Below are 115,343 nucleotides of genomic sequence, written 5' to 3'. Positions count from 1 at the left end.
GCATCATAGGCGGCGCAACAGTCGGCCAGCAGCGTGTCGCTGCCTTCCGGCGGCACTTCCACCGCATACAGCATGGTGCACATCACCGGCTTCTCCTTGTAGGAGTAGTCGGTATGCCAGCCGACGCCGTCATTATGCGCGCCGATCGGCCGACCGTTCTCGATGCGGTTGGAAAGCACGAAGATCTCGGGATAACCGGGCAGCGTGAAGTGCCGGAGGCTGTGTCCCTCCGCCTCACCGAACAGTCGCACGAAACGCATGAGGTCGTCGGGTGTCATGGTCTGGTTGCGCAACAGGATCGCACCGTGGCGGTGGAACGCCTCGACCACGCCGGCCATGGTGACAGGATCGGCGTGCGCCGCGTCGACGCCATGGATTACCGCGCCGAAGCCCGGCTGCATCGGCGAGATTGAGATACTGGCCGAAGCGGTCTCTGCCTGCATGTCCGCGAACTCCTGCTCTGGTCGAAGCAGGCTACGGCCATCCAGCGCCGGGCGCTTGCCTCAAGGCGTCCGGTCTTTAGCATGAGCCCGAACAAGTGCCGTGCGTCCTGATGCCCGTGCGTCCTGATGCCCGTGCGTCCTGATGCAAGACTCGCGCCGGGACGCTGCATAGGCTTTGCCTTTGTGGAGCAAGCAGGAGCCGTGAACCATGGCGAGAATGCCGGTCGTGTTCTTCGGGCATGGCAGCCCGATGATCGCCCTCGAGACCAACGCCACCACGCGCCGCTGGGCCGCGACCGCCGCGCGGATCGAGCGGGAGTATGGCCGTCCGAGGGCAATCCTGTGCATCTCTGCGCACTGGATGACGCAGGGGATCGCGGTGACGGCGATGGCGGCGCCGAGGACCATCCACGATTTCGGCGCCTTCCCGCAGACCCTGTTCGACGTGCAATACCCGGCGCCGGGCGACCCGGCGCTGGCGGCGCGGGTGCGCGATCTGATCGCACCGATGCCGGTCGCCCTGGACCACAGCGAGTGGGGTCTCGATCACGGCACCTGGTCGGTCCTGTGCAAGGCTTACCCGAACGCCGACATGCCGGTGGTGCAGTTGAGCATGGATGCAAGTCGCGACGCGGGCTATCATTATGATATCGGACGCCGCCTGCTGCCACTCCGCGACGAGGGGGTGCTGATCGTCGGGACCGGCAATATCGTGCACAACCTGCGTCGCATGGACTTTTACAACCGCAACGCCGCGCCCTTCGACTGGGCGATGCGCTTCAACGACCATGTCCGCAACGCGATCCTGACCGACACACCGGGATCCGCAATAGAGTACGCGGCGCTCGGCCGGGACGCACAGGAGAGCGTGCCGGACCCGGACCATTACTGGCCGCTGCTCTACGTCCTCGGCGCACGCGACATTGGGGACGCCGTCGAATTCGGACCGGACCACATCGAGCACGGGTCGCTGAGCATGACCAGCATCCTGCTGGCACCGAGCGTGCATTAAACCGGGCGTGCATTAGCATGCCTCCGTCGCGTCCACCCGTCCCCGTCCAGCCGGAGGCCCCATGGCCCTGATCTGCCATTCCGCGGAACGTCGCTCCGAGACCCTGCCGGGCGCGCTGCATAGCCTGCGCGCCAGTCCAGAGACCGTGCACTGGGGCTACTTCGATCCCGCTCTCGCGCCCGCCCTGACCATACGCAGCGGCGATCTGGTGCAGGTACAGGCGGTCACGCATCACGCCGGGGATGCGCCGGACCTGATGATGGACGACAGCATCGCGCGGATCTTCCGTGAGGTTCCGGAAGCCGACCGCACTCCCGGCGTCCATATCATGACCGGTCCGATCGCGATCGGGGATGCGCGACCCGGCGACATGCTGGAAGTACGCTACCTGCGCATGACGCCGCGCTCGCGCTACGGCTCCAACCTCGCCGCCAACTGGGGCTATCTCTACAAGGAGTTCGACGAGAGGGAGCGCGTTACCATCTACGAGCTCGACGAGAACGCGCACACCGCGAGCGCCGTCTATGCCTACGACTTCCCCGGCAAGTATGTGGTTCCGGGCACCATCACGCGCTGCCCGGAATGCGACCGCGAGAAGGCGCTGGAAGGCATCCGGGTGCCGGTACGGCCGCATCTCGGCACGGCCGGAGTGGCGCCGGACAGTCCCGGCCGCACCAGCACCATCCCGCCCGGACGACACGGCGGCAACATCGACAACTGGCGCATCGGCGCAGGCGCGACGATGTACTATCCCGTGCAGGTCGACGGCGCACTGTTTTCCGTCGGCGATCCGCACATCAGCCAGGGCGACGGCGAGATTTCCGGCACCGCGATCGAGGCATCGCTCGACGTTCTGATGCAGATCGTGCTGCGGCGCGACTTCACCTTCAACTCGCCGTTGCTGGAGACCCCGAAGCACTGGATCGTTCACGGCTTCCACGAGGATCTCAACCAGGCGATGCGGAACGCGTCCGTCGACATGCTCGACCTGCTCACGAACCATCGCCGCCTGAGCCGCAACGACGCCTACTCGCTGATGAGCGTCGCTGCGGATTTCGGCGTGACGCAGGTGGTCGACGGGCGCCAGGGTGTGCATGTCCGCATCGACCGAGGGATCTTCCCGCGCATGACTTAGCGGGAAGATGGTCCTGGCCGCAATGGCCGGAGCGTCCTCGCACTGCCGCAGCATCTCCGCCTGCGGGAACGCCAGCGCGGGACGCCTGGTTCCGCCGGGCGCCTGACACCCGGAACCGCGCTTGCGGCCTGGTTCGTCGGGATCGCGACGACGATCGGTACGACACGATTCCGGACCTGCCGCTATTTTGTACTTTCCGCGTCACCCATGTCTAAACTCCGTGCAATTTTCGAGGACTGTTGGTGCGGTTCGGTGTCTCGATCAAACAAAAGTGCCTCAGGTCATAGTCCGGTCGGAAGGCACTGCCCTAAAAAGGGTCTTGACGGGCCGTGAGCCTGTCCGGCTGGAGCGCCGCGATGTGCAGCCGCGCATTGGGTTCACCCTCGCCCGAAAGGTTGACCATGCCAGCATCACTCAGGACAATGTCAGGCGCACTGGCCATTCCCGGCCTCTGCGTCGGAATGATCGGCCATCCGGACGCGGCGGCAGCCCAGACTACAGCGCCCCAGACTACAGCGCCCCAGACTACAGCGCCCCAGACTATAGCGCCCCAGACCAAAGCGCCGTCCAGTGCGAAACAGCAGGCAGCGCCGAGTGCCGGCACCACAACCAAGGGCAGCAACAAGCCGGCGCCGGGCGGCGGCATCGAGCAGGTCACGGTGACGGCACTCAGACAGCGGTCGACCCTGCAGAAGGCGCCCGCTGCCATCACCGCGGTCACCAGCACCACGCTCGACAAGTCCAACATCAACAACGCGGCCGGGCTGAACGGGGAGGTTCCGGGCCTGACGGTCACCAGGGCCGCCGGCTTCGAGAACCTGGTCAATATCCGCGGCGTCGGGTCGTCGACTCCGGAGAATGCGCTGACGACGCAGCCTGGCGTGGCGTTCTTTGTCGACGGGGTCTATCTCGCGAATTCGATCTCGCTGGATCAGACGTTTTTCGATATCGATCGCGTCGAGGTGCTGCGTGGCCCGCAGGGCAGCCTGTACGGGCAGAGTTCGACCGGCGGCGTGATCAACCTTGTGACCAATCAGCCGACATTGGGTGTCTATAGCGGCAAGGCAGACTGGGGGATCGGCAACTACAACCTGTTCCAGGAACGGGCCGAAGTGAACGTGCCATTGTCCGACACGGTAGCGGTGCGGCTGTCGTTCCAGAAATACGACCATGACGGCTTTGGCCAAGCCATCGACCCGCCGATTGCCGGATATCAGCTCGACGACGCTCACGACATTAGCGGCAAGGTCGCCCTGTTGTGGAAGCCGTCCGACAACTTCTCCGCGACGTTCAGTGCCCAGTGGTATCGTGCGGAACAGGACGGAGCGGAACAGAAGGACATCCTGGATCCCGAGGCCAACCCGCGGCTCGTGAACCAGGATTACCCGGGGCAGTTCAACCTCGACACCTCCCTCTACCACATCAACCTTGCCTGGACGCTGCCGTTCGGAACGCTGACATCTGTCACCGGGTACCAGCATCTCTACAACGACCAGTCGGAGGACAGTTCGCGCCTGTCCTATGCAATTCTCCACTCGTATGACGACGTCGCGGCCTGGAACACCGGGATCGACAGCTATTCCGAGGATCTCAGCGTTGCCACGCTGCCTGGAGGACGGATCGACGCCGTGGCGGGCATCTTCCTGCTCACGACCCGCAGCAACCAGTTCGTATCGGAGCTTGAGGGCACCAATCCAAACCCGGACCTGTCGACCGGCACCGACATCGAGACCAACCCACCGTCCAACCTGGGTTACGGCAACGTCACCGCGGTCACCCGGGATACGGCGGCCGGCTACGCGCAGGCGACACTGCATATCACGAACGCGCTACGCCTGACCGGCGGCGTCCGCTACAATGTCGATCACTACAACGCGTTCGATGATAATTTCTCCGCGTTCAGTGCCAGCAAGGCGAACACGACCTACACCACCGAACGCCCGACCGGAAACGTCAACCTCCAGTACGACCTGACGCCGCGGAACCTGCTCTATGGGAGCGTGACCGAGGGCTACAAGCCGGGTGGTGTCAACGGCAACGCCGACGCTAAGGTGGTTGGCCTGACGTTTGCTCCCGAGGGCATCACTTCGTTCGAGATCGGCTCCAAGAACCGGCTGCTCCAGGACCACCTGATCCTGAACCTGGCTGGCTTCTTCTATGACTACCGCAACATGCAATATATCGAGAACGATCCGTATCCATATGCCTACGGCATTGCCAACGTGCCCAACACGCATGTCTGGGGCGGTGAGGCGGAGGCCAGCTACCGCATGCTCGAGGGACGGCTGCGCTTCAACGGGCAGTTCAGCCTCGAGAACGGCGAGGTCATCGGCAACTACAAGGCAATCGACTCGGCCACCACCACCTCGGTCTATGCCAGTAGCCCCGCCTGCGCCTATGGCGGCCAGTATTACAACCCCGGATGCTGGGCCGCGGTGGAAACTGCCGCCAAGAACATCAAGGGCACCCTGCCGCCCGATCTGCCGCGGGTGCAGGGCGAGATCAACGTGGAATACACGATGCACGTCGGTCCGGGTGCGCTGCTGTCGCGCGCCGAGTTTGTCTATCGGGGCACGGAGGTCGCCCGGGTGTTCAACGATGCCGGCATCGACTCGGTGCCGTCCTATCCGTTGTACAACCTGTATTTCAGCTACAAGCCGGACCATACACGCTGGCTCGTGTCAGTGGCCCTCACCAACCTTGGCAACGTGGCCGGCGTGACCTCGCGCTACACCGATCCGTATGGTACCGCACAGACGAGTAACGAATATATCCCGCCGTTCCAGGCCATCGGCAGGATCAGCTACTCGTTCTGATCATCGGTTTTGCGCCGGAACCCTGATCGGCCGCGGCAGGCGGCTCGCCTGGCCTGGCCGGCCCGGATTCTGCATCGACCTGGGCATCGGCCCGCTGCGTATTCCGCCACGCCCGCGGCGTGGTGTCGTACTGCTCGCGGAAGGCCCGGCTGAAATGCGCGGCGTCGTTGAAACCCCAGCGAAAGCAGATCTCGGATATGGACAGATGCGCCTGCAGCGGACTGCCGAGGTCGGCCTTGCAACGTTCCAGTCGGCGGACCCGTACGTAGTGTCCGAAGCTCTGGTCGCCCAGTTCGAACAGCTTCTGCATGTTGCGCGGAGAGATGCCCTGCTGCTTGGCGACCTTGGTCAGGCTGAGCTCAGGGTCGCCCAGTTCCGCCTCGATGGTCTGGCAGATGCGATGGAACAACGCGATCCGGACGCTCGAGGCAGCCCGCACCGGATTCGATGCCACATCGCCCAGGACCGCCCCGATCAGGAACTCGGAGATTGCAAGTTCGAGCGGGCGCAGATGGCTGGCGGTCAGGTCCTCGAGCGTGTTGGCGAGTGCTGCCAGCATCCCGGCGAAGATCTGCTTGATGCCGCTCTGCCGCGGCAACACGCCGACGCGCACGGGGGCAGGACCCAGCAGACGCGGATGCAGTGCAAGGCGAGGCAAGCGGATATACAGCAGCGAGAAATCGACCGGCAGCGACAGCGCGCTGTCGGTCGCGACCGGACCGAACGCGATGTCACCGGGCTGCAGCGCGATCGGGGCACCATCACCGCGCAGCGTGCCCTCGCCCTTCAGCAACTGCGCTAGCCAGATGCCGTCCGGCTGCTTTGCGTAGCGCCCGGAAATTTCCTGCGGGCCGGCATCGAGGCGAGCCATTTCGATGCCAAGCGGCGAAACGAGGCACGTCACACGGCCGGCAATCTCGCCGCCGTTCGCCAGTGGGCGCGATGCGGGCAGCGACAGCCGGCCCAGCACATCCTGCCAGAGGGCAAGCCGCTCGGCCGGATCGCGGACATGCCCCTGCGACTCAATGTCGAACTTCCAAGCCTTCATGACCTGATCCGCGCCAGCATGCTACGGACGCTACCCTGGGAACGACCGCAGCCGCCACCTCAAGGGACCTGGCCCATGCTAACCTTCCGGTCCGCCGCCGTCCGCCGGCACGGGTTCTCCCGGTCATGACCCCTGTCCTTCCGGAGTTGAACCCTCTTTCGCCGGCAGTGATGGCCGAGGCCGCCTCCGCCGCGCGGACCCTGCTGCTGGTGATCGACATCCAGGTGGATTTCGCGAGCCCGCACGGCGCGATGGGCCGGTGCGGCCTTGACCTGTCCGGCGTCGAGACGATGATCGACCGCACCCAGACGCTGGTCGCTGCGGCGCGCGATGCCGGTGTGCCGGTCGGGTTCGCCCGTGTCGTGACAGCGCCCGAGACGGACCCCCGCGCGCTTCGCCTGTTGCACGCGCGCACCGGACGCGACGCGTCCGCGGCCGCGATCTGCCGCGAAGGCACCGCGGGCGCGGACTACTACCGGCTACGGCCGCAACCCGGCGATCTGGAGATCGCCAAGCGGCTGTACTCCTGCTTCGTCGGCACCGAACTGGCCGACTTCCTGGCTGCGCGCGGCATCGACACGCTCGTCGTCGCCGGCATGACGACCGAATGCTGTGTCGACAGCACGGTGCGCGACGCCTTCCATCGAGATCTCAACGTCTTTGTCGCAGCCGACGCCTGTATCGCCTACAGCGAGGCTGCGCACGTCCATGCGCTGGCCGCCCTGGGCTCCAGTTGCGCGGTGCTGGTGGCGAGCGATACCGTGTTGGCCGGGTGGGCGTACAGGGGCTGACGTCGGCATCCGCACTGATCCCTCTCACATCTGCCTCATTGCTAGGCAGCGGCGAACTGAAATTCCGGCGCGATCAAGCAGCGGACGCGCTGGGGCAAGAGCCGGAGCGCCAGCGTGTGTGACACTCGCACGGCGCTGGAGCGCCGGAAGCCCCTGGAGGTTCGAAGGTCGCTGGAGCTGGAAGTCCAAGAAAAATCCGGCCGCGACCACCGTCCCGGTCGCCGCTGCAGCCGACATGGTGCGGATCACAGGGAGTGGCACATGCAGAATCGGTGGACCGTCCTCAGCGCCTTGTCGCTGGCGTTCTTCTTCGTGACCGCTACCACCTTCACCTCTCTCGCCGTCGTCCTGTTCACCATGTGCGCGAAGCTGCACTGGTCGTTGGCGGAGGCAGGCTTCAGCTTCTCGCTGCTCGGCCTGGCCTGCGGCCTGTCGAGCCCGCTGCCGGCGGTGGTGATCCGCTGGATCGGGCCGCGATGGACCGCGACCGGCGGATGTCTGCTCATGGCGGCGGCGTTCCTGATCGCTTCCGTCTCCCGCGGGATCATGGAATTCTTCGTGGCCATCATTCTGATGGGCACCGCCTTCAGCCTGGTGGCGCCGGTGCCTGGCATGTTCCTGGTGCCGCGGTGGTTTGCCGACCATGCGCCAAGGATCGTCGGCTTCTACTTCATGGGTGGCTCCGCCGGCGGTGTGCTCGGGCCGATCCTGGTCAATGCCAGCGTCGCCTGGACCGAGAACTGGCGCTTGCACTGGGCGCTTATGGCGGGCGCGGCCGTCGTGCTGGCGGTCATCTGCGCCTGCCTGGTGCGCGATCGCAGCGAGCAGGCGGTCGCCGCGGAGTCTGCCGCGGTGCACGCGGCGCCGGTACCAAGCTGGACCACGCGCAGCGCCATGCTGACGCGGCCCTTCCTGGTCACCGCCTTCGCGATGGCCGTCGTGCAGACCGCGCTCACGGTTCTGAACAGCTCGCTGGTCGCGCACATGCACCTGCTTGGCGCCACCACCAGCTCCGGTGCGATGGCCATCGGGCTGGTGGCTCTGGCCGGCACCCTTGCCAAGGGGGGCGCCGCGGCTTTGACGGAGCGGATCCACCCGCTGCAGATGCTCATCGCCAGCCTGGCACTGAACGGGATCGCGCTGGCGCTGTTCGGGCTGTCACGGTCGATCCCGCTCAATTTCCTGGCCGCCGGACTTTTCGGCGTTGGCTGGGGCACGTCGTGGCTGAGCGCGCACCTGCTGCTGCTGCGCCGCTTCGGGCGCGTCGTGACGCCGGCCCTGGTCGGGGTGGCGACCGGCATCACCACGGTGGCCGTGATCGGGCCGTCGGCGGCCGGCCTCGTCGCCGATCGCACCGGCAGCTTCTCGCCGATCTTCCTGGTGGTGAGCGGGCTGTGCCTGGTGGCCCTGATCCCGGCCATCCTTCTGCGTCGCGAGCCCGGCATGTCCCTGCGTGCCAAGGTCGCCGACGATGGCCTGCCCGCCGGCCAGCTTGGCCGACCCTGAGGAGCCGCTCGCCGGTCGGCCTGGCCTGCATCCAGTATGCGATGGAATAAAAATCATGGATACGCTGCTTCAGCCGACCGCGTTCGGCCTGCCATCCGATACCGGCGGCAAGGATCTCGGCATCTTCATGCCGATCGCCAATGGCGGCTGGATCCTGTCCTCGACCACGCCGGTGATCGACGGCTCCTACGAGTACAATCGAACGGCCGCGCTGCTGGCCGAGGAGATCGGCCTCGACTTCATCATGTCGATGGCCAAGTTCCGCGGCTATGGCGGCCGCACCGAGCACTGGCACTGCGCGCTGGACAGCCTGGTGCTGATGTCTGCCCTGGCGGCGCAGACCGAGCGGGTGCGCATCTGGACCACCTTCCACACCCTGCTGCAGAACCCCGCGGTCGCCGCCAAGATGATCGCGACGCTGGACCACGTGAGCCATGGCCGCGTCGGCCTCAACGTCGTGCCGGGCGCCTACAAGGGCGAGTTCGCCCAGATGGGGGCGTGGCCGCAGGATATCGGCCATGACGAGCGCTACGACTTGGCAACCGAATGGCTGCGCGACATCAAGCGGCTCTGGACCGAACCATCGGTCACCGCGCATGGCCGCTACTTCACCCTCGAGGACTGCCAGTCCTTCCCGAAGCCGGTGCAGACCCCGCGCCCGTTCATCGTCGCGGCCGGCATGTCGGAGCGCGGCATGCGCTTCGCCGTCGAGGAGACCGACGCGATTTTCATCGGCGGCCGCGATGACGACGAACTCCGCAGCGTCAGCCTGCGCGCCAAGGACCTTGCCCGCCAGGCCGGCCGGCACCTGCGCACCTATGCCATGCTGATCCTGATCATCGAGGACAGCGACGCGGCCGGGGATGCCACCGTAGCCCGTTTCCGCGAGGGCTTCGACGAGGGCGCGTTCCAGGGCATGCTGCGGTCCTACGGGATGATCGATGCAGAGATCGGACGCGAGAACGCGTTCACCGCCCGGGCCCGCACCGGCATCACCGGGCCCTATGTGGCGGGCAGTCCGGACACGGTCACGCGCCGAATGACGCAGATGATGGAGCGCTGCGACCTCGACGGCATGATGCTGATCTTTCCGGACTACAAGCTCGGCCTGCGCCGCTTCGGCGACGAGATCCTGCCGGCGCTGCGCAAGCGCTTCCTGACCACGGTCGCCGCCTGATGCCGGACGACCTGCTCACCCGCATCGATGCGGCCCTGGATGCGCAGGAACTGCAGGCGCTGGTCCTGGAACTGAGCAACATTCCCTCCAGCCAGGGCCGGGAGGAACAGGCCGGACACTACGTGTTCGACTGGATGGCGCGCGAGGGCTTCGGTCCGCGCAAGGTGGCCGCGGTACCGCACCGCTTCAGCGTGGTCGGCTCCTATGGCGGCTTCGGCCGACGCGGCTCCGCCCGCGACCTGCTGTTCAGCTCGCATCTCGACACCGAGGGTCCGATGGGTGACCGCCACGACGCCTGGCGCGAGCGGCCCGACACCCCTCCGCCGGAGCTGAACCGCATCGAGGACGGAACCTTCATCGGGGCGGCGATCGCCAATGATCGCGGCCCGATGAGCTGCTTCCTGATGGCCGCCAAGGCGCTGCGGACCGCCGGGATCCGCCTCGCCGGCCAGATGATCCTCACCGCCTGCCCGGGCGAGATCGGTCCGGACCCGGTCGAGGAGCTGGAGGGTGTGGCCAATTCCGGCAAGGATGTGGGCGCGCTGTACATGCTGCACCATGGCGGCGTGGCGCCGGACTACATGATCGCCGCCGAGGGCACCGATTTCGGCGTCACCTCCGTCGGCAGCGGCTATGCGATCTTCCGCATTCGCCTGTTCGGAGAGGAGGCCTACACCCCGATCCTGGACAGCCCCGCCGACCCGCGCGCCCACCCCAATCCGATCTACCATCTGGGCGCGGCGATCGCCGCGCTGAACCACTGGGGACGCCAGTACGAGCACGCGCACCGCTACGAGAGCGCCGGCGGCATCGCCGTCCCCAAGGTGCAGATCGGCGCCGTTCGCGCCGGCGTGCCGCACGCCATCGGCGGGGGCACCGCGGTCTGCGCCCTCTATGTCGAGGTCGGGCTGACGCCGGCGAGCCGTCTGCAGGCGGTGCGACGCGAAATCGGCGAGACCCTGGAACAGGCCGGCTTCTCGGATTTCGACCTGCAGCCGATGACGGTACGCAATGCCTTCGCCGCCGACGAGGCGCAGGTGCGGCCACTGCGGCAGGCATTGGGCAACGCGCTGCAGACGGTGCGCGGCGAGACGTTGCGCATCGCCAGCCCGGTCTATTCGTCGATGTGGCGCGACCATAACGTGTTCAACATGAACCGCGTGCCAGCGGTCACCATGGGGCCGCCACGGCACCGGCCGACCCTGCATGACCTGGTCGACTGCGCCCGTCTCTACGCCATGACCGCCATCGAGATCTGCGGCGTCGCGGCACCCCAAGAAAACAGCTGACCGGAGAGCCTTTGATGGAGGGCCTATGATGCTGACCCGACCCGATGCGTCCATCACCGTGCACCCGCTGACGCGGCGCATCGGCGCCGAGATCCACGGCATCGACCTGTCGCAGCCGCTCACGGCAGCGCGGCTCGAGGCGCTGCACGACGCGCTGATGCGGCACCAGGTGATTTTCTTCCGGGACCAGACATTGAGCCATGACGACCACAAGCGGCTCGGTCTGGCGTTTGGCCGGCTTGCCATCCATTCCGGGGTGGCGGGGCTGCCCGACCATCCCGAGATCGTCGCCATCCATGCGGATGCGAACTCCAAGTTCGTCGCCGGCGAGACCTGGCACACCGATCTCAGCTGTGACGCCGAGCCGCCGATGGGCAGCATCCTTTCTCTGCATAGGGTGCCGGAGAACGGCGGCGACACCATGTTCGCCAGCATGTACGCGGCCTACGACGCATTGTCGCCGCGCATGAAGACCTACCTCGAGGGGCTGACCGCGACCCACGATGCCGAGCACGTTTACCGGCCGATCACCAACGACCCGACCAAGCGCTTTCCCTGCAACAGCCATCCGGTGGTGCGGACACATCCGATCACCAGGCGCAGGTGCCTCTACGTGAACTCGTCCTACGTCACCAAGATCGACCAGTTGCCGAAGCCGGAAAGCGACGCGATCCTGCACTTCCTCTACGTCCATTGCATGAACCCGAACTTCCAGGTGCGTTTTCGCTGGGAGGCCGGCTCGATCGCCTTCTGGGACAATCGCTGCACCCAGCACCAGGCGATCTGGGACTATTTTCCGGACGTCCGTTCCGGATACCGCGTGACGGTCGCCGGCGATCGGCCAGTCTGAGCGGCGGCCGACCCCGCATCCCGGCGCAAGAGCAGCGACGCGCCGAGGCAAGAGGCGGCGCGTGTAGCCTGCTACAGGACGCGCCTCGAGGAGAACAACCGCGATGAGCCTGAGTGTGAGCCGGGTACTGGACGACGCCCTCTTCGACGGGCTGGAAAGCTCGATCGTCGCCACCGAAAACGCCGAGAGCCTGCCGCCGCTCTGCTACACCGACCCCGCCTTCTACGAGTTCGAAAAGGCGGCGCTGTTCGACCGCGAATGGCTGTGCGTGGGTCGCGAATCCTGGGCGATGCAGCCCGGCGAGTATTTCACCACCATGATCGTCGGCGAGCCGATCCTGATCGTACGCGACCGCCAGGGGACGCTGCGGGCGATGTCGAGCGTCTGCCGGCACCGGGCGATGCTGGTGGCGGAGGGACATGGCCAGAAGAAGGCGTTCGTCTGTCCGTACCACCACTGGACCTATGGCCTGGACGGCAGCCTGATCGGCGCCCCGGCGATGGACCGGTCCTGCGCGTTCGACAAGTCCCGCAACGCACTGCCCAGCTTCGCCGTCGAGGTATGGCAGGGTTTCGTGTTCATCAATTTCGATCGCGATGCGCAGCCTCTCGGACCCCGGCTGGAAGCGGTCGCGAGCGCGATCGCCGGCTATGCGCTTGCCACCGCGGAGGGCCCGAGGCCCGGCGAGGCCAACCGTTTCGCGTGGAACTGGAAGGTGATGTTCGAGAACAACAATGATGGCTATCACGCCAACAAGCTGCATCACGGTGCGTTGCACGATTTCGTGCCGAGCCATCTGGCCGAGTTTCCGCCGCTTCCGGCCGATACCGCCGGCTATTACCGTTTGAACGGCACGCTGCATCCCGATGCCAGCTTCAATGCGACGCAGCGTGCGCTGCTGCCGGTGTTCCCGACCCTGAACGACACCGAGCGGCACCGGATGGTGTTCGCAAACATCCCGCCGACGCTGTCCCTGGTGCTGACGAGCGACATGGTCATCTACATGATCCTGCGTCCGGATGGGCCGGAGACACACCTGCTCGACCAGGGCGTGCTGGTGGCACCGAGTGCCATGAAGGATCCATCCTTCTCGCATCGCATGGCGATGAACATGAGCGCGGCAATGGAGATCGTCTCGCAGGACCTGCATGTCGATGCGCTGGTGCAGATCGGGCTGCGCTCCCGCTTCGCGCCGCGTGGTCGCTATTCCTGGCAGGAGGGCGCACAGCAGGCGTTCAACAGCTGGCTGGTGCCGCGCTACCGCAATGCATGGTCGCAGCTGCGCGGGGTCTCAAATCGCGCTGCGGCAGATTAACGCATGAAGGTTCTCACCTCCGTTACCTGGATCAGCACCGATGTCGAAAGGATCACCGATTTCTATGCCTGCCTGTTCGAGCTAGACGAAATTGCGACTTGAGCGCTGCTGGATTCTGAAGGGAGCGTCTTTCGGGTGACCACACCGGCCTGAGATGCTGTTTGCAAACAGCTGATGCTGGATGAGAGCGGTCCGCAGGACCGCGGCCGGCGTGGCTTTTCGAGCACCGCAGCGCAGCGGCCGTCTGGCCGTGGGCAGCGGGGCGGAGAAAAGGCGCGTCGGATCGCCAGCAGCAGGGGTTCGCAAACAGCCCCTGGCTGCTTGATGCTGGCGAGAGAGGTGGCGCCGACATGCCTTAAACCGGGCGAGCCGGTGCCCCCGCCCTGCTCCTATGCTGACCACATCATGGAGATGGTCAACAAGACCTACCAGGCGATCTGACTTAGATCCTCTCCCGGCGTGAAGAGGCAAGGACGAGATCGAGGGCCGGTGCGATCGCCTATCCGCAGTTTCCATAGTATGCGATTGACGAGGAGTGCTCGCAGGGGCGGGTATTTCCTCAGCGCAAGGGACGAGCCGCGGGAGGGGCCTGGCGGAGTCTGCGTTGGGCTGAAGCATTGTCCGACCGAGCTGTTCTGTGGAAGCTGCGGCTCGGGATGGCTGGTGAGCGGAACGCGCTCACGCCGGCCAATCTGGCTGGCGTTCCTGATGCGCTTGCGAGTTCGGCAAAGGTGGTTGCGGGGACAGCATTTGGCCGTCAGTTGACGCCTCTTAGGACGGCCTGCTGACCGCAATGGGCTCCTCTGCCACCACTGGCGTCAATGCTGACGTTGGAAATCAATCGACTATGCTTTCTCCGGCACGAGAGCTGACAGAAGCGGTTTCGGATGGAGCCTACCCGGCACCTCGACCGGAGATGAGGCTTGCGACCACGGCCTGCTTGGCATTCTCCAGATGCTCCGCCATCAGCATCTGCGCCCGCAGCCTATCGCCGATGGTAACCGCGTCGATCATTGCCAGATGCTCGAGCGTGCCTGGACGCAGCCGACGCGGGATCCGCCTGGTGTTGAAGATATGCGTGCGCCTGCGCAGGTCGCGGATCATGGTCGCCAGCAGCAGGTTCTGCGCCGCCTCGGCGATGGCGCCGTGCACCAGATCATCGACCGCCCAATGCTCCGCGGCCGTGGGAGCCGTGGCGTCGAGCAGGCCCAGCAGCGTCGCCCGGATGTGTTCGGCCAGCGCCTTGTCGATGCGCTCGTCGGCGGCGCGTCCGGCGGCCTCCACCTCGAGGAGCTTGCGCACGTCGAACACCTCGATGAACTCCTTCGGGGAGACCTTGAAGACCGTCATCAACCGGCCGCCATGCCGAGTGATCAATCCCTCCGCCTCCAGACGGCCGAGCGCCTCGCGCACCGGCGTGCGCGAGATGTTCAGGATCTCCGCCAGGCGCCTCTCCTGCAGGATCGTTCCGCCCTCGAGTTCACCCGACAACAGCATGTCGAGCAGCCTCTCATAGGCGATGTCCCCGAGATCCTTCTGTGACGTGAAGAGGCTGCTCACCGGTCTCTGCTCCCCACCCGGCCGGCTCTGGACGGCGGCTCCGGGCCTGTCTGTACTGTCCTGGAATGCCTGCGACATGCCGTAGCAGGCTGTAAGGGCGGCTCCCCGCGCGCCTGTCAAGGGCGCCCGCCATACGTCGCCTCGGGATGCGAACACCCGAACCTCCGCCGCTTCCCTTTCATGGCATAAGTTTGGTATACCGGTCTGAGCCGGTCCGGCTCCTGCGCGTGCACTACCCTCGAAGAGGCCTGATGCTGACTTTCGACGAAACCTCATCCGGCGTTTTCATCGTCTCGGTCACGCCGTTCGACGAACGCGGCGCTCTCGACCTGGCGGGCGTCGACCGGCTGGTGGATTTCTACCTGTCGAAGGGCGTGGCCGGCATCACCATCCTCGGCATGATGGGCGAGGCTCCCAAGCTCTCGGCGTCGGAGTCGCGGATTTTCGTCGAGGCGGTGTGCGCGCGGGTCGGCGGCGCGGTGCCGGTGGTCGTCGGCGTCAGCAGCCCCGGCTTCGCCTCGATGCAGGAACTCACCGAGGCGGCGATGGGCGCCGGCGCCAGCGGCGTCATGGTGGCGCCCCCGGCCACCCTGCGCACTGACAGTCAGATCGTCGACTACTTCCGGATGACGGCCGAGACCCTCGGTCCGGTGCCATTCGCCCTGCAGGATTTTCCGCTGGCGACAGGAGTGCAAATTGCCGCACCCATCCTGCGGACGATCGCGGACGAGATCCCCACCTGCGTCATGCTCAAGCACGAGGACTGGCCGGGCCTGGACAAGATCACGGCGCTGCGCCAGGCGGAAGCAAAGGGTGGCCGCCGCATCAGCATCCTCGTCGGCAATGGCGGCCTGTTTCTTCCAGAGGAGCTGGCACGCGGCGGCGACGGCGCCATGACCGGCTTCGCCTATCCCGAGATGATGGTGCAGGTCTGCCGGCTGCACGCGATGGGCGATACCGACGCGGCGTCGGACCTGTTCGACGCGTATCTGCCGCTGGTGCGCTACGAGCAGCAACCGGGCATCGGCCTTGCCACGCGCAAGCATGTACTGCACGCTCGCGGGGTGATCGCCTCGGCGCGTATCCGGCGTCCCGGACGAGCGCTGAGCGGGATGGAAACTGCCGAGGTCGAGCGGCTGATCGCACGGCAGGCCAGACGTCTCGATCAACTTGTACGCATCGAGGAGTTGAGCTGATGGATCTCGGCATCGCAGGCAGGCGTGCGCTCGTACTCGGAGCCAGCCGGGGATTGGGCGCCGCGGTGACGAACGCGCTGGCGCAGGAAGGTGTGACGGTCCTGGCGGGATCCCGCTCGGCACGGTCGGACGGTGCGTCATCGCTGCCCGAGGAGGTGCGGGCGCTTGTCCGGCCGATAGCCGTCGACGTCTCCAACCGCGCGGCGCTGACCGCGACGATTGCCGCAATACTCGGGCAGGGTCCGATCGACATCCTGGTCAATAATTCCGGCGGCCCGCCGCCCGGCCCGGTGCGTGCGGTCGAAGCACAGGTGTGGGAGCAGCACTTCGCCGCCATGGCCGCGAACCTGTTCGAGGCGACGCGCCTGATCCTGCCCGGCATGATCGAGCGCCGATGGGGACGGATCATCACCATCGCGTCGTCGGGTGTTGAGCAGCCGATCCCGAATCTTGGGATTTCGAATGCCGTCCGCGCCGCCATCGTCGGCTGGTCGAAGACGCTCTCCAACGAGGTCGCGAGCGACGGCATCACCGTCAACGTCGTGCTGCCGGGCCGCATCCATACGCAGCGCGTGGACGAACTCGACGCCGCCGCCGCCGCGCGCAGCAAGCAAACCATGCAGGCCGTCGCGACCGCATCGCGCGCCAGCATTCCCGCCGGACGATACGGCACCGCCGAGGAGTTCGCGAGCGTCGTCGCCTTCCTGGGCAGCGAGCGTGCCTCCTACGTGACCGGAAGCCGTGTTCGTGTCGATGGCGGCGCGATCCGGTCGATCTGAGTAAGGACCTGCCATGGCGTCCAGCATCTCCACGCGTTTCGACACCGTCCTGCGCGGCACCCTCGTCACGCCGGGGGAGATCCTTACCGGCGGCTGGCTCGCCATTCGCGACGGACGCATCGCGGCACTCGGCGTCGGCGCCGCGCCGGAGGCCGCAGAGACCATCGATCATGGCGATTCCTGGCTGCTGCCGGGCGTCATCGACGGGCAGGTGCATGCCTGTAACGTGCGCGGCTATGACGGCATCGAGTCGACGACGCGTTCGGCGATCGCCGGCGGCGTCACCACCATCGTCGACATGCCCTATGACGAGCCGGAACCGCTCGCCAGCGTCGCGCAACTACGGCGCAAGGAGGCCGCGATCGGCCGCCTAGCCCATTGCGACGTGGCGCTCTATGCAACGGTCTCGCGGGATCAGCCGATCTCCGAAATCGCGGCGCTGGTCGAGGCCGGCATCTGCGCCATCAAGATCTCCTCTTTCGAAAACCATCCGACCCGGTTCCCCCGCATCGACAGCGCGCGGACCCTCGACGTCCTGCAGGCCGCCGCCCGCGCCGGCATCGTGGTCGGCCTGCACAACGAAGACCAGGAGATCGTCCGCGCCGCCACCGCGCGTCTGCAGGCAGCCGGCGAGACCGGCATCTCGGCGCACTCGCCGAGCCGTCCGCAAGCCGCGGAACTGAGTGCCACGGCGCAGTTCCTCGAACTCGGCGTCGCCACCGGCGCGCATACGCATATCGTGCATCTCTCGGTGCCGCGCGGCTTCGACCTCGTCGAGCAATACGGCCGCTCCGGTGCGAGGGCGACCGGCGAGATGTGCGTGCATTACCTGCTGCTGGACGACGAAGCCGACGGCCCGCTCCTGGGCGCGCTCATGAAGGTCAACCCGCCGATACGCGGCGGCGTGCGCGACGCACTCTGGCGCGCTCTGGAAGCGGGCCAGGTCGCCTTCGTCTCGTCGGATCACGCCGGCTGGCCGCTGGAGCGCAAGCAGAAACCGTCCATCTTCGACGCCAGCGCCGGCGTCCCGGGGCTGGAGACGCTGCTGCCCGGATTCTTCACGATCGCCGCCGCGCACGGCACCGGCGAGACGGCATTCGTCCACTGCGCCCGGTATCTTTCGGAGGCGCCTGCGAAGTTCTTCGGCCTCTGGCCACGAAAGGGCGCGCTCGCCGTCGGCGCCGATGCAGACGTGGCCGTTCTGGAGCGCGGCAGTTTTCCATACGACGCCTCGCAGGCCCATGATGCACTCAACTGGAGCCCGTTCGACGGCATGGATTTCGGCGTGCGTGTCGCGGCCACCTACCTGCGCGGCAGCGCCGGCGTGCGGAGCGGCCGGATCGCCTCCGAGCCCGGCTGGGGCCGCTACTGCCCCCGGCTTGTCGAGCGACTTGGATAGCACAGGCCAGGGCTCCGCCCTGGACCTGTTGGTGCCTTTAGCCCCAAACGCCGACTCAAAGGGGGATTGATCGCCTACGCGCGCCAGCCTCGTGCAAGCGACGCAAGGATGCCAGCCGCCACAGTCTGCAAGTGCTCGCGCATCAACATCGAGGCCCGGATCTGATCCGCGCCTCGATCGCGGAGAGACTGCGCAGATGCTCTTCGCGGCCCGGCGCAAGCCGGCCGGGAACGCCAGCAAGGGGCGGCAAAATCCTGCATCCAATTGGTATACCTCTTGCGCACCGCTACAAGATCAGGTTATTGCAAATGCCCTGCGAACGACGGTTTTAAGGGCACTCGACTTGCAGAGAAGCCTTGAGTGCGTTTTTACTGGGCTTTGTGCTCAAGAAGTAATCACACAATGAGGCATCTGTGCCTGTAATCAGAGCAAGTGGGGAAGAGTGCCGATGACCAGACGCCGCAAGACCTGCCTGCCTTGCACCCTTGGCCTCATGGCGCCCCTCACCGTGCTCGGCCCGGCGCCCGCACTGGCGCAGTCGGCAGGCGCGGAATTCGACGCCACCCGAAGTCAGGCCGCGCCGGTCCCCACCGCCGCCGCTTCATCCGACCAGTCGGAGGCCATCGTCGTGACCGGCGCCCGCGGCGTGAAGCGGTCGGTTGGCAGCAGCGCCACCCCGATCGACGTGATCACGTCAGCGGATTTGCAGAAGACCGGCAAGGCGGGCCTCCAGGAAGCGCTGGCCGACCTGCTGCCGTCCGTGGCGCTGCCCAGCCAAGCCGGCGGCGACGTCAGTTCCATCGTCCGCACCGCGACCATTCGCGGCCTCAGCCCGGACCAGGTCCTGGTGCTGGTGAACGGCAAGCGTCGTCACGTCAGCAGCGTCGTGAACGTTTCCGGCACCGTGGGTACCGGATCGCAGGCGGTCGACCTGAACCTGATCCCGATGTCGGCCATCGACCATATCGAAGTGCTTCGCGACGGCGCGGCCGCCCAGTACGGCTCCGATGCCATCGCCGGCGTCATCAACATCATCCTGAAGAGTTCCGACCACGGCGGCACCATCTTCGGCAGCGGCGGCGCCTACGGCGAGGGCGACGGCATCACCTGGCAGACCGACGACGATGTCGGGTACCGGCTGGGCAAGGACGGCTTCATCCACCTGTCCTACGAAGGCATCCGGCAGGACCACACCAGCCGCGCCATCGATTCGACTCTGCAGTACTATTACAACGGTGATCCACTTAACAATCTGCCGAAGCGGGTCACCTATAGCGGCTACGGCATCCCGCAGCAGAACACGCAGAGTTTCGCCGCCAACCTGGACAAGCCGCTGACCCGGGGGATCGAGGCGTATGCGTTCGGCACCTACTCCCATAATGTCGGCATGCAGTGGGAGAACTACCGGCAGCCGAACAACAACAATGCCGTAGTCGGACTGTTTCCGGACGGCTACCAGCCGCGCGAGGAGGTCATCCAGGACGATGTCAGCGCGACAGTCGGCCTGCGCGGCGACGACCTGTTCGGCTGGAAATGGGACCTGAGCTCGACCTATGGCCGCAACTATGCGGAGATCCTGGTTTTGAACTCGGTCAATCCGACCTACGGCGTCAACAGCCCGACCCAGTTCCGCAACGGTGCCTGGGAATCCAGCGAGATCACCAACGATTTCGACCTGACCCGCGCTTTCAAGGTGCCGCTCCTGGCCAAGCCGCTGAATGTGGCCATGGGCGTCGAGCAGCGAGTCGACAACTATCGCATCGTCGCCGGCGAGCCTGCCTCCTACAACGACGGCGGCGTGCCCATCCTGACCGGACCGAACCGTGGGCAATTCCTCGACGTGCCGGGCTCGCAATCCTTCAACGGCTTCCTGCCGAGCCAGACCGCCAATCTCTGGCGCAACAATGTCGGCGGCTACGTCGATCTCGAGACCAGCATCCTGCCGCAATGGCAGCTCGGCGTCGCCGGCCGCTTCGAGCACTACAACGATTTCGGCAACAACAAGATCGGCAAGGTCTCGACGCGCTACGAGGTCGCAAAGTGGCTGGCCTTCCGGGGCGCGATCAGCAACGGCTTCCGTGCACCCTCCCTCGGCGAGGAAGGATTCCAGTCCAGCACGACCAGCTTCTACAAGGGCGTCCCCTACAACTCCGTCAACCTGCCGGTCTATTCCCCGGGCGCGGAGGCCCTCGGCGCGCAGAACCTCCGGCCGGAGACCTCCATCGACTACAGCGCCGGCATCGTCCTCAACCCGGTTCGCCACATGACGGTCACCGTCGACGGCTATCAGGTCGGCATCGCCAACCGCATCGTCGAGAGCGGCTATATCGGCCTGTCGCCGAGCGGCGTGCTCGATCCGGGCGTCGCGAGCCTGCTGAAGAGCGAAGGCGTGAGCGGCGTCGACGCGGCGCGCTACTTCCTCAACGGCGCCCGCACCCGCACCCGCGGAGTCGACATCGTGGCCGACTATCGCAGCGACTTCAGGGATTACGGGCGCGTGCTCTGGAGCCTCGGCCTCAACCTGAACGAGGCCCGGATCCTGAGCCTGACAGACCTCGCCAGGCGAACCGTCTTCGGCACGCAGGTCTTCAACAGCCAGGCGCAGCATAATCTCACCGAGACTAGTCCGAAGAACAATCTCTCCCTCGGCGCCAACTGGTCGCGCGGCCCGTTCAGCGTCATCATCCGCGAACATCGCTGGGGGTCGCTGGTCGCCACCTCGACGGTGACCGGCGGCGACTCATTCCTCAGCCCGCATTGGACCACGGACCTCGATATCGGCTACATGCCGTTGCCGCGGCTGCGCATCTCGATCGGCGCGCAGAACCTGTTCAATGCCTATCCGGATCGCACCAACGCCCTGAACTTCTCGACGAGCACCTTCAACGGCGCCGGCATCTACAACGCGAACTCGCCCTATGGCATCAGCGGCGGCTTCTACTACCTGCACGGCACCTACCGGTTCTGATGCAGGCGATACGAGAGTGACGATGACCTCAGACGAGCCATTCCGCCTGCCTCCGCTGGGCACACTCGCGTCCGCCACCTGCCAACCCGTCGAACCGGCCTTGCGCGACCGCCTGCTCGCAGTGTCGGTCCCGACCCTGTCGGCGGTCATGTTCCAGATGGGCCTGCACACGCGCTTCTTCCGCGGCCTGCGCCCGCTTGATGCCGGCAAGCCGCGCTTTTGCGGCGCGGCCTGGACACTGCGCGCCATTCCGGTGCGCGAGGACATCAGGGCCGCGATGGCCGCACGCACGGCTCCCAGCCTGAACCGGCTGGCCCTTGATGCCGCACCGGCCGGCTGCGTGGTCGCCTGCGGCTCCGGCGGCCACCCCGACATCTCCTTCATGGGCGACATCATGACCACCGCGCTGATCGCCCGGCAGGTCGCCGGCGTCGTGCTCGATCTCGGCGTGTCGGACGCTTCGCTGGTGGCCGGGATGGCGCTGCCGGTGGTCTGCGCCGGACGCGACGCGGTGTCCTCCTTTGCCGCCGTCATGGTGGTGGGCTGCAACGAAGCCGTCGGCATCCAGGGCGTCGCGGTGTTCCCGGGCGACATCATCGTCGGCGATGCCGACGGCGCCGTCTGCCTGCCGCGCCACCTTGCAGACGAGATCGCGACACGGGCCGCGGAGCAGGAGCGCCTGGAACGCTTCGTCATCGCCCGTGTCCGCACCGGGGTGCCGATCGACGTCGCGTATCCGCCGGACGAGGCGACGATGGCCGCCTATCGGGAATGGCTGGCCTCGGAGCCGTCGGCTTGACCTCGGCGCCGGTCCTCGTCACCGGTGCTTCCGGTTTCGTCGGTCTGTCGGTGCTGGAACACCTGCTGGCGCTTGGTCGCGACGTCGTCGCTCTGTCGTCGTCTCTGCTGCCGTTGACGGCAGTGAAACGGCTGGCGGCACAGCCGGGCCGGCTGGTCGAGCGCCTGGGCGACATACGCGAGCCGGCGGACATACGGCAGGCCCTCGCCGCCGCCCCGGTGACGGGAATCATCCATCTGGCGGCGGTCACCAGCGGCATCGCCATGGAAGCCGAGCGCGCTTGGGACAGCGTGACGGTCAATCTCGGCGGCCTGACCCGGCTCCTGCGCGGCATGGCCGAGGCAGGCGTCCCGCGCCTGGTGCTGGCCAGCTCGGTTGCGGTGTATGGCGCGTCGACGCCGGACGGCGAGTGGCTGGACGAGGAGCGCCCGACCGCACCCGCGACCCTGTACGCCATTACCAAGGCGAGCGGCGAGACCCTCTCGGCGCATCTGGCCGCTTCGCTCGGCCTCGACTGCCGGATCGGTCGCCTCGGGCGCGTGTTCGGCCCGATGGAATACGAGAGCGGCGTGCGCGACACGCTGAGCCAGATCCACACCGTCACCACGCGCGCCAAGGCCGGGCTGCATGCGCATCTCCCGCGCCCGTGCCTGAAGAACTGGCACTACGCCGCCGACGCCGCCGCGTCCCTGGTCGCGCTGCTCGACCTTCCCGCGCCGCTCCACACGCTCTATAATCTCGGTACGCCGCACGTGTTCGCGCTGGCCGACTGGTGCGCCCGGCTGCGGGAGGTCTACCCGCGCTTCTCCTTCTCGGTCGGCGACACCGACAGGGCGGCCCCGGCCGACATCATCGATTTGTGGGGCAGAAGTGATGGTGGGCTGCTCTCATGGCAGCGTTTCGCCGCCGAAGCCAACATGCCGTGCCATCACTTCGACGCCGCCTTCGACGATTACATGCAGAGGGTCTCCGGGCCATGACCGACGGACTGCCCGCGCTCGAGCGTCAGGTTGCCCGCGACCTCAGGCTCGTCGCCTATCCCGATCTCGAATGGGTGCCTCCACGCGAGGCCGACGGGACCCGCGTGCTGGACGTGCTGGTGGTGGGCGCCGGACAGGGCGGGCTCGCCATCGCGGCACAGCTGCTTCGCGAGCGCGTCACCAACTTCCTAGTCGTGGACGGTGCCGAAGCCGGCAGCGAAGGCATCTGGACCGGCTACGCCCGCATGCACACGCTGCGAACCGCCAAATCGGTGACCGGGCCAGATCTCGGCCTGCCGTCGCTGACCTTCCAGGCCTGGTTCGAGGCCCAGCACGGCGGCGCCGCCTACGAGACGCTGCACAAGATCGCCAAGCAGGACTGGCACGCCTATCTCTGCTGGCTCCGCCACGTGCTCGACATTCCGGTACAGAACCGGACGCGCTTCACCGGCGTGGTTCCGGACGGTAGCCTGCTCCGCATTACCCTCGAGAGACCGCAGGGCACGGTGTCGGTGCTCGCGCGCAAGCTCGTGCTGGCGAACGGCATCGATGCGAGCGGACGATGGTGGATGCCGCCCGAGATCGCGGGGCTGCCTCGCTCCGTCCGCGCCCACAGCGCGGACGCCATCGACTTCCCGGGCCTGCGCGGCAAGCGGATCGCGGTTCTCGGTGCCGGAGCGTCGGCGTTCGACAATGCCGCGGTGGCGCTGGAGCACGGTGCGGCAACGGTGACGTTGCTGTGCCGGCGCCAGGAACTGCAGCGTGTGCAGCCCTACAAGATCATCGCCAATGCCGGTTTCCTGCGACATCTTGGCGCAATGCCGGACGCGATGCGCTGGCCGATGATGCGCTACCTGCTGAATGTGCGCGAGGCGCTCACTCTGGAAACCTGGAACCGGGCGACCTGCCATCCGGGCTTCGTCCTGCAGACCGGCGCACCGGTGCAGGAGGCGAGCCTGTTGGACGGCGTCGTGCAGCTCCGCACGCCGAACGGCAGCCTCGCCGCGGACTTCGTCATTTGTGGCACCGGGCTGCAGATCGACCTGTCGCTGCGTCCGGAGCTCGCCCTGCTGTCGCAGCACGCCGCACTCTGGCGCGACCGCTACACGCCGCCCGCTTCCGAGCGCGACGAACGCATCGGCTCGTATCCGTATCTTGGCCGGGGCATGCAATTCATCGAACGCAAGCCAGGCGCCGCACCCTGGCTCGCCAATGTGCATTGCTTCAATTTCGGCGCGACGCTCAGCATGGGACCATCGGGCTCCTCGATCAGCGGCATGAAATTCGCAGTGCCTCGTCTGGTCCAGGCGCTCACCGAGGACCTGTTCCGGGAGGATTTCGCGATGCACCGGCAAACCATCCTCGACTACCAGCTGCCGGAATTCCCGCTCACCCTGGCACGGGACCGGGCGGCGGGTTGAGCGGCACGATCCGTTGCCACCGCGACGCCGCCGTTTCCTGCGCCGGGACGAGGAGATCATGACGATGCCCTTCCTTCAGCGACGCCGGCTGCTCGTCGGCGCAGCCGGCCTGCTGGTCTCGGGACGCGCCGTCCGGGCTCGCGCCAGTGCCGGGCTCCTGGACGCGATCAGGGCGGCCGGCCGGATCCGCATCGGCACGTCCGGCAACGCCCCTCCCTATACCGGGGTTGATTTCCGCAACACCCTGACTGGCTACGACATCGCCTGGGGCGAACTGGTCGCTCACGGGCTCGGCGTGGCACCCGACTGGGTCAAGATCGATTTCCGCGGGCTGATGGCCGCCCTGCAGGCCGGACAGGTCGATGCCTTGATGTCCGGCATCCGGATCACGCCGCAGCGCGCGGCGATGTTCGGTTTCTCGCGACCCTATTCCTACGAGGCGACCGTGGCGGTCGCTCCCGCCGCCAACAGCACGATCCACGATTTCGCAGGCATCGCCGGGCACGATGTGGCCGTGGTCGCCGGGTCCTTCCAGGAGCAGATCGTGCGCGCGACCCCGGGGGTCGCCTCCGTCATGGCGCTGCCGGGTGCGAGCGACGTCTTCATGTCTCTGCGCACCGGCCATGCCGAGGTGGCCGTGCTCGGCGCCACCAGCGTCGCCTTCTACCGCAGCCGCGGCTTCAGCGACATCAAGGTCGTGGGCGAAGGTGCCAGGCCGACGCCGCAGGGCATCGTGCTGCCGCATGGCGCCTCCGACCTCAAGGCCGCCATCGATCCCATCATCGATGCGAAGTTCGAAGACGGAACCTACCTAAAACTGTATCTGCAATATTTCCACATGCAGCCGCCGAACCTGTCGGCGCCGTAGCGCGCACACCCGGGCCACCGAGCATCCCAGCCGGCATGTCACATCTTCGGAGGAGATAACAGTCATGTCCATGACACGACGCGACTGGATCATGGGCGTAGGTCTGGCGGGCGGATTCGGCGCCGCGCAGATCGCCCTGCAGGGTCTCGGCCTCGAGACCGCGCATGCCGAGACCCGCCTGCCCGCGCTTGCCCCTGGCTCCGGCGCCGGCAGGCACGTCGTCATCCTGGGCGCCGGCATCGCCGGCATGACCGCAGCCCACGAACTGCGTCGCGCCGGCTATCACTGCACCGTGCTCGAGGCGCGCGACCGCGTCGGCGGCAAGAGCTGGACGATACGCGGCGGTGACGAGGTCCGCTTCACCGATGGCCGCACCCAGGCCTGCCGCTTCGACGAAGGCCAGTATTTCAACGCCGGCCCAGGTCGCATCCCCAGCCACCATACCGCCCTCATCGGCTATTGCCGCGCCTTCGGCGTACCGCTCGAGGTCGAGATCAACTCGAACCATAACGCCGCCGTACAGGACAATGCGGTGTACGACGGCAAGCCGATGACGCTGCGCCGGGTCTGGACCGACACGCGGGGCCACGTGTCCGAACTGCTGGCCAAGAGCGTCAACCAGCACGCGCTGGACCAGTCGATCACCGCCGAGGACCGTTCGCGCATGATCGACTTCCTGCGGCAGTACGGCGACCTGTCGCCCGAGCTACTCTACAAGGGCTCGCCGCGCGCCGGCTATGTCTCGCTGCCGGGTGCCGCCGACGATGCCGGCGTCATCGAGCAGCCGCTGCCAATGGACGTGCTGCTGGATGCCGGCATGTGGCACGGCATCATGTTCGACGAGCTGTTCGTCATGCAGACCACGATGCTGCAACCGGTCGGCGGCATGGACCGGATCGCCAAGGCTTTCGCGCACCGGCTCGGCGGCGCGATACGCACCGGCTGCATCGTCACCAGGATCGCCCGGACCGGCGCCGGCGTCACCATTTCCTACACCAACGAAAAGTCGCGCAGGACGCATGCCGTCGAGGCGGATCTGTGCCTGTGCACCATCCCGCTCGCCGTGCTGTCCAACATCCCGTCGGATTTCTCGCCCGACGTGAAACGGGCGATCGCGGCCCCCGGCAGCCACATGCGCCAGAAGATGGCCTTCCAGGGGCCGCGCTTCTGGGAGCGCGACTACCATGTCTATGGCGGCATCTCGTACCTGAAATCGCCGGACGCGGTGATCTGGCATCCGAGCGGCGACCTGATGTCCGATCAGGGCGTGCTCGTACTGTACGGCGGCGAGAAGGAGATCAGCCCGCAGCCGCTGGACCGGCAGGCAGACCTTGCCAGGGCCGCGATAGACGCCATCTACCCTGGGCACGCCGCGTCCCTCACGCGGCCGGTCTCGGTCACCTGGGGCAACATTCCGTACAGCCTCGGCACCGGCGCGGTGTTCACGCCGGCGACGCAGTGGGCCTACGAGCGGCTCAACAAGCCGGACGGCCCGTTCTTCTTCGCCGCCGACTACCTGACCAACGTCAATGGCTGGCAGGAGGGGGCCATACGCTCGGCCTACCACGCCATCGCCGCCATGGCCGGCTCGGCCGCCACCGCGGCCCTCTGACCGGGCCCGGCATGGACTGGACGCTGCTCGGCACCTACCTGCCCTACCTGCTGCGGGCCGCCGGGATCACGCTGGCGATCTCCGGGCTCGCGCTGGTGGGCGGCACACTGCTCGGCCTGGGCCTGACGCTGCTGCGTCTGGCCAGGAGCGGCGCGGCACGCGTCGCCATCGGAGCCTATGTGTGGCTCATACGCGGCACGCCGCTGCTGCTGCAGATCTTCGCCGTCTATTACTGGCTGCCCTCGTTCGGCATACGCCTGCCCGCCTTCACCGCCGGGGCGCTCGTGCTCGGCCTCAACGCGGCGGCCTACTACGTCGACATCTTCCGCGCCGCCATCGGCACGGTGCCGATCGGCCAATCGGAAGCCGCGCGTGCGGTGGGAATGATGCCGTCGCAGATCATGCGGCGCATCGTCCTGCCGCAGGCGCTGCTGCCGGCCCTTCCGCCCTACATCGGCCAGTCCATCAACCTGCTGAAGAATTCCTCTCTGGTCTCCGTCATCTCTGTGCAGGAGCTCATGTTCACCAGCCAGTCGATCTACAGCTCCACCTACAGGCTGGGTGAATCGATCGGCGTCGCCGGCGTGCTCTATCTCGCGATGACGTCGATGCTGCAGCTGTTCCAGATCTGGCTCGAGCGGCGACTGATGCGGCGTGGAAGGCAGGCCGGATGACCAGCGCCCTCATACGCCTCGACGGCATACGCAAGCTCTACGGCACGACGGTCGTCCTGGACGACATCACGCTCGATGTGCAGGCCGGCGACGTCGTCAGCATCATCGGTCCTTCGGGTGCCGGCAAGAGCACCATGCTTCGCATCGTCAACCAGCTCGAGACGCATCAGGCCGGCCGGTTGCTGATCGAGGGCAAGATAATCGATCCGCGCGCCGGCGCCCGGCCACTCGCTGCGATGCGTGCGCGTATCGGCATGGTGTTCCAGGGCTTCCATCTCTGGCAGCACCTGACCGCGCTGCAGAATGTCATCGAGGGGCTGGTGCAGGTACGTAAGCTGTCTTCCGAGGACGCAAGGAAGCGTGGCCTTGCCTCCCTGGATCAGGTCGGGCTGCAAGCCTTCGCCGACCGCTATCCGTTGCAGCTGTCGGGAGGCCAGCAGCAGCGCGTGGCGATTGCGCGTGCTCTTGCGATGGAGCCAGTAGCCATTCTATTCGACGAGCCGACTTCGGCGCTTGATCCGGGGCTAGCTCGAGAAGTGCTCGAGACGATGACGGCGCTCGCGTCCCTGTCCGTCACCATGCTGGTGGTGACCCATGAAATGGAATTTGCCAGACGTGTCTCGAACAGGATCGTTTTCATGCAGAACGGTCGCATTGGCGAGGAAGCCGAAACCGGTGCCTTCTTCGCCAACCCTTACACCGAGGCGGCGCGTAGGTTCATCTCGCACAATCATAAGTAGGGATCATCGTGTTCCACCGCGTGCTGCTGGAGCGGTGTGATTGGGCAGCGTTGGCTGCGTAGTCAGCCTGCCATCGATGGCAGGCTGACGATGCGATCATCGCTAGCGGTATGAAGGACTCCAGCGTCAGATACCGCGCAAGCTGCATAGCCCGCTCGTCATCGCTCGCTGCACGGCCCCGCGGCGACAGCTACCGGCTGCGCGAGAAGCGCCGCTCGGGGCTGCCCCGTCATCCCCTTGCGCATGTCCGTCACCCAGCAAGCCAGATAGACACGCCCGCTGGCCGGCAACGCAATCATCGACCCTCCAACGCGCGCAGCACACGGTGCAGCGCGCGGCCGTCCGCCTGGACGTCCACACGGAGCGACACGCCGCTCGGCAGCAGGATCTCGATCAATCTCGCAGCCAGAGACGGGGCGTGTTCAGGAAACGCGGGGATCGACGGTGAAGCCCGCGAAGCGGGCGCGGGATCGGGCACAGGCCGGGACAGTTCCACCACCGTGAACCGCGGTCCAGGCCGGCTCACCTTTGCGCTCTGAACGCTCACCATCTGCTGCCGCCACGTATAGGGCTGGGCCGCGCTGATCCCGTGCTTGCGGGCGACCGCCGTCGACGTCAGCTCTGACCCGAGGCTCTCGCCCACGATCTAGCGCTTCTGCTCCGCGGCCCCTGATCGACGGTGCTCAGCTTCTATAACTTCGACCCGAGGACTGCGCGCCCTCTTACAACCAATCGTATGAGCGCTCCCAGCATCAACAACCAACTCCGGCAGCAGCGTGCCCATCCCCAGCCCGGATTACCGAGTGCATATCACGCACCCTATGTCGTCGCCATGACGGTTACGGACCTGCGGCATGGATTGCCACACAACGGGTTGGTCATGGCAGATCAATCCTACGACACCAACGCCATCCGCCAGCAGATCGAACAGCAGGGTGCCGTCCCGAACATCCCACCCAAGCGCACCCGGATCTGGAAAAGCTGCTTCAGTAGAGGGCTCTATCGTGGCCGCAACGCCATCGAACGCATGTTCTGTCGGCTCAGGGACTACCGCAGGACCGCCACCCGCTCCGACAAGCTCGAAACCGACTTCGCCAACAGCGTCCGCCTCGCCGCCATCGTCAGCTTCTGGTTATGATCCCGACCCTGGGGCGGCCCCACGAACCGCCGGATCAGGTCGAAAGCTGGCTCCGTAATGGCTGCGGCCAGCCGCTAGGGTCCGCCCCATGATGGCGCAGCACCGCCAGGGCTAGCCGCTCGAGACCGAAGCCGGCGCAGGCAGTGTAGGCCGGCGTTCCATCCTCGAACATGAGTCCGAAGGACGTCGCCATCTTTGTGAGGTGGAGGTTGAAGCTCGCGCAAGCGGTGGGCGAGGCTTCGGACATGATGGGCACAAGAAGCTCCAGCTTCAGGGCCTGCTCACGCTGGCTGCGCGCCATGACCCGTCCGATCCGCCCGAAGAAAGGGTCGCTTGCGAACTTCACATCGTGCGGCAGCGCGAGCAGCCGAGCCAGCGCACTGGCAAGCCCGATCCAGCGATCCCGGAAATCCTCGGCTCCCTTGCGCGTGCCGATGAACACCCTCTCATGCTGTCTGAACATCTGCATGCGGGTTGGATCGCGAGACGGCTCATGGCGAAAGCAGTAGCTGCAGACATCGACCACCTGGCCGTCCGTCCGAACCGGTCCGCGTGCGGCGATCGCCGGATAGACCGGATAGCATGCTGCTGGAAGCATGACGAGATCGGTGGCCGCCTGGGCTGTCGTCCAGTCTTCTCCCGCGTCGTGGGCACGCGAGAGCGCGCGGTGCGACTCCTCGTCACCACAGAAGCAGTGCACGGTCCCCGCCAGGGACGCGAAATACAGGAAGTAGCCCGACGCCTCGAAGTCGCGGCGCGGCAGCATCGGCGGAAAGCGCAGAACCTCTGCGTGCTCGTCTGCTCCGGCCTGCATGATCCATCGGCTGAGGAATGCCACCAGGCTCTCGAGGTCTACCCCTTTGCCATACAGCCCCTCGACGCTGGTCGGTATCAGAAGACGAGGGCTCGTCCAGGGATCCGGCAGGTCGCTGCCGTCAGCTCCATCCATCCGCTTCCCGCCTGCCAGAATATGGGACAGCAAGCTGTCGCGCCGGACGATAGACGTTTCTTCAAGCTGTTCAACCGGAGGCGGCCTCGGGACCGGCAGCCTTGCTATGGCAGGGCCCCCGCAGCGGGGAGTTACGATCCGGTTAAGAAACGGTTGGTCAGTTGGACTGAACCAAAGAATTGGATTACTATCTCTGGTGCAAAGATGTTGACATCGATTGACCGGATATCGTTTCTAACGAACATACCGCGCCAACATTTCAAATCGAGATACATCGTGCAATACAGGATCGCTCTTATTTCGGCCATGGCCTGCCTCGCAGCCGGATCGGTTGCTCGGGCCCAGAATATCACCCAGACTTCCGCCATCAATACGTCCTACAAGCTTGTTTTCGATGATGAATTCAACGGAACCAGCGTCGACACCGCAAAGTGGAACGTCATGGCGAACAGCTGGATCGGCGGCGGCTACGGCCTGGACCAGTTCACCCCGAGCAACGCGACCGTCGCCAACGGATCGCTCCAGCTCACCGCAACCAAAGGCTCGCCCTCAGGCCGGCCGTACAGCGCGGGCTTCATAAGCACCAAGCAGTCTTTCCAGTATGGCTACTTCGAGGAACGAGCGATGATGCCGGCGAATGGCCACGGCATGTGGCCGGCATTCTGGATGAACAACAACGGCAACTATCCGGAAATCGACGTCTTCGAGTGGCTTGGCAATAACCCCGGCCAGCAGTGGTCGACCTACCATCCGTCCAACGATGCATCCCTCACAGGCGGCGTCGGGCTGGGAACTATCGCCTTGGGACCCGACCTCTCCACCGCATACCATGTCTACGGGATGCTGTGGACGCCAACCAGCCTCACCTGGTTCATCGACGGCGTGCAGACCTTCCAGCTGATGCAGGGCGAGATCTACAAAGGCTCCATGGTCAAGATCCCAAACACCCCGATGCAGACCATCCTCAACAGCGCGGTTGGGGGATGGAACGACAACGTTGTGGACAGCAAGACGGTGTTTCCGAACAGCTACGTGGTCGACTACATCCACATCTACTCGAGCGCACCGAATGCGGTCGCGGTTACGCCGCAGCCCAACTATAGCGGTCCGTCGAACATCTTCGGACCGATGTGCTCGTTGCCCTTGACACCCTGAAGGCTCCCGAGGTTCGCGGCGGGTCAGCCCGGACCGGAGGATGATGCATGCATCATCCTCCGGTCCAGGGCGTTTTCTCACGCGGCACTCCAGCCGAGGATGCCCTTGACCTCCAGATAATCCTCCAGCCCGTATTCCGCGAATTCCCGTCCGTTGCCGGACCGCTTGTAGCCGCCGAACGGCATGCCGGAATCCCAGGCCGGATAGTTGATGTGCACGGTGCCGGCACGAAGCCGGCGCGCGACCTGGCGCGCACGGGAGAGATCGTCGGACTGGACATAGGCGGCCAGGCCGTATTCGCTATCGTTGGCGACGGCGACCGCTTCGTCCTCCGAGCCGTACGGCATGATGCTCAGGACTGGCCCGAAGATCTCCTCGCGCGCAATGGCCATGTCCGGCGTGACGTTGCCGAACACGGTCGGGCGGACGAAATACCCCAGCTTCAAGCCGTCGGGCCGCCCGGGTCCGCCCGCCTCCAGGGTGGCGCCCTCGGCAATGCCGCTTTCGATGAGGCGCTGTATCTTGTCGAACTGCGCCTGGCTGACCACCGGTCCGATCGTCGTCGCGGGATCGTCCGCGGTGCCGACGTGGTATCGCCCGGCTGCCGCGGCCGCATACGCCACCGCCTGGTCGTGCAACTCCTCCGGGACCAGCATCCGGGTGGGTGCGTTGCAGGACTGGCCGTTGTTGCGGTAGCAGCCGGCGACACCCTTCTCCACCGCCGCCTCGAGTGGGGCGCCGCGCAGCAGGATGTTTGGCGACTTGCCACCGAGTTCCTGGCACACCCGCTTGACGGTGTCGGCGGCAGCCTTCGCGACCTGGATGCCCGCCCGCGTCGATCCGGTGAACGAGACCATGTCGATCCCGGGATGGCCTGCCATCGCCGCGCCGACCGTGGCACCCTCGCCATTGACCAGGTTGAAGACACCCCTGGGGACGCCGGCTTCATCCAGGATCTCCGCCAGCACGACGGCGTTGAGTGGCGCGATCTCGCTCGGCTTGAGGACCATGGTGCACCCCGCCGCCAGTGCAGGCGCGACCTTGCAGAGGATCTGGTTCAGCGGCCAGTTCCAGGGCGTGATCATGCCGACGACGCCGATCGGCTCCTTGACCACGTAGCCGGACCCCTTGCTGACCCCGAAGGCGTAGTCCTCGAGCACCTCGGCCATCTTCTTGAGGTGGGCGCGCCCGATGCCGACCTGGACGTCATGCGCGAACTTCAGCGGCGCCCCCATTTCGCGCGACACGGCCGCAGCAAGGTCGCCGTGCCGCCGGTCATAGACGTCGATGATCCTGTGCAGGAGGTCGAGCCGCTCCTGGCGGTCCGACCATCCGAAGCTCTCGAAGGCAGTCCTCGCCGCCCGCACCGCGCGGTCGATGTCGGCCGCCGAGCCGATCGAGATCGTCGCGAACCGCCCCTCGGTCGAGGGATCGATGACGTCGAGGGAGTTCGCGGTGACCGGGTCGACCCAGGCGCCGTCGATGTAGAACTGCAGTTCGTGCGCCATGGCGTGCAACCTTGTCTGCTACAGGTGGGTCTGGTCCCGGTAGGTCTGGTCATGCCGGCGACCGGGCCGGCTAGAGCGGCAGCGCACCGTCTTCGATGCGGGACAGGAGACGGTCGTCGCAGGCAATGAAGCGTCCCTCGCTGCGGTCATTGAACCAGAGCGCGCCGACTTCCGGCGACAGCGTCAGGCCGGCTTGCACGAGCGGGCCTTTCGTCGGTCTGAAGGTCCCGGTGGTCGCGATGGCGCTGCAGATCCGCACGAACATCGGGTGCGCATAGTCCGGCAGGTTGGCGAACATGTGTGCCCTAAGCGCGGCAAAGTCGAAGTCCTTGCCGATGGTGACCGCCGCCACGCCAGTGCGGCCATCGGTGCGCGGGAGCGCGATGCCGCAGACCACCGCGCCGGTAACGCCGGGGCAGGCCTCGATGACCGCCGCCACCTCCATCGTCGACACGTTCTCGCCTTTCCAGCGGTAGGTGTCGCCGATGCGGTCGATGAAGTAGAAGTAGCCGGCACTGTCGCGCCGCATCAGGTCGCCGGTCCGGAACCAGCGGTCCCCCTCGACGAAGACATCCCGAAGTATCTTGCGATCGGTTGCCTGCCCGTTGGTGTAGCCATCGAAGCCGCGTGCCGGACCCGACCTGTTCTCGCTTATCTGGCCGATCGCCTCTCCGGCTTCGTCCGCCACGCAACGCATGCAGCGGCCGGCGGCGTCGCGTATCGGTTCGCCCGTGTCGGTGTCCGAGCGGATGAGCTCGACCGGAAAGCGGTGGGCGAGGAAGGCCGGGATGCGTCCGATCGAGCCCGGCTTGCCCTCGCAGTTGTAGAGCGACACGTGGCCCTCGGTGGCTGCATAGAATTCGAGGATCCTCGGGATGCGGAAGCGATCCTGGAACTCCTGCCATACATCGCCGCGCAGACCGTTGCCGCAGCACAGCCTGAGCCGGTGCGCGGTCTCCGCCGGATGCTTCGGCGCGCGGGTGAGATACCGGCAGAGTTCGCCGATATACTGGAAGATCGTGCACCCGGTCTCGATGATGTCGTCCCAGAAGCCGCGCGCCGAAAAGCGTGCCCGGATCACCACCGACCCACCGCGGCTCAGCATCGATCCGATGGCCACCACGCCACCGATGCTGTGGTACAGCGGCAGGCAGTCGTACAGCCTGTCCTCCTGCCGGACATCCATCATGCCGGCGAACCACGTGCTCCATTCCAGGACGCGCGCATGGGTGATGGTCGCCGATTTCGGCAGGCCGGTGGTCCCCGAGGTGCTGATCAGCAGGGCACGGTCCGAACGTCCAGGCAGCCGCAGGCGAGGAAGCGCTCCGGCCGGCGCCGATCCGATATCGATCCGCGACAGGCAGCCCTCTCCATCCTCGGTCTCATCCTGGCTTCGGCTCTCGCCATGGACCCATATCCTCAGGCCGGCGGGAAGCTGCGACGTGATCGCCTCGAGGCGCGCGACGAGCGAGGCCTCGACGATGATCCGGCGCGATCCGGCGGCGCGAATGCAATGCGCGAGTGCCGCACCGACAAGACCGGTGTTGATCAAGGCGACCGCAACGCCAACTCCGCTCAGCCCGAGCCAGATCGCGACATAGTCCGGGCAGTTCGGCATCAGCAGGCAGACCACCTCGCCTGCGTCCACCCCTCGAGCGGTTGCCCAGTATCCGTAGGCCTCGGACCGGTCGACGAGCCCGCGATAGCCGAGCTGTTCGGTTTCTCCGATCAGCGCCGGCTTGTCGCCCTGGACTGCAGCGACGTCACGAATGACAGACAGGATCGTCGTGTGCCCCGACAAGTCCAGCTGTTGCATGCACTGGAGCGTACGCGACCACTCGTTCAGCGCCTTGCGGGAGGGCTTCGAATCCATTGTCAAGCTCATGCAGCCTCGCCGATCCGGTTGCCGTCTTCCCGAGCAGGCTGGGAACACAGGTCACGAGCAACTCCCTGAAGCCCTCCCAGAGGGGCAGGATACGGTCATCCACCTCGATGTGCCGGCTCAGCGCACCATGCCCCTGGTCAGGATCGCTGTCGAAGCGCACGTGCTCGGCAAGGAAGTGCTCGAAAGCCTGCAGCAAGGGAGTGTTCCAGTCGCAGAAGCCCAGGATCGCCTTGAACACCCGCTCGAGTCCGCCATCCTCGTAGCTCGCGATACTGGCAGCCCGGACGGTGGCATTCAGCGCACGCGCCTCTCTCAGGTAGCGGTGTCCGATCGTCTGCAGACGCTGGAACTTCACGGTGTCGATCGGCATCAGATCAAGCGTGCGGCGCATGAACTCGTCATGGTTCATCTTTTCACCAACCGCGGCGACCCCGGGCCAGGGCGCCAGGTTGTCGGTGTCGCACTCCTCTGCCTCCAGCTGGCGCAGCTTCTCGTCATGCGGATGCAGACGCCTGGCGGTCTTGAGATTCTCCCGGAACTGGATGGAGAAGAAATGATAGGCCCACGCAATGGAGGTCATGTCTTCGCCGCTGATCCCCTGCCAATCCAGGTTGCAGATCTCGGCTATGACCTGCGGATAGCGGAAGTCCCGTGGGCTCGTCATGGAAAACACTCCGTGGGCTCTCAGGCCCGATTGATGTCAGGCGTTGAGGCAGGACCCATACCCTGCAGAATACCGGCCAGCGCGAGGACGTCCTGTGGCATCGTCTGGCCGTTGGTCAGGCAGATCCGCAGCACGTCGCGGCCGCAAAACCGTGTGGCCGCCACCCAGGCCTCTCCCGACGACACGACCGCGGCGGCGATCGAGGCTGCAGCGGGGAAGCCTTCAGGCGGATCCACGCACAGGACCGCCAGGGAGGAGTCGTTTGCCACGCCCCATCCCAGGTGGCGCAACTCTTCCCTGAGCAGCGCGGTGAGATCGATCGACCTCTCGACATGATCGGCATAGCCCGACCACCCGGCGACGGCCAGGGAGAGGAACAGCCGCAGCCCGAGAAACCGTCGCGACCACTGCGCGGTGGTCACGTACGGGTCCAGGCTGCGGATGTTCGACGGCATGAAGCTCGCCGCCGAGGGTGCGACGTGGAAGGCCTCGCCCAGGACGATGGCATGGGCGGTGATGAACACGCCGCACGCCATCGTCGTCGCCAGCCACTTGTGTGCATCGATGGTGACGGAATCCGCCGCCTCGATGCCGTCAAGGAGTTTGCGCAGCCGATCCGAGACGATCAGCGCGCCGCCCCACGCGGCGTCGACATGCAACCATGCGCCGGCGGCACGGGCTATCTCCGCACAGTCACTCAGCGGGTCGATCATGCCGGCCCCGGTCGTGCCGGCCGTGGCCACGATCATCACCGGCAGACGACCCTGCGAGACATCGTCGGCGATGCAAGCGACCAGAGCTTGTGGGTCCATGCGACCCGACCCGTCGGTCGCGACCACATGGACTGCGGCGCGGCCAATTCCCGACTGGTGCGCTATTTTGTGCCACGCCGAATGGGCGTCTTGCGAAACATAGAGAACAGGCGGATTGGAGAACCCACGCGCGCCCTCCGATGCGTAGCGGGGATCGGCCCGGGTCAACGCACAGGTCAGAGCGGTAAAGTTGGCCTCGGAGCCCCCCGACGTGAAATGGCCGACGCTCTGCGGTGGCAGGCCCGCCCGGCGCGCGATGGCTCCGATCAGGTGGGCTTCCATGTCGACCGCGACCGGAGATGTCCTCGAACTCGCCAGTTGCGGATTGAACGCCGCAACGATCCGCTCGGCGCACTCGGACGGGAATGTCGGAGCCGGGTTGAAGAGGCCGAAATAGCGAGGATGCGTCAGGTGGACGATCCCGTGCTCCAACTGCTCGATGACCCAGGGCAGCACGATGGCCAGCGGCCTCGGCGTCTCGAAGTCGAAGCCCGCGAGGCCCTCGGCGAATACCGACCGGTCCATGTCCGGCACGACACTGCCGGACGCCACGCGCCGGGCGCTCTCCCCGAGCCGTGCGGTCAGGTAGTCATCGAGCGCTTTGCGATCGGATGCGGCTGGAAACAACGGCGTCGGGATCTGCAGGTCGGCGCTTGCGACATCCATCGGTCAGCACTCGCCCAGGACTGCCGGATCGGGATGGCAAACACCATGCAGGCCCGGCACGAAAGTTCCGGGATGTCGATCCGGCGCGCCGCGGACCAGGCGCGCGATCCAGTTCGCATAGAGCCGGACTGCCGGACGATCCCACGGGTTGGCGGGCGAAGCGTTCGCGACGAGCTGCAAGACCTCCTTCAGCGCGGCGATGCCGCGGTGTGCGGCCAAGACATGGCAGCGGTAATCGTCGAGCGCCGCTTCGAGCGGTGCCGCAAAATAGTTGCGCGGGACCAGCGGGTATTCATCCCGCTGGCCCAGAAGATAGCGGCGAATGTCTCTCGTGTACTCGTACAGCAGAGTGCGCGCATCGTATTCCGGGTGCCCCTGGAGGAAGAGAAACGGAGCTGGTCCGGGCCTGAGGAAACTATCGACGCCAGCCTCCTGGGCCCGCGACAGGATTTCGTAGCCCGCCCGCACCAGCGCCCCCTCCGACAGGCCGTTATAGCGCGAATGCGGCGTGCTCCAGCGGCCTGGGAGGCCTTCGGCCAGTGGATGGTCGACACCGACCAGGTCGCACGCGAACACACCGGACAGCTTGGCAGGGAGCCGGGAGCGACGGATCCCATCGAGGTAGAAGACAGTCGCGTGGGCGGCAAGGCAGGACCAGATCACCGGAACCGCAGTCTCCTGGGCCCAGTCGACCAATCTCGTCAGGCACGCCCAGGCCGGCTCGTCCTGCAGGTGCGCGGCCTGCGGCTCCATGCCGGTGACGATCACCGCATCGAGATGCGCGCCATACAACTCCGTGAGGTCCCTGTACTCCCCTAGCGCGCCGGGTGCGCCGCCGCTGGGGGGGCCGTCGCCTTGCCCGCGACTTGGCCGGCAGCTGAACAGCTCGAGGGAGATCTCGCGCTGCGGGCAGGCTGCTCGCAGCAGCCGGGTGAACTGCTCCTGCGTGGACTTCAGCGCGCCATTTGGCATGTTGTTGACCAGTCCGACAACCAGTGGTCGAGGCCGGTGCATGGCCTGCGGTCCACCCAGGGTCCGGACGACATCTCTCACGACACAATCTCGAGCGGTGTACAGGAGACCGGAGCGGCGCGCGGGTGGCTGGCGGCGCCATCGACCGCGGCCTCGAGCGCCTGGTCCAGATCCGCGATGATATCGTCGACATGCTCGATGCCGATGCTGAGCCGGATCGTCTCCTGGGTGACGCCGGCACGCTTCTGCTCGTCCGCCGACATCTGCCTGTGGGTGGTCGAGGCCGGGTGGCAGGCCAGGGACTTACAGTCACCCAGGTTCACAACCCTTTTGACAAGCTTCAAGGCGTCATAGAACCGCACGCCGCCCGCATAGCCATCGCGCACCCCGAATGTGAGCAGCGAGCACGCGCGTCCGCCGAGATACTTCTGCACCATCGCGTATTGCGGGCTGTCGGCAAAGCCGGCGTAGCTGACCCATTGCACTCTCGGATCCCGTCGCAGGAACTCGGCAACGTGCCTCGCATTCTCGACGTGACGGTCCACCCGAACAGCGACCGTCTCGATGCCCTGCAGCAGCATGAAGGCGTTGAAAGGCGAGAGCGCAGCCCCGGTGGTCCGGAGATGCACGCTCCGGCAGCGCGCGATAAAGGCGGCATCGCCGAAATGCTCCGTATAGACCAGGCCTTGATAGGACGGGTCCGGCTCGCTGAACATCGGGAAGCGGTCGGGAAAGTCGCGCCAGGGAAAGCGTCCGCTGTCGATGATGGCTCCGCCGATCGAAGTGCCGTGGCCGCCGAGGAACTTGGTCAGCGACTGCACGACGATGTCCGCGCCATGCTCGATCGGCCGCAACAGGACCGGCGTCGGCACGGTATTGTCGACGATCAGCGGCACATGGTGCCGATGTGCCGCCGCCGCCAGGCCGGCGATATCCGCGACATTGCCGGCCGGATTGCCGACGCTCTCGCAGTACACGCCCCTGGTATTGTCATCGATGACGCTTTCGACGTCCTCGGGTCGATCGCTGTCCGCAAAGCGAACCTCAATGCCCAAATCAGGCAGATAATGGGCGAACATCGAATGGGTGGTTCCGTAGAGCTGCGGGACCGATACAAGATTTCGGCCGGGCCGCAATATGTTGGAAACAGCATAATGCAACGCCGCCTGCCCCGAGGCCACGCTCAGTGCCTGAAGACCGCCTTCCATCGCAGCGATCCGAACCTCGAGAACATTATTAGTTGGATTGCTGATCCGGCTGTAGCGATGTCCGTCCACTTCGAGATTGAACAGCGCCGCCGCGTGCTCGGAACTGTCAAAGCCGTACGCCACGGTCTGATACAGAGGCACTGCAAGCGCCCGGGTCGTAGGGTCCAGATCAAAGCCGGCATGCAGCGCCAGTGTCTCGATACGCATTTCGCACATTATCCTGCCGGCGCGCCGGCGCCACGCCTCACGAATTCAGAAATCGCCGGACCTGATCTTCCGCACCCGACCTTCTCGACGAGAACAATGGCTATCGCTGCCTATGCGGGCCGTCGGTAGATGCCCCGAACGATGGCGAGACCATATGCTCACGTCACCAGTCCAATGCAGGGGAGCAATGACGGGTGCCGAACACACGACCGGAGTTGCGCACGAGCAGGCGATGAAGGCGCCTATCTACGACTTACGGCTGTTCTAATATCTGCATTAGTGACCATTGATTAATCACACAATATTGCAGGTAGCGGGTCAGCAACGAGAGGTCAATTCGGCAACGGCTCACGTCTGTTATTTCACGCACATATAACGGACTTGTCGTTCGTATGACTAGACTTTTGCTTGCCGGTCCGGTGTTGCGCTGACAGCACGTTCCTTGAACTCGTCCGCGGGCGCTCGCGCTCGGATGATAATTAGGCTTGCGGGTTCTTGACTAGTACCATCAACATGCAGCCGGTCTAAGGGTCGCTTTCTTCACAGTTTGCCAGCCGCAACTACAAATTGTTAGGAAGCGCAAACATCGACTGACGTTTCTCTAGGGCAGTCCCCTGCCGCACTTCCAATCTCGTTGCCCACAGACATGACGCTCCATCGGGAACGCAAGATGCCAGTCCGCCCGGTTATCCTGGAACAGATCGCTCGGGTTGCAGACGAGCAAGGCCGGCAGCTGGCCCCGCTGACCGACGATCTAAAACTCTTTGATTCCGGTCTCGACTCACTTTGTTTCGCGATCCTGGTAGCCCGGCTGGATGATGAGCTCGGCCTGGATCCGCTTTCCAACGAAGCCCACGCATTTCCTGTCACCATCGGTGATTTCATACGGCTGTACGAGCATGCCACTATCTAGACGGCTCGCGCTCTGGGACCTGCTTTCGCCTGAAGCGACTTCGCGGCATCGTTTCATCGCCGACAGTCGCACACGTCTTCCTGTCGTGTCGCTCGCCGGGCAGACGAGCCTCGGCGGTCGGCTCCACGAGCTCCGCGGGCGTTGCGTCATGATCATGGCAAGGCGCCAGATCAGCACGGCCCTGGCCGCCGCCGAGATCGACGGGGTCGCTCGGCGCATCGTCCTCTGCACGCCCGGGCTCGCTACCGCCTATGTCGAGACGACCATGCGCGATGCTCAGGTCGACGCCGTCATCGTTGATGACGACCTCCCCGAAGGCAGCCTTCCTGAGGACATGCATCTGGGTGGCGCCGGCATCACGGTCTGCCCGGACCAGCTCCAGCCGGTTGCCGGGGTCACCGAACGCGACACCGGGACCGAGTGGGTCCTGCTGACCTCCGGCACAACCGGGCTGCCAAAACTTGCCCTGCACAGTTTGGAAAGCCTGGTCGCGCCAATCGGAGTTGGCGTGCCACCGGGAGACCCGGTCTGGAGCACGTTCTACGACATACGCCGCTATGGCGGGCTGCAGATCCTTCTCAGGGCCCTGGTCGGTGGCGGCTCGATGGTTCTGTCGGATGCCAGCGAACCGGTTGACGCGTTCCTGGCGCGCGCGGGCGCGGAGAAGGTTACCCATATCTCCGGCACTCCATCGCACTGGCGCCGCGTGTTGATGAGTGCCGCCGCCGGGTGCATCGCGCCAGGCTACCTGCGCCTCTCCGGAGAGGCGTGCGACCAAGCCGTTCTCGACCGGCTGAAGCTCGCCTATCCGCGGGCCGCCATTACCCATGCCTTCGCCTCTACCGAGGCCGGCGTAGGCTTCAACGTCAAGGACGGCCTCGCCGGCTTCCCGGCCTCGCTCATCGGTCCGGAACGGGCCGGTGTGCAGATGCGTGTCGAGGACGGTTCTCTGCGTATCCGTTCGTCACGGACCGCCAGCGGCTATCTCGGAGACGCGTCCGGCAAGCCGCTGCCGGACCGCGACGGGTTCGTCGATACCGGCGACCTGCTCGAGCTGCGCGACAAGCGCTACTATTTCATCGGCCGCAGAGGCGGCGTCATCAATGTCGGCGGCTTCAAGGTGCATCCCGAGGCGGTCGAAGCTGTGATCAACGAGCATCCCGCAGTCCACGCGTCACGTGTCTCCGGCCGCGCGAGCCCGATAATAGGGGCACTCGTGGTGGCCGAAATCGTCATGAAACAGGTAGCTGCCCCAGGAGCCTCCGGTTTCGTGAGCGTCCGGCGCGAGCTCCTCGAGCTGTGCCGGAACCGGCTGCCTTGCCACCAGGTCCCGATGAACTTTCGCGAGGTCGGCTCCCTCGAGGTTGCGTCGTCCGGCAAGATGACGCGCCTACATGCTTAACACCATCGTCACCGGCGGTAGCCGCGGTCTCGGTCTGGGCATTGCGCGAACGCTTGCCGCGTCGGGCTTCAATGTCATTGCGATTGCCCGAAACACCACCGCCCAGCTTGACGATGCGATTGCGGATGCCAGCTGGCGCGAGCGGGGTAGGCTGCACTTCCGTGCGCACGATCTCTCGGAGTTGCCCGCGCTTCCTGCGCTGGTCAAGCAGCTTCGGGCGGAGTTCGGACCACTCTATGGACTGGTCAACAATGCCGGCCTTGGAACCGGCGGCGTCCTCGCGACCATGCAAGACGACGATATCGAGCGGCTCGTCCGGCTCAACGTGCTGATGCCTATGATGCTGACGAAATATGTCGTGCGCTCGATGCTGGCGGCTGGTGCCGGCCGGATCGTCAACGTCTCGTCCATCGTCGCCCGGACAGGATATAGCGGACTGTCCGCCTACAGCGCGACCAAGGCATCCCTCGAAGGCTTCACCCGCGCGCTGGCAAGGGAGGTCGGACCGGTCGGGATCACTGTCAACGCCGTGGCGCCGGGCTTCGTCGCAACCGAGATGACCGACGGCCTCAGCATCACCGACCGCGACAAGATCAAACGGCGCAGCGCGCTCGGGCGCATGGCCGAGGTCGAGGACGTTGCCGCCTTCGTCGATTATCTGTTCACCGAAAAGGCCTGCAACATTACCGGTACCGTCATGACCGTGGACGCCGGCAACACCGCCTAGTATCAGCAGTTTGTGGCCTGCCGGCATCCGCTCGCTCCAGGCATCCTCCTCAGCAGGCGCCGTCGCGGCGAAGCACGACCCAAACGGTCTGCCAGAGGATCAACGCGTCACGGAGCAACGACATATCCCGGACGTAGATCTTGTCGAACTCGACACGCCGCTCGTAGCAGACCGCGTTGCGCCCGCTGACCTGCCACAGGCCGGTCAGGCCGGGCCGCACCGCGAGATATTGCTGGCGCCCATCGAACCTCGTGTAGAATCCCTCCAGCTCGGCCTGGGTAACTGGTCGCGGTCCTACTAGGCTCATGTCGCCGACGAGGACATTCCAGATCTGCGGCAACTCGTCGAGCGACGTCGAACGCAGAAACCTGCCGATCCTAGAGATACGTGGATCGTTCCTGAGCTTGTGCGTCGCGGCCCACTCGATCCGGGCCTGTTCGTCCCGCGCCAGCAGGTCGGTCAGGACCGTATCGGCGTTCAGGCACATCGACCGGAACTTCAGGCACGTGAACGGACGACCCCGCCTGCCAATGCGCTGCTGACGAAATAGGAGAGGTCCTCGATCACCACGTAACCCGATCAGCAGGGCGATGCCGACCAGCAACGGCAACGCGAAGAGCCCAAGGAGCCCGGCGACAAGAAAGTCGATGAGGCGTTTCAGACCGGCATGCAGCGGCCCAACGTGCGGCCGGACCGGGTGCCGGATTCCGGGCTTCAGCGTGTCCAGGAACGAAGGCGCGAGGCCCCCGACCTGCACGATCGTCCCGTCGACGATGCTCTGATTGCTCGACTGCATGCGATCGGCCCTTATGCAGCCTTACACGCAGATCTTTGCAATCATGCGCATGCAGGCAAGCACGCCGGATTCGGTCTCGGATAAATAAAATAAATCAGAAGTCCGCTCGTCGGAGAAGGGCAACGGTCGCTATGGATAGGTATTGACGCACAATTAACCCTGAGCAACGTCGACGGCGTTTCGGGACCGGCATAATACTAGACTTGGCAAGCCACTCAGTCCTATCGACGAACTCAGCGGGCTGGTCAGCGCCACCGAAGAGTGTTCAGCACACAATGAAGCATGAGCCGGTGTTGCAGGTGATCCGGTTTGCAGGGTGCTTCGGATGGCTGCATACGCCATCGAGCGGTCAGTCCAACGGTGTGGCCGTCATTCTGTGTCCGGGTCTCTCGACCGACGGACTGACCGGCTACCGGCCATTCCGGCTTCTGGCGACGGCCCTAGCCAGGGCTGGATATCCGGCCTTGCGCTTCGACTATCCCGGAACCGGCAATTCGAGCGATTGCGACGCCGACGATGTCTGGCTGCTCTGGCAGGAGAGCATCCACGACGCGGTTGACTGGCTGCGGCACCATGGTCTCGCGGACCGAGTGGTTCTCTGCGGCCTGCGGGCAGGCGCGACGCTGGCCATAGAGGCCTCGGCGACGTGTGGCGACGTTGCCGGCCTACTGCTGCTTGAACCTGTCCTGCGCGGGCGTTCCTACCTCCGTCAGCTCGCCATCGAAGCGGGCGGCAAGGCGACAGACCTTGCCTCTGCGGGTCCGCTTGCGGTGCATGAACTCAGGCTGTCCGCAAAGACGGTCGAGCGCGTGAGCCAGATCGACCTGCGGCGGTTCCGGCCTGCGCCGTCCTGCCCGATCGGCGTATTCATCCGAACTCCGACGAAACTCCTTTCGGAGTGCATCGCGGCATGGCGCGAGACTGGCGCCAAGGTGGACAGCCGGGCTTTCGACGGCCTGGAGGCGATGCTGCGTCCCGTCCTGATGAGCCATACGGCGTCAATCGATGCGAGCGCGATCCTGGCCTGGCTCGGAAGATCCCAGTCGGTGACCTCGGTGACACTCGCCCTCGACCGGTTACCGGCCGAGGGCGTTCTTCTGAACGAAGCCTTCATGGAAACATCAGTGCGCTTCGGGTCCCCGCAGGGCCTGTTCGGCATTCTGTGCGAGCCAGTGCAGCGCTCCGCCGCGGAAGTCGCCGTCGTCGTCACCAACAGCAGCGGCAATCCGAGCTACGGCTTTGGCCGGTTCGGGGTCGAGCTGGCACGCAGCCTGGCCGCCGCCGGCATCGCCTCGCTTCGCATGGATTTCTCGGGACTGGGTGACAGCACCACGCCCGATGACGGTCCGGCCCATATCTTCGAGGCCGATCGCAGGGAGGAGCTCCGGTCGGCAATCGATCTGCTCACGACACGGGGCTATCGCCGGTTCGCGACCCACGGACTTTGCTCCGGCGCCTATCACGTCCTGCATGGCGCCTTCGCCGACCCGAGGGTGAGCACGCTCCTGCTGGTCAACCTGCAGCACTTCTCCTGGGACAACGGCGACCGGGTAGAGCTCAAGGGCTACGCATTGCGCCATCCGGCTCATTTCCTGAAGAAGCTCGGGTCCCGAGTGGTCTGGGTGAACCTCATCCGTGGCAAGTTCGATGTGGCTGGCATCGTTGCGGCCCAGGTCGGCCGCCTTGCCAACGAGGTTCGACGGCTGACGGGTGGCCCGGGCCAGTGGCACATCAGGGAGCCTGCGGGCCCCGCCACGATCACGGACCAGATGCAGGTCCTGTCTCTGCGGGCAAGGACGCTGTTCCTGATGTCGAAGGGGGACGAGGGAATTGCTATGCTGTCGCGCGAATTCGGGCCAGCCTTGGAGCCCCCCGGCGCGATCGTGCAGATCGTTGCGGATCTTGACCACGCACTTTCGACCCGGGAGATGCGGCAGGTCGCGATCGGCCGCATCATCACCTTCCTGGAAAACCGGACGCTATCGCCACAACACGGGCTGCAGCCGCTTCTGGAGGTAAATGCCGCGTAGCGAACACGAAAGTTTAATGCCACGGAGGCGAACGGAAAGCTACGCTTGCTGCGCTCCTGCTAACGAAATGCGTTTGGGTATTCAGTGTCGAGACTTACGAATGCGCATTGACTAGATGTGCCTAAGTCGTCAGTCTTCTCAGATAAGATTGCCGATGCTCGTCCATGTCACGGAACCGGATTTCCATGAGAGATCCACCAGATCAGAGGCGTCGAGAACATGTCGGAACGCATTTGCATCACTGGCGGTGCGGGATTTGTCGGACGCCTGCTGGCGCGCGAGTTCTACAACAGGCATGACGTCCTGGTTCTCGACCGCCTCGACTTCGGGATCAACCGATTTCGGCCGGAGGAATTGTCCAGGTTCGAACTGAGCCGGACAGACCTGCGGGATGCCGCAGGCGTTGCGGCCGCCCTCGACCGCTTCGCGCCCGACGTCATCGTGCATCTCGCTGCAGCTCATTTCATCCCCCTCTGCGAGCGCGCTCCCGGGTCCGCCGTCGAAACCAATGTGGTCGGGACAGCCAATCTGCTGATGGCGTGTCCACCGAACTGCCGCTTCGTCTTTGCCAGCAGCGGCGCGGTCTATGCGCCGTCCCAGGCACTGCATGACGAGAGCCGGTCGGAGATCGGCCCCCGCGAGGTCTATGGGTTCACCAAGCTGCAGGGGGAACAGTACGTCCGCTACTTCGCGAAGCTCCGCGGGATTGCGTCCGTGGTGGTGCGGCTGTTCAATGTGGTGGGGCCCGGAGAGACGAACCCGCATCTGCTTCCCGAGATCGTGGCACAGATGAAATCCGGCCATACCCAGGTGGCACTGGGCAACCTCTGGCCGAAGCGCGACTACATCCATGTGCATGATGCCGCGGCGGGGTTCGCGGCGGTCGCGCTGAACGGGACGGTTCAGGCCGGGGAGACCGTCACGGTCAATCTTGGGACCGCGAAGCAATACTCGGTCGAGGAAATGATCGCGAAACTCCGCAGCGTCTCCGGGTATCCGTTGGCCGTCCGTCACGACCCGGGCCGGGCCCGGGCAGTCGATCGCCCGTTCCTAGGGGCCGTAATCAAGGAGATCTGGTCACGGTTCGGCTGGGCGCCACGCCTGACGGTCGATGACGCCATCCGCGACCTGTGGCGCGACCCGGACCTCAGCGACGACCTGGCGGAACGACTGGGCCTTGCACCCAGCGCCATGTCCCTGCTGCCGTCATGCGCATAGCCATCTTCACCGAACTCTACGCGCCGAGTGTCGGCGGCCAGGAGGTCTTCTTCGCAGGCCTCGGCCGCGCACTGTCGCGTCGTGGCCACCAGCTTGACGTCTATTGCATCGCGCACCAGAAGGGCCTCCCCGCCTCCGAGGTGCTCGACGGGGTCTGGGTTCATCGCACGCTGACCGCTCCAAACTACACCAGGCCACGGTTTGCCGCGATGCGCCGCGAGTGGGCAGCGTTGTCCCGCTTCGCGCTGCACACGCGCAGGATCGCACAGCGGCGCGAGCATGACTTCTACCTGCTGAACCAGTGGCCGTTCATGCATGTCGTGACCCTGCCGCGGCACGCGCGCCGGCGGGCGCTACTGCACTGGTGCGAGATCCGGGAATCCGGGTTCTTCCGGATGATGCAGAGCTATCTGCCCAGGCAGACCTGGTTGAACGGCGCGATCAGCGAGAGTGTCGGACGCCGGATACGCGCGTTGTCCGGCTGCGAGGCAATGACGCTGCCGAGCGGGCTCGACCTCGAAAAGGCGAGCTACCTGCCGCGCAACGAGCGCAGCGACATCCTGGCGGTGAGCCGCATCGCAGAGCACAAGAATCTCGTGATGCTTGTCGCGGCGTTCGAAATCATGCGCCAGCATGGCTATGCGGGCCGTTTGAAGATTGCCGGTGACGGCCCGGCGATGGGAGCGCTGCGCGTACGTGTCGCGAGCTCGCCTGCGCGGAGCGGCGTCGACCTGCTCGGCCGCATTACTGAGGCGGAAAAGTTCTCGCTGATGAGCCGCTGCGAGGTTCTCGCCATGCCCAGCAAGCGCGAGGGCTTTCCGCATGCCCTCTCGGAAGCGATGAGCTGCGGCCTGCCGATCGTGACGGCGGATTATCCGGAGAACGGCACCCGGGCGGTCGTGGAGGCGTTCGGGTCCGGCATCGTCACCAGCCAGAGCGCCGAGGCGCTCGCTGCGGGCATGGAGCGCCTGCGCAACGGTTGGGATCTGTATTCGGCGAACGGCCGGAAGGCGGCTAGGACCCTGGACTGGAATGCAATCGCCGAGACCCTCGAGGCCAGACTCATGCGCGTTCCCGGATGACGACGATGATGATATCCGAGCCGACCAACCGAAGCCTGGCAACGCAGACTGAACTGCGCGCGAGAGAAGGTACTCTGGTCAAGGCGCATTCAATTGGCGAGTTGCTTGCCCAGGATGCGTCACGCAGGCCGGGTGGCCTGAAGTGGAGCGCCGCTGCGCTGCGCCGGCGCTGGTGGCTGTTCCTGGCGGTGCTCATCGCAACTGTGGCGCTGGCGTCCGGCTACGCGGTGGTCAAGCCGCCCACCTATACCGCGACCACCCAGATCATTCTCGATCCCAGACCCGGGAGCGATGCCTCCTCTGCGGCAACGGTTGGCAACGGCGTCGACCCGATGGCAGTGGACAGCCAGGTGGAGGTGCTGAAATCGCGCGACATCGCCCAGACCGTGATGCGCGAATTGAAGCTTGTCGACGACCTACGCTTCGCCGCCCCTTCCCGACTTAGCCGCTGGTTCGGATCACAGGCGCGCACCGACCCGAAGGCCCGGGAGGAGGCCACCGTCGAGACGCTGGCGCAGAATCTCGACGTCCACAGCCTCGGGCTGTCCTCGGTTATCTCGGTCAGTTACCATGATCAGTATGCCGACGATGCGGCGCGCATCGCGAACGCGGTTGCGAAGGCATACATGAGTGGCCAGCTGTCCGTTAAGGCAGACGAGTCCAGACAACTCGTGAGCTGGCTTGAGTCCAGACTCGTGGTCCTCCAGCAGAACGCGGCGCGCTCGGAGACAGCGCTGAAGGAGTACCAGGCGTCGAACGGACTGATCGGCTTGCAGAGCAGTACGGGCTCGACATTGGCGCAACAGCAGATCAACGCCATCACGATCGACCTTTCCCGCGCCAGCGATGACGAGGCGGTGGCCCGCGGCAAGCTCCAGGGCAGCCTCGGCCGGACGGGCCGCTACGACAGCGTCGGCGACACCCTCAGCTCACCGGTGATCCAGGACCTGGAGCGGGACCGCAACACCGCGAGTGCACGGCTTGCGCAGCTTCAATCACGTTACGGCTCAGCCTATCCGGAGGCGGTCGCCGAGCAGCACGGCATCGCAGATATCAACCGGCGGCGAGTCGAGGAAGTCGAACGCATCCATCAATCCCTGCAGACCGCGCTGGACGTTGCCTCCTCACGCACGGCGTCACTTCGCGGGTCGCTGAATGCGGCGCTGGCGGCGGCGCAGAAGGCCAGCCGGGCATCGGGCCAGGAAATGCAGCTGCAGATTCAGGCGAGTGCGGACAACGATGTCTACAGGAAGTCACTGGACCGCCTGAAGCAGACGATCGCGGAGGCCGGCACCGAGCGTGCCGACGCGCGCATTGTGAGTGTCGCGACGAGCCCGCTCAAGCCAAGCTCGACCGGATGGAAGCTGATCGTTGCCGGCGGCCTGCTTCTCGGCTGCGTGACTGGCTTGATCGTCATCGCCGGTGTCGAGCTATTGAAGGGGGGGATCTACAGCTCCGAGCAGCTGGCCGAAATGGTTCGGGCGCCCTGGCTAGGGTCGGTGCCCGAACTGGAGGACACCAGCGGCAGCACGATGCGTCCGGGCCTGCGAACCATCGACGTTCCACTGTACGACCGCCTCTCGGGTTTCTCGGAGATGGTGCGGGGGATCGCGGCCAGCGAACCTTTCATGGTGAACGAACAGCGCCGCCTTGCCGTCATGCTGACCTCGGCCGTGACTGGCGAGGGCAAGTCGACCACGGCGATCGCGCTGGGCCGGACGTTGGCGCTGCAGGGCATCCGCGTGCTGCTCGTGGACTGTGACCTGTTCAGGCGCTCGCTGACCACGATGTTGTCTCCCGAGGTGACCTACGGCCTCGTCGAGGCCATCGAAGGGACGGCCACGATCAAGACTGCGCTGCAGTTCGACGAGGTCTCCGGGATGCACTGGATGGGTGTCCGCAAGGGGAGCGGGCGCGCGGGTACTTTCTCGAATCCGCGCATGCCGCAGCTGCTGTTCGAGCTGCGGGAGAGCTTCGATATCGTACTCCTTGATGCGGCCCCGCTCCTGGCGACCGCCGATGCGCGCTATCTGGCACGTGCGGCCGACCGGCTGGTGATCGCGGTGCGCTGGGCGAGAACGCGACCGCAAGGAGTACAGGCCACAGTGAAGCTTCTCGACGAAATCGGGGTTCGTGCCTCAGGCGCGATCCTGACCCGGGTCGATCTGCGCAAGCAGCGCCGTATGGGCGATGCTGGGCGCTTTTCCTACCAGGAGCAGTACAGCTCCTACCGGACGGTGGCGGCGCGTTGAATGTCCTCGACGACTAGCCGAGCGGGTGCGGCATCGCAGCTGCACGGAGGCGGCGACGCTCCGGCGGTGAGCGTCGTCGTACCGGTCTTCAACCGACCGGAGAGCGTAGCCGGCGTGATCGCCTGCCTGCGTGGACAGTCCTTCACGCACTGGGAGGTGATTTTCGTCGATGACGGCTCCGACGTCGACCTGCTTGCGGCAATCTGCCCGTTCCTGGACGACACGCGGGTGCGCGCGGTCCGGCTCGAGCGCAACCGTGGCGCCTCCGCCGCGCGTAATCGTGGTGTGTCGGAAGCGCGTGGCCGCTATGTCGCGTTCCTGGACTCCGACGACGGCTGGCATCCGGACAAGCTCGCCCGCCAGCTCGCCGTCATGGCGCTGCTGCCCGCCGATGCGAGAGCCTTCTGTGTGACCCTGACTTCTGTCGTGATGCCCGGCGGCTGGCGGCGCGTGCGCCCGAACTTCCCACCCCAGCAGAGCAAGTCGTTCGGCCACTATCTCTATGTCCAGGGCGGCTTCGCCCAGGTCAGCTCGCTGCTGCTGCCACGCTTCCTTGCCTTGGCGAACCGGTTCCACGAGAACTTGCGCCAGTACGAGGATCATCTGCTGTTCATCGAACTGCATGCGAGCGGTGCGGACTACATCGTCGTGCCAGAGGTCCTGACGGTCTGGCGCAACGATGTCCGGCAGGACAGGCTGAGTCGGCAGGACGATCTCGACAACGGAGAGGCCTTTCTCGCTGCCGCAACGGACGTGCTGGATCCCGGCGTGCAGGTTGCGTTCCGGCTGCGCGCGCTCGGAGGCGTGCTCATCCGGCGCAGGCCGCGCGACGCCATAAAGCTCTTCCTGTTCGGATTGCGGCAGCGCGTGCTGTCTCCGAGACAGATCGCGGTGATCCTGGCCCGTCATATGCTGCCGCCAAGGCTCTGGCAGCTGATGGTGCGGCCGGCGCAATGAGCATAAGCGTGGCCGCCACCGGACGTCTGGTCTTCGGCTGCCAGCCGCGGATCCTGCTGCTCTGCGCGGGCGTGATCCTGATGTTCTGGCTTAGCAACCCGCTGGAACTCGCCATCAAGGGGATTAACCCAGCCGCTGCCGGCCTGGTCGATCCGACGACGTCTCGCGTGATCTATGCGAACAAATACCTGCAGACGCTGATCCGTATGGCGGTGCTGGGGTCAAGCGGGTTGCCGTTCCTGCTGAACCCCGCGATCGGCTGGCGGATCCTCATGCGCGCGCCGATGCTCTGCATGTTCTTCGCATACGCAGCCTGTTCACTGCTCTGGTCCGACACGCCGGCGAACTCCCTGAACGACCTTGTCTATCTCGCAACCGCGCTGCTGACCGGAATGGCGCTTGCGATCTACGGCTCGCCAGGCGACGCGGCCCGCATATTCGCCCTGGGGGGGCTCGCCATCGGCGTCGTCTCGCTCGGCGTCATCGCGCTGTTCCCGGCCTACGGCGTGCATCAGCCCAGCGAGATCTCGGCGGGCGCATGGCGCGGCGTGTACGACGACAAGAACGAGCTCGGCCAGGTCATGGCCGCCTTTGCGGTGGTCTACCTGGTCAAGGGCAGCCAGCTGTTCCGTCCCCGCCTCGTCTGGATAGGGGCCCTGGGGGTGAGCCTGTTGCTCGCCGTCGCGAGCAAGTCCGCGGCGGCGCTAGCCATCATTGCCCTCGGTACCTCGGTGTACGTGCTGCTCTTCGTCCTCGGCGGGATTGTGCGGGTGATCGCCCTGCTGGCCATGCCGCTCGTCATCGCGATCGCAAGCGGCCTGAAAGACGAGTTCCTTGCGCTGCTCGGCCGCAATGCGGATCTGTCCGGGCGCACCGAAATCTGGGCGGCGGCCTGGCGCATCATCCAGCAGCACATGGTCTATGGAAATGGCTACGGATCAGCAACGATGGGTGGCCTGGTTCCCTATCTGGTCGACCGCTTCAAGGTCGCTCACACCCATAACGGCTATCTCGATCTCGCCTTGTCGGGCGGCGTGATCGGATCGGCGCTGCTCTATGGCGCGGTGGCGACCGCGATCTACCGTGCCATCAAGGCCTGGGACCCGAAAAGCGAGACAGCCCTGCTCATCGAGACGCTGTCCGGCTTCCTGATCTGCTGGAGCGTGTCGGCCTTCTCCGAGGTCACGTTCCGTCCAAACAACCCGATGGGCTCCCTAGGGATGGCGGCTTTGGTCGTGCTGTCGTCGTTGCCCGCCGCATTCCGGGGCAGCCGTGCGCTGGCCACGCTGTCGGGACACAACCTTGCGGTTCGGGCAGGGCCTGCCTGATGCGGGTTCTGCACATCATGGCGGACGGCTCTCCAGGCGGCGGCCCGACCGTTGTGCAGATCCTGTGCAAGTCGCTCGGCGATCTCGGCATCGACGCCGCGGTCGCCACGCAGACGAACAGCCATCTGTCACGCGAAGCGCGTCTGGCCGGCATTCGAACCTTCGAGGCGGACTTCTCGCACCGGATGAAGGCATGGCAGGCTGGCCGCCGGATGCACGAGATCCTCGAGGAGGCACGCCCCGACGTGCTGCTGGCGCACGGCGCCCGCTCGACCCTACCTGCCGCCCTCCTGAGGCGCAACCGGAGGCCACCGCTGGTCCATGTCGTCCATGGCCTGCACTACACCAGAAAGCCCTTCCTGACGCGTGTCCTGGGACGCGCGACCGAACGCTTCTGCGTCTCGCGGGCCGACCGCACCGTCTTCGTGGCGAATGCCGACGAGGCGATGGCCAGGCGCCACCACATCCTGGGCCGTGCCGGGCACGACGTCATCCATAACGGTGTGGCGGTCCCGCCCGGCCTTGTCCGCAGCCTCGCAGACCGACGGTTCGATATCGCCTTCATCGGACGCCTGCACGTCCAGAAGGACCCGCTCATCCTCCCGGAGATCCTGCTCGCCATGCGGCCGCGACGGCCGAGCATGCTGATCGTCGCCGGCGGCGACCTCGAGCAGGCACTGCGGGCGAAGATCGAGGTCACCGGGGTGGGTGAGCAGATCGTCTTCGCCGGCCCGCAGCGCCGTCACGAGGCGCTCAGACTGCTCTCGCAGGCGCGTGTCTGTGTACTGCCCTCGCTGTGGGAAGGCCTGCCGGTCTCGCTGGCCGAGGCGATGCTGCTGCAGGTCGCCGTCGTCGCGTCCGACATACCTGGCAATTCCGAGATCGTGCGCGCCGGAATGACCGGACTGCTCGCGCCGGTCGGGGATGCAAGGGGCTTCGCGAGCGCCATCACCCGCCTGCTGACCTCGGACAGCCTCTGGCAGACACTGACCACGGCGGCGATCGACCATGCCCGCGTCAACTTCTCTGCCCTCGGGCAGGCGAAAGCCTATCGCGGACTGTTCGCTTCGGTCATGTCCGAGCATCCGTCGGTACGGTCCGGTGCGTTAGAGGCCTTGTAGATGTCGCCCATGATGCTGAAGCTGCGGCCATTGCTGATGCTCTTCGGCGGCACGTTCGGGGCGGCGCTCCTGTCCATGGGCGCGCAGCTGCTGCTCATTCATGCCTTGACGGTTCCGGACTACGGCCGCCTCGCTACCATCCTGGCTGCCGTCAACCTGCTGTCGCCGTTCGCAGGCTTCGGGGTCAACTGGTTCTGGATCCAGGCGTTCGGGCGCGAGGGCTATCGCGGCTTCCGCTGGGTCGGGCCCTCCTTCAGCCTTCTTGGCCTGACGAACCTACTGAGCCTGCTTGCCCTGGCAGGCTACATCGTCTCCGCCGGGGGCTTTGCCGGACACTCGATGGGCCTGGTCGTCCTGTTCTCAAGCCTGATGCTGCTCGGCCAGTGCGCCGTCGAGATCGCGTCGGTCAAGTTCCAGCTCGAAGAGCGCTTCGGCCAGCTCGCCTTGTGGCAGGCCTTGTCGCAGCTGGGCCGCTTCCTGGTGGCACTCGCGCTGATCTACCACGCGCGGTCGCTGCATGCGGTAATGGAAGGATATGGTTTTGTCGGGCTGCTCCTGCTGCTCGGCAGCGCGGTCATCATACGCAGCTTCCACACTAGGCGGTTGAAGCTGGCAGGGCACGGACCGGCGGAGGGCGACCGCATCCTCGAGCCGCCAAGCCCGCTGACCACAGCGAAGTTATCATTTCCGTTCGCCTTCATTACGATCTTCTATCTGGTCTACTCGCAGAGCGTCCTCCTGCTAATCACCTTTTTCATCGGGCCCGGCGATACTGCGGTGTTCAGCGGCGCGCTGCTGGTCATCTCCGCAATCCAGCTCGTCCCGAACATAATCTTCACGAAGTTCCTGATGGGCCGGATCTGCCGATGGGCCGAGCATGATCACGCAAGCTTCCACGCGATCCTGCATCTGAGCGCCGCCGGCATGATCGTCCTGGGTGTCATGGTGATGGTGCTCGTGGCAGTCGGCGCGCCACTCGCCGTGCCGGTCATCTTCGGTGCGCGCTACGCCAGAACGACGATGGTGCTGATCTACCTGACACCGACCATCCCGCTGCGCTTCGTGCAAAGTGCCTACAGTTCGATGCTCGTGTCCGAGGCGAACGTACGCAAGCGGGTGATGTTCTCCGGCGTCAGCGCGGCCTGCAGTCTTGCACTCAATCTCTTGTTGCTGCCGACGCTTGGCCTGACCGGCGCCATCATCGCGTCGATCGCGTCCGAGGCCGTGCTGCTTCTGCTGGGGATGTGGGGAGCCGCGAGATATGTCGGAAACCTGAATATCGGCGACAGTTTCCGACTGACCTCCCTGCGGTCCGCGACGCACCAGATCTTCCGTGGCGCCGCCTGGTGACCCGGTCCTGGCCGACGGCAGGTCGGACCTTGTTTTCGATGACACGGCTGCCGCAATCTCACGACCGGGCTTCCTGCCTGGCAGAGGTCGGCCCCCGCTCCGCTCTGACTGCAATGCATGGGACTCAGACTCCTTCCATGACTACGCCGGCTTCCCCGGTCTTCAGCTACAGGATTTCCCGGATCAGGCGCCTGGCGCGCTTCCTGAGGAGCTCTGTCGATCCTCGCGCCTATCTGCATTTCCTGCGCATAGTGAACTTCTATAACCACTCCCATGTGACCCCGCGGCGCAGGATAACGGCCGGGCAGGCATGCTCCATTAGCCCCGATGTCAATTTCATGCATGGCGAGCGCATTTTCCTCGGCGACCGCGTCAGTCTCGCCTCCCGCTGCTTCCTATGGGCGGGGCCGGCGCAGGGAACGATCATCCTGGAAGACGACGTCCTGCTCGGCCCGGAGGTGCTCATCACCGCGGCGACATACCGCTACAACGAGGGCACGCCGGTCACCAAGCAGCCCATGAAAGAGAGCAACATCCACATCGCTCGCGATGTCTGGATCGGGTGCCGGGCGATGATCATGCCGGGTGTGACATTGGGAGCAGGTTGTGTGGTGGGAGCCGGTGCGATCGTCACCAAGAGCTTCCCGGCGGGTTCGGTGCTCGTCGGCGCGCCGGCGCGGCTGGTACGAACGAGGAAGTATCCGCCCGATCCTACGATTGATTTGTCGGGTTGTCCGCAGGTCTAGAGCCAATTCCGACCTGAGTGAGTCGGAACGGGACTGAACTAAACCAGTGATGCGGTGGTTGCGGCTCCGTTTGGATGGATGGGCTAGCTGGTCTGCCAGGGTTCGGGTGCTTCCCCGTGACCCTGGAACGGGAGACCCCCGATGAGCGAGATAAGCCCCTCGCGCCGCCGCACTATCGAGGACATGACGGTCCGCAATCTGTTTGCGACTTCGAACGGAAGGCGGACGGCGATTCCCGACGCAAGGCGGACCCTGATTCCGACGGAAGCCGGACAGTGATCCCATTCGATCCCGGACAGCCCTGAGGCGGGACTGGCGGTTGAAGTCGGCGATCCAGTGACCGGTAGCGTGGCCCTCTGACCAGGGGGGACACGATGCCAGCCGAGAGATTGTCGATGCGAAAAGTTCGGGAGGTTCTTCGCCTGAGGCACGCATGCGGCGCGAGCGTGCGGAGGATCGCGAGGTCGGTCGGGGTGGGCCATACGACGGTCGCTGAATACCTGCGCCGCACGGCGGTGATCGGGATCACGTGGCCGGTGGCAGCCGAGATCGACGACGCGGAGCTGGAGCGTCGGCTGTTCACGCCTGCGAGCTTCCACGCGGAGCCTGCCCCTGCCCCCTGGAATGCCCTCAGTCTGAGCTAGAATCCGTCACCAGGAGACGGATGATGAAGCGATCAAGGTTTACACAGGAGCAGGTCATCGCGGTGCTCAAGGAGCACCAAGGGGGTGCGGCGGCCGCAGCAGAACGGGTTCGTGGAGAGCTTCAACGGGAGGTTCGGCGACGAGTGCCTGAACGAGCACCTGTTCAGGAGCCTGGCTGCGGCACGTCGGATCATCGAGGCATGGAGGATCGATTACAACCACACCCGCCCACACACGAGCCTGAACGGCCTCACACCAGCAGCCTTTGCAACACGCCGCGAGCAGCGGCATACGGAGACGGGATTCTGCTTATGAACGAGGGCACATAGGGGGCAGGGTCACGGGCATTAGAATCCGGGTAAACCTCAACGCTTTCCCTTCAGGGTTGCATAGAGAAGAAGACGCCCGGACGATTGAGCAGGTTCATTAGGTCGGGGAAGGTCAGACAACCACGTCGATCAAGAGCATCGGCCTCTAGTTGAGTCCGTAGTTTATCTGGCTGATTTGGCTCGCGACCATGAAGCCTTCGAGTTGCCCCGCGCGTTTATCTAGGTCTAAAGGGTAAGGCAGGCGCAGATGGTACAACCAAGGAGATTGTCCCCTTCACTTCAGGCCGGCTCCGAAACTGGCTACCGTGCCCTCTTGCGCCAGCCGGGTTTTGGCCTGTTCTTTGCCGCCACGACAGCCTCAACTCTGGGATCGGCGGTAGTACCGGTTGCCCTGACCTTTGCGCTCCTCCAGATCGGGTACACCGCGACCGCTGTTGGGCTGGTCCTGGCAGCTCAGACAGCACCTACGGTCATCCTTCTGATAGCGGGAGGCGTCATCGGTGACCGGTGGCCCAGGCGTCGCATCATGATGGGAGCAGACGCCTTGAGATGCCTCTGCCAGAGCGGCCTCGCCGCACTCCTGGCAACAGGACATCCGTCGCTCCTCTTCCTCATGCTGCTGGCGGGATGCCTCGGCGTCGGGAACGCGTTCTTCAGCCCCGCCGAAAGCGGGCTGATCCCCGAGATCGCTGGCGAGAAGAGCCGGATCAAGGCCGCAAACAGCCTCCTTGGGATCTCCAACTCGCTCTCAGCCATCCTGGGTCCAGTGATCGGCGGCATCCTTGTCGGACTAGGAGACGCGCCCCTTGCAATCGGCCTAGATGCATTCTCCTACGCCGCCAGCGCCGCTTGTCTCGCCTTTATCAGCATCCCTGCCCACGAGAAGCACGACTCGACGTCGTTCCTCAGCGAACTGCGGCAGGGATGGTCCGAGTTCCGGCAGCACCGGTGGCTGCTGCTGGTCACGGCCCAATATGGTCTCCTCAACCTCGTCACGTTTGCGCCCTTCTTCGTCCTGGGGCCCGTCATCTTTTCCTCGATGCCACATGGAGCTCGCTCGTGGGGGTTAATCGCCTCGGCGACAGGCGTGGGAGGCGTCTTGGGCGGCCTGCTCATCCTCAAGATCCGTCCGTCGCGACCACTTGTCGCATACGAAATCTCCGCGGCGCTCCTTGCGGCTCCTCTGGTCGTGCTCGCCGTCCATGCTTCGGTCCCGGTGCTGATGGCAAGCAGTGCTGTCTTCGGCTTGGCCTTGTCCATCCTGAACGTCACGGTGCAGACGACGATACAGGAGCGCATACCCGAAGATGTGCTCTCTCGCATCAACGCGCTGTTCAGCGTGGTGGCAACCGGCCTCGGCCCTATCGGCTTCGCGCTTTGTGGTCCGGTGGCTCACTATGCGGGTCCACGCAACGCCCTGGGCGTAGGCTCAGGTATCACCCTCGTCAGTGCGGCCGCTCTTCTTTGTCTCGGCCATATTCGGCATGTCAAAGCCATACGCATGCCATGACCGGAGCCAGACGATCACCTCTTGCCCGAAGGACTTGGAACAAGATGACCAGGTTCAAACGTCGCCGAATGTCTGGACTGAGCCGCGTCGCGAACCTCAAATGGTTGCCACGCTTGCTCTTGAGCCAGCGTCAGCTAACCGTTGCGTGCGAGTTCCAGGCCAGCAATAAAGGTGCTGGCCAGGGCTGACCTGCCCGGAAGCTGTCCGCCTCTACCACCTTCAGGTCCGGCAGGAGCGCCGCCAGCGCGCTACCATCCTGCAGCACCGCCAGCCAGTTGTGGATGCGCGCGATAGGGGTCTGCACCGACCATAGTGTGCGCGGTGGCAGCCGGTCAGCCGGTAGACGTCCGTTAGCTGGTCCGGCAGCGCCAGGGCCACCAGACAGGTGCGCATCAGCTCGGTGCGATCATCACCGAGCCAGTCGGCGGCAGCCTGGATGTGACGACGGCTGGGCAGCTGCCGCCGCAGCCCCTCTGCCTCGCGTGCCGCCGCCTGCACCTCCGGCCCGGCTGCCGGCAGGATCAGCCGCGCACGCAGTTGGGTCGTATCCCTCTGGTGAGGGCCCTGTAGCGGCTCGGGCGGCGGGCTGCTTGGCGTTGGGCGTGTTCGAGTAGTTCCACGGCAGCAGTTCGTGCAGGCGCTGCGCGGGATGGTCGGCGATACGGCGTAGCGTGTCGGCGAGCCAAGCTCGTGGATCAACGTCGTTGAACCTCGCGGTCACGATCAGGCTGTAGATCGCGGCGGCGCGTTCTCCTCCACGGTCTGATCCCGCGAACAGCAGGCCTTGACCGATCGCGATGCCACGCAGCGCGCTTTCCGCCGCGTTGTTGGTAAGACAGATCCGGCCGTCCTCGAGGAACCGCGTAAATGCGGTCCATCGCTTTAGCATGTAGTCCATCGCGCGCCCGACATCGTTGTGTCTCGACACGCGGGCGCGCTCGGTGCGCATCCAGGCTTCCAGCTCGCTGACCATCGGCGCGATCACGGGTTGCCGTGCCGCGAGGCGCTGCTCGGCAGGTGTCCGAGGATCCCTCGCTCTGCGTCAAAGATCGCGTCGATCCGCCGCACCGCCTCGATCGCAAGCGGCGCCTTGGCCAGATCGGCGAGGACGGACAGCTTGCGCCTGCCATGCGCCCAGCACGCCGCCTCGACGATAGGCCCGTAGGTCGTGCCCCTCGCGATAGAGCTCGTTGAACCCGACATAGGCGTCCGCCTGCAGGATCCCCGTATAGTGCGCGAGATGCCGTCGCCGATGAGCCGCCGTCCGGTCGGGCGTGTAGTGGAACATCGCCGCTGGTGGGCTGGGGCCGCCGAATGGCCGGTCGTCGCGCACGTAAGTCCACAATCGGCCGATGCTCGTCCGCTTCGTGGCCAGCACTGGCACAGTGGTGTCGTCGCCGTGCAGCCGCTCGGCTGCAAGCACATGGACGCGGATCAGCTCGATGAACGGCGTGAGGGCCGTACTGCAGGCTCCGACCCAATCGGCCAGGGTGGAGACGTCGAGGTTGATCCCCTCGTGGGCGAACGTCTCGCTCTGCCGGTTCAACGGCAGATGCTGGCCGAACTTCGCCTCGAGGATGGTGGCCAGCAGCTCCGGTCCGGTGCGTCGGCGCGAGATTGGAGTGACGGCCTCACTGAACGGAGTTGAAAAGCTGTGCCGACACTCACCGCCACAAGACCTCGGCGAAGGCGTGCCGCCGATCTCAGACGGCGCCTCCCAGGTAATGCGCCGTCGTTTTGTCGGCGATCTCTTGCGCACTCACGCCGGGGGCGAGCTCGACCAGGCGGAACGGGCTCTTATGGTCGGGACGATCGAATACACAGAGATCGGTCACGATCATGTCGACGACGTTCAATCCGGTCAGCGGAAGCGTGCAGGCAGGAACAAATTTCGCTCCGCCATCCTTAGAACAGTGCTCCATTACCACGATCACCCGCTTGACGCCGGCGACCAAGTCCATCGCCCCGCCCATCCCCTTGACCATCTTGCCGGGGATCATCCAGTTGGCGATGTCGCCGTTCTCCGACACCTCCATGGCGCCCAGCACCGTCAGGTCGACATGGCCGCCGCGGATCATCGCGAAACTGTCCGACGAGGAGAAATAGGACGAGGACGGCAGCTCGCTGATGGTTTGCTTGCCGGCATTGATCAGGTCGGCATCAATCCCGTCTTCATGCGGGAACGGGCCGATCCCGAGCATGCCGTTTTCGCTCTGCAGGGTGACGGTCACGCCGGCGGGGATGTAATTGGCGAGCAGGGTCGGTATCCCGATCCCGAGATTGACGTAGAACCCGTCCTGCAACTCGCGGGCGGCGCGGGCCGCCATCTGGTCACGGCCCCAGGCCATTACACTTCCTCCCTCGAACGCGTGGTGCGGAACTCGATCTGCTTGTCGTACGGCGATCCGTCGATGATGCGCTGCACGAAGATGCCCGGAAGATGGATGGCGTCCGGATCAAGGCTTCCGGCCGGGACGATCTCCTCGACCTCGGCGACCGTGACGCGGCCGCACATGGCAGCCGGGACGTTGAAGTTGCGGGCCGTCTTGCGGAACACCAGGTTGCCGGCGCTATCGGCCTTCCAGGCCTTGACGATGGCGAGGTCGGCAAAGATGCCGTGCTCCAGGATATAGGTCTCCTCGCCGAACTGCTTGTGCTCCTTGCCTTCGGCCACCAGCGTGCCGACGCCGGTGCGGGTGTAGAAACCGGGAATGCCGGCGCCTCCGGCGCGCATGCGCTCGGCCAGTGTACCCTGCGGACAGAACTCGACCTCCAGCTCGCCCGCAAGATACTGCCGGGCGAACTCCTTGTTCTCGCCGACATAGGAGCTGATCATGCGCGCGACCTGCCGCGACCGCAGCAGCCTGCCGAGGCCGGCGCCATCGATGCCGGCATTGTTCGAGGCGATCCGCAGGCCCCTGGTGCCGGCCCGCTCGATCGCCTCGATGAGGCGCTCCGGGATGCCGCACAGGCCGAAGCCGCCGGCCGCGATCAGCATGCCGTCATGCAGCAGGCCGTCCAATGCGGAGATGGCATCCGGATATGTCTTCTGCATCGTAACCTCCTATCGCACCATTGTCATGGCGACGCCCATGCCGCCGCCGATGCACAAGGTCGCCAGCGCGCGCTTCGCGTCGCGGCGACGCATCTCATGCAGCAGGGTCACCAGCACCCGCGCCCCCGACGCGCCGATCGGGTGGCCGATCGCGATCGCGCCGCCATTGACGTTCACGATCTCCGGGTCCCAGCCCATCTCGCGATCGACCACGCAGGCCTGCGCGGCAAACGCTTCGTTCGCCTCGACCAGGTCGAGATCGCCGGCCGACCACCCGGCGCGTTCCAGCGCCTTGCGCGAGGCGGGGATCGGGCCGGTGCCCATGATGGCGGGATCGACGCCCGCGGTCGCCCAGGACACGATACGGGCGAGCGGCGCCAGGCCGCGGCGCTCGGCATCCGCCGCCCGCATCAGCACCACGGCGGCGGCGCCGTCATTGATGCCCGACGCGTTGCCCGCGGTGACGCTGCCGGTCTTTGAAAAGGCCGGCCTGAGCTTCGCCAAGGCTTCGAGCGTGCTGCCGGCACGCAGATGCTCGTCATCGCCGACCACGACATCGCCCTTGCGTCCGGCGACCGTCACCGAGACGATCTCGTCGCGAAAGCGGCCGGCTTTCTGCGCCGCCTCGGCCTTGTTCTGCGAGCACACGGCGAATGCGTCCTGCTCCGCCCGGCCGATCCGCCATTGCGCGGCCACGTTCTCGGCGGTCATCCCCATGTGGTAGTCGTTGAAGGCGTCCCAGAGCCCGTCGGTCAGCATCGTGTCGGCAAAGGCGACCGGACCCATCTTCTGGCCGGCCCGCAGATAGGCTGCATGCTGGGCCATGGTCATGTTCTCCTGGCCGCCGGCGACCACGATCCGGGCATCGCCGGCAGCGATCTGCTGCAGGCCGAGGGCTACCGCGCGTAGGCCCGAGCCGCAGATCTGGTTCACGCCCCAGGCCGTCGTTGCGTGCGGCAAGCCGGCGCCGATCGCCGCCTGCCGGGCGGGGTTCTGGCCCTGGCCGGCGGTCAGCACCTGGCCCAGGATGACCTCGTCGACCTCGCCGGGCCCGACCCCCGCGCGCTCCAGCGCGGCCCGGATCGCGACCGCGCCCAGCACATGCGCCGGCGTCGCCGCAAACGCGCCGTTGAACGTCCCGACCGGCGTGCGCGCCGCACCGACAATCACGATGTCAGTCGTCAATTTCAATTTTCTCCATAAGCGACCCCTTCTGGCCAGGGCTTCTTGCCCGGATGCGGAGCATAGGGCTCAGGGTCGGGACGGGAGGGAAACCTCGGTTCGCGTCCGGACTCAGCCGAACCCGGCTGTCGATCATGTCCAAGGCATCAAGGCCAAGATCGCGGCGGAATATCTGGGCAGTCTGCTGCTACGCAACGCGCCTGATCCGGTCATTAAGGGCGTGGAGCAGGATCTTGGTCGTCTGTTCGATATGCGCCTTCATCAGATCGAGCGCACGGGGAACATCACGGTCGAGTGCCGCCGTGACCAGATCACGATGTTCCTGATCCACGTCGCGCTCGGTTTCCGCCAGCGGGATCGACAGGCGCCGGTAGCGTTCCGACTGCGCATAGAGCTGACGGCGGATCTGCAGCAGGGTGAGACTGCCGCAGGCCGCAACCAGTGCCTCGTGGAAGGCACCATGCGCGAGCGCCCAGGCATCGCTGAGGCGCTCCGCGTCGCCCGGTGCACGCTTCTCAGTGCGTGCGAGACGGTGAGAGATCCCCAGCAGCCGCTCCTCCCAGGCCAGATCACCTTGCTTCACCGCCATGCTGAGACAGAGCGCCTCGATCTCGACGCGCGCCAGGGTGAGGTCTTTTAGCTCTGCCATCGAGATCGCCGCGGCCTGGAAGCCGCGCTGCGGCAGGCAGACTACGAGACCTTCGGCCGTCAGCCGGGAGAGCGCCTCGCGAACCGCTCCAAGGCTGGATCCATGGCTGGTGCAGAGGTCGGCGATCTTGAGCTTGCCACCCGGTGGAACGCGGCACGTCAGCAGGTCTGCCCGCATCGCACGATAGACCGTCTCGGTCAGGGTCAGAGGGGCCGCGATCTCCATACATAGCTTCTAACCTGATCTACTTGCGGCTAGAAAATATATTTTTTGTTGACGGTGTCTCTGATCAGGCGCACTTCTCCTGATCGAGGAGAGACCGCGCATGCGTTTCATCACCTACTCGTCGTCCGGCAGGCTCGGGATCGGGATACGAAGCCCGAACGGCTATCTCGGACTTCTGGAGGATGAGCCGGAATATCCAGGCGACCTGCACTCCTTGCTGGAGCAGGGCGATGCAGCACTATGTCGGGCAGGCCAGGCGCTCGGTCAGGGCCGGGTGGTCGATCCGGCGGCGGTCACGCTGCTGCCGCCGCTTCCGACGCCCGGCAAGATCATCTGCGTCGGCTTGAACTACGCCGACCACTCGGCGGAAAGTGGTTTCAAGCAGCCGGAGTATCCGGCAATTTTTGCCCGCTACGCCTCCAGCCTCGTGGCCCACGGTGCACCGATCGTGCGCCCGTCAGTCTCGCAGCAGCTCGACTTCGAGGGCGAAGTCGTAGCGGTGATCGGCACCGGCGGTCGCGGCATCAATGCCGCCCATGCACTCGATCACGTCGCTGGCTACTCGCTGTTCAACGACGCCTCGATCCGCGACTACCAGTTCAAGACCGCGCAGTGGATCATGGGCAAGACCTTCGACGACACCGGCGCATTCGGGCCAGAGTTCGTCACTGCCGACGAACTGCCGGTCGGCTGCAAGGGCCTGCGCCTGGTCACCACGTTGAACGACGCCACTGTGCAGAACGCCGCTCTCGACGACATGGTGTTCGACGTAGCGGCGCTGGTGGTGCTGATCAGCGAGGTCATGACCCTGGCCCCAGGCGATATCATCGTGACCGGCACGCCAGCCGGCGTCGGCGTCGGACGCAAGCCGCCGCTGTGGATGCAGCCCGGCGACATCTGCGCAGTCGAGGTCGAGGGCATCGGCCGCCTGTCCAACCCGATTATCGAGGAGGTCGCACGCGCGGCCTGATCGAGAACCAACCGTGCGATCAAGGCGCCGCAGAGCGTCGGTCATTGAGGAACCGTCATGAACCAGATCACCACACTATCCACCGTCTATCATGCCCGCCGTCCCGGCGTGCTCGGCGTCCACTCGCTTGACCATTTCGCGCTATCCGTTCCCGACCTGGCGGTCGCACGCGATTACTACCAGTCGTTCGGCCTCGACGTGCGCGAGCATGGCAATCGCCTCGAGTTGCGAACCTTCGGGTCGGACCACATCTGGGGCCGGCTGAGCGAAGGCGGCCGTAAGGCGATCGGGCATGTCAGCTTCGGCTGCTATGCCGACGATATCGACCGCTTCCGCCAGCGCCTGGAGGAGCTCGGTGTGGTGCGGCTCGACCCGCCGCCGGACCAGGAGACCAACGGGCTGTGGTTCCGCGACCCGCATGGCCAGCTGGTCGAGATCCGCGTCGCCGAGAAGGTGATGCCGGACAGCAAGGCGCCAATCGTGGGCATCGATGTGGCAGCCGGCCAGCGTGGCGCGCCGATGCGTGGCACCACCGGGCCAGTGCAGCCGCGCCGCTTGGCGCACGCGCTGTGCTTCTCTCCTGATGTTGCAGGCTCGATCCGCTTCTATGCGGCGGCTCTCGGCCTGCGTTTGTCGGACCATCCCGGTCCGGTTGCGTTCATGCATGGGCCGCACGGCAGCGACCACCATCTGATGGCGTTCGCGATGTCGTCGGACGGCATCGGCTACCACCACAGCGCCTGGGACGTCAGCTCGATCAACGAGGTCGGTCTCGGCGCGATGCAGATGGCCGATCGCGGCCATCGGCGCGGATGGGGCCTCGGCCGCCACGTGCTGGGCTCGAACTTCTTCCACTACGTGCGCGATCCCTGGGGCAGCTACGCAGAATACAGCTTCGACATCGACTATGTCCCGGTCGATCAGGAGTGGGAGGCGAGCTATCCGGCTCCGGAGAACAGCCTGTACCTCTGGGGTCCCGACGCGCCGTCGGACTTCATCGTCAATCACGAAGCCATACGCTGATGGACAACGCGCTCTACGACGTCATCCAGGTCGGTTACGGACCGGTCAGCGAGGTGCTGGCGGCCGCCCTGGGCGCCAGGGCCGCAAAGTGGCGGTGTTCGAGCGATGGAAGCAGCGTCATGCGCTGCCGCGCGCGGTCTGCATCGATCACGAGATGTACCGCATGCTGAGCGCGATCGGCATGTCCGAGGAGTTGTCGAAGGTCTCGCATCCGGCGTTCCCCTATTGGTGGATGAACGCCGAGAATCTGGAGGCTGAATGAAGACACGGGCCGCTGTCGCGTTTGAGGCAAATCGACCGCTCGAGGCGGTCGAACTGGACCTCGACGGCCCGAAGCAGGGTGAGGTTCTGGTCGAGATCATGGCGACCGGCCTCTGCCACACGGACGCCTATACCTTGGCCGGCCTCGACAGCGAGGGACGGTTCCCAAGCGTGCTGGGTCACGAGGGGACAGGCATAGTATGCGAGACCGGCGCCGGCGTCACCACGTCGGCGTCGGCGACCACGTTATTCCGCTCTACACGCCGGAATGCCGCCAGTGCAAGTCGTGCCTCAGCGGCCGGACCAACCTGTGCACCGCGATCCGCGCGACGCAGGGTAGGGGATTGATGCCCGACGGCAACACCCGCTTCAGCCATAACGGCAAGCTGGTGTTCCATTACATGGGATGTTCGACCTTCTCGAACTTCACGGTGCTGCCGGAGATCGCAGTCGCCAAGATCCGGCCGGACGCGCCGTTCCAATCGGCCTGCTATATCGGCTACGGCGTCACGACCGGGGTCGGCGCGGTGGTGAACACCGCCAAGGTCCAGCCCGGCAGCAACTGCATCGTGTTCGGCCTGGGCGGGATCGGGCTTAACGTTATCCAGGGACTGCGAATGGTTGGTGCCGACAAGATCATTGGCGTCGACGTAAAGCCGCGCAAGGAGGAATGGTGTTGACGGTTCGGCATGACCCATTTCGTCAATCCCGGCGAGATCGACGGCGAGCTGGTCGCGCATCTCCAGGGCCTTATCGACGGCGGCGCCGACTATACCTTCGACTGCACCGGCAATCCCGGCGTCATGCGCACCGCCTTGGAGGCGTGCCGTCGCGGCTGGGGCGAGAGCATCATCATCGGCGTCGCCGAGGCCGGCCGGGAGATCAGCACTCGTCCGTTCCAGCTTGTGACCGGACGGGTCTGGCGCGGCTCCGCCTTTGGCGGCGCGCGGGGACGCACCGACGTCCCGAAGATCGTCGACTGGTACATGACCCGGAAGATCGAGATCGATTCGATGATCACCCATGTCCTGACGCTGGAGCAGATCAACACCGGCTTCGAGCTCATGCACGCGGGCGAGAGCATCCGCAGCGTCGTCGTGTTCTAGTGTCCTGAACCCGAAGTTCGCTCATTAACTGTATAAGTGGTTCGGGTGCAGAACCTCTCGATGGTTGCGAGGATGTCGTCGGCGGACTTCGTCCAACGGAACGGCTTCGGGTCGGCGTTGTGCTGGTTGATGAAAGTCTCGATCGTCTGGTGGAGGCTGGCGACGCTACGGTGAACGCCGCGTCTGATCTGCTTCTCGGTCAGCAAACCGAAGAACCGCTCGACCTGGTTCATCCACGACGCGCTGGTCGGCGTGAGGTGGATGTGCCACCGGGGGCGCTTGGCGAGCCAGTTGCGGATCAAGGGCGTCTTATGGGTAGCGTAGTTGTCCATCACCAGGTGGACATCGAGCTGGGCCGGAACATTGGCCTCGATCTCGTCGAGAAACTTGCGAAACTCGCCAGCACGATGCCGGGGATAGCAACGGCCGATGACATGTCCGGTGGCGATGTCGAGGGCAGCAAACAGCGATGTCGTGCCGTGCCGTTTGTAATCATGGGTCTGCCGCTCGACCTGCCCCGGCCTCAACGGCAACATCGGCTGGCTTCGATCGAGCGCCTGGATTTGCGACTTCTCATCGACGCAGAGCACAACCGCATGCCGGGGCGGCGAGACGTAGAGGCCGACGACGTCCCGGGTCTTGGCGACGAAATCCGGATCGGTCGACAGCTTGAACGTCTCGACGCGGTGCGGCTGCAGGCTGAACGCCCGCCAGATCCGTTGCACGCTCGTGCTCGACAAGCCCGAGGCGCGGGCCATGCTGCGCGAACTCCAGTGGGTCGCGCCGAGCGGCAGGCTCTCAAGGGTCCGGACAATCACATCCTCGATCCGGGCATCGTCAAGGGTGCGCGGCGCTCCGGAGCGTGGCTCGTCCAGCAGCCCGTCCATGCGATGCGCTGCAAAGCGTCGCCGCCATTTGCTGACGGTGACCTGATCCACGCCGAGGGACGCTGCGATGTCCTTGCCGTAGCCACCATCGGCGCAAGCAAGAATGATCCTTGCACGCATCGCCCGGCCTTGAGCGGTCGACCGCAGCTGGCTTAACGTCAGCAGCTCCGCACGCTCCGCATCGCTCAACACTATGGCGGCAGGCGGTCGACCTCTCATGTTCCGCTCCTCACCAACCAAAGGAGTATCCCATACACAAAGGTCGAGTACAAGAGTTCTCAAGCGAACTTCGGGTTCAGGACACTAGAGCATGATCCGACCGCGCCACCCCGTGGGTCATGGTCGAGCCCTTGGGGAGAACCGCGCTCCGACCGGCGGCGCAGGATCGAGCCACTTCGGGCGGCCTGCCACGGCACCGGTCCCGCGCCGGCCGGCGAGAGGGCGATGATCCCGGCGACGACGTCATCCCGACTTGTACGGCGGACCAACCTGGCTGGCACGCCCCACGTCTCGAACAAGGCGACAGAATGCCCACGTTGCTCGTAACCACCCGGGAGGGAACCCAGACGGTGCTGGATGGTGAGGCCGGTCTGTCCGTGATGGAGATCATCCGCGACAATGGCGTCGGCGAACTGCTGGCGCTGTGCGGCGGATGCTGCTCCTGCGCCACCTGTCACGTCTATGTCGACGCTGCCTTCGCCGACGTCGTCCGTGCGATGAGCGAGGACGAGAACGACCTGCTGGACGGATCGTCTCAACGCACCGATCGCTCCCGTCTCTCCTGTCAGCTCCCGTTCGGAGACGGGTTGGCCGGGCTGGCGGTCACCATAGCTCCGGAGGGCTGAGCGGTGCCGACGGGCGAACGGGGCGACCACGCCTCGGGCATGCATTACGACGTGCTGATCGTCGGGGCGGGCCATGGGGGCGCCCAGGCGGCGATCGCCTTGCGGCAGCGGAAGTTCACCGGTTCGATCGCCATCCTGGGCGAGGAACCCGAAATACCCTACGAGAGGCCACCGCTGTCCAAGGACTACCTCGCCGGCGAGAAGCACTTCGAGCGCATCCTAATCCGGCCCCCGGCGTTCTGGGAACAGCGCGGTGTCCTTATCCTGACCGGCCGCCGCGTCGTCGCGGTCAGCCCAGAAGCGCACAACGTGACCACGCACGTTGCGACGTCACGCCCTGCAACGATGAACACCGCGACTGCCGAGGACGCCACGACCATCGGCTACGGCCGGCTGATCTGGGCGGCGGGTGGACATCCGCGCCGCCTCGCCTGCTCCGGCCACGACCTTCGCGGCGTGCATTCGGTGCGCAGCCGCGCCGACGTCGACCGCATGACGAGCGAGCTCGCGACAACGTCCCGCGTCGTCGTCATCGGCGGCGGCTATATCGGACTGGAGGCGGCGGCGGTCCTCAGCAAGCTCGGCAAGCAGGTGACGGTGCTCGAAGCGCGCGACCGCGTGCTCGCGCGTGTCGCCGGCGAGCAACTGTCGCGCTTCTTCGAGGCCGAGCATCGTGCCCACGGCGTGGACATGCGGCTGAACAGCGCCGTTGCCTGCATCGAGGAGACCGACGGACGCGCGGCCGGCGTTCGGCTCACGGACGGCGAGGTCGTGCCAGCCGAGATGGTGGTGGTCGGCATCGGCATCGTGCCGGCGGTCGAGCCTCTGCGCGAGGCGGGAGCGGAGGGTGCCAACGGCGTGGCGGTAGACGCGTTCGGCCGGACATCGCTGCCGGACATCTGGGCGCTCGGCGATTGCGCGCTTCAAGCCAGTCGCTTTTCCACCGGCCAGCCGATCCGGCTGGAATCGGTGCAGAACGCGAGCGACATGGCGGTCATGGTCGGCCGCGCAATGACCGGGGACGAGGAGCCCTGTCGCGCCGTGCCGTGGTTCTGGTCCAACCAGTATGACCTGCGGCTGCAGACCGTGGGCCTATCTGGCGGCCACGATGCGACCGTTATCCGCGGGTCGATGGAGGAGCGCAGCTTCTCGATCGTCTATTCCAGGCAAGGCCGGGTAGTGGCGCTCGACTGCGTGAACGCCGCGAAGGACTTCGTGCAGGGCAAGCGCCTGGTCGCCGATGGTCTCGCGATCGACCCGCTGCGGCTGGCCAACATCACCGTGCCGCTCGACGACATGTAGTTGCCGAAGGAAGACGGGTCCGGCCGATCGAGGGCGCCCTTGGCTCGCGGCGGCAACGCAGAAAGAGTCAACGAGGACGAACATGTCAGCTTCCTGTGAAGGAATTGAATCATGCGGTCGGCAACGGACATGATAACCAGCCAGTATCCGGCCTATCCGGAGGACGTGTTTTCCAGCGAAGCGCTGAAGCGACCATTCGGGCACTACCGTCGCATCCGCGACCTTGGTCCGGTCGTTCGCCTGAAGGGGGTGGAGGCCGTCGCACTCAGCCGGTTCGATGACGTGAGGACCGCGCTGCAGACGCCCGAGATCTTCATCTCGGGAGAAGGCAACGGCTTCAACGACGTCTGGAACATGCCGAAGGGACCCGAGCTGATCAGGATGGACGGGCAGGAGCATCGCCGGCTGCGACGCCATCTGACTCAGCCTATGACGCCGGCGGCCCTCGCTCAGCACCGCGACATGCTCAAGACGATGATCACCAACCAGGTCCGCAAGCTGGCCGATGGCAACACCTTCGAGGCGATCGAAGGCATCGCGAAGCACCTCCCGCTCGCGGCGATCTCGTACCTGGTCGGACTGCCGGAGGCGGGGCGGCAGAACATGCTGCGCTGGGCCACTGCGATCTTCAACATGGTTGGACCGGCATCGCCAGCGCTCAACGAGGACCTGCAGATCCTGCTCGAGTTCAGGGACTACATGCTCTCGGTCGACCCGGCGCAGTTGCCCGAGAACGGCTGGGCCAAGGCATTGTTCGATGCCGCCCGGGACGGCAAGCTCACGGTCGCGGAGGCTCAGGCGGTGCTGGGCGGCTTCGTCGCACCCAGCCTGGACACGACGATCAACGCCAAGTCGAACCTGCTCTATAACCTGGCGATCAATCCCGCCGAGTGGGACAAGCTGCGACGGAACCCGTCACTGATCTCGAGCACGGTCATGGAAGGCGTGCGCCACAGCGCGGTGGTGCGATGGTTCGCCCGCGTGACGAGCACCGACTACCAGCGCCGCGACATCTTCTTGCCGCAGGGCACGCGGGTGATGCTGATGTTCGGCTCGGCAAACCGCGACGAACGGCATTATCCCGACCCGGACGCCTTCAAGGTCGACCGCAACCCGCAGGATCAGCTCGGTTGGGGGTCCGGACCGCATATCTGCGCCGGGCTGCACCTGGCGAGGCTGGAGATGGAGGTCCTGCTGGAGGCTTTGGTCGAGAACATCGAGACGATGGAAGCCGACGAGCCAGTGTTCAGCGCCAATCGCGGCCTTTTCGGGCTGCAGAGCTTGCCGATGCGGATGACCCCTACCGGCTTGGCACGAGCGAATTAAAAAGAACAGGAACGGGCCAGGCACGTCGTGCGAAGCACGCTGTCGCGTGACACCCCTGGACCCGCCAGGGTTTTACCCCGGAGCCCAGCTTTAGGCTCGGGCAGCCAAACGCGGCAGCAGCAGCTCGGAGTTCTTCCGGCCGATCGCGGCATGACCGGCTTCGTCCAGACCGGCATAATCGTCCAGACCCTACATGTGAAGTGGTTCGTCGCGCCCTCGCGGGCATACGGCAGGTCCGAGCCGTGTAGAACATGTTCCAGCTACGCGGAGGCCATGCGTTGAGCGCCAAGAGGCCGTACCGGAGCGGTTCCGGGATGGGCTCCTGAGGTTGAGGTAGCCGGGCGGGTATAAATCCACGGGGTTCGACGCCGACCTGGAAGCCCGATATAGACCCCGACTCCCAGACCGCAGCATAGTCATGATGGCCTGATTTTATGCAACAGACCGCGAGGAAGTGAAGGATCTGTAGAAGCGGCCTTAGGCAGGAAAGTAAAATAGACTCCAAGAGCCCAGTAAAAGAAGGTTCAACGGTTTTCATACGCCCGGAGGAAGGTATCGATCGCCTTCGGAATGGCTTCGCTCTTTTTAATCTGGAAGTTCGCCCCATAAAGTGCCGCCTCAAGAAAGTCCACTTCGATGAGACCTTTCAGGTGGAGCGCGGCTATCACTGGCGACGTCTTGCGCAACCGTCCACGCTTCATCTGATCTGCGAAGAAACGCGTGAGCATCAACACTGCCCGTCGAGGTCCTTGCTCAAACAGATGGGCTCCGAGCGTTGAGTTGGCTCCCTCAGCAACCGCCGTGCGTGTAATCGCCAACACGTCCTTGTCAAGAATAAAGTCGAGGTAGGCGCTCGCGAAGCAGTGAAGGTTCTTGCGGAGATCGCGCGACTCCGGATCGAGAAGATCCATGATCTGGTCTCCTCGACCTTCCGAGGCCGCCTTCATCGCCGTCTCGAACAGCTCCTCCTTCGACTGGAAGTAGCCGTAGAGGGTGCCTTTGGAACCACCCAAACGGCGCGCGATCATCGTCATACTCGCTCGCTCAAAGCCAACTTCCCGGAACACCTCCAAGGCGACCTCGATGATCACCTGTTTCCGATCTTCGGTTCTCACCCGCATGTCGGTACCTCACCCGGCCGAGCCGCCCTCTACCGTTTCTCGATGGCTCAAGCAACAGGAGCGATGCTAATGCACATCATAGAGGACTAACGCGGGACTGAGCTGCGAGAGTGAACACGCGGGAACCAGATCCCGCTGACGCGGGGCAAAAGCCGAATCCCGGCAAGCTGAGGGGTCTTGGCCGCCGCCTCCCGACCGATACTGACGGCAACCCGGAACCAAAGCTCGGGCGACCCAAACCGAAATTGCGGTGCCGCCTCCCCGACCCGCAGCGCCGGGTCATGAGGGTGCAGGCGGCTTTAGATAGGACTGCAAGACACAGGCCGCCGTTGATGCCGAAAGGCAGATCATTATCGCAAACCGCCTCATCAACAACGGCTCAGATCAAGACTCGTTACTGCCGCCGTTCGACGCTCTCAAGTCGCTGATAATCGGCCGGCCGTTCGTCCTCGCGAAGCGCACCACTTCAGGAAAAGGATAGAGAGGGCACCTATGAGAGGAGCGATTGCGACCAGCAGGAAAACCGTCTCGCCAAGCGTCCCGATCCTGACCATCAAGGCGCCGATCAGCAGCGGCATTATCACTTCCCCAAGCCGCCCAGCGCCCATCGCCCAGCCGACGCCCGTCGACCGGATGGCAGTTGGATAGAGACCGGCCGAGAGGGCCAGCATGCCCGCCGTGCTGATGCCCGCCATCAGAACGGCATTGGCCAACACGTCGAGCACCATCGGCACGGGGAACCTAGCTGCGTAACCGAGTGTCGCTGTGGTCAGGGTCGCCAACAGGAAGGTCGTCGCCAAGATTGTCTCTGACCCGAACTTCTCCATCAAGCGCCCGGCACCGGCTGCGCCGAAGAGAGAACCAACACCGCCGCCTACCCCCACGATGAGCGAGGCTTTGGGCAGCGAGATGCCGTGACCATGCAGCAGAATGGGCGACCAGAAAAAAGTCGCCGCGGTCATGCCGAAGGCCGCCATGAACGCGAGCCACAGGGGCACCGTCTCGAGCGTCCTGCCCCCGTGGAACAGGCCGGTCGCCGGCCCCTCCGACTTGAGCTCGCTCCCGACGATCCGCGCCATCGGCGGCAGCGTCGGCGCCACATGACGCATGATGCGGCCGATCTCCTCCGAATCCGGCCGCTTCACCAGCAGAAACCGCAACGACTCAGGCAGCCAAAGGGCAACCGCGACACAGGCGGCCAATGGGAGCGCCCCCCCAAAAAAGAAGACCGCATGCCAACTCGAATGAGCCAGAAGATAGGCATTCACCATCGCCCCGAGGATTACGCCGAATGGAAAGGCGGTCCAGATCAGTCCGGTAATCAAGCGTCGATGCGATTTGGGCGCGTATTCCGAGGTGAGTGCGATGAAACAGGGTGCAGCACCGCCCAGACCGATCCCAAGCAGGAAGCGAATGATAAGCAGAGCCGAAAACGATCCGGCAAGGGCCGTCATCGCGGTAAAGACGCTGAATAACGCCGTCGCAACGAGCAACATGCTCTTTCGGCCAAGTCGGTCCGCAAGCGATCCAAACGTCGCGGCGCCCAACATCGCCCCGAGAAGGGCAGAGGAGAAGATGGGACCTAGATGCCCCGGCGATAGTCCGAGCTCGTCCAGGATCAACGATGCCGTCACACCGATCGATGTGGTATCGGTTCCGTCCAAGAGTGCCACCAGGCCGCAGAGGAGTCCGACCCGGACCATCAACCTGCCGACCGGCGCCTCATCGAGTACTCTAGTGATGTCGAAGGCGCCGACTCCCGCGTTCTTAACCATGTCTTCGACCGCATGGGTGTTTTGCATGAGGATCTCTCCTTGAAACGATCGGAAGTCTTACGGCCGCTGGCCTGCTCAAAAGGGCTTGTTGCTCGTGCCAAGGAGCGGTCCGAACGGAATGACCGCGAAGATACCGGCCTCCACGCCGTCGCTCGGTCGCCTCGCCTGCGCTGGGTCGAATAGGTTGTCGGGATGAACGAAATACTGGACGGTCGGGTTAAGCCTGAGCCATGGCACCGGAGCAAAAGCACCGACAACCTCGAAGACGAACCCGTTCCGGCTCTGCTTTGGGCCCGGGCCCGCGAAGATGTCTTGAATCGAGCTCTCGTAATTGGCCTCGATGGCGCTCAATCTCTGGTAATGCACTTGCAGGCCTAGAGCGTCAAATTGGCGGCCAGGAATCAGGCCGGTGAAGTTCACGCCGGCGATCGCGTCCATGTCGATGGGCTGGGGCTTGTCCACCGAGGCATCGATCGAGCCATAGAGCGCGATATTGGCGGGCGGCCCATAGGCCGGTTTCGCACCCCGCCAGAGCACCTGCTGTCCCTGAAAGAACAGGACACCGCCGCCCGGATAATCGGTTGCCTCGTTCTGGGGCGTGGCGAGGACAGCCGCTCCCCTCACGTTGGCCACTCCGGTCCTCGTATTCCACTCCGCTCCAAGTTCGAAGTTTGCCGGATACGCCGCATTGCTGAATTCACTGCGGTAGCCGACCTCGCCGATGATCTGAGCACCAGCCGCCCCGTCGTCACCGAAGTTGTCCGGGTTGTAGACAGCTCGGAAGTAGTTGTCCTCGAATGAGCCGCCCTGCACATACCAGCTCGGTGTAAAATGATAGGTGGCGCGCCCCCCCCCAGACCGGAAACGGGTACGAGTTGAAGTCGCCATCGACGCTTAACGTGCTGGAGGCGTTTGTAAAAATGTCCAGGCCGTTGCCTAGCAAAAAGTAATGGTAGAGGTTGGTTCTGCCGACCTCAACCGATAGCTTATCATCGAGCAGCTTCTGTTCGTAGGTCAGGGAGGTGAGCGCGACGGGAGTAGTGCTTGGCGCCGGCGTGGTCTGGTAACCCGTCAAGAACCCGCCAACGTCCGTAATGATGTTGGGAATGTTGCTGCGCAGGCCGAACACCGTGACCTGTACATGAACGTTGCCGCCGGATATGCCGGCGATCCTGCCAAGGTCCAGATCGACCGCCGGAGCGATGAACCCGAGATTATAGGTCTGTCCGGTGATGTTGCCGGCCGACGGGTTGGCAAGGAAATGGTCGACAGCAAGCCCATGAATGTCGATGCCGTCACCGAGCAGTGTTTGGCCGAAAGCCGGAAAGAGGCCCGATAGTGGCGGTCCTGAAATTGGTAGTGGCGGCTGCTGCAGTGACAGATCTCCGGTCGTGTTGTTGCTCGGATTGGTCGAGATTCCGGAGGCACTCCCAATATTCCCCGGAGACGCCAATGTGGCCGGGGCAACTGGACTCAAACCGGAGGTATTTCCGGCGCTCTGCGCAAAGGCGTATTCGGTAGTAGTTGGCAGCCCGGCGATGAGAATAGCCGGCGCCAGGGTAAGCCAGACCTTACACGGCATTGTATGTTTCCCCCGTTACCTTAGGCGATCTGATGCCGCCTTGGGTTTTACTTCTTCGTGGTCTTCGTCCGATGTGTTATGCTTCAGTTTGCGTCAAAAAGCCTGTCACGCTCCTCCGAGTCCTCGTCGCTGATGCCTCCCCCGATGCCAACATCGACCTAACCGGGCCCGGCTTTGACTGAGGGATTGAGACGAGGTTTCCAATAGCAGTGACTTGAACTCAATCTCGGTGAGACGCCCCCGCATGTCGTTCCGCAGATGCCGCCCGGTGAGCCAGAGCCGATCTTGCCCCGCGGCGTCTGCGGCCCGCGGACTGACGTGCGCCGTGCAGCGCAACGAGCGGCCGTCTGCTAACCGAGCGATCACCGCATATCGCCCCTGACGCGGGCGCAGGTAGCCCTGCATGCCGACGGAGGCGAGCAACGGTCCCCCTTGCATGTCTATCTGACCATGCAACTGAAGGGCTCCGCGAATGGTGAACGGGCGGGACAGTAACGCCTGTACTGTGGAACAGTCGCCCAGCCGCAGGGCGTCTCGAATACGCGTCGATGAGATCCGAACGTCTCCAAAAGAAATCGAGTCTATTGCTTCGTAGGCGATCCCCTGTTGAGCAGCGAGCCTGGCGAACATTTGCACCGTGCCGGCACGCCCGCGACCGAAGCTGAAACCGTCTCCTGTCACCACACCGCCCGCACGGGCAAGATAGCCCTGGATGAATCGCTCCGGACTGACACTGGCGAGGTCACTACCGAAGCGGAACAACATCATGGCGTCCGCGCCCGCCTTGGCGAACAGGCGCTGCCGCTGATCGAGCGTGGTGAGATGGAATGGCTCGATGTCGGGTGAGAAGTGCCGTATCGGATGGGGATCGAACGTTGCAACGATGGCGGCCACGCCTCGGTCACGTGCCATCTCGACAGCCCGACTGACAACCGCTTGGTGACCGATGTGAAATCCATCAAAATTGCCGAGAGCGATCACCGCACCTTGGAGCTCCGGCGGCAACGGCCTGCCATCCTCGACCCGAGGAATATGATGGTCCATGAGGGCAACGGGGGTCCCGACCGTCGCGCCGGGCCATTCACAGGTTGCAAGCATATCGGATCCGTCGCTCAGCCGGGTCTTCGATGGAGCATCGTACTGGCGTGAGCGAATACGATTTGTCACCTGATGTGCCGTCATCACTCTGCCCTTGCTAAACCCGGTCAGGCTGCAAAGCAGCCCTCACCGGGTCCCTGTCTCGATCAGGCTCCAGGCTTCTTCTCGAAGGCCATGAAGTTACCGAAAGGCGGCCTACCAGAGAGGACGCGACCGTAGTTCTCGGCACACGTCTCGTAGTTGAACTGCGCGTGCACGGTCGCGACGCGGATATCCCGGGCGTAGCGCTGCATCGGGTTCGCCTCATGGATCGTCGATGCGCCGCTGCCCCGGTGGAGGCTTTCAACGGCCTCGGCGCAGCTCCGCACGGAGGACGCGACGTCGAACTTGAGCTTGGCCTGGAACAGGTCGTCGCAGGGTTCGCCAGCGGCAGCCCGGCGGTCAAGCTCTTCGCAATCAGCCGTCAGGAGCCGCTCAGCCGCATCGATGCGCGACGTTGCCTCGGCCAGCTGGAAGTGCGTGACGGCTGCCTCCGCCTGCACGCGGTAGTCGGTCGCGACGATCCCACGCTTGTCCATGCGCGCCCTGAAATAATCAAGCGCGCCCTTGGCAATGCCGAGCGGGGTCGAACCGGATAGGATGGTCGTGTAGGCGATGAACTGGTTGCGATACAGCACCTGTCCAAGCGGCGGCTCTGACGCCCACTTGCCCACGGCCGCATCCTTGATGCTGAGTGTCCGATAGGCGGGAACGAACACATCGGCGCCAATCTGGACCGTGTTGCTGCCGCTGGCCTTCATGCCGCTGACCGCCCAATCGTCGAGGACTTCGAGATCAGCCGCGGGGACCAGAAGGATGATCACGTCCGGTGTTCCATCTGGCGCCTCGGTCATGGCGCCCAGGATCGACCACGCCGTATGCCGGCAGCCGCTGCAGAAGGGCCACCGGCCGCTCAGCATATAGCCACCCTGCACGCGGCGGGCGCGGCCTGGCCCATGCGCGGAGATGACGCCGGAGACCAGCGGGCCGACCCAGTCTGCTCCGTACACCTCCTCGCGGGCCTGCTCGGAGAACATCGCGATCCATCGGACATGCGTGGTGGTGACCCAGCTCACCCACCCGGTTGAACCGGCGATCTTGCCGACAGCGGTGTAAACCCGCCGCTGCTCGGCCGTGGACAATGCCAGTCCGCCATACTCGAAGGGGGTGCTGATGCGAAACACGCCGATCTCGTCGAGCTTGGTCACGGACTCTTCGCTGAGACGCCCCGCCTTCTCTTCGGCCAGGCATCCCGGCTGCAACTCGGCGACCAGGCGCTCGATCTGCTGCAGCATGGCATCCACGGAGAAATCGCTTCCCGGCATGCGCGTAATTCTCGTCAGTGATCCCATCTTTCTCTCTCCTTCGTCTCGACATGGTGCTCTGGCTCGGCTCAGCCGCGAGACAGCCGATCACCGAAAACCCTGGCTGGATTGGCGCTCAGCACGGCTGCCATCTGCAGGTCGTTCAGCCCGGCCTGCCGCATGAAGCGAGATGTTACATCCGGCGCAAGGGCCGGCGCATCGCTGCCGAACAACAGCCGGTCGATCCCGAAGGCTGCCTGCGCGGCTGCAAGAGCTGCCGGGTCAGGCAGGAAATTCGTGTCATAGCTGAACCGCTGCAGCTCCTCGATAAGGGAGCCAGCCCTGTCGGTAGTGGACAATATCGAGGGGCCTTTCCAGCGGCCCGCGATCCAACTGACCCGTTGTACCAGGGACGGCAACGCGCCGCCCAACAACCCGAGGATCACCCGCAGCCGGTGGTGGGTGCGGCAAAGGGCAACAAGCCGCAGCGCCGCTGTCGCGAGTTCAGCGGCGCTGCCGATGGTGACCGCGATCACAGCATCGTCCATGCCGGAGAGGCCGGGCTCGCACCCCATCATGACCCCGCCGGGATGGACGTAGATCACTGCCTCGCGCCGGTCGAGCTCGGCCCACATTTCCGAGAAACTGGGATCGTCGAGGGCGCGGCCCAACACCGAACACCCAAGGTGGATGCCGGCAAAGCCCAGTTCATCGAGGCATCGCACCGCTTCGGCTGCTGCCACCTCGGTATGCGGAAGCGGCACGCTGCCGAATGCCGCGAAACGGCCGGCATACCGGTCGACAATGTCGCGGTAGTGGTTGTTCACCTCCCGCGCGGCCGCCGCTGCGAGTTCCGGATGGCGGAGATATGGACTGTTCGGGCCGGTGCTGAGGAGCTGAACGTCGATGCCCGCTGTGTCCTGCGCTTCGACCATCTTCTGGAGGGTCGTGTCGTCCTGGGGGGCGCCGAAAGTCGGTCCGTCACCCTGCAGTAGCATCTCCATGTAGGCGGCTGGAACATGATGAGCATGGACGTCTACGCGCATCTGTTCCTCCTGAGACAGAGGCACGTCGACCGGAGTGTCGAAGCTTGCGAGGTCATGATTGCGAGCGCTCGATCTCGTGTCGCCGGAGGGCAAGCCGCGGAAACAGGATTTCGGCGTTGGCGCGGTTGATCGCAGTATGTGCCGCCTCATCGAGGCCGGCGAAGCGATCCAGATTGTTCGTGAAGTACCCGATTGTCTTGCCGGAAGCGTAAGGACTGTCGGAGCCGAACAGCACGTGGCCGGGGCGAACGAAGGCGCCCAGGCTTGGCAGTGCAGTCGGGCTGCCGGACAGCGCCGTATCGAAGTAGAACGACGACAAGTCCTCGAGCATTGCGACCCGGTCGACCGCTGGATCGACGACATTGGCCAGGGTCGCGATGCGATGTGCCGCGTAGGGCAGGAAGCCGCCCGCATGGGACAGGATGAACCGGATGTTGGGGTAGCGGCGCGTAACGCCCTGCAGCACGAGGTTTATCGCCGAACGCGTGGTGTCCAGTAGGAAGTCGGCCAGTGATGGGTGGAGACCCGGGACCGGCCGCCCCTCCAGGTGTGCCGGATGGATGGAGACGATGGCTGAACGCCGGCCCAGCTCCGCCATGACCGGCTCGAACTTCGGATCGCCAAGATAGGTCCCCCGCGTGTTTGCAAGCAGCACGACCCCGTCGGTCGACAACTGGTCATAGGCGTAGGCGATCGCTTCCAGGGATCCCTCGATATCGGGCAGAGGCACAGACGCAAACATGCCGAAGCGGTCCGGGCGGCGCTGCACCATACCCGCAATCCGTTCATTGATCCGCCTGGTGAGTTCACGCGCTTCGAGATCGTCCCCAAGGTGCGGACCTGGCGTCGACAACGACAGGAGACCGGTGGCGATTCCGAAATCGTCCATCATCGCCAACGCACCTGCTTCGCTCCACTCGAAGGGAGCCCATCCCGCCATACCGTGGCGGCCCAGCGCCTCGCGGAACTCGGGCGGGATCAGATGTTGATGGACATCGATGCGCGCCAGGTCGTTCATTACAGACCTCTTCCCCTGAAAGAACGCCCACGACGACGTCCACCAAGCACCAGCACCTGGCTCGAGACAAATCCGGCGCGGCAGATTGGCTCTTTCGAGCGATCCGTCATGGGCCGGCTCGGCCGCTCAGAACATCATCTGCTGCGGATCGCGCTCGAGCCCGAACTGCATCCGGCCCCAGGCCGCCATGCTTGTCTCCGGGTTGAGGCTGACATGGCTGGATGCGAAATGCACGTCGCGCCACGCCCGCTGAATGCTGCTTGTCGAGGCAAAACCGGCCGCGCCGGAGATCTTCATGATCGTGTCGATCGCCTCCACGATCAGTTCCGATGCACGCGCCTGGTCACGATAGCAACGTGCGCGTAGCTCCTCGGGGACAGGCTCGGCCATCTCCCCCACCTCGGCCGAGCGGATCATGAGCATCTCTGCCGCATCCAGGCTGGCCGCCGCCCTTGCGATATTTACCTGCTGGCTGGTGTACTTGGCTACCGGCGCGCCGAACAAGCTCACGCGGTCGGCGGTCCAGCGCCGATACTCCTCCAATGCGCCGCGCGTAGAACCCAGCATCGGCGACAGGAACGTCAGCGTCGCATAGGTGATCCAGGGCGAGTTGAACATTGGCGTCTTGTGCAGCGCTGCGCCTGGGGTTCTCTGGTCGCGCATGTCGGTGACCTTGAGTGTGTGTTCGTGGGGGACGAACACATCCTTTACGATCACCGTATTGCTGCCGGTGCCGCGCATGCCGACCGTGTGCCACGTGTCGCGTATCTCGAATGCCTTCTCCGGCACCAGAAACAACGTCCAATCCGGTGGGCCGTCGTGACGCGGCACCATGCCTGCAACCACCACACGCGAGCAGTGATTGATCCCGCTCAGATACGGGATCTCGCAGGAAATTCGGTAGCCGCCTTCGACAGGACCGACCTTGGACGTCGGCGTGAAAGTACAGGCCATCGCCACGTCCGGGCCATGGCGCCACACCTCCGCCTGCGCCGGTTCCGGAAACTGGGCCAGGTAGTGCGGGTGGTGCATGATCATGCAGGCGCACCAGGCGTGGGCCGCATCGGCCTTGGCGATCTCTGTCGAGATCTCGACCCAGGCGCGCAGGCCCATCTCCCACCCGCCGAACTGCTTCGGCATGAGGACCCGGGCCAGCCCGATGTCCAGGAACTCCTGAGCAGACTCAGGCGGGATCGAGCGGTTCTCTTCCGTGCGGCCGGCACGTTCGCGGATGGCCGGCATCAGCGCCTGAACCCGCTGCATGACCTCGCCTAGGGTCGGCTTGTGCTCTAGCGGCGTGATGCTATCGAGCATCGCTGTCTCCTTTCGACATGCTGCGAACCTGGGTCATTTAGTGGAAGCTGTTACCTTGGAAGCCCATCGCGACGCGGCCGCGGCTGGTGTAGGCATCGGCCCGGTCCACGCCGATATGCACGCCCGTTGCATGGATATCGCGGAACACCTGCTGCATCGGGTGTGTCTCGAACAATGCCATGGCTCCCGAGCTGGTAAACAACTGGTCGCTCAATTCGATGGACGATCGGCCGATGTAGCCGCGCCACGAAAACCATTGCGCGCGAAGTTCGTCGCTGATCACCCAGTCCTCACCACGGATCGCACGGTCCCAACCGTCCTGCGCGTACTTCTGCGCCAAGGCCCAGGTCGCATCCCACTGAGTCGCCGCCTCGGCCAGGATCAGTTGCGGCGCTGGCGCTTCCTTGGCCGGGGCGTTGCGCTCGTATGGACGCACCCGCGCCTTGGTCCACACGGTGAACTCGTCCACCATGCGCTGGGCGAGGCCCGTCGAGGGCGTCAGGATCGCCAGACCCTGCATCGTCATCAGCGGCACGCGCCACAGCGGGCCGTCCTCCGTCACCTTGCTCCGGCCTGGACCCGCAATGCGGCCCATCGCAAAGGCTCGGTGGTTGGGTACGAAAGCCTTTTGTATCGAAACCGTCCGACTTGCCGTACCGCGCAGGCCCATCGTGTTCCAGTCGTCGATGATGACGCACTCCGACTTCGGCAAGAAAAACATGATGTGTTCCGGATGCTCGCCGTCTGGCGCCACGGCGATGCCGCCAACCGCCACCCAGGACGACCATTCGATACCACTGCAGAACCGCCAGTTGCCGTTCACGACATAACCGTCAGCGACCCGGTCGATCTGGCCCACCACGGCATAGGAGTCGCAAACCATGGCATGCAAGTCATTGCCCCACACCTCTTTTTGCAGCTCTTCCGAGGCAAAGCTCATGTACCACTCGTGGAAGCCCAACACGCTGAACAGCCAGCCGAGGGCGCCCGACCCGCGCGCAATCTCGCGCCCGACATCGAGGAAGGTCATCGGGTCGGCTTCCGGTCCACCCCAGCGCTTGTGACGGCAAAGTCTCATCAGCTTGCTCGCCCGTAGCGCGTCGATGACCTCATCCGGCAGACGCCGGTCCCGTTCAGTCTCGGCGCGACGGCTCCACGCGAACTCGCTGACGACGCGGGCCTTCTCAAGCAGGTCTTCGCGGTCCAGATCTGTGCTGATCGGGCTAAGGCTGTTCATTGCGGTTACTCCGATGTCCGAGAGCTGATGTGGCTTCGGATGCGTTAGGTGCGAAATCCCCGAGTCGTTCCTGCGGCCTGCCTTTACGCCCAACCCGGAGCGCGAAAGTCTTCTACAGGAAGCGTACGGTGGTAGGCGCGCTGAAAGAAAATCAGAGGCCGGGTCGCCCGTGCGACCACGAGCTCGTGGGGCGAGGCGAGGACGATCGTGTGATCGCCAGCCTCGACCTCTCGATCGAGAGTACAGGCGGCCCAGGCGAGGCAGCCATGGATCACTCGGTCGTCTCCCTCTCCGAACGCCACATTGCGGAACTTGTCGGGCGACCATCCCGCCAGTTTCTGGCTCAACGACCGTTGGTCGCTTGCTAGAATATTGGCGGTGAAGCGCCCTTCGGCTTTGACAGCCAGCCATGATCGGGAATTCCTGGTCACCATGAAACTGACGAGTGGAGGGTCAAGCGATACGGAAGAAAACGTCCCAACGATGAGCCCGACCGGGCCTTCCGGTCCCCGCGCCACGATGGCCGTCACGCCAGTCGGCAATTGCCCGAAGAATTCACGATAGCGTTGGGGATCCAAGGTGATCACTTTCCGGGCCAAAGACTGCCGACGTGGCCGCCTAACTCGACTGGCCCTCCCGTTTCGATGAGCTGCTGCGCATAGGAGGCAAAGGCCGTGTCATCGACGACCGCATGTGTTGCGGCCACGCTCATGTCGCGCAGGAGCTTCTCAAAGACGTTGGGTTGGCGTAGGCCGGCGGAGCCGGATCGATGGAACGCCATTTGCACGCACTCGAGCGCAACTTGCGTCGCATGCACAGCCAGGGCACGTGGCCGGTAACGGTCGTCATGCGACCATCCCAGCTTCTCCCCAATGGCCAGCGCATCGACCCGCTCGTAGAATGCGTAAGCCAACGCCTCGATGGCCTGGAGCGAGACGACCAACTGCCCGAATCGTCCCTGCACCATCTCGCGGTCAGCGACATGGCGGGCCCCTGACGCAGTGGTCAGCACCATACGCAACTCGCGCAATGCCCGGCACCCCAGGCCCAGCGCGAATGCCAGATGCTCATAGCTTTCGACATGATCGAAATCGACGAGGTCATACCGGCGCACGCCGCGAAGCTGTCCATACGGGTTCTCCTCCCGGCCGGTGAGCTCCGTCGGCAGGAAGTAACCGTCGAGCTTGAAGTCGTTTGATCCCGTCCCGGCCAGTCCAACTACATTCCACGACTCAACCAGCGTGACGTCGCCAGCAGGGATAGCCAAGGGTAGCACCCGGGAGGGATCCCGCTCGACCAGGGCGGTCGCGTGGACCCAGCGCGCATGGTGGATGGAGCTTGCCAGCCGCCAGGTGCCAGTCAGGAGAAACCCTCCCTCAACCGGCACCGCAGAACCGCCGGGGCCGGCAACGATGGAACACGTCGGCACGCCATCTACAAAGATCCGCTTGATCGCGGCCGGAGGCATCGTCCCTCCAAGCACGGCAACCGCGTTATTTGCCACCATCGTGCACCAAGCACTGGATGCATCTTCGGCGGCCAACCTGGCCAATACCCGGATCTGAAGAACGATCGGTAACTCTAGGCCGCCTAGCTCCCGGCAAAGCCGCATGCTCCACAGTCCACTTGAGCGAAGCGCGTCAACCGAAGCACCTACAAGCTTCCCTTGCAGGTCGGACTGTGCAGCACCAAAGCGCAAGGTTTCCGCGATTACTGCGACTCTCGCCAGAATGTCGTTGTCCGAAGTCCCACTATACATCTCAGGCATCTACTTAGGCGAGGCTGCAGGCACACGATAAGATAGTCTTCGCAGCGGACGCTGCTGAAGCTTTATACTTGTTGGTCGCCACTTGAACCTCCGCTTTCCCTTGAGACTTTTTTGCGCTTTAGAAGCAGTCATCAAAACCGTACGGCACGGTTTTGATAGGCGGCTTGGTTTTGTGAGTCAAGCACAACCGAAAGTATGCTCCGGCGCGATCGGGGCTTCGTGATTGGATGCCGAGCCGATGGCCGCGGATGCCCAGGCGCATGGATATTATAACGCGTCGGCGTCAAGCCGTTTTGCAGTGCAGCATTTGATAGCCGTTTGGCTCTGCTACCGAATTCCGGCCTTAGCTGCTGACGGATTTTGGCCCTCCTCCGTCCCTCGACCTACCGTCATCCTGCTTCAGCCAGAAGCCTCGAAGCGGATTGGGCATCCAGAGCGGAATTGCTCGAGCAGCTTCGTCAGGAGGATGAGTTCGGTGTCGGCACGGTCGCCGGCGTGGCGGCTAAGTTCGGCGTGCAGCGGCGGATGGTGCGCCAGGCGATTGCTGGGGCCCTACCGCCGGTCCGTCGCTAGCCGCTGCGGGCGCAGCCGAAGCTGGGTCTGGTCGCGGCATCATCGACCAGATGCTTAACGAGGAACGCGCGCGCCCCGCGAGCACGAAGCGGTCATCGTCGCCTTCCGGCGACAAACGCTGCTTCCACTCGACGACTGCCTGTATGCCTTGCTGGCCACGATCCCGCACCTGACACGCTCGTCCCTGCAACGCTGCCTGCAGCGCCACGTCTGGCGGTCTCTTGCCGCCAAACCCGCTTGCCCGAGGTGGAGCGCGACAAGCCGGTCAAGCGCAAGTTCAAGGGCTATCCCATCGGCTACATCCACATCGATATCGCCGAGGCGCAAACCGCTGAAGGCAGGCTCTACCTCTTTGTCGCGATCGACCGCACCAGCAAGTTCGCCGTGACGCAGCTCGTCACAAGGACCGGCAGGTCCTCAGCATCCGCCTTCCTGACTCAGGTGATGAGCGCGATCCCATACAAGATCCACACCGTGCTGACCGATAACGGCATCCGATTCACAATCCCAACGCGCTATGCCGACGGCCCGACAGCTCGATACATGACCCACATGTTCGACATGTGATGCCGCGAAGACAGTAACTCTGAGGCAGACTACATCAAGGGTAATCGGACAACCGTAGCCCAGCTTCTAAATGAGCTTTCGAGCCGGGAGCGAGCCTCGCTCCTGGTCTGGCGGAGGCCGAGCTTCGATGGGCTCTTTGGGTGCGTCTGGCTCGAACCCGAGGATTACGGCGTCTGGTTTCTCAGCTCGCTGACAGTCGATCCCCGAGAACAAAATGCGGGGCTTGGACGGAAGCTGCTGACCGCCTCTGAGGCGCGGGCACAGTGATCGGCTTCGCCGCCGTGCAGATGGCGCTCATGCGTGGAGCGCGGGTGATCGTAGCCGCGGGAGACACTTTCGCCGGCCGGCTCCGCGCTCGGCGCCAAGGTAACGCCGTATGGAGATGGCATGGTCGAGCTGGTGCTTGAGATCGGCGGGGGCGCGCTGGACCTGATCCTGGATGCCGGCCCGATCAGCGACGTGCTGCCCGACCTCGTCACGATCGCCGGTGGCGATGGGCGCCGCGTGCTCACGGTCAGCAATCACGGTCCCGCCGCCGAGGAGCTGGGAGCGCGCAACAGCTTCGAAAGCGAGCTGCGGTACAATGTGCTTGGCGATTTCGCGAAGCTCGCGGCCGAGGGGCGGTTCGCCGTGCCAGTCGCGCGCACGTTTCTCCTTGAGGAGTGGCGCGAGGCGCTCGACCTCGGCCTGAGCGGGCACGCCCACGGCAAACTGATCCTATTCCCCGCGGGCGCAACCGCCAGAGGTTGAGATCGCTCGGCGGGAGTTAGCCGGTCCGGTCACGGGTGGTTTAGCCGACAGCTCAGCGCGGCCTCAGATATTGCCGAGAGCGGACCATCCGCCTGCCCTATTCAGCCCACCCGATCACGTCATTGCCGCCAAACACCATGCGACGGATCATTGGCGAGGTCAGTCCCACGCTGAACCCCGGCGCCGATGCGCTTACCTCATTGAGGCGTGTCATTTGAACTTCGCTCAACTCTATCTCGGTCGAGGCGATGTTGCTGGCTAACTGGGGCAGCTTGCTCGCGCCGATGATGGTGGCGGTGATGCCGGGACGTGCCATGACCCAGGCCAATGCGACCTGCGCCGCCGGGCGGTCGAGGTCAGCGGCGACGGCCTTCAGCACGTCCAGCACGTCCCAGTTCCGGTCGACGAACTTGCTGTTGCCGAACGGGTTCGCGCCGCTCAGCCGGCCGGAGCCGCTGGTGTCCTCGCGCCGATATTTTCCGGTGAGGAAACCGCCCGCCAGCGGGCTCCAGGGCATCACGCCCATGCCTGACTCGCGCGCGGCCGGGATATGCTCGCCCTCGACATCGCGCGCGACCAGCGAATACTCGACCTGAATTGCGATCGGGCCCGGAATGCGCCGCTCGGCGGCGATTGTCGCGGCCTTGATCGCCAGCCACGCGGGCATGTCAGAGAAGGCGTAGTAGCGGATCTTGCCTACCCGGACGAGGTCGCCCAGCGTCTGCACGATCTCTTCGACCGGCGTCACGCCGTCCCAGATGTGCATCCAGTACAGGTCGATGTAGTCGGTATCGAGGCGCTTCAGCGACGCCTCCAGTGCGCGATGGATGTTCTTCGCGCCCGCGCCGCCCGCGTTTGGGTTGCCACCGCCGGCCTGCGTCGCGGTCAGCGGGCTGGCCGAGCCGTTGAAGGCGAACTTGGTCGCCAGCACCACCTCGTCACGCGAGCCGGTTTCTCTGATGAACCGGCCGACGAGGATTTCGCTTGCGCCTCCCGAGTAGATGTCGGCCGTATCGACGAAATTGCCGCCGGCGTCTCGGTAGGCGTCGAAGATCGCGCGCGACGTCGCGTCATCGGCGCCCCATTCTCCCGGCCCGAAGGTCATCGTTCCGAGCGCGACGGGGCTGACCACCAGGCCCGAGCGACCGAGCGTGCGAAATTTCGTAAGTGACATTAGGTTCCCGGACTTCCGTAATGGATGCTATGGAAGAAATGGCTCGTTATGGCCACCAAGTCAATCTGTTCCTTAGCGGTCATTATGGAAGTCTCCATGCACGCCCCACCTCGCCGGACCGGCCGGCCACTCTCCTTCGACCGGGACGTCGCGTTGCGGCAGGCTATGCTGACCTTCTGGCGTCACGGCTACGAGACAACCTCGGTGGCCGAGCTGATTGCCGCGATGGGGGTCAGCGCCCCTAGCCTGTACACCGCCTTCGGGGACAAAAAGCAGCTTTTCCTTGAAGCCATGCGGCTTTATGCGGGCGACCCGGAGGACGTGGGGCGCGCGATCGACGACGCGCCGACAGCCTATCAGGCCGCGCGCGACCTGATGACCGCCGCCGTGGAAACCTATACTGGCGAGGCCACCCCTAGGGGCTGCTTGCTCGCGAGCGCGACCGCGAGCGGGTCGGCGGACTCCGCCGATGTGCAGGAGGCTGTGGCCAACGTGCGCCGCGGTGTCGATGGCCGGCTAAGGACACGCATCGAACGCGACATCCAACACGGCGTGTTGCCGCTCGGAACGCAAGCTGCCGCGTTGGCAGGGCTGGTGTTGGCGGTCATGCAGGGCATGTCCGTGCTCGCGCGCGATGGCGCGACGCAGGGGTCGCTACTGGCCATCGTGCAGGCTGCGCTACGCGCCTGGCCGGCTATGGTGACGTCCACGTTGTCGCCTGACAGCCTGATCGTGTCTGCCTGACCTTCGTGCGATGGACAGGCGCAGCCAGCCAACTCACCCAGCCGCTTGCCGTCGGTTGTCCACCTGCCCAGCCGCTCAAAGCGCAGTGTAGCCGCCGTCGGCCATGACGAGCGCTCCGGTGATGAAACTCGACGCAGGTGACGCAAGGAACGCGATCACCTCGGCGATCTCCATCGCTTGTGCGATCCGGCCAATCGGGTGGACGCTGCCGTAGCTGGCCAGCGTCGCCCGGCTGTCATCAACGATGCCCTCGAGGATGTCGGTTTCGACCACCCCCGCGGCCACGGCGTTGGCGCGCACGCCACGGCCGCCATACTCGACGGCAATGACTTTGGTGAGCTGGGCGATGGCGCCCTTGGAGGCGGCGTAGGCGGCAGTGTCCTTCATGGCCACCACGCTCACGATCGAGGCAACGCTGACAATAGTGCCGCCGCCGTGCTCGACCATCACGCGTAGCGCCTCGCGCGCATGCAGAAAGTTGCCGCGGGCGTTCACGGCCATGATGTTGTCCCAATCGGCAACGCTCGTTTCGACGAGCGGCTTGTTCATGGTCCGCCCGGCGTTGTTGACGAGGATATCGAGGCTGCCGAAGCGTTCACGCGCCAACGCCACGGTGCGTCGCGCCGTATCCTCCTCCGAGATGTCGCCCGTGACCGTGGCGACCTCGTCCGTCGCCAAGTCGCACACGGCCTGGCTCAGGTCGCTCGCCACCACTCTGGCGCCGCGCGCGCGGAGGATGCCGACCGCCTCCCGGCCGATCCCCCGCGCGGCACCTGTGACGATCGCTACCTTGCCCGCCAGGCTCCAGCTCTCCGGTAACGTCATTATGTGTCCCTTACGCCTGTGCCGGAAAATCGGTGCTACGGGTCACCTCTTCCCAACGATCCAGCTCCTCGATCACCGCATCCTCCTTCTCGCGGACCCGGCGCAGCGCGTCCGAGCCGAGGAGGAGATGCAGGGGCGGAGCCTCCGCATCGACTGCGGCCAGGATAGCCCTGGCCCCGCGCGCCGGGTCACCGATCTGTCTGCTTTTGATCTCGGCGAGGTGGGCAAGCGCTCGGCCGACCGTCCCGGCATAGGCGTCCCCAGTTCCCGAGCTTCTCCGGATCGAGTGATCGGACAAGAAGTCGGTACGAAAGCCGCCCGGCGCTACGGCCGTCACCTTGATGCCAAGGGGCCCGATTTCCTGCGACAAGCTCCGCGACAGGCCTTCCATGGCCGATTTGGCGGCGGCGTAGACGCCGGAACTGGCCATCGGCGCCCGGCCGGCGATCGAAGTGACGTTGAGGATATGGCCGTTCCCCTGCGTGCGCAGCCGGGGCAAGGCCGCCCGGATCAGCCGGATCGGCCCGAACACGTTGACCTCGAAGAGATGATCGATCTCGGCGTCGGTCGCCTCCTCGACGGCTCCGAGAAGGCCATAGCCTGCGTTGTTGACGATAACGTCGATGCGACCGCCCAACTCGAAGGCACGCGCCATGACGGGCTCGGCCGCTCCCCTTTCGGCGATATCGAGAGGCAGGACGTGGAGCTTGCCCATGCCTGTATCCAGGTCGACCGCGCCGTCGCGCACAGTGCCGATGACGGTATCGCCGCGATCGAGTGCCGCTTGGGCGAGCGCCTGCCCGAGGCCGCGCGAGATTCCAGTGATGAGCCAGGTTTTCATGACACTCTTCTTGGTTGGAGGTCCACTTCGCACTGGCCGGGCACGTTCAGAATACCCGGCTAGCTAACGGGACTTGTAAGTCGCGCTACATAATGCTTTTTCTGCCGCGATGCTCTCTACCAGCGATTTCGGCCAGCTTCGCGCCTTCGTTGCCGTCGGCGAGGAACTCAGCTTCAGCCGCGCCGCCGCTGCCCTTGGCGTTTCTCCCTCGGCACTCAGCCAGATGGTGCGCGGCTTCGAGGAGCGCGTCGGCCTGCGATTGCTCAACCGAACTACCCGCAGCGTGTCCTTGACGGAAGCCGGCGAGACTTTGCTGCAGCGCGTGCGCCCGGCTGTCGTCGATCTCGGCGCGGCGGTTGAACAGGTCAGGCAATCACGGGAGCGGCCTGCCGGGCGCGTGCGTGTCCACTGCTTCCGGGTCGCGGCGAACCTGTTCCTGACGCCGATGCTGCGATCGTTCACCGACATCTACCCCGATATCGTGCTCGACATCACGCTCGATGATGCCGTCGTGGACATGGTGAGGGGCGGCTACGACGCTGCGATCCGCGTGGGCGAGGTCATCGAGCGCGACATGATCGCAGTGCGCCTCGGCCCCGATCTTCGCCAGATCGTGGTCGCCTCGCCCGACTACCTAGCGCGGCACGGTGCGCCGACCGATCCAGCGGACCTCAAGCATCATCGCTGCATACGCTGGCACTGGCCCGGTCACGCGACGCCGTACGACTGGGAGTTCTGGGACGGCGAACGCTGGTTCGATGTGGCGGTCGATGGGCCGCTCATCGTCAACAGCCGCGACCTGGAGCGGCAGGCGGCAGTGACGGGTGTAGGACTGGCCTTCGTGGTGGAGCAGATGGTGACGCCGCTGATCGGCGAGGGACGGTTGATCCCGCTCTTGCAGAAGTGGTCTGCGCCGTTTCCCGGCTTCTTCTTGTGCTACCCCGAGCAACGGCAGATGGCCCCCGCATTGAGAGCATTCATCAATCAAGTTCGAGGTTTTGCTGCGGCAGGCACTAAGAACGTAGGCAGCTCCAGATCTGAACACGCAAGCTAAAGTGCACGTTTAGGCTTCGTTGCTACCCCATGCTGGCGAATTCCGTAGAAGCCCGTTCCGTCGCATAATGGCCAAGGAACATGGCCACGGCCGAGTCTACGACGTGCGCCGTCTGTTGCGGTGAGGGTCGGCCAAGGCGCAGGCGGCACCGATAGTAGATGCTGGTCTGCACAAGCGTGAAAAACTGATCGGCCGCGAACTCCGCGTCTTGCACGGCTAAGTCGCCGGCCTCCGTCCGTGCCATGAGCCAGCCAGACAAGTGCGTGATCGCCTGCTGCGGCCCTGCCGCGTAGAACGACTCTGCCAGCTCGGGGAAGGCCTCGGCCTCGGACGTCACGACCCTGTCGATCATCAAGCAGACCGGGGAGGTGATCAGTTCGACCATTCCGATCCCGATGGTGCGGAGCGTCTGAGCCGTATCCCCAGACGGCATCTGTCCATCGTCGAAATGCTGCGCCAGCATCTGAGCGCATTCGCGCTGGACGAAGGCGCCGAACAGCTCGGCCTTGCTGCGGTAGTGGTTATAGACGGTGGATTTCGACACCCCGGCGGCGTGGGTGATCGCCGACATGCTCGCACCCTCATAGCCGTGCTCGGCAAAGGCGTCCCGCGCGCTGTTTAGAATGGATTCGCGCTTCTCGGCTGTCAGGGCGGCAGGCGTCGGCATCTTCAGCTCCGGCCGTCCATGTGCGGCCACCCTTGAAACTATGGCACGGCGCACGAGTTTACCAGACACCGGACCGAACGGTCCGGTCTGGTGTGCCCGTAATCTTTCGGCATACCTTTGTCAGGAGAAGGCCATGCCGCAGTTCGACGCGACCATCAAGCACCTCAGGGAGGGCATCAAAAGCATGACCGTGAGTGCCGCGGTCAAGAACATCGAGGGCTGGGAGGCGACGCTGGAGAAGGTCGAGGAGCCAGCCGCCAAGACCATCGTCAAGGATCTGGAAAGCCTCAAGAAGCACCTGCACGCCAAGGAGCTGGACAGCGAGGCGATCCGCAAGCTGGTGGTCAAGCTCGGCAAGGAGACGGCCTCGATCGGCAAGAAGACCGATGGCAAGAACGCCAACAAGATCCAGGCGCTCGGCGAAGCCCTCGGCCACGCGGCCGCGAGCGCAAGCGCGGCATAGCCAGGTCCCGACCTCCTCGGATGAGATCTGGGCGGGGGAGGCCGTGAAACCCGGCCACCCCGTTCTCTCATCGGCAAGTCTGCAGCGACGGAGCCCACGGATGCAGATTGTAGGACTTGAAGAGCACCTAGTGGTGCCGGAACTGCTGGCCGCCTGGTCGCGGCTACCCGGGATGCAACAAGTCCCCGGGGCGGGCTTCGGCGACGATCCGCTCGCGCAGAGGCTCAGGGACGTGGGCGACCGACGCCTGCCGACATGGACACCCAGGGCGCGGACACGCAGGTGTTGTCGCTGACCATCCCTAGGGTGCAGAACCTCGCACCAGCGGATGCCGTCACCGTCACCCGCGAAGCCAACGACGCGCTCGCCGAAATCGTCAACCACAACCCGGCGCGGTTTCAGGCTTTCGCGGCCATCCCGACTCCAGAGCCCGACAGCGCCGGAGAGGAACTGAGGCGAGCCGTGGCCCGGCTCGGCTTTCGAGGGGCGATGCTGTACGGCCGCACAGGAACCACGAACGCCGATGACCGTCGGTTTGACGGCCTTTACGCTACGGCCGACTTCATTCGCCTATTTACCTGCATCCGCAAACGCCCGTCGCGCCGGTCCGCGAGGCCTATTATTCCGGATACGGCGACGAGATCGATGCCATGTTGGCGAACTTCGGTATCGGCGGGTATTACGAGACCGGCGTTCAGCTGTTGCGCATGATCTTTTCAGGCGTCTTCGACCGGCATCCGGGTCTGCAGGTGATTGTCGGACACTGGGGCGAACTGGTGCTGTTCTACCTTGAGCACACGGCCGTCATGCAGGCGATGGGCCTCCGCTTGGACCGCCTTTTGACGGACTATTTCCGGCAGAATGTGTGGGGGACGGGCAGCGGCCTGTACAGTGAGTGCTATCTGCGCTGGAGCGCCGAGGTCGTCGGTACCGACCGCATCATATACTCCACTGACTACCCTTTCAGGGACACAGGCGGCGGCACAGCGAGGGCCTTCCTGAAGAATGCGCCGCTGGGCGAGGCGGATAAGGCCGCCATCGGCTCGGGCAATTAGGAGCGCCTCATCGGCAGCTCGGCGCATCCCAATCAAGCTGACCTACACGGCCGAGTTCGGCGATGTTTTCGCCCGCTTCTCTCGCGATGAAGCCAAGGCCTTTCGGATGATCGACTCCCAGGGCAAGGAGCTGCCTGGGATGGGGGACGAAACCCACGAAGATCCCGGACCTCAGATCGACCGGAAAGACCTGCGCCAGCTTCTGCTCGACTCCCTCGCTCCCAAGACAGGGTCGTCGCTGAAGCGCGATGATCCTAGAGCCTGATCGTCTCAGGCTGAACCAGCCTGAGACGTGAATCAGTCTCTAAATCAATCTGGTAGAGCAAGTTTACCGGCTCAACTTGAGCCGGTCTTGCTCTAGTATCAAAGCTCCCCGCGCTTCGCCATCTGGTTGATGCGATCGACCGTCCGCATCGCAATTGCTGTGATGGTCAGTGACGGATTGACCCCGCCGACGGTCGGAAATATCGATCCGTCGCAGACCCACAAGTTTGGTACGTCCCAGCTTCGACAATCGGCGTTGACGACGCTGGTGCTGCGGTTCTCACCCATGCGCGCGGTGCCACCGAGATGGTTGGTGTCGTTCTCCTGACGAAAGATATCGGCTGCACCGACAGCCTCCAGGCTGGTCTGCATCTGGCCGAGCGCATGCTGGATCAGTGCCTTGTCGTTGTCGCCCCAGCTGTAGGTGACGCGAGCCACATGCAGCCCGTACTGGTCTACCTCGTCGTCAAGAGTGACAGTGTTGCGCTCGTCCGGTAGCATTTCGCCAACCATCTTGAGCCCGACCTGATGGTTGTATTTCTCCATTTCGTCGATGAGCTTCTGGCCCCATAGGCCGCGCGAACCGGTCTGCACCGTGACCCACTCGACCGGGAGCGGGCCCTGCGCCATCCAGCAATAGCCGCCCGAGAAGTCCTTGCGGTCGTCGTAGTTCCAGTGCTCGGTGATCGAGAGGGAAGGCGGTCCCTTGTTCCAGCGCACCTCCTGCTGCATCGTCCCGAATACCGCCTGGTTGGATTGCGTCATCAGGTTCTTGCCGACCAGGCCGGAGCTGTTGGCGAGCCCGTCCCGGCAGCGGTCGGTCGCAGATGCCAGCAGCAGACGCGGCGTCTCGACCGCGTAGCCCGCCACGACCACGTTGCGCGCGCGCTGGAACCGCCACTTGCCCTCGCGTACGTAGTGCACGCCGGTGGCAAGTCCGGCGCCGTCCACCTCAATGCGCCCGACCATGGCCAGGTCGCGTATCTCTGCGCCGGCCTTGACCGCACGGGGCACGAACGCGACCAGCGCGCTCTGCTTGGCATTGGTCGAGCAGCCGAACCGACAGTAGCCGCGATACACGCAAGGCGGGCTTTCGCCGCGTGGCGCTGATACGGTTGCGAGCGGCGTCGGCGTCCAGCGGATCCCCATCGCCTCGGCGCCGCGGGCAAGTAACTCGGCTGCGCCATTGAGCTCGTGCGCGCGATAAGGATAGCGTGGCCGCTTCGGGCCCCACGGATAGACGACCGGGCCGGATATTTTCAGGGCCTGCTCGGCCTTCGTGTAGTAGTCCCACATGTCGCGCCAATCGAGCGGCCAGTCGGCGCCATAGCCCAGCGTCGTGCGCGATTTGAACCAGTCCGGCCTGAACCGCAGCGACACCATGGCGAAATGCACGGTGCTGCCGCCAACCGCCTTGCCGCTATTCTTGCCGCCCATGACCATCGGATTGGCGCCATCGACCACGCGGGTGTCAGTCCAGTACAACTTGTTCTGCTCCTGCTCGTCGGAGGCGAACTCCTCGAGCGGGCGGAACCATGGGCCGGCATCGAAACCCACGACCGAGAAGCCTCCTTCCGCGAGTCCGGCAATCAGCGGCGCGCCACCGGCGCCCGTTCCGATTACCACGAAATCGACGGCTTCGTCCTCGCGGAACTGACGCATCGGCATCCAGCCATCTTCTGAGAAGATGTCCGGGGCGCGGCCATTGGCACCCCGTGGTGCCGCGAACGGATCAGCCGACACGCTTGTTCTCCCGGCGCGCGCGCGCATCCTCGCCGGGTTGCGCCTCTGCTGCCTCCCACGGATCGCGGCGATCGAGCCCCATGCGGACGTAGCCACGCGGACTGGCCGGGCCGCCGTAGCCGATCTCGTTCCAGGCGATCGGGTGGGCGTAATAGGCGTGCGTGATGTCGGCGATGACGCGGTGCTCGAAGAACGGCTTGCATGGCATTCCCTGCCAAGCGCTGCACTCCAGCTTGCCGTCCTGCATCCGCTGCAGCAACGCGTCCTGCTGCTCCGGCGTCAGCAGATGATAGCGGGCACCGTGCGAGTCCACCGCCTCCTGGTCGAGGGCTGCCAGCCCGCGTTGCCACGCCTCGCCCTGGCTTGGCAGCGATGCATACCGGTAGCCGTCCTCGTGCTTCTCGGTGATCTTGGCGTCGACATAGGCGGGCAGCGGGATGGTCGCTCCGGTCGCGGGCTGCGGCATGATCCGGGCGCAGACCGCCTGCAAGGTTTCCCACTCGCGCGGATCGAAGAAACGTGGCTCCCGCGGCACGGCGAGGCGCGCATGCACCACATTTCGCGTAACCGCGTTCCAGGAGGGGGAGGACTGCTTGCTCATCACGTCGTAGTCCGGATAGCGGCCCGGATTGCGTGCGCCGTCATGGTCAGTCATCAGGATGGTCCTCCAGCAGGCCAAGCGCCGCCAGCCCCGCCATGGCAAGCCCGGTAAAGCTAGGGGGCGCCGGCACCGGCGGTCCGTTCAGGATATTCTGGCTCCAGTTGCGCCAGCCGCCCATCTGGCGCGCCACGCCGCGCAGGTGAAACCCGGCGCCGGCATAGCCCATCGCTGCGGTCAGCCGCAGCAGCGCGCGTGTCCACCGGCTGCGCTGCCCGGTGCGGCCGAGTGCCGCCAGCCCCAGGGCCACGGCTGCGAAAGGTGGCAGCGATACCGGCACGTACATGAACGGGTTCTGGTAGTTGCCGCGAAAATGCAGCAATCCGGCTTCGCCCATCGTGCCGAGCAGGCCAACGCTCGTTGCGACGCCGACGACACGGCCCGCCGCCACGCCGGCGATTGTCGGCGGCATGCCTGGCGGGGTGTCCCGCACCCGCTCGGCAAGGAAGCCCGTCGCACCCGACAGCGAGAGCGCCGCCGGCGCACCGAGCGGGGCCGAATAGAACAGGTTCTGCCAGGTCAATCCGCCGGGCTTGCTCAGCACGTTGTAGGAGTGGAAAACGGTGCCGACCAGTCCGGTCGCGGCAGCCAGCAGGTAGACGGCGTCGCGCGCGTGGTGCGCGAGCGGCCGCTTGTCCGCGTTGCCGTGCGCACTCACCGCGAGCGACAGGCTGGCCGTCACCAGCGGCGTGAACATGGCATTGTTGTGGAACTGCCCGCGATAATGCTCCACCGCGCTGTCGGCCAGCACCGATGCCGCCAGCACCCCGGCCGCGCGATTGAGCCGACGTGCGGCGTGGACAGCCGCATCCGGATCAAGCTGGTCCGATGTGCCGATAAGGGCGGCCGACTGCCTTCGCGTCCCTGCCAGACGGGACGTCGCCTGCTGCTTGAACCGGGTCGCAGCCAGGCTCGCCAACCCTATCAGGGCCATGCCGGAACCGACCAGAGCCGCCCTGTCGCCCGCCATCCTAACTCCCCATCCTGACTGCGAAAGATGCGGCGTCCTGGGCCCTGAAGGCGATCCCCAGACCGGGCTGCTCCGGGTCGGGCGTGCTCATGTCATCATGGGGCACCGGCGCCCCCTTTAAGAGCATGATGTCGAACGGGGCTCAGTGCTTGCCTGGCAGGATGCTGGCCAGCAGCTCCTTTGCGCTGTTCTTGAGCACGCTGCCAAGCTCCGGTTCGGTTCCCATCATGGTGACGAAGTTCTTGGCGTCCTTGAAGGTGATATGCGGCGGCAGCGGCGGCACGTTCGGATCGGCGTAGACGTTCATGATGACCGGTCGGTCGGCAGCGAATGCCTCGTCCCAGGCGGCACCGAGCTGCTCCGGATCGCGTACGACGATGCCCTTCAGCCCGAGCAACTCGGCATACTTGTCATAGGCGAAGTCCGGAATAGCCTGGGTCGACTCCGTCTTGCCCGACCCAAGCTGCACGCGCTCCTCCCAGGTCACCTGGTTCAGGTCCTGGTTGTTCAGGACCATCACTACCAGTTTCGGATTTGACCACTCCTTCCAGTATTTGGAGATGGTGATCATCACATTGAGCCCGTTCATCTGCATCGCGCCGTCACCGATGAAGGCCAGCACCACGCGATCGGGGAACGCGAACTTCGCCGCAACGGCATAGGGCGTCGCGGCACCGAGCGAGGCCAAGCTGCCGGACAGCGAGCCCATCATGCCACGACGCATCTTGATGTCACGGCCATACCAGTTCGCCACCGATCCGCTGTCACCGGTCATGATGCAGTTCTCCGGCAAGCGTTTCGACGCCTCCCAGAAAACCCTCTGAGGATTGATCGGGTCGGCCGGCTCCATGGCGCGTTGCTCGAGCGTCTTCCACCAGGTCTCGACGTTGCTCTCGATCTCCTTGCGCCAGCGCCCCGGCTTCTTCTGCTCGAGCAGCGGCAGCAGTGCCTTCAGCGAGGTGGCGGAGTCTCCCACCATGTTGACCTCCATCGGGTAGCGCAGGCTCAGCCTGGTGCCGTCGAGATCGATCTGCACGCCGCGGGCGGAGCCGGGCTTTGGCAGGAACTCGCTGTAGGGAAAGGAGGAGCCGATCATCAGCAGCGTGTCGCACTTCTGCATCAGGTCCCAGGATGGCTTGGTGCCGAGCAACCCGAGCCCACCGGTGCACCAGGGAAGGGCATCGGGCAGCACCGCCTTGCCGAGCAACGCCTTCGAGACGCCCGCCTGCAGTTTTTCGGCAACAGCGATCACCTCGTCGGTCGCGCCGAGGGCGCCGGAACCGACCAGGATGGCGACCTTCTTGCCGGCGTTCAGCACGTCGGCCGCCCGCTGAAGCAGCGACAGTTCGGGAAGCTTCGCCGGGCCGGCATAACCCACGCCCGTATGCGTGGTGCCGTGGGCCAGCGGTGGATCCTGATATGCAAGCTCCTGCAGGTCGTTCGGAATGATGACGCAGGTCACGCTGCGCGTCGTCGCGGCGATCCGCACCGCGCGATCGATGCAGTGCCGGATCTGCTCCGGCACCGTCGCAGTCACGACGTATTCGCTGGCCACGTCCTTGAACAAGGTCTGGAGATCGACCTCCTGCTGATAGTGCGCTCCGATCGCGGTGCGGGCCTGCTGGCCGACGATCGCCACGACCGGCACGTGATCCATTTTTGCGTCGTAGAGGCCGGTCAGCAGGTGGATAGCACCGGGTCCCGAGGTCGCGTAGCAGAGACCGACGTCACCGGTGAACTTGGCATGCGCCGACGCCATGAAGGCAGCCATCTCCTCGTGCCGGACCTGCACGTAGGCCATCTTCTCTTTTGCACGCTCCAGCGCCAGATCGAGGCCACCGACACCGTCGCCTGGATAGCCGAACACCCGCTTCAGGCCCCACTCGCCGAGGCGGCTCCATACGAAATCGCTGACGGTCATGCTCATGGCTGCACTCCGAGCCTTGCCCTGCCTCAACTGGCTGCGCGCCGACCGAGGTCTAGCGGCTCTACGCTGTCTGCCACGCCCGGTTCCGCGGATGGACAGGGGAAGCCGATCGACGTTTGCTATGCTGTATCGGCGACCAGGAGACCGCTGCATGTCTGACCATGGGATCGAGCTGGTTCTGGATGCCGGCGCGACGATCGGGGAGTCGCCGACCTGGTGCGCAGCCGAGGCGGCCCTCTACTGGATCGACGTCAAGAAACCGGCACTCTACCGGTATCATCCGGACAGCGGGGCGCAGCGGGAATGGTCGCTTCCGTCGGACATCGGCGCGTTCGCGCTCGACGATGACCTCTCCGGCGCCGTCGTGGCGCTCCGCAGCGGTATCTTTGGACTGGAGTTCGCATCCGGAAGGCTGACGCTTCTCGCGCCGCCCCCGTTCGACCCGGCGTTTCACCGCTTCAACGAGGGCGCCTGCGATGCGACCGGCCGCTTCTGGGTCGGCGTGATGTTCGACCCGCTGCAGCCGGACGTGTACGTTCCGATCGCGGCCTCGTTGCACAGCTTCACCAGGGAGGGCGGCCTGAGGGCGGAACCCGACGCGGCAGAACTGCATAATGGCATGGCCTGGAGCCCGGACGGTCGGCAATTCCTGCTCTCGCACAGTCGGTCCGGGGCGATCTGGAGCTTCGATTTCGAGCCGGGAAGCGGCCGTTTGAGCCATCGCCGTACCTTCGCCGTCATCCCCAAGGCGGGCGGCCTGCCCGACGGCGCTGCCGTCGATACCGATGGTGGCTACTGGTGCGCGCTGCACGGCGCCGGCCTGCTGCGCCGCTTCAACGAGGATGGCAGCGTTGATCGTGATATCGTGCTCCCGGTCAGCCAGCCGACCATGTGTGTCTTTGCCGGTCCGGAGCTCGACACGCTGTACATCACCAGTGCCGCCGACAAGCTGTCCGATGCGCAGCGGCGCGCCGAGCCGCATGCGGGCGCTCTGCTTCGCCTCCGGCCCGGTCGCACCGGCGTCGTACGGCGCTGCACGCTAAACCCCGCCCGATCCGAGCCGTGATGACTGACGCAGCGCCAGCTTATGCTTCGCTCATGTCGTGGAGGCCGGCACCTCGGGCAGTCGGCGTCTGCTCATCGCGCTGTCCTGGAAGCAGCCGGGATCTGAAGCACCGTGAACGCCTCAGCGGATGTGGCAGGGTTCGGACCGGGGATCGACATGCAGTTGCACCGTCATCAACACGGCTGGCTGATCGCCGACCGTTCCCGAGCGATGCCCCTTCCGGCCCTCCGTCATCGTGCAGCCCTGGTCCTCGCCGAACGAGAACTCGCCGGGCCCCTGCTCGATCCGGGTGCCATCCATGCTCTCGATCCACCACCGGCCGGACAGCACGACGATCCATTGCGGCGCGGGGTTCTCGTGCCAGTCACCGACCCAGCCAACCGGCTGCACCGTGAACACCACGGTCGAGGACACCGTCTCCTGCTTGTTGTTCCACTGCGGATCGGCGGCCCCCACGCCCTTAAGCGAATAATTGGTCAATGAGCACGCTTTCTGGTGGCTGATGCCGGACTCGTCGGTCCAGAGGTGCCAGTACGGCACGTTGGGCTTCGGTCCGCTCTTCTCGTCCGCGATGTCGGTGCCGGTTATGATCTCGATCGGGCTGCGCATCATGTCGTTCCGTTCTCAGCTGGGGCGTGCGACCTCTGCGTAGGGATGCGAGGACGACCAGGGGCAGTGATCGAGCTCAACCAGGAATGGCCATCCAGCCCCACGACGATGAGCAGAAAGCCAGACGCGAGCGAAGGTTCTTCAGGAAATTCCGAAACGGCTCGCGCCGCTGGCTCTCTCCGGACTGCCGGAAGTCGCTCGGTTGCCAGAACCGCTTGAACAGCGCGGCCGTCACCCCGCAAGAGCCTGCCAGGATGAAGGCAGCGCGGCGGTCCGACACGCCGGACAATATCCCGGTCGGCATCACCAGGTCGATCACGATGCCAACGACGATCAGCGCGGCCGCCACGCTGTGCGAGCTGAACACCTGGAGAGCCTGCCGCACCGCACCCTTGAATCCCGACCACCAGCCTGGCGGCACCTTGCCAGTTTGCCGTCTCGAGCCCAATGGCCAGCACGACGGCGGTGACGCCACCGGCTGGGCTGTTCGCCTTGACCCCGGGCTGGAACAGCACTGTCAGCAGTATGGCGATCGCCACCGCCAGCACCCGCGCATAGGACATGACCTGGAGGAAGACGGCTGAGCCGGGCCTGGGGGCCAGCAGCGGCGCCCAGGACGGAGTTCAGGAAGGGGTGGATGTGGATGACATGCTTGATGCTCCCGAAGGGGCTAGGCGCCGAGGCGCTCCTTGATACGATCTGCAACACGCAGCGCATTGGCGATGATCGTCAGCGTTGGGTTCACCGCGCCAATCGAGGGAAAGAAACTCGCATCCGTGACGTAGAGATTGTCGACCTCGTGCGCCCGGCAATCCAGATCGAGCACCGACGATTTCGGATCCGGGCCAAAGCGGCAGGTGCCGGCCTGATGCGCTGTGCCGTTTATGGGGATGTTCTTGCCGAGATAAAGGCTGCGATCGAGCAGGATCGGCCACGCGCCGATCGGCTCCAGCAGACCTTCCAGCTTGTGCTTCAGGCGGTGCGCCGCTTCCTCCCTGCCCTCGGCGATTGAGAGCACGACCTTGTCACCATCGTAGGCGATGCGGTTGTCGGGCCTCGGCAGATCCTCGCTCTGCAACCAGAAGTCCATCGAGTACTCGGCCATCTTGTTGAACGGCATCTCCGGCGCCCAGGACATGAAGGCCGGCAGCGCCTCGCCCCGGATCTGCCCGCCGTGAGAGGTCGCGCACATCTGGATCAAACCCATCGGATACGGCCAGTCCCCGTCACCGAAATAATAGTCGCTGACGGCGAGCGTCTTCTGGAACACGGTGTGGTTGGGCTCCTTCAGGATCGTCATCAGAACGCTCATGTCATGGCGCATGTAGTTGCGGCCGACCTGGTTCGAGCCGTTGGCGAGGCCGGTGGGGTGGGCGTCGCTCGCGGAGCGGAGCAGCAGCAGGGCCGAGCTGAGCGCGCCGCACGCGACCACGACGATGTCGGCGGAATAGACCTCATGCGCGCCGTCACGCCTCAGGTGCACCCCGGTGACCGAGCGGCCGGCAGCATCGGTCTCCAGCCGCTCGACATAGGCATTGGTGAGCAGGGTGAAGTTGGGATGCGCGGCCAGGGTGGGGTCTACGCAGATCACCTGCGCGTCCGCCTTGGCGTTGATCGCGCACGGGAAGCCGTCGAAGGCATCGCAGCGTATGCAGGGCGAGGTCGGTGTCGGCTTGCCGTCCTTCTCGTCGAGCAGGATCCCGAGCGGAAGGTGGAACGGATGCAGCCCCTCCTTCTGCAGCGTGTCGCTCAGCGCCTGGATACGCCGCTCGTGCGAGACCGGGGGATAGGCATAGGGCTTACTGGACCAGGGCTCATTGGGGTCCTCGCCGCGCTGGCCGTGGACATGGAACAGCTCCTCCGCCTGGCAGTAGTACGGCTCGAACACGTCGTAGCCGAGCGGCCAGGCCGGCGAGATGCCGTCCGCGTGCTGCAGCGTACCGAAGTCGCGCTCGCGCAGGCGGAACAGGGCCGAGCCATAGACCTTCGAGTTGCCTCCGACATAGTAGTGCAGCCCTGGACGGAAGCTGTTGCCGCCGCGGCCGTACCACGTCTCCGGTGCCTGGTAGGCGCCATCCACGAATACCGTCTTGGCATCCCAGTTGGCACGCGACCGCGGCAGGTAGTCGCCGCGCTCGATCATCAGGATACGCTTGCCGGTTGGCGCCAGACGGTGCGACAGCGAGCCGCCGCCGGGACCGCTACCGATGACGATGATGTCGTAGTGGTCTTCTGACGCCATGTGATGAATCCACCCGTCCAGTTTCGATGCCTGCCTGTTCGACGCTCAGCCGCCGCCGCGGTGCAGCACCGGGCCACAGAGCCCGAGCGCGGTGTTGACGACAGCCAAATGGGTCAGCGCCTGCGGAAAGTTGCCTGCAAGGTGCCGAGCCGGTACGTTGTATTCCTCGGCCAGCAGCTCGACGTCGTTGCAGACCGTGAGGACTCGCTCGAACTGCGCCCGTGCTTCCTCGGCCCTCCCCTGCATGCTCAGGCAGTCCGCCATCCAGCAGGAGCAGGCCAGGAAAGCCCCCTCGTTTGGACCGCTGGCCTTGGCCCTGGTGCGCCGGATCAGCCCATCCTCGGACAGCTCGCGCTGTATGGTCTTGATCGTCGCCGCGATGCGCCGATCGTCCGCCGGCAGGAAGCCGACCAGCGGGATCAGCAGCAGGCTGGCATCGATCTCCTGGCCGCCATAATGCTGCGTGAAGGTTCCCAACCCCTCGTTCCAGCCCTCGCGGCAGACCTCGTCATGGATGGTCTGGCGCAGCGCCTCGAGACGCTCGAGCTCGGTGCGGTCGACGTCCCCGGATCCAGGACCGTCCTGCTCGAGCATACGAAGCACCCGGTCGACGCCGACCCACGCCATGACCTTCGAGTAGGTATATTGCCGCGGCGTGTCGCGGGATTCCCAGACGCCGGAACCCTCGCTGTTCCACACCGTCTCGAGATGCCGGACGATCGCGAGCGACATGGAACGCCCCTGCGTGGTGGGCTCGATACCCCCGAGACGCGCCAGATGCAGCGAGTTCAGAACCTCCCCGTTGACGTCGATCTGGTGCTGCGTCGACGCTGCATTACCGATCCGCACCGGCGAGGCGTATCGATAGCCGGCCAGGGTGTCGACGTTCCATTCCGACAGGTGCCGCGACCCGTCGACGCGATACATGATGCGCATCCGCTGCGGCGATCCGGCGATGGTCCGCAGCAACCAGTGGCGCCACCTCACGGCCTCCTGCTTGAAGCCCGCATTCAGCAGAGCGCCGAGCGTGAGCGTCCCGTCGTGCAGCCAGCTATAGCGATAGTCCCAGTTCATCGTGCCGCCGGGAGCTTCCGGAAGCGAGGTGGTGGGCGCGGCCACTATCCCCCCACTCGGCTGATGGACCAGCGCCCGCCGCGTGATCAGGGACCGCTTCACCACGCCCGGCCAATCCGTCCTCGCGCTGTCGAAGCGGCCGAGCCCAGTCTTGCGACAAGCCCGTTTCCGTGCGGCTCCGACCAGGGCGGCAGCGATCCATAATCGAAGCGCAAACGCAGGTCGAACCGGAGCGCCACTGTTCCGGTCACGCCTTCGACGATCCAAACCAGCGACGACACCGTGCCGGCATCGCGCATCGGCATGAAGTCGATCAGCCGCGCGGTGCCGTCCGCGGTGTCGAACTCGGTCTCGACCACCAGCGTGTCATCCTGGCATCGACGCCTCGTCCGCATCACGCCGGAGGACGGCGCGATCGACCATGCACCGTTCTCCGCGGTTCCGAGCAGGGCTGCAAAACAGGCGTCGCTGTCGAACTGCGGCCAGCACAGCCAGTCGATGGAGCCGTTCCGGCTGACCAGGGCGGCGGTCTCTCCGTCGCCGATCAGCGCATAATCCTCGATTGGGCTGCTCATGCCGCGCGACCTGTCGGAGGCTGTTCTGTGGGTGGCATCGCTATGTCCGATCTGGTGATGGAAATTGTGGTCGCGGTCACGCGGACGGTGCGGCCTGGCCCCGGACAGCGCCTTTGAACCCAAAGTCCCGTCCAGCCGCCGGTCGATCGGGGTGGCCATCGCGACCGTCAAGACCTCACGAGAGGAAACCCGGCCCGGTGATGAGGGCCTGCGGAACGACATCAATCTGGATTACGAACTTGAACTGCAGGGACGGCGGCAGCAGCGCGCCGATGGACATCGAACGCGCGTCTTCGCCGTGGCAGGCGAGCGACTGCGGCTAGATATCAAGTCGCTTGGCGATCTGGTGGACGATGGCAGCAAAGCCGACGCCGGCCGCCGCCCAGAACGCCGCACGATGACGATCGGTGAACATTTCCCAGCTGCGGCTCTTCGACCGGTTGTCGAACCGGCCATGCGCCGCATAGGCGCCCGGAACCGGGTGGAACAGGTTCGCAGGCGCGTTCGGACCGAGTTTCTCGTCGGTCAACTGACCGGAATATCCGGCCTTGGCCAGATACTTGTCGATCAGGCCGGGCGCGATCCGGTTCGCCAGGATCGCCTGCACCGTCGGATAACCGACCCAGACCTGACGACGACGGTGCGTGGCCGCAAAGAAAATCGCCCGCGCCGGCACCTCGGGCTGATAGATCGGGGCGACCGGCTTTGCCTTGAACCCCATCTTGTTCATCGCCCAGTCGAACTGCGGCGTGTTGACGGCCGGCAGATCGACCATGGTGAGCTGCACGTCGAGCTTGTCGTGGATGATCTCCGAGCGCAGCGCGTCGGTGAAACCGCGGATCGCGAACTTCGCACCGCAATAGATCGACTGCAGCGGCACCGACCGGTAGCCGAGCGCCGAACCGACATTGACGATGGTGCCGCGGTTGCGTTCCCGCATCCGCTTCAGCGCCGACATCGTGCCGTGAACCTGTCCCAGATAGGTCACCCGCGTGCCCCGTTCGAATTCCTCCGGCGTCAGCTTGCTGACCGGCGCGAACACGGTTGCCATTGCGACATTGACCCAGACGTCGATCGGGCCCAACTCGTCCTCGATCCTGGTAGCAGCGACCTCGACCGCACCAGCGTCGGCAACATCGGTCGAGATCGGTAGCGCCCGCACGCCACGTCCACGCGCCTGCACGGCAGCCTGGTCGAGCCTGTCCTGGTCGCGAGAAAGCAGGCCGACATCGTATCCCTGTCGGGCGAACTCGTCGACGGTTGCACGGCCAACGCCGGCTCCAGCCCCAGTAATGACAACGACTTTTCCCAAGATAAGTCCTCCCCGGTAGAAACCGAACCACAGCGGTTCCGCGACTATGGCCTGCAGGCGAAACCGGCCTTTGCATGAAGCACCCAGACCGACCATGCGCCTCGAGCGGCTTTCGCCGCCGCGCTCATGGCCCCATCATCCGGTTATGCTGGTTGAACAGCACTACGAGCGTTCCGCCGACCATCAGGGCCACGATCAGGGAGGAGAGGAGCAACAGTTGCAGGTCGGGCCGGCTGTCGCGCCGCAGGCTGATGTGCAGGAAGCAGCGGAAATGTGTCAGCATCTGCACCAAGCCGAGGGCGAGCACGACGTAGAGGGCGCTATGGCCGGACAGCAGGTGCTGCCACACCAGGCCGGAGGCGGCGCACGTCAGCAACAGCGACAGGCCGTAGCCGATGAAGTACGGAAGCGCCTCCCCCCGTTGCATGCACGGCGCTGTCATGTGTTGCCTCCGGGGGGTATCAGACCCTGGAGATAGGCCACCGAGAAGATCGCGATCCAAATCGCGTCAAGGAAATGCCAGAACAGCGACAGCCGGATCAGGTTGATCTCCACCTTCTCGTCGCATCCGAAGGTCGCCACCTGCACCAGCATCACCGCGATCCAGAGCGCGCCGGTGGTGACATGCAGCCCGTGCACTCCCACCAGAACGAAAAGTCCGGACAGGAAGGCGCTGCGGCCGGCAGTGGCGCCCTGCGACACCATGGTGACGAAGTCGTGGATCTCCATGCCGAGAAAGGCGAGCCCGAGTGCCAGCGTCAGCGCCAGCCACAGCATCAGTCGCAGCGGCCGGTGGTCCCGCTTCAGGTACAGGGAGGCCATCCCGAAAGTGAGGGAGGAACTGAGCAGGATCAACGTTTCGATGAAGGCGGATCCGATCTTGAACTCGTCCGTCGGGCCCGGCCCGCCGGCCCGCGCCCCCAGCATGGTGCCGTAGAGCGCGAACAGCAGCGCGAACACCACCGCGTCGCTCATCAGGAAGACCCAGAAGCCGAACACGTCGATCTCGACCTGGTGCCTGGTCTCGCGCGGGTCGTTCTCCAGATTGAGCCCGGCATGGCGGAGCTGGGGGCCTACGCTGTCCATTCGGCCAGCCCCTCGTTGCGCCGGGACATCTCGCGCTGGCGCGAGACCGGCTTCGCAAATTGCGCCTGGGCCAGCCAGCGCCGATCGAACGCCTCCACCTCCGCAGCTGGAATTGTGCGAGTAACGTCACGCATGAATGAGCGGATGATCACGGTGGCCATGACGACGGCCCCGGACAACGCGAGCAGCCACCAGATGCGCCAGACCAGACCGAAACCGCAGGCTGCGGCGGACAGGCCAATAATGACGCCGCAGGCGCTCGCCTTCGGCAGCTCAATATCCTGGTAATGATCAGCCGGCTTGTATGCCTTACGATTGCGCTTGCGCCAGTAGAAGGCGTCGCGGCTGCTCACCTGCGGGATGGTGGCGAAGTTCCATTCCGGCGGCGGGGCGGCGATTGACCATTCCAGTCCGCGCGCATCCCAGGGGTCGCCCACCGGAACCATGTTGGCGTGCCGATCGCGGATGGACACGAAGAGCTGGACGAACAGCGTGACGAGCGCAGTGAACAACACGAAGGCGCCGAACAGGGCCACGTAGAGCCAGGGCCGGAACGCCGGGTCGGAAACCTGCTGCGTCCGCCGAGCCATTCCCGAGGCTCCCAGTACGTAAAGCGGGAAGAAGGCCAGATAGAAGCCGGTGATCCAGCAGCCAGCGCTGATCCAGCCCCAACGCTCGTTCAGCCGGAAGCCGAACGCCTTGGGGAACCAGTACATGTAGCCGGCCAGCAGGCCGTAGAGGGTGCCTGGAATGAGCATGTTGTGGAAATGCGCCACCAGGAAGAGAGTATTGTGCACGATGTAATCTAGGGGCGGCGTTGCCAGGAGGATGCCGGTGAAGCCACCGAGCACGAAGGTGACCATGAAGGCGAGCGACAGCACCATCGGCGGCGTGAAACGCACCTCCCCGCGGAACATGGTGAAGATCCAGTCGTAGATCTTGACGCCGGTGGGGATCCCGATGGTCATGGTGCCAATGCCGAACGCCGCATTGATGTCGGCGTCCTGTCCCATGGTGAAGAGATGGTGCAGCCAGACGGTGAAGGACAACACGCCGATGGCCATGGTGGCGATGACGAGTGACTTGTAGCCGTAGAGTTCCTTCGACGAGAAGGCCAACACGACCTCTGAATAGACGCCAAAGGAGGGCAGCACCACGATGTAGACTTCAGGATGGCCGAACAGCCAGAACAGATTGACATAGTTCATCATGTTCCCACCGAGGTCATCGGTGAAGAAATGCATTCCGAGGTAGCGGTCGGCGGCGAGCAGCGAGGTCGCCACCGTCAGCGGCGGCCGGCACCGTTCATGGCGTCGACGGCGAGCTTCTCGTTCTGGAAACCCATGCCGTTGAACTGCACGTTCTCGCCGAGGAAGCGGCCGGACTGGTCGGCCCGCAGCGACAACTGCGTCCGCATTCCCGCCATGACGGCGATTTGTCCGGCCAGTCGGGGCATCAGGATCGACTGCATCACGGTGGCGCTGGTAAGGCTGAGATGCACCGGCCGTTCGACCGGGATCACCAGGCGGTTCACGCTGGCGATGCCCTGTTCCGGATAGATGAAGATCCACTTCCAGTCCGCGGCGATCGCCTGGATCTCCAACGCGTGGCCGGGCAGCCGCTTGTACGGATCCAGCCGGTGGGTGTCGCGCCACAGGAACACGGCCAGAATTACGACGATGGCGGTTGGCGGGATCCAGATCAGGCCCTCGAGTGACCAGCTGAAGCCCCATTGCGGCCGGTAGGCGCTCCTGGTGTTTGACAACCGGTAGTGCCAAGCGACCAGAGGCACCAGCAGCAGCACCGGGCCGATCACGAACAGCATGATGAGGCAAACCACCAGCCATTCATGGCGGATTGCGCCAGCGATCGGACCGGCTGGAAACAGGAAGCCGCGATTAAGGGCGCATCCAGCCAGTGACAGAACGGCGCCTGTCAGGACGGCGAACGACACCGCTCTCCGCGCCCGGTCGGGAGCTGTGCGGAACAGGCGTGAGCGGTCCGAGTGGCTGGAGTGGAGCGTCATGGCCTTAGACGACACGAGTTGTCACGGCTTGCCTATGCATATTCTAGCCAAGCGCGACTTCTCGCTTATCGGTGATGGAACGCCGGCCAGTCCTTGGCGTTCCAGCCTCGAAGCATATGCCGGAGCGTGATCTCTAGATGATCGGACACGGCCTGCGCGGAGATGCGCCGGATCGTGGAGGCCTGCTGCGTCGCCTCGGTCCGCGGAAACCGGCGAGGTCCCCTCTCGGCGTTCAGGTGGACGATTCTCGTTTGGCCGAAGTGCTGCCTCCCATTTGGAAGCTGATGGCGCTTTACAACGGCACGCTGCGTGAGGTGGGTCGGGTCTGGACTTCGCACGCGGCCTCCTGTTCTGGTCGGATCTGCCCATCCGCCGCCTGCTGTCGCTGCATGGAGACGGCCGCGTTGAGGCGGCGCTCGACGGAACCCTCTTCGTGAACGGCAACGCAATCGACACCGATGGCGTCTCGTGCCTTGCTAGTACGGCCTTCACTGCATCAGCCGTTCGGAAACCCCGGAGCACAGCCGCGTCCGATCGTCATCTAATATGAAGGCCGGCGTCTGAACTTGCCCGACGACCTGACGGTGGCGCCGGACGGGGCAATCTGGTCGACCGACCCGAGTTTCGGCATTCTGATGCCGAACCAGGGGCAGCCTTGTCGAGCCGGAGGTGCAACATCGCCGCGTCTACCGCTTCGACCCATGCACGGACGACTTGCGCCGGATGGCGGACTTTCAGCAGCTGAAGGGTGTCGGCTTCTCCGGACTGACGCGTGCTCTACGTCTCGGATACGGCACTTTGGTTGGGCCAGATACCGAATGCCGGCACCGGCGTCACGCATGAGATCATTGCCTTTGATGTGGCCGAGGCAGGCGCCCTCTCCAACCGGCGCTTCTTCTGCCACACCGACCATGGACACCCGGACGGTTTTGCGATTGATCGCCGTAGCTGGGTCTGGACCTCCGCTGCCGACGGAGTTCACGTCTGGTCGGCAGAGCGAGAACGGCTCGGCTTCATTCCGACCGCGCAGACGGTATCCGACCTGTGCTTCGGCGGCTCAGGCAGAAGACGCTTGTTCATGGCGGCGACAACCAGTTGTTGGCGATCGACCTGCTCGGCTGATCTTCGCGCACACGTCCGGAGACGCAGGGCTTGCACGCATTTTGCCTGTCATTTCTGCGCACGTCCGTGAGAAATGACGCTGAGACGCCGCGTTTGCGGAACCGCCTGTACAGGAGATGACGTGCGCGCTCTTGCCGGGACTGCCCACGATCTGGTGCATTGACAGACAGCCGCCGGCAATTCCCGCCGACCCGGCCTGGAGATGACGGCAGCGTTCTGTTTCGGAGTATCCTAGACTCCTTCACTGGTGCCGTCATCCGGGAGCTGGGCGCTCACCACCGACGGTGCCTCGCATGTTAGCGTGGATAGATACGGATCGATGCCGCAACTGCGCTCGCGATCGACTCGTGCGTGATGATACCCAGGACCTGGTCGGGACCACCCGGGGGTGGCGGTCCGACCACGACAGCGGCCTCGGCTCTTCGCCGCTCCATTGTGGTGATCACGTCGAAAGCGACCATCTTTGGGCGCACAATCACGAACGGCGTGACTGCAATAGCCTGAAGTGTCAACGCGTCCGCGGCCGTGGTGCCGAGCACGAGCGCCAAGGTCGCGTCCACATGAAGGACGCCGGACACAAGAACGCCTTGGTCTATGCCTCGGGTGAGGATCGCATGGCGAAGGTCCGGACCAGCCTCCGCACGATAGGCCTTGAACGGCGTGGCCTCGTCGAGCACGAGAACGTCGCGGTCCATGAGCTCGGTCGCACTCCTGACCAGGAACATGTTGGCGTGCAACGCCTTCGGGATCGGATGGCCACGCCCGACCAGCTTCGCGGTGTACATGTTCTCGCGCGACAGCAGGCGGCGAGTGCCGAGCGCCACGGCCACCGCGATGATCATGGGCAGCACGATGTCGTAGTCCCGCGTCATCTCGAAGATCATCGCGATTGCGGTCATCGCTGCCCCGGTGCCCCCGCCGACCATGGCGCCCATTCCGACCATGGCAAAGGCGGAAAGGCTGATGTCGGCACTCGGGTCGGCGGCCCGGACGAGAGCGGCGAAACCAGCGCCGAGTGCGGTTCCCATGAAGAGCGAGGGCGAGAAGATCCCTCCCGACGAACCGGAACCGAGACTGACGGAGGTCGCTACGAGCTTGGCTGCGAACAGGAACAGCAGGAAGATTGCGCCATCGAGCTGGCGTCCGAGCACCGCCTGGATCGTTGAGTAGCCGACGCCTTCGACGTAGTAGTGGCCGGCGAAAAGATGAAGTCCATAGAACAGGGCGCCGACGATTGCCATGCCGAGCGCGTGGCGTGCGTAGCGTCCGTCGATCCTGTCAAACAGGTCCTCTAGCCAATGCAGCGTCCGGACAAACAGAGCCGCGGCAGCACCGGTGATCGCGCCGAGCACGGCGTAGAGCATGAGCGCCTTCAGGGTCGCGGCATGCGCGCCGGTCAACATGAGGTCCGGCGGCACGATGAAGGCGGGTGCGGTGCCGAAGAACAGCCGCCCGACATAGGTCGCGGTGCCGGTCGCAAGCGCCACGGGCAGGAACGTGTCGACGCTGACCTCGGGGAGCATGAGCTCGGTCGCGAAGAGCACGCCGCCGATCGGCGTGTTGAAGGTCGACGCGATGCCGGCGCCGGCGCCGGCCGCGACGAGCACGATCCGCTGCCCGGTCAGCATCGGCACGATCTGACCGAGCGTTGAGCCAAGCGCGGAGCCGATCTGGATGATCGGCCCTTCACGGCCGACGGCGGCACCCGACCCGATCGCGAGCGCGGAAGCGAAGGACTTGACCACCGCGACCGCCGGCCGGATCAAGCCCCGCTTGTAGTAGATCGCGTCCATCACCTCTGGGACGCCATGACCTTTCGCCTCGGGTGCAAAGTTCGAGACCAGCCATGTGACGCCGAGGCCGCCCACGACCGGCACCAGGATCACGAGCGGACCCCACGGATCCCGCGGCGTGAACGCGCTCGCATCGTAGTCGACCGAAAAGGTCTGTAGAAAGAACAGATTGTGGACGAGACCGATGAGGTCCCGGAATACTACCGCTCCGATCCCGGTCACAACCCCGATCAACACAGCGCAACAGCAGAGCAGCGGCAGAGCGATGCGCCGCTCCTCGAGCTCCTCCGCTGGATCGGGAGCGGGCGGTGGTCGGTGTGACGGCTGCGCAACCGCGGCATTCGCCACAGAGGGGTCGACGTGACCCTCGGTCGTCTTCCCGTCCATTTGTTCTCCATCGCCTTCCGGATCGAGCACCTTCATGCGGTAGCAGAGCAGTTAGGTCGAGACACCCGCGGTCGGATTAAGTCGGCCATCTGACAAGGGTAGCGAGTTCGCCACAACGGCGGCTGCTCGACCGGCAGGGAGGTTGCTTGGCTAGACCCGGCGGCACTCCCACACCTGGGGCTTGCACTCCAGCGAACGACCGGCCGGCAGATAGGTGCTGCTCGCAGGGTCACTGTGGTTCCGACTGCATCCGAATGCGGCGGCGCTCCACCGCGACAAGGTGGCCGGCTTGGAAGCCTCGCTGTCGGCACCGGAGATCAAGCTGGAGGCGGCCGAGGCGCTACGCGGCCTGATCGACAGCGTAACGCTGACCCCGGATCCGGGCGCTGCGGACGGTCTGCGCATCGAGCTGCGGGGTGCGCTTGCGACGATCCTGGCCCTGGCATCGGCGGCGCGCGGCCCAACGAAAAACTCCCCGCGCCTTGTGGCACGGGGAGTCAACGATTGGTGGTTGCGGGGACAGGATTTGAACCTGTGACCTTCAGGTTATGAGCCTGACGAGCTACCGGGCTGCTCCACCCCGCGGTGGTGAGGCTGCTGTGAGTATGCGGCCTCGATGTGTGTGTAATAGGTTGGTTCGGAAGACCTGGCGGCGACCGACTTTCCCGCATCTTGAGATGCAGTATCATGGGCGCTGGGGGTTTTCACGGCCGAGTTCGGGATGGGATCGGGTGGATCATTCCCCGCCATGGCCACCAGGTCGTCCGAGCCAACCTTTGGGGGAGGTTCGGGCGAGTGAGTGGGTTGGTGCGCGGTGTTGTGTGATGTGGATGACTGCTGTGCGTGTGGTGGTGTATTTGTGTTTTGAGCCTATTGGGCGATTAGGACCAGTTAGCTGAGTGCATTGCTGCACGTATACATCTGGCCTATCGACGTGATGGTCTATCACGGCCCTCTGGGAGACCTGGTTTTGAGGTAAGTTTCTCGCTTAGATGCTTTCAGCGATTATCTTGTCCGCACGTAGCTACCCGGCGGTGCCGCTGGCGCGACAACCGGTGCACCAGAGGTGCGTTCATCCCGGTCCTCTCGTACTAGGGACAAATCCTCTCAAGTCTCCAACACCCACGGCAGATAGGGACCGAACTGTCTCACGACGTTCTAAACCCAGCTCACGTACCACTTTAATCGGCGAACAGCCGAACCCTTGGGACCTGCTCCAGCCCCAGGATGTGATGAGCCGACATCGAGGTGCCAAACCTCCCCGTCGATGTGGACTCTTGGGGGAGATCAGCCTGTTATCCCTAGAGTACCTTTTATCCGTTGAGCGATGGCCCTTCCACGCGGGACCACCGGATCACTATGGCCGACTTTCGTCTCTGCTCGAGCTGTCGCTCTCGCAGTCAGGCGGGCTTATGCCATTGCACTCAGCAGCCGATGTCCGACCGGCCTGAGCCCACCATCGCGCGCCTCCGTTACACTTTGGGAGGCGACCGCCCCAGTCAAACTGCCCACCATGCAGGGTCCCGGTCCGGGCTGACCGGACGCGGTTAGACATCAGAAAAATTCAGGGTGGTATTTCAAGGATGGCTCCACCTGAGCTAGCGCCCCGGCTTCATAGCCTCCCACCTATCCTACACAGCATTTTCCTGATGCCACTGCAAAGCTGCAGTAAAGGTTCATAGGGTCTTTCCGTCTGACCGCGGGTACCCCGCATCTTCACGGGGAATTCAATTTCGCTGAGCCGATGCTGGAGACAGCGGGGAAGTCGTTACGCCATTCGTGCAGGTCGGAACTTACCCGACAAGGAATTTCGCTACCTTAGGACCGTTATAGTTACGGCCGCCGTTTACCGGGGCTTCAATTCAGTGCTTGCACACCTCCTCTTAACCTTCCGGCACCGGGCAGGCGTCAGACCCTATACGTCGTCTTTCGACTTCGCAGAGCCCTGTGTTTTTACTAAACAGTCGCTACCCCCTGGTCTGTGCCACCACCGCATGGTTGCCCACACGGTGGTCTCGCTTATCCCGAAGTTACGCGAGCAATTTGCCTAGTTCCTTCAGCATCGTTCTCTCAAGCGCCTTGGTATGCTCTACCAGTCCACCTGTGTCGGTTTAGGGTACGGTCTGTATGCCAGAGCTATTTCCCGGAATGCTCAAAAAGCCGGATCAATCCGATAAGACCCGACAACATCTCGCATTCGTCACTTCTGGCAGGCTGAGGAATATTCACCTCATTCCCATCGACTACGGCTTTCGCCCTCGCCTTAGGAGCCGGCTCACCCTGCGCGGATTAACCTTGCGCAGGAACCCTTGGACTTTCGGCGACAGTGTTTCTCGCACTGTTTGTCGCTACTCATGTCAGCATTCGCACTTCCGATATCTCCAGGGAGGATCACCCCATCCCCTTCACAGACCTACGGAACGCTCCGCTACCGCGTATGCTTGCGCATACACCCACAGCTTCGGCACGTGGCTTGAGCCCCGTTACATCTTCGGCGCAGGGTTTCTAATAGACCAGTGAGCTATTACGCTTTCTTTAAAGGATGGCTGCTTCTAAGCCAACCTCCTGGTTGTTTTGGAATCCCCACATCCTTTCCCACTTAGCCACGATTTGGGGGCCTTAGCTGGTGGTCTGGGCTGTTTCCCTCTCGACGATGGACCTTAGCACCCACCGTCTGTCTGCCAGGCTATATTTCCGGGTATTCGGAGTTTGGTTAGGTTTGGTAAGGCTTTGGGCCCCCCTAGCCCATCCAGTGCTCTACCCCCCGGGATAAACACCTGACGATCTACCTCAATAGATTTCGCGGAGAACCAGCTATCTCCGAGTTTGATTGGCCTTTCACCCCTAGCCACAGCTCATCCCCGACTTTTTCAACAGGCGTGGGTTCGGCCCTCCAGTGCGTGTTACCGCACCTTCAGCCTGGCCATGGCTAGATCACTCGGTTTCGGGTCTTCTGCCAGCAACTCATAGCCCATTTCAGACTCGCTTTCGCTGCGCCTACACCTACCGGCTTAAGCTCGCTGCAAACAGAAACTCGCTGACCCATTATACAAAAGGTACGCCGTCACCCCATAGGAGGCTCCGACTGCTTGTAGGCATCCGGTTTCAGGTCTATTTCACTCCCCTCGTCGGGGTGCTTTTCACCTTTCCCTCACGGTACTTGTTCACTATCGGTCACCAGGGAGTATTTAGGCTTGGAGGGTGGTCCCCCCATGTTCAGACAGGATTTCACGTGTCCCGCCCTACTCAAGGATCGACATGCTCCTACGCATACGGGGCTATCACCCGCTCCGGCCGGCCTTTCCAGACCCTTCTGCTTGCTTCATGTCAACCACTGGCCTGTTCCGCGTTCGCTCGCCACTACTAGCGGAATCTCAATTGATGTCTTTTCCTCCAGGTACTGAGATGTTTCAGTTCCCCGGGTTCGCCTCATCATCCTATGAATTCAGATGATGATCCCCATCGCTGGGGGGGTTGCCCCATTCGGATATCCACGGATCAAAGCCTGCTCGCGGCTCCCCATGGCTTTTCGCAGCGTGCCACGTCCTTCATCGCCTCCTGGTGCCAAGGCATCCACCGAATGCCCTTATCGCGCTCAAAACCACCACAACACGCACAGGAACCATCCACACCCGCTTTGACACGAGCACAGACAAAGCCCCAAACGCGCCATGATCCAAAGATCACGACAAGTCG

101 protein-coding genes, 1 tRNA gene, 2 rRNA genes and 5 pseudogenes (1 of these 109 only partly in view) are annotated in these 115,343 nt (G+C 64.7%); 57 read left to right on the top strand and 52 right to left on the bottom strand.

The features are described from left to right. Positions 1-443 carry the 5' portion of a TauD/TfdA dioxygenase family protein gene (locus ACQY4O_RS00565; protein WP_428374313.1) on the bottom strand. It extends 421 nt beyond the left edge of the window, so 443 of the gene's 864 nt are visible here — the first part of the coding sequence; the start codon lies at positions 441-443; its stop codon lies beyond the left edge, outside the window. A gap of 208 nt (positions 444-651) precedes the next feature. On the opposite strand from ACQY4O_RS00565, the gene ygiD reads away from it, so the two are divergent. The 3 genes from ygiD to ACQY4O_RS00550 all read left to right on the top strand — a co-directional run bounded on the left by ygiD (position 652) and on the right by ACQY4O_RS00550 (position 5,406). Then, positions 652-1,455: a 4,5-DOPA dioxygenase extradiol gene (gene ygiD / locus ACQY4O_RS00560; protein ID WP_428374312.1), complete on the top strand. Its 804-nt coding sequence runs from the start codon at positions 652-654 to the stop codon at positions 1,453-1,455. A 61-nt stretch (positions 1,456-1,516) separates the two neighbouring features. Beyond that, entirely contained in the window at positions 1,517-2,590 is a 1,074-nt protein-coding gene (locus ACQY4O_RS00555; RefSeq protein ID WP_428374311.1) for an acetamidase/formamidase family protein, read from the top strand. 422 nt (positions 2,591-3,012) lie between these two features. Beyond that, on the top strand, positions 3,013-5,406 hold the full coding sequence (locus ACQY4O_RS00550; protein WP_428374310.1) for a TonB-dependent receptor: 2,394 nt from the start codon (positions 3,013-3,015) through the stop codon (positions 5,404-5,406). Here ACQY4O_RS00550 and ACQY4O_RS00545 read toward each other — a convergent pair. Then, entirely contained in the window at positions 5,390-6,454 is a 1,065-nt protein-coding gene (locus tag ACQY4O_RS00545; protein WP_428374309.1) for a helix-turn-helix domain-containing protein, read from the bottom strand. The genes ACQY4O_RS00550 and ACQY4O_RS00545 overlap by 17 nt on opposite strands. A gap of 170 nt (positions 6,455-6,624) precedes the next feature. Between ACQY4O_RS00545 and ACQY4O_RS00540 the strand changes: the two genes are divergently transcribed. The 6 genes from ACQY4O_RS00540 to ACQY4O_RS00515 all read left to right on the top strand — a co-directional run bounded on the left by ACQY4O_RS00540 (position 6,625) and on the right by ACQY4O_RS00515 (position 13,382). Next, positions 6,625-7,245, top strand: coding sequence for an isochorismatase family cysteine hydrolase (locus ACQY4O_RS00540; RefSeq protein WP_428374308.1), 621 nt, complete (start codon positions 6,625-6,627; stop codon positions 7,243-7,245). Positions 7,246-7,506: 261 nt separating this feature from the next. Continuing rightward, on the top strand, positions 7,507-8,751 hold the full coding sequence (locus ACQY4O_RS00535; protein ID WP_428374307.1) for a CynX/NimT family MFS transporter: 1,245 nt from the start codon (positions 7,507-7,509) through the stop codon (positions 8,749-8,751). Positions 8,752-8,806: 55 nt separating this feature from the next. Continuing rightward, positions 8,807-9,928, top strand: coding sequence for an LLM class flavin-dependent oxidoreductase (locus ACQY4O_RS00530; RefSeq protein WP_428374306.1), 1,122 nt, complete (start codon positions 8,807-8,809; stop codon positions 9,926-9,928). Continuing rightward, positions 9,928-11,217 (top strand): peptidase M20, encoded by a 1,290-nt coding sequence (locus ACQY4O_RS00525; protein ID WP_428374305.1) that lies wholly within the window; start codon positions 9,928-9,930, stop codon positions 11,215-11,217. Before ACQY4O_RS00530 ends, ACQY4O_RS00525 begins: the two co-directional genes overlap by 1 nt. 25 nt (positions 11,218-11,242) lie before the next feature. After that, entirely contained in the window at positions 11,243-12,067 is an 825-nt protein-coding gene (locus ACQY4O_RS00520) for a TauD/TfdA dioxygenase family protein (protein WP_428374304.1), read from the top strand. 103 nt (positions 12,068-12,170) lie between these two features. Next, positions 12,171-13,382 carry an aromatic ring-hydroxylating oxygenase subunit alpha gene (locus ACQY4O_RS00515; RefSeq protein ID WP_428374303.1) on the top strand — a complete coding sequence of 404 codons (1,212 nt, stop codon included), beginning with the start codon at positions 12,171-12,173 and terminating at the stop codon, positions 13,380-13,382. Positions 13,383-14,276: 894 nt separating this feature from the next. Here ACQY4O_RS00515 and ACQY4O_RS00510 read toward each other — a convergent pair. Next, the gene (locus ACQY4O_RS00510; protein WP_428374302.1) at positions 14,277-14,942 is read right to left on the bottom strand and encodes a GntR family transcriptional regulator; all 666 of its coding nucleotides are present in this window, start codon (positions 14,940-14,942) and stop codon (positions 14,277-14,279) included. Positions 14,943-15,193: 251 nt separating this feature from the next. Between ACQY4O_RS00510 and ACQY4O_RS00505 the strand changes: the two genes are divergently transcribed. From ACQY4O_RS00505 to ACQY4O_RS00450, 12 genes and pseudogenes are all read left to right on the top strand, one after another. Then, positions 15,194-16,138 carry a dihydrodipicolinate synthase family protein gene (locus ACQY4O_RS00505; RefSeq protein WP_428374301.1) on the top strand — a complete coding sequence of 315 codons (945 nt, stop codon included), beginning with the start codon at positions 15,194-15,196 and terminating at the stop codon, positions 16,136-16,138. Beyond that, on the top strand, positions 16,138-16,917 hold the full coding sequence (locus ACQY4O_RS00500) for an SDR family oxidoreductase (protein WP_428374300.1): 780 nt from the start codon (positions 16,138-16,140) through the stop codon (positions 16,915-16,917). The genes ACQY4O_RS00505 and ACQY4O_RS00500 overlap by 1 nt, the downstream gene beginning before the upstream one ends. A 13-nt stretch (positions 16,918-16,930) precedes the next feature. Then, complete coding sequence (locus ACQY4O_RS00495; RefSeq protein ID WP_428374299.1) at positions 16,931-18,316, top strand: dihydroorotase; 1,386 nt, start codon at positions 16,931-16,933, stop codon at positions 18,314-18,316. A gap of 493 nt (positions 18,317-18,809) precedes the next feature. After that, positions 18,810-21,284, top strand: a complete 2,475-nt coding sequence (locus tag ACQY4O_RS00490) for a TonB-dependent receptor plug domain-containing protein (RefSeq protein ID WP_428374298.1) — start codon at positions 18,810-18,812, stop codon at positions 21,282-21,284. A 22-nt stretch (positions 21,285-21,306) separates the two neighbouring features. Then, positions 21,307-22,083, top strand: a complete 777-nt coding sequence (locus ACQY4O_RS00485) for a ribonuclease activity regulator RraA (protein ID WP_428378058.1) — start codon at positions 21,307-21,309, stop codon at positions 22,081-22,083. Continuing rightward, positions 22,080-23,063: an NAD-dependent epimerase/dehydratase family protein gene (locus tag ACQY4O_RS00480; protein WP_428374297.1), complete on the top strand. Its 984-nt coding sequence runs from the start codon at positions 22,080-22,082 to the stop codon at positions 23,061-23,063. Before ACQY4O_RS00485 ends, ACQY4O_RS00480 begins: the two co-directional genes overlap by 4 nt. Continuing rightward, positions 23,060-24,484, top strand: coding sequence for an NAD(P)-binding domain-containing protein (locus ACQY4O_RS00475; protein WP_428374296.1), 1,425 nt, complete (start codon positions 23,060-23,062; stop codon positions 24,482-24,484). The genes ACQY4O_RS00480 and ACQY4O_RS00475 overlap by 4 nt, the downstream gene beginning before the upstream one ends. 64 nt (positions 24,485-24,548) lie before the next feature. Further along, positions 24,549-25,352, top strand: a complete 804-nt coding sequence (locus tag ACQY4O_RS00470; protein ID WP_428374295.1) for a substrate-binding periplasmic protein — start codon at positions 24,549-24,551, stop codon at positions 25,350-25,352. 64 nt (positions 25,353-25,416) lie between these two features. Next, positions 25,417-26,964, top strand: a complete 1,548-nt coding sequence (locus tag ACQY4O_RS00465) for a flavin monoamine oxidase family protein (protein ID WP_428374294.1) — start codon at positions 25,417-25,419, stop codon at positions 26,962-26,964. Between the two features lie 11 nt (positions 26,965-26,975). Next, positions 26,976-27,638, top strand: a complete 663-nt coding sequence (locus ACQY4O_RS00460) for an amino acid ABC transporter permease (protein WP_428374293.1) — start codon at positions 26,976-26,978, stop codon at positions 27,636-27,638. Then, positions 27,635-28,378, top strand: coding sequence for an amino acid ABC transporter ATP-binding protein (locus tag ACQY4O_RS00455; RefSeq protein ID WP_428374292.1), 744 nt, complete (start codon positions 27,635-27,637; stop codon positions 28,376-28,378). Before ACQY4O_RS00460 ends, ACQY4O_RS00455 begins: the two co-directional genes overlap by 4 nt. Before the next feature lie 859 nt (positions 28,379-29,237). Beyond that, positions 29,238-29,516: pseudogene (locus tag ACQY4O_RS00450) on the top strand (transposase); the annotation flags it as partial. A gap of 34 nt (positions 29,517-29,550) precedes the next feature. On the opposite strand, the gene ACQY4O_RS00445 reads toward ACQY4O_RS00450, so the two are convergent. Further along, on the bottom strand, positions 29,551-30,498 hold the full coding sequence (locus ACQY4O_RS00445; protein ID WP_428374291.1) for an amino acid--[acyl-carrier-protein] ligase: 948 nt from the start codon (positions 30,496-30,498) through the stop codon (positions 29,551-29,553). Positions 30,499-30,741: 243 nt separating this feature from the next. Between ACQY4O_RS00445 and ACQY4O_RS00440 the strand changes: the two genes are divergently transcribed. After that, a complete protein-coding gene (locus ACQY4O_RS00440) occupies positions 30,742-31,620 on the top strand; it encodes a glycoside hydrolase family 16 protein (RefSeq protein ID WP_428374290.1) in 879 nt (292 codons plus the stop codon). Between the two features lie 77 nt (positions 31,621-31,697). On the opposite strand, the gene ACQY4O_RS00435 is transcribed toward ACQY4O_RS00440, so the two are convergent. The 6 genes from ACQY4O_RS00435 to ACQY4O_RS00410 all read right to left on the bottom strand — a co-directional run bounded on the left by ACQY4O_RS00435 (position 31,698) and on the right by ACQY4O_RS00410 (position 39,542). Beyond that, positions 31,698-33,128, bottom strand: coding sequence for an aldehyde dehydrogenase family protein (locus ACQY4O_RS00435; RefSeq protein ID WP_428374289.1), 1,431 nt, complete (start codon positions 33,126-33,128; stop codon positions 31,698-31,700). Positions 33,129-33,198: 70 nt separating this feature from the next. Continuing rightward, complete coding sequence (locus ACQY4O_RS00430; protein ID WP_428374288.1) at positions 33,199-35,001, bottom strand: long-chain-acyl-CoA synthetase; 1,803 nt, start codon at positions 34,999-35,001, stop codon at positions 33,199-33,201. Beyond that, positions 34,892-35,677 carry a hypothetical protein gene (locus ACQY4O_RS00425; RefSeq protein ID WP_428374287.1) on the bottom strand — a complete coding sequence of 262 codons (786 nt, stop codon included), beginning with the start codon at positions 35,675-35,677 and terminating at the stop codon, positions 34,892-34,894. The genes ACQY4O_RS00430 and ACQY4O_RS00425 overlap by 110 nt, the downstream gene beginning before the upstream one ends. 20 nt (positions 35,678-35,697) lie before the next feature. Next, entirely contained in the window at positions 35,698-37,116 is a 1,419-nt protein-coding gene (locus ACQY4O_RS00420) for a pyridoxal phosphate-dependent decarboxylase family protein (protein WP_428374286.1), read from the bottom strand. A 42-nt stretch (positions 37,117-37,158) separates the two neighbouring features. Beyond that, positions 37,159-38,169, bottom strand: a complete 1,011-nt coding sequence (locus tag ACQY4O_RS00415) for a homoserine O-acetyltransferase/O-succinyltransferase family protein (RefSeq protein WP_428374285.1) — start codon at positions 38,167-38,169, stop codon at positions 37,159-37,161. Between the two features lie 35 nt (positions 38,170-38,204). After that, entirely contained in the window at positions 38,205-39,542 is a 1,338-nt protein-coding gene (locus tag ACQY4O_RS00410) for an O-acetylhomoserine aminocarboxypropyltransferase/cysteine synthase family protein (protein WP_428374284.1), read from the bottom strand. A gap of 646 nt (positions 39,543-40,188) precedes the next feature. On the opposite strand from ACQY4O_RS00410, the gene ACQY4O_RS00405 reads away from it, so the two are divergent. From ACQY4O_RS00405 to ACQY4O_RS00395, 3 genes are all read left to right on the top strand, one after another. Next, on the top strand, positions 40,189-40,455 hold the full coding sequence (locus tag ACQY4O_RS00405) for an acyl carrier protein (RefSeq protein WP_428374283.1): 267 nt from the start codon (positions 40,189-40,191) through the stop codon (positions 40,453-40,455). An 85-nt stretch (positions 40,456-40,540) separates the two neighbouring features. Continuing rightward, complete coding sequence (locus ACQY4O_RS00400) at positions 40,541-41,857, top strand: class I adenylate-forming enzyme family protein (protein WP_428374282.1); 1,317 nt, start codon at positions 40,541-40,543, stop codon at positions 41,855-41,857. After that, the gene (locus ACQY4O_RS00395) at positions 41,850-42,584 is read left to right on the top strand and encodes an SDR family NAD(P)-dependent oxidoreductase (RefSeq protein WP_428374281.1); all 735 of its coding nucleotides are present in this window, start codon (positions 41,850-41,852) and stop codon (positions 42,582-42,584) included. Before ACQY4O_RS00400 ends, ACQY4O_RS00395 begins: the two co-directional genes overlap by 8 nt. 49 nt (positions 42,585-42,633) lie before the next feature. Here the strand turns inward: ACQY4O_RS00395 and ACQY4O_RS00390 are convergent, their stop codons facing one another. Beyond that, positions 42,634-43,380, bottom strand: coding sequence for a sugar transferase (locus tag ACQY4O_RS00390; protein ID WP_428374280.1), 747 nt, complete (start codon positions 43,378-43,380; stop codon positions 42,634-42,636). Positions 43,381-43,844: 464 nt separating this feature from the next. Between ACQY4O_RS00390 and ACQY4O_RS00385 the strand changes: the two genes are divergently transcribed. The 13 genes and pseudogenes from ACQY4O_RS00385 to ACQY4O_RS00325 all read left to right on the top strand — a co-directional run bounded on the left by ACQY4O_RS00385 (position 43,845) and on the right by ACQY4O_RS00325 (position 57,947). Then, entirely contained in the window at positions 43,845-45,410 is a 1,566-nt protein-coding gene (locus tag ACQY4O_RS00385; protein ID WP_428374279.1) for a hypothetical protein, read from the top strand. Positions 45,411-45,629: 219 nt separating this feature from the next. Then, positions 45,630-46,628 carry an NAD-dependent epimerase/dehydratase family protein gene (locus ACQY4O_RS00380; protein WP_428374278.1) on the top strand — a complete coding sequence of 333 codons (999 nt, stop codon included), beginning with the start codon at positions 45,630-45,632 and terminating at the stop codon, positions 46,626-46,628. Continuing rightward, the gene (locus ACQY4O_RS00375) at positions 46,619-47,710 is read left to right on the top strand and encodes a glycosyltransferase family 4 protein (protein ID WP_428374277.1); all 1,092 of its coding nucleotides are present in this window, start codon (positions 46,619-46,621) and stop codon (positions 47,708-47,710) included. The genes ACQY4O_RS00380 and ACQY4O_RS00375 overlap by 10 nt, the downstream gene beginning before the upstream one ends. Next, entirely contained in the window at positions 47,707-49,962 is a 2,256-nt protein-coding gene (locus ACQY4O_RS00370; protein ID WP_428374276.1) for a GumC family protein, read from the top strand. The genes ACQY4O_RS00375 and ACQY4O_RS00370 overlap by 4 nt, the downstream gene beginning before the upstream one ends. Positions 49,963-50,028: 66 nt before the next feature. After that, positions 50,029-50,919 carry a glycosyltransferase family 2 protein gene (locus tag ACQY4O_RS00365; protein ID WP_428374275.1) on the top strand — a complete coding sequence of 297 codons (891 nt, stop codon included), beginning with the start codon at positions 50,029-50,031 and terminating at the stop codon, positions 50,917-50,919. Next, positions 50,916-52,247, top strand: a complete 1,332-nt coding sequence (locus ACQY4O_RS00360; RefSeq protein ID WP_428374274.1) for an O-antigen ligase family protein — start codon at positions 50,916-50,918, stop codon at positions 52,245-52,247. The genes ACQY4O_RS00365 and ACQY4O_RS00360 overlap by 4 nt, the downstream gene beginning before the upstream one ends. Positions 52,248-52,264: 17 nt before the next feature. Beyond that, on the top strand, positions 52,265-53,368 hold the full coding sequence (locus tag ACQY4O_RS00355) for a glycosyltransferase family 4 protein (protein WP_428374273.1): 1,104 nt from the start codon (positions 52,265-52,267) through the stop codon (positions 53,366-53,368). Continuing rightward, positions 53,369-54,718 carry a lipopolysaccharide biosynthesis protein gene (locus ACQY4O_RS00350; protein ID WP_428374272.1) on the top strand — a complete coding sequence of 450 codons (1,350 nt, stop codon included), beginning with the start codon at positions 53,369-53,371 and terminating at the stop codon, positions 54,716-54,718. 137 nt (positions 54,719-54,855) lie between these two features. After that, on the top strand, positions 54,856-55,464 hold the full coding sequence (locus ACQY4O_RS00345; protein ID WP_428374271.1) for an acyltransferase: 609 nt from the start codon (positions 54,856-54,858) through the stop codon (positions 55,462-55,464). Positions 55,465-55,605: 141 nt separating this feature from the next. After that, entirely contained in the window at positions 55,606-55,743 is a 138-nt protein-coding gene (locus tag ACQY4O_RS00340) for a hypothetical protein (protein WP_428374270.1), read from the top strand. Positions 55,744-55,937: 194 nt separating this feature from the next. After that, on the top strand, positions 55,938-56,108 hold the full coding sequence (locus ACQY4O_RS00335; protein WP_428374269.1) for a hypothetical protein: 171 nt from the start codon (positions 55,938-55,940) through the stop codon (positions 56,106-56,108). A gap of 90 nt (positions 56,109-56,198) precedes the next feature. Then, positions 56,199-56,423: pseudogene (locus ACQY4O_RS00330) on the top strand (integrase core domain-containing protein); the annotation flags it as partial. Between the two features lie 261 nt (positions 56,424-56,684). Then, positions 56,685-57,947, top strand: coding sequence for an MFS transporter (locus ACQY4O_RS00325; RefSeq protein ID WP_428374268.1), 1,263 nt, complete (start codon positions 56,685-56,687; stop codon positions 57,945-57,947). A gap of 130 nt (positions 57,948-58,077) precedes the next feature. On the opposite strand, the gene ACQY4O_RS00320 is transcribed toward ACQY4O_RS00325, so the two are convergent. The 6 genes and pseudogenes from ACQY4O_RS00320 to ACQY4O_RS00295 all read right to left on the bottom strand — a co-directional run bounded on the left by ACQY4O_RS00320 (position 58,078) and on the right by ACQY4O_RS00295 (position 63,058). Then, on the bottom strand, positions 58,078-58,251 hold the full coding sequence (locus ACQY4O_RS00320) for a hypothetical protein (RefSeq protein ID WP_428374267.1): 174 nt from the start codon (positions 58,249-58,251) through the stop codon (positions 58,078-58,080). 306 nt (positions 58,252-58,557) lie between these two features. Beyond that, positions 58,558-59,547, bottom strand: a pseudogene (gene tnpC, locus ACQY4O_RS00315) (IS66 family transposase); the annotation flags it as partial. Between the two features lie 103 nt (positions 59,548-59,650). Further along, complete coding sequence (locus ACQY4O_RS00310; RefSeq protein WP_428374266.1) at positions 59,651-60,295, bottom strand: 3-oxoacid CoA-transferase subunit B; 645 nt, start codon at positions 60,293-60,295, stop codon at positions 59,651-59,653. Then, on the bottom strand, positions 60,295-61,002 hold the full coding sequence (locus tag ACQY4O_RS00305; protein WP_428374265.1) for a CoA transferase subunit A: 708 nt from the start codon (positions 61,000-61,002) through the stop codon (positions 60,295-60,297). The genes ACQY4O_RS00310 and ACQY4O_RS00305 overlap by 1 nt, the downstream gene beginning before the upstream one ends. A gap of 9 nt (positions 61,003-61,011) precedes the next feature. After that, a complete protein-coding gene (locus ACQY4O_RS00300; protein ID WP_428374264.1) occupies positions 61,012-62,187 on the bottom strand; it encodes an acetyl-CoA C-acetyltransferase in 1,176 nt (391 codons plus the stop codon). A gap of 184 nt (positions 62,188-62,371) precedes the next feature. After that, entirely contained in the window at positions 62,372-63,058 is a 687-nt protein-coding gene (locus ACQY4O_RS00295; RefSeq protein WP_428374263.1) for a GntR family transcriptional regulator, read from the bottom strand. A gap of 100 nt (positions 63,059-63,158) precedes the next feature. Here ACQY4O_RS00295 and ACQY4O_RS00290 point away from each other — a divergent pair, with 100 nt between their 5' ends. From ACQY4O_RS00290 to ACQY4O_RS00275, 4 genes and pseudogenes are all read left to right on the top strand, one after another. Next, positions 63,159-64,028: a fumarylacetoacetate hydrolase family protein gene (locus tag ACQY4O_RS00290; RefSeq protein ID WP_428374262.1), complete on the top strand. Its 870-nt coding sequence runs from the start codon at positions 63,159-63,161 to the stop codon at positions 64,026-64,028. A 57-nt stretch (positions 64,029-64,085) separates the two neighbouring features. Then, on the top strand, positions 64,086-65,051 hold the full coding sequence (locus ACQY4O_RS00285; RefSeq protein ID WP_428374261.1) for a VOC family protein: 966 nt from the start codon (positions 64,086-64,088) through the stop codon (positions 65,049-65,051). A gap of 88 nt (positions 65,052-65,139) precedes the next feature. Further along, a complete protein-coding gene (locus ACQY4O_RS00280) occupies positions 65,140-65,313 on the top strand; it encodes a hypothetical protein (RefSeq protein ID WP_428374260.1) in 174 nt (57 codons plus the stop codon). Then, a pseudogene (locus ACQY4O_RS00275) lies at positions 65,310-66,418 on the top strand (S-(hydroxymethyl)glutathione dehydrogenase/class III alcohol dehydrogenase). The gene ACQY4O_RS00280 and the pseudogene ACQY4O_RS00275 overlap by 4 nt, the downstream one beginning before the upstream one ends. Here the strand turns inward: ACQY4O_RS00275 and ACQY4O_RS00270 are convergent. Beyond that, positions 66,415-67,524, bottom strand: a complete 1,110-nt coding sequence (locus ACQY4O_RS00270) for an IS630 family transposase (protein ID WP_428378057.1) — start codon at positions 67,522-67,524, stop codon at positions 66,415-66,417. The pseudogene ACQY4O_RS00275 and the gene ACQY4O_RS00270 sit on opposite strands and share 4 nt — an antisense overlap. Before the next feature lie 308 nt (positions 67,525-67,832). Between ACQY4O_RS00270 and ACQY4O_RS00265 the strand changes: the two genes are divergently transcribed. From ACQY4O_RS00265 to ACQY4O_RS00255, 3 genes are all read left to right on the top strand, one after another. Further along, positions 67,833-68,150, top strand: a complete 318-nt coding sequence (locus ACQY4O_RS00265; RefSeq protein WP_428374259.1) for a 2Fe-2S iron-sulfur cluster-binding protein — start codon at positions 67,833-67,835, stop codon at positions 68,148-68,150. A gap of 3 nt (positions 68,151-68,153) precedes the next feature. After that, complete coding sequence (locus tag ACQY4O_RS00260) at positions 68,154-69,452, top strand: NAD(P)/FAD-dependent oxidoreductase (protein WP_428374258.1); 1,299 nt, start codon at positions 68,154-68,156, stop codon at positions 69,450-69,452. Positions 69,453-69,563: 111 nt separating this feature from the next. Next, the gene (locus ACQY4O_RS00255; RefSeq protein WP_428374257.1) at positions 69,564-70,778 is read left to right on the top strand and encodes a cytochrome P450; all 1,215 of its coding nucleotides are present in this window, start codon (positions 69,564-69,566) and stop codon (positions 70,776-70,778) included. Positions 70,779-71,302: 524 nt separating this feature from the next. Here ACQY4O_RS00255 and ACQY4O_RS00250 read toward each other — a convergent pair. From ACQY4O_RS00250 to ACQY4O_RS00195, 12 genes are all read right to left on the bottom strand, one after another. Continuing rightward, the gene (locus tag ACQY4O_RS00250) at positions 71,303-71,869 is read right to left on the bottom strand and encodes a TetR/AcrR family transcriptional regulator (RefSeq protein ID WP_428374256.1); all 567 of its coding nucleotides are present in this window, start codon (positions 71,867-71,869) and stop codon (positions 71,303-71,305) included. Between the two features lie 446 nt (positions 71,870-72,315). Next, the gene (locus tag ACQY4O_RS00245) at positions 72,316-73,701 is read right to left on the bottom strand and encodes an MFS transporter (RefSeq protein ID WP_428374255.1); all 1,386 of its coding nucleotides are present in this window, start codon (positions 73,699-73,701) and stop codon (positions 72,316-72,318) included. Between the two features lie 48 nt (positions 73,702-73,749). Continuing rightward, complete coding sequence (locus tag ACQY4O_RS00240) at positions 73,750-74,487, bottom strand: carbohydrate porin (protein WP_428374254.1); 738 nt, start codon at positions 74,485-74,487, stop codon at positions 73,750-73,752. After that, the gene (locus ACQY4O_RS00235; protein ID WP_428374253.1) at positions 74,423-75,256 is read right to left on the bottom strand and encodes a carbohydrate porin; all 834 of its coding nucleotides are present in this window, start codon (positions 75,254-75,256) and stop codon (positions 74,423-74,425) included. The genes ACQY4O_RS00240 and ACQY4O_RS00235 overlap by 65 nt, the downstream gene beginning before the upstream one ends. 105 nt (positions 75,257-75,361) lie before the next feature. Beyond that, entirely contained in the window at positions 75,362-76,438 is a 1,077-nt protein-coding gene (locus ACQY4O_RS00230) for a hypothetical protein (RefSeq protein ID WP_428374252.1), read from the bottom strand. Positions 76,439-76,500: 62 nt separating this feature from the next. After that, the gene (locus tag ACQY4O_RS00225; protein WP_428374251.1) at positions 76,501-77,745 is read right to left on the bottom strand and encodes an acyl-CoA dehydrogenase family protein; all 1,245 of its coding nucleotides are present in this window, start codon (positions 77,743-77,745) and stop codon (positions 76,501-76,503) included. A 41-nt stretch (positions 77,746-77,786) separates the two neighbouring features. Then, positions 77,787-78,743, bottom strand: a complete 957-nt coding sequence (locus tag ACQY4O_RS00220; protein ID WP_428374250.1) for an amidohydrolase family protein — start codon at positions 78,741-78,743, stop codon at positions 77,787-77,789. 52 nt (positions 78,744-78,795) lie between these two features. Continuing rightward, complete coding sequence (locus ACQY4O_RS00215) at positions 78,796-79,761, bottom strand: amidohydrolase family protein (protein ID WP_428374249.1); 966 nt, start codon at positions 79,759-79,761, stop codon at positions 78,796-78,798. A 126-nt stretch (positions 79,762-79,887) separates the two neighbouring features. Further along, positions 79,888-81,075: an acyl-CoA dehydrogenase family protein gene (locus tag ACQY4O_RS00210; protein WP_428374248.1), complete on the bottom strand. Its 1,188-nt coding sequence runs from the start codon at positions 81,073-81,075 to the stop codon at positions 79,888-79,890. 37 nt (positions 81,076-81,112) lie between these two features. After that, positions 81,113-82,312, bottom strand: a complete 1,200-nt coding sequence (locus ACQY4O_RS00205; protein WP_428374247.1) for an acyl-CoA dehydrogenase family protein — start codon at positions 82,310-82,312, stop codon at positions 81,113-81,115. 83 nt (positions 82,313-82,395) lie between these two features. Further along, on the bottom strand, positions 82,396-82,899 hold the full coding sequence (locus tag ACQY4O_RS00200; RefSeq protein ID WP_428374246.1) for a flavin reductase family protein: 504 nt from the start codon (positions 82,897-82,899) through the stop codon (positions 82,396-82,398). Then, positions 82,896-84,080 (bottom strand): hypothetical protein, encoded by a 1,185-nt coding sequence (locus ACQY4O_RS00195; RefSeq protein ID WP_428374245.1) that lies wholly within the window; start codon positions 84,078-84,080, stop codon positions 82,896-82,898. Before ACQY4O_RS00195 ends, ACQY4O_RS00200 begins: the two co-directional genes overlap by 4 nt. A gap of 631 nt (positions 84,081-84,711) precedes the next feature. Here ACQY4O_RS00195 and ACQY4O_RS00190 point away from each other — a divergent pair. The 3 genes and pseudogenes from ACQY4O_RS00190 to ACQY4O_RS00180 all read left to right on the top strand — a co-directional run. After that, positions 84,712-85,157: pseudogene (locus ACQY4O_RS00190) on the top strand (IS481 family transposase); the annotation flags it as partial. Positions 85,158-85,253: 96 nt separating this feature from the next. After that, positions 85,254-85,487: a GNAT family N-acetyltransferase gene (locus ACQY4O_RS00185; RefSeq protein WP_428378056.1), complete on the top strand. Its 234-nt coding sequence runs from the start codon at positions 85,254-85,256 to the stop codon at positions 85,485-85,487. A 120-nt stretch (positions 85,488-85,607) separates the two neighbouring features. Beyond that, positions 85,608-85,970 carry a zinc-binding dehydrogenase gene (locus ACQY4O_RS00180; RefSeq protein ID WP_428374244.1) on the top strand — a complete coding sequence of 121 codons (363 nt, stop codon included), beginning with the start codon at positions 85,608-85,610 and terminating at the stop codon, positions 85,968-85,970. Between the two features lie 97 nt (positions 85,971-86,067). Here ACQY4O_RS00180 and ACQY4O_RS00175 read toward each other — a convergent pair whose 3' ends face one another. Further along, complete coding sequence (locus tag ACQY4O_RS00175) at positions 86,068-87,144, bottom strand: aldo/keto reductase (protein ID WP_428374243.1); 1,077 nt, start codon at positions 87,142-87,144, stop codon at positions 86,068-86,070. A gap of 165 nt (positions 87,145-87,309) precedes the next feature. Between ACQY4O_RS00175 and ACQY4O_RS00170 the strand changes: the two genes are divergently transcribed. Continuing rightward, positions 87,310-87,888 carry a TetR/AcrR family transcriptional regulator gene (locus tag ACQY4O_RS00170; RefSeq protein ID WP_428374242.1) on the top strand — a complete coding sequence of 193 codons (579 nt, stop codon included), beginning with the start codon at positions 87,310-87,312 and terminating at the stop codon, positions 87,886-87,888. 75 nt (positions 87,889-87,963) lie between these two features. Here the strand turns inward: ACQY4O_RS00170 and ACQY4O_RS00165 are convergent, their stop codons facing one another. After that, complete coding sequence (locus ACQY4O_RS00165) at positions 87,964-88,713, bottom strand: SDR family NAD(P)-dependent oxidoreductase (protein ID WP_428374241.1); 750 nt, start codon at positions 88,711-88,713, stop codon at positions 87,964-87,966. A gap of 10 nt (positions 88,714-88,723) precedes the next feature. Continuing rightward, positions 88,724-89,554, bottom strand: coding sequence for an oxidoreductase (locus tag ACQY4O_RS00160; protein ID WP_428374240.1), 831 nt, complete (start codon positions 89,552-89,554; stop codon positions 88,724-88,726). Positions 89,555-89,663: 109 nt separating this feature from the next. Between ACQY4O_RS00160 and ACQY4O_RS00155 the strand changes: the two genes are divergently transcribed. Further along, positions 89,664-90,608 (top strand): LysR family transcriptional regulator, encoded by a 945-nt coding sequence (locus ACQY4O_RS00155; RefSeq protein WP_428374239.1) that lies wholly within the window; start codon positions 89,664-89,666, stop codon positions 90,606-90,608. A 22-nt stretch (positions 90,609-90,630) separates the two neighbouring features. Here the strand turns inward: ACQY4O_RS00155 and ACQY4O_RS00150 are convergent, their stop codons facing one another. Further along, on the bottom strand, positions 90,631-91,275 hold the full coding sequence (locus ACQY4O_RS00150; RefSeq protein ID WP_428374238.1) for a TetR/AcrR family transcriptional regulator: 645 nt from the start codon (positions 91,273-91,275) through the stop codon (positions 90,631-90,633). 133 nt (positions 91,276-91,408) lie between these two features. Between ACQY4O_RS00150 and ACQY4O_RS00145 the strand changes: the two genes are divergently transcribed. From ACQY4O_RS00145 to ACQY4O_RS00130, 4 genes are all read left to right on the top strand, one after another. Next, entirely contained in the window at positions 91,409-91,738 is a 330-nt protein-coding gene (locus ACQY4O_RS00145) for a hypothetical protein (protein ID WP_428374237.1), read from the top strand. Positions 91,739-91,993: 255 nt separating this feature from the next. Next, positions 91,994-92,449, top strand: a complete 456-nt coding sequence (locus ACQY4O_RS00140) for an amidohydrolase family protein (protein WP_428374236.1) — start codon at positions 91,994-91,996, stop codon at positions 92,447-92,449. Further along, positions 92,389-92,793: an amidohydrolase family protein gene (locus ACQY4O_RS00135; RefSeq protein WP_428374235.1), complete on the top strand. Its 405-nt coding sequence runs from the start codon at positions 92,389-92,391 to the stop codon at positions 92,791-92,793. The genes ACQY4O_RS00140 and ACQY4O_RS00135 overlap by 61 nt, the downstream gene beginning before the upstream one ends. A gap of 106 nt (positions 92,794-92,899) precedes the next feature. After that, positions 92,900-93,058 carry a hypothetical protein gene (locus tag ACQY4O_RS00130; protein WP_428374234.1) on the top strand — a complete coding sequence of 53 codons (159 nt, stop codon included), beginning with the start codon at positions 92,900-92,902 and terminating at the stop codon, positions 93,056-93,058. A gap of 98 nt (positions 93,059-93,156) precedes the next feature. On the opposite strand, the gene ACQY4O_RS00125 is transcribed toward ACQY4O_RS00130, so the two are convergent. The 4 genes from ACQY4O_RS00125 to ACQY4O_RS00110 all read right to left on the bottom strand — a co-directional run bounded on the left by ACQY4O_RS00125 (position 93,157) and on the right by ACQY4O_RS00110 (position 98,349). After that, positions 93,157-94,800 carry a GMC family oxidoreductase gene (locus ACQY4O_RS00125; protein ID WP_428374233.1) on the bottom strand — a complete coding sequence of 548 codons (1,644 nt, stop codon included), beginning with the start codon at positions 94,798-94,800 and terminating at the stop codon, positions 93,157-93,159. Beyond that, positions 94,790-95,455: a gluconate 2-dehydrogenase subunit 3 family protein gene (locus ACQY4O_RS00120; RefSeq protein ID WP_428374232.1), complete on the bottom strand. Its 666-nt coding sequence runs from the start codon at positions 95,453-95,455 to the stop codon at positions 94,790-94,792. The genes ACQY4O_RS00125 and ACQY4O_RS00120 overlap by 11 nt, the downstream gene beginning before the upstream one ends. After that, positions 95,448-96,428, bottom strand: coding sequence for a hypothetical protein (locus ACQY4O_RS00115; protein WP_428374231.1), 981 nt, complete (start codon positions 96,426-96,428; stop codon positions 95,448-95,450). The genes ACQY4O_RS00120 and ACQY4O_RS00115 overlap by 8 nt, the downstream gene beginning before the upstream one ends. A gap of 142 nt (positions 96,429-96,570) precedes the next feature. Further along, complete coding sequence (locus ACQY4O_RS00110; protein WP_428378055.1) at positions 96,571-98,349, bottom strand: thiamine pyrophosphate-requiring protein; 1,779 nt, start codon at positions 98,347-98,349, stop codon at positions 96,571-96,573. A 157-nt stretch (positions 98,350-98,506) separates the two neighbouring features. Here ACQY4O_RS00110 and ACQY4O_RS00105 point away from each other — a divergent pair, with 157 nt between their 5' ends. Then, the gene (locus tag ACQY4O_RS00105) at positions 98,507-99,421 is read left to right on the top strand and encodes an SMP-30/gluconolactonase/LRE family protein (protein ID WP_428374230.1); all 915 of its coding nucleotides are present in this window, start codon (positions 98,507-98,509) and stop codon (positions 99,419-99,421) included. 120 nt (positions 99,422-99,541) lie between these two features. Here ACQY4O_RS00105 and ACQY4O_RS00100 read toward each other — a convergent pair whose 3' ends face one another. From ACQY4O_RS00100 to ACQY4O_RS00055, 10 genes are all read right to left on the bottom strand, one after another. Further along, on the bottom strand, positions 99,542-100,033 hold the full coding sequence (locus ACQY4O_RS00100; RefSeq protein ID WP_428374229.1) for a cupin domain-containing protein: 492 nt from the start codon (positions 100,031-100,033) through the stop codon (positions 99,542-99,544). 73 nt (positions 100,034-100,106) lie between these two features. Further along, positions 100,107-100,379, bottom strand: coding sequence for a hypothetical protein (locus ACQY4O_RS00095; RefSeq protein WP_428374228.1), 273 nt, complete (start codon positions 100,377-100,379; stop codon positions 100,107-100,109). Positions 100,380-100,700: 321 nt separating this feature from the next. Beyond that, on the bottom strand, positions 100,701-102,272 hold the full coding sequence (locus ACQY4O_RS00090; RefSeq protein ID WP_428374227.1) for a GMC oxidoreductase: 1,572 nt from the start codon (positions 102,270-102,272) through the stop codon (positions 100,701-100,703). A gap of 45 nt (positions 102,273-102,317) precedes the next feature. Further along, positions 102,318-103,391: a glycoside hydrolase family 15 protein gene (locus ACQY4O_RS00085; RefSeq protein WP_428374226.1), complete on the bottom strand. Its 1,074-nt coding sequence runs from the start codon at positions 103,389-103,391 to the stop codon at positions 102,318-102,320. Positions 103,392-103,444: 53 nt separating this feature from the next. Next, a complete protein-coding gene (locus ACQY4O_RS00080) occupies positions 103,445-104,080 on the bottom strand; it encodes a trehalase-like domain-containing protein (RefSeq protein ID WP_428374225.1) in 636 nt (211 codons plus the stop codon). 160 nt (positions 104,081-104,240) lie between these two features. Next, the gene (locus ACQY4O_RS00075) at positions 104,241-105,329 is read right to left on the bottom strand and encodes an SDR family oxidoreductase (protein ID WP_428374224.1); all 1,089 of its coding nucleotides are present in this window, start codon (positions 105,327-105,329) and stop codon (positions 104,241-104,243) included. Positions 105,330-105,357: 28 nt separating this feature from the next. Next, positions 105,358-105,675, bottom strand: a complete 318-nt coding sequence (locus ACQY4O_RS00070; protein WP_428374223.1) for a cytochrome o ubiquinol oxidase subunit IV — start codon at positions 105,673-105,675, stop codon at positions 105,358-105,360. Beyond that, positions 105,672-106,319, bottom strand: a complete 648-nt coding sequence (locus ACQY4O_RS00065) for a cytochrome c oxidase subunit 3 (protein WP_428374222.1) — start codon at positions 106,317-106,319, stop codon at positions 105,672-105,674. Before ACQY4O_RS00065 ends, ACQY4O_RS00070 begins: the two co-directional genes overlap by 4 nt. Further along, positions 106,307-107,602 carry a cbb3-type cytochrome c oxidase subunit I gene (locus tag ACQY4O_RS00060; RefSeq protein WP_428374221.1) on the bottom strand — a complete coding sequence of 432 codons (1,296 nt, stop codon included), beginning with the start codon at positions 107,600-107,602 and terminating at the stop codon, positions 106,307-106,309. Before ACQY4O_RS00060 ends, ACQY4O_RS00065 begins: the two co-directional genes overlap by 13 nt. 2 nt (positions 107,603-107,604) lie before the next feature. Further along, positions 107,605-108,144 (bottom strand): hypothetical protein, encoded by a 540-nt coding sequence (locus ACQY4O_RS00055; protein ID WP_428374220.1) that lies wholly within the window; start codon positions 108,142-108,144, stop codon positions 107,605-107,607. Between the two features lie 973 nt (positions 108,145-109,117). On the opposite strand from ACQY4O_RS00055, the gene ACQY4O_RS00050 reads away from it, so the two are divergent. Next, entirely contained in the window at positions 109,118-109,537 is a 420-nt protein-coding gene (locus ACQY4O_RS00050; RefSeq protein ID WP_428374219.1) for an SMP-30/gluconolactonase/LRE family protein, read from the top strand. 226 nt (positions 109,538-109,763) lie between these two features. Here ACQY4O_RS00050 and ACQY4O_RS00045 read toward each other — a convergent pair whose 3' ends face one another. Then, positions 109,764-111,683: a chloride channel protein gene (locus ACQY4O_RS00045; RefSeq protein WP_428374218.1), complete on the bottom strand. Its 1,920-nt coding sequence runs from the start codon at positions 111,681-111,683 to the stop codon at positions 109,764-109,766. A 178-nt stretch (positions 111,684-111,861) separates the two neighbouring features. On the opposite strand from ACQY4O_RS00045, the gene ACQY4O_RS00040 reads away from it, so the two are divergent. After that, entirely contained in the window at positions 111,862-112,185 is a 324-nt protein-coding gene (locus ACQY4O_RS00040; protein WP_428374217.1) for a hypothetical protein, read from the top strand. On the opposite strand, the gene ACQY4O_RS00035 is transcribed toward ACQY4O_RS00040, so the two are convergent. The 3 genes from ACQY4O_RS00035 to ACQY4O_RS00025 form a co-directional block, all read right to left on the bottom strand. Next, positions 112,156-112,232 (bottom strand) — tRNA-Met (locus tag ACQY4O_RS00035). The genes ACQY4O_RS00040 and ACQY4O_RS00035 overlap by 30 nt on opposite strands. Before the next feature lie 59 nt (positions 112,233-112,291). Continuing rightward, positions 112,292-112,407, bottom strand: a 5S ribosomal RNA gene (gene rrf, locus ACQY4O_RS00030). 100 nt (positions 112,408-112,507) lie between these two features. Continuing rightward, positions 112,508-115,248: ribosomal RNA gene (locus ACQY4O_RS00025) — 23S ribosomal RNA — on the bottom strand. Positions 115,249-115,343 lie beyond the last annotated feature (95 nt).

The sequence above is a fragment of the Lichenicoccus sp. genome (assembly GCF_965277665.1).
In the GTDB taxonomy this organism is placed as follows: domain Bacteria; phylum Pseudomonadota; class Alphaproteobacteria; order Acetobacterales; family Acetobacteraceae; genus Lichenicoccus.
Note: the sequence above shows the minus strand (reverse complement) of the source record. Positions and strands in the feature narration are given on the sequence as shown.

Coding starts and splice junctions, on each gene's coding strand:
- ygiD (WP_428374312.1), top strand. CDS start 652: ATGGCGAGAATGCCGGTCGTGTTCTTCGGGCATGGCAGCCCGATGATC.
- ACQY4O_RS00555 (WP_428374311.1), top strand. CDS start 1,517: ATGGCCCTGATCTGCCATTCCGCGGAACGTCGCTCCGAGACCCTGCCG.
- ACQY4O_RS00550 (WP_428374310.1), top strand. CDS start 3,013: ATGTCAGGCGCACTGGCCATTCCCGGCCTCTGCGTCGGAATGATCGGC.
- ACQY4O_RS00545 (WP_428374309.1), bottom strand. CDS start 6,454: ATGAAGGCTTGGAAGTTCGACATTGAGTCGCAGGGGCATGTCCGCGAT.
- ACQY4O_RS00540 (WP_428374308.1), top strand. CDS start 6,625: ATGGCCGAGGCCGCCTCCGCCGCGCGGACCCTGCTGCTGGTGATCGAC.
- ACQY4O_RS00535 (WP_428374307.1), top strand. CDS start 7,507: ATGCAGAATCGGTGGACCGTCCTCAGCGCCTTGTCGCTGGCGTTCTTC.
- ACQY4O_RS00530 (WP_428374306.1), top strand. CDS start 8,807: ATGGATACGCTGCTTCAGCCGACCGCGTTCGGCCTGCCATCCGATACC.
- ACQY4O_RS00525 (WP_428374305.1), top strand. CDS start 9,928: ATGCCGGACGACCTGCTCACCCGCATCGATGCGGCCCTGGATGCGCAG.
- ACQY4O_RS00520 (WP_428374304.1), top strand. CDS start 11,243: ATGATGCTGACCCGACCCGATGCGTCCATCACCGTGCACCCGCTGACG.
- ACQY4O_RS00515 (WP_428374303.1), top strand. CDS start 12,171: ATGAGCCTGAGTGTGAGCCGGGTACTGGACGACGCCCTCTTCGACGGG.
- ACQY4O_RS00505 (WP_428374301.1), top strand. CDS start 15,194: ATGCTGACTTTCGACGAAACCTCATCCGGCGTTTTCATCGTCTCGGTC.
- ACQY4O_RS00500 (WP_428374300.1), top strand. CDS start 16,138: ATGGATCTCGGCATCGCAGGCAGGCGTGCGCTCGTACTCGGAGCCAGC.
- ACQY4O_RS00495 (WP_428374299.1), top strand. CDS start 16,931: ATGGCGTCCAGCATCTCCACGCGTTTCGACACCGTCCTGCGCGGCACC.
- ACQY4O_RS00490 (WP_428374298.1), top strand. CDS start 18,810: ATGGCGCCCCTCACCGTGCTCGGCCCGGCGCCCGCACTGGCGCAGTCG.
- ACQY4O_RS00485 (WP_428378058.1), top strand. CDS start 21,307: ATGACCTCAGACGAGCCATTCCGCCTGCCTCCGCTGGGCACACTCGCG.
- ACQY4O_RS00475 (WP_428374296.1), top strand. CDS start 23,060: ATGACCGACGGACTGCCCGCGCTCGAGCGTCAGGTTGCCCGCGACCTC.
- ACQY4O_RS00470 (WP_428374295.1), top strand. CDS start 24,549: ATGCCCTTCCTTCAGCGACGCCGGCTGCTCGTCGGCGCAGCCGGCCTG.
- ACQY4O_RS00465 (WP_428374294.1), top strand. CDS start 25,417: ATGTCCATGACACGACGCGACTGGATCATGGGCGTAGGTCTGGCGGGC.
- ACQY4O_RS00460 (WP_428374293.1), top strand. CDS start 26,976: ATGGACTGGACGCTGCTCGGCACCTACCTGCCCTACCTGCTGCGGGCC.
- ACQY4O_RS00455 (WP_428374292.1), top strand. CDS start 27,635: ATGACCAGCGCCCTCATACGCCTCGACGGCATACGCAAGCTCTACGGC.
- ACQY4O_RS00435 (WP_428374289.1), bottom strand. CDS start 33,128: ATGGCGCACGAACTGCAGTTCTACATCGACGGCGCCTGGGTCGACCCG.
- ACQY4O_RS00430 (WP_428374288.1), bottom strand. CDS start 35,001: ATGGATTCGAAGCCCTCCCGCAAGGCGCTGAACGAGTGGTCGCGTACG.
- ACQY4O_RS00425 (WP_428374287.1), bottom strand. CDS start 35,677: ATGACGAGCCCACGGGACTTCCGCTATCCGCAGGTCATAGCCGAGATC.
- ACQY4O_RS00415 (WP_428374285.1), bottom strand. CDS start 38,169: ATGCACCGGCCTCGACCACTGGTTGTCGGACTGGTCAACAACATGCCA.
- ACQY4O_RS00410 (WP_428374284.1), bottom strand. CDS start 39,542: ATGCGTATCGAGACACTGGCGCTGCATGCCGGCTTTGATCTGGACCCT.
- ACQY4O_RS00405 (WP_428374283.1), top strand. CDS start 40,189: ATGACGCTCCATCGGGAACGCAAGATGCCAGTCCGCCCGGTTATCCTG.
- ACQY4O_RS00395 (WP_428374281.1), top strand. CDS start 41,850: ATGCTTAACACCATCGTCACCGGCGGTAGCCGCGGTCTCGGTCTGGGC.
- ACQY4O_RS00390 (WP_428374280.1), bottom strand. CDS start 43,380: ATGCAGTCGAGCAATCAGAGCATCGTCGACGGGACGATCGTGCAGGTC.
- ACQY4O_RS00380 (WP_428374278.1), top strand. CDS start 45,630: ATGTCGGAACGCATTTGCATCACTGGCGGTGCGGGATTTGTCGGACGC.
- ACQY4O_RS00375 (WP_428374277.1), top strand. CDS start 46,619: ATGCGCATAGCCATCTTCACCGAACTCTACGCGCCGAGTGTCGGCGGC.
- ACQY4O_RS00370 (WP_428374276.1), top strand. CDS start 47,707: ATGACGACGATGATGATATCCGAGCCGACCAACCGAAGCCTGGCAACG.
- ACQY4O_RS00360 (WP_428374274.1), top strand. CDS start 50,916: ATGAGCATAAGCGTGGCCGCCACCGGACGTCTGGTCTTCGGCTGCCAG.
- ACQY4O_RS00355 (WP_428374273.1), top strand. CDS start 52,265: ATGGCGGACGGCTCTCCAGGCGGCGGCCCGACCGTTGTGCAGATCCTG.
- ACQY4O_RS00350 (WP_428374272.1), top strand. CDS start 53,369: ATGTCGCCCATGATGCTGAAGCTGCGGCCATTGCTGATGCTCTTCGGC.
- ACQY4O_RS00345 (WP_428374271.1), top strand. CDS start 54,856: ATGACTACGCCGGCTTCCCCGGTCTTCAGCTACAGGATTTCCCGGATC.
- ACQY4O_RS00340 (WP_428374270.1), top strand. CDS start 55,606: ATGAGCGAGATAAGCCCCTCGCGCCGCCGCACTATCGAGGACATGACG.
- ACQY4O_RS00325 (WP_428374268.1), top strand. CDS start 56,685: ATGGTACAACCAAGGAGATTGTCCCCTTCACTTCAGGCCGGCTCCGAA.
- ACQY4O_RS00310 (WP_428374266.1), bottom strand. CDS start 60,295: ATGGCCTGGGGCCGTGACCAGATGGCGGCCCGCGCCGCCCGCGAGTTG.
- ACQY4O_RS00305 (WP_428374265.1), bottom strand. CDS start 61,002: ATGCAGAAGACATATCCGGATGCCATCTCCGCATTGGACGGCCTGCTG.
- ACQY4O_RS00295 (WP_428374263.1), bottom strand. CDS start 63,058: ATGGAGATCGCGGCCCCTCTGACCCTGACCGAGACGGTCTATCGTGCG.
- ACQY4O_RS00290 (WP_428374262.1), top strand. CDS start 63,159: ATGCGTTTCATCACCTACTCGTCGTCCGGCAGGCTCGGGATCGGGATA.
- ACQY4O_RS00285 (WP_428374261.1), top strand. CDS start 64,086: ATGAACCAGATCACCACACTATCCACCGTCTATCATGCCCGCCGTCCC.
- ACQY4O_RS00270 (WP_428378057.1), bottom strand. CDS start 67,524: ATGAGAGGTCGACCGCCTGCCGCCATAGTGTTGAGCGATGCGGAGCGT.
- ACQY4O_RS00265 (WP_428374259.1), top strand. CDS start 67,833: ATGCCCACGTTGCTCGTAACCACCCGGGAGGGAACCCAGACGGTGCTG.
- ACQY4O_RS00255 (WP_428374257.1), top strand. CDS start 69,564: ATGCGGTCGGCAACGGACATGATAACCAGCCAGTATCCGGCCTATCCG.
- ACQY4O_RS00245 (WP_428374255.1), bottom strand. CDS start 73,701: ATGCAAAACACCCATGCGGTCGAAGACATGGTTAAGAACGCGGGAGTC.
- ACQY4O_RS00235 (WP_428374253.1), bottom strand. CDS start 75,256: ATGCCGTGTAAGGTCTGGCTTACCCTGGCGCCGGCTATTCTCATCGCC.
- ACQY4O_RS00230 (WP_428374252.1), bottom strand. CDS start 76,438: ATGACGGCACATCAGGTGACAAATCGTATTCGCTCACGCCAGTACGAT.
- ACQY4O_RS00225 (WP_428374251.1), bottom strand. CDS start 77,745: ATGGGATCACTGACGAGAATTACGCGCATGCCGGGAAGCGATTTCTCC.
- ACQY4O_RS00220 (WP_428374250.1), bottom strand. CDS start 78,743: ATGCGCGTAGACGTCCATGCTCATCATGTTCCAGCCGCCTACATGGAG.
- ACQY4O_RS00215 (WP_428374249.1), bottom strand. CDS start 79,761: ATGAACGACCTGGCGCGCATCGATGTCCATCAACATCTGATCCCGCCC.
- ACQY4O_RS00210 (WP_428374248.1), bottom strand. CDS start 81,075: ATGCTCGATAGCATCACGCCGCTAGAGCACAAGCCGACCCTAGGCGAG.
- ACQY4O_RS00205 (WP_428374247.1), bottom strand. CDS start 82,312: ATGAACAGCCTTAGCCCGATCAGCACAGATCTGGACCGCGAAGACCTG.
- ACQY4O_RS00195 (WP_428374245.1), bottom strand. CDS start 84,080: ATGCCTGAGATGTATAGTGGGACTTCGGACAACGACATTCTGGCGAGA.
- ACQY4O_RS00180 (WP_428374244.1), top strand. CDS start 85,608: ATGGTCGAGCTGGTGCTTGAGATCGGCGGGGGCGCGCTGGACCTGATC.
- ACQY4O_RS00175 (WP_428374243.1), bottom strand. CDS start 87,144: ATGTCACTTACGAAATTTCGCACGCTCGGTCGCTCGGGCCTGGTGGTC.
- ACQY4O_RS00170 (WP_428374242.1), top strand. CDS start 87,310: ATGCTGACCTTCTGGCGTCACGGCTACGAGACAACCTCGGTGGCCGAG.
- ACQY4O_RS00165 (WP_428374241.1), bottom strand. CDS start 88,713: ATGACGTTACCGGAGAGCTGGAGCCTGGCGGGCAAGGTAGCGATCGTC.
- ACQY4O_RS00160 (WP_428374240.1), bottom strand. CDS start 89,554: ATGAAAACCTGGCTCATCACTGGAATCTCGCGCGGCCTCGGGCAGGCG.
- ACQY4O_RS00155 (WP_428374239.1), top strand. CDS start 89,664: ATGCTCTCTACCAGCGATTTCGGCCAGCTTCGCGCCTTCGTTGCCGTC.
- ACQY4O_RS00150 (WP_428374238.1), bottom strand. CDS start 91,275: ATGCCGACGCCTGCCGCCCTGACAGCCGAGAAGCGCGAATCCATTCTA.
- ACQY4O_RS00145 (WP_428374237.1), top strand. CDS start 91,409: ATGCCGCAGTTCGACGCGACCATCAAGCACCTCAGGGAGGGCATCAAA.
- ACQY4O_RS00140 (WP_428374236.1), top strand. CDS start 91,994: ATGGACACCCAGGGCGCGGACACGCAGGTGTTGTCGCTGACCATCCCT.
- ACQY4O_RS00135 (WP_428374235.1), top strand. CDS start 92,389: ATGTTGGCGAACTTCGGTATCGGCGGGTATTACGAGACCGGCGTTCAG.
- ACQY4O_RS00130 (WP_428374234.1), top strand. CDS start 92,900: ATGATCGACTCCCAGGGCAAGGAGCTGCCTGGGATGGGGGACGAAACC.
- ACQY4O_RS00120 (WP_428374232.1), bottom strand. CDS start 95,455: ATGACTGACCATGACGGCGCACGCAATCCGGGCCGCTATCCGGACTAC.
- ACQY4O_RS00115 (WP_428374231.1), bottom strand. CDS start 96,428: ATGGCGGGCGACAGGGCGGCTCTGGTCGGTTCCGGCATGGCCCTGATA.
- ACQY4O_RS00110 (WP_428378055.1), bottom strand. CDS start 98,349: ATGACCGTCAGCGATTTCGTATGGAGCCGCCTCGGCGAGTGGGGCCTG.
- ACQY4O_RS00105 (WP_428374230.1), top strand. CDS start 98,507: ATGTCTGACCATGGGATCGAGCTGGTTCTGGATGCCGGCGCGACGATC.
- ACQY4O_RS00100 (WP_428374229.1), bottom strand. CDS start 100,033: ATGATGCGCAGCCCGATCGAGATCATAACCGGCACCGACATCGCGGAC.
- ACQY4O_RS00090 (WP_428374227.1), bottom strand. CDS start 102,272: ATGGCGTCAGAAGACCACTACGACATCATCGTCATCGGTAGCGGTCCC.
- ACQY4O_RS00080 (WP_428374225.1), bottom strand. CDS start 104,080: ATGGCCACCCCGATCGACCGGCGGCTGGACGGGACTTTGGGTTCAAAG.
- ACQY4O_RS00075 (WP_428374224.1), bottom strand. CDS start 105,329: ATGGTCGGTCTGGGTGCTTCATGCAAAGGCCGGTTTCGCCTGCAGGCC.
- ACQY4O_RS00070 (WP_428374223.1), bottom strand. CDS start 105,675: ATGACAGCGCCGTGCATGCAACGGGGGGAGGCGCTTCCGTACTTCATC.
- ACQY4O_RS00065 (WP_428374222.1), bottom strand. CDS start 106,319: ATGGACAGCGTAGGCCCCCAGCTCCGCCATGCCGGGCTCAATCTGGAG.
- ACQY4O_RS00055 (WP_428374220.1), bottom strand. CDS start 108,144: ATGCTGTTCGTGATCGGCCCGGTGCTGCTGCTGGTGCCTCTGGTCGCT.
- ACQY4O_RS00045 (WP_428374218.1), bottom strand. CDS start 111,683: ATGAAGGTGCTCGATCCGGAAGGCGATGGAGAACAAATGGACGGGAAG.